The organism is Myxococcus sp. NMCA1 (assembly GCF_026810205.1).
GTDB lineage: Bacteria > Myxococcota > Myxococcia > Myxococcales > Myxococcaceae > Myxococcus > Myxococcus xanthus_A.
Genome location: NZ_CP113950.1, coordinates 8,381,089 through 8,495,733 on the forward strand (window position 1 = coordinate 8,381,089; position 114,645 = coordinate 8,495,733).

At 69.9% G+C, this 114,645-nt stretch carries 96 protein-coding genes, 2 pseudogenes and 2 riboswitches (1 of these 100 only partly in view); of the genes and pseudogenes, 49 read left to right on the top strand and 49 right to left on the bottom strand.

Annotated features, from left to right (window positions below; genetic code table 11):
- Nucleotides 1-52 precede the first annotated feature (52 nt).
- The 7 genes from OZ403_RS34630 to OZ403_RS34660 all read left to right on the top strand — a co-directional run bounded on the left by OZ403_RS34630 (nt 53) and on the right by OZ403_RS34660 (nt 10,045).
- Nucleotides 53-1,048: an ABC transporter ATP-binding protein gene (locus tag OZ403_RS34630; RefSeq protein WP_140877491.1), complete on the top strand. Its 996-nt coding sequence runs from the start codon at nt 53-55 to the stop codon at nt 1,046-1,048.
- Nucleotides 1,029-2,399, top strand: a complete 1,371-nt coding sequence (locus OZ403_RS34635) for a GH1 family beta-glucosidase (RefSeq protein WP_140800091.1) — start codon at nt 1,029-1,031, stop codon at nt 2,397-2,399. The genes OZ403_RS34630 and OZ403_RS34635 overlap by 20 nt, the downstream gene beginning before the upstream one ends.
- Nucleotides 2,396-5,611: a glycoside hydrolase family 2 TIM barrel-domain containing protein gene (locus OZ403_RS34640; protein ID WP_268782762.1), complete on the top strand. Its 3,216-nt coding sequence runs from the start codon at nt 2,396-2,398 to the stop codon at nt 5,609-5,611. Before OZ403_RS34635 ends, OZ403_RS34640 begins: the two co-directional genes overlap by 4 nt.
- Before the next feature lie 10 nt (nt 5,612-5,621).
- Nucleotides 5,622-6,176: a hypothetical protein gene (locus OZ403_RS34645; protein WP_237079989.1), complete on the top strand. Its 555-nt coding sequence runs from the start codon at nt 5,622-5,624 to the stop codon at nt 6,174-6,176.
- On the top strand, nt 6,173-6,817 hold the full coding sequence (locus tag OZ403_RS34650; protein ID WP_140800094.1) for a hypothetical protein: 645 nt from the start codon (nt 6,173-6,175) through the stop codon (nt 6,815-6,817). The genes OZ403_RS34645 and OZ403_RS34650 overlap by 4 nt, the downstream gene beginning before the upstream one ends.
- Before the next feature lie 99 nt (nt 6,818-6,916).
- On the top strand, nt 6,917-8,281 hold the full coding sequence (locus OZ403_RS34655) for a hypothetical protein (protein ID WP_268782763.1): 1,365 nt from the start codon (nt 6,917-6,919) through the stop codon (nt 8,279-8,281).
- A gap of 357 nt (nt 8,282-8,638) precedes the next feature.
- Nucleotides 8,639-10,045, top strand: a complete 1,407-nt coding sequence (locus OZ403_RS34660; protein WP_140795484.1) for a fibronectin type III domain-containing protein — start codon at nt 8,639-8,641, stop codon at nt 10,043-10,045.
- A 16-nt stretch (nt 10,046-10,061) separates the two neighbouring features.
- On the opposite strand, the gene OZ403_RS39545 is transcribed toward OZ403_RS34660, so the two are convergent.
- Together OZ403_RS39545 and OZ403_RS34670 are read right to left on the bottom strand one after the other, a co-directional pair.
- A complete protein-coding gene (locus tag OZ403_RS39545; RefSeq protein WP_328285557.1) occupies nt 10,062-11,843 on the bottom strand; it encodes a tetratricopeptide repeat protein in 1,782 nt (593 codons plus the stop codon).
- A gap of 21 nt (nt 11,844-11,864) precedes the next feature.
- Nucleotides 11,865-12,851, bottom strand: a pseudogene (locus OZ403_RS34670) (serine/threonine-protein kinase); the annotation flags it as partial.
- Between the two features lie 116 nt (nt 12,852-12,967).
- Here OZ403_RS34670 and OZ403_RS34675 point away from each other — a divergent pair.
- Complete coding sequence (locus OZ403_RS34675) at nt 12,968-13,969, top strand: hypothetical protein (protein WP_140857347.1); 1,002 nt, start codon at nt 12,968-12,970, stop codon at nt 13,967-13,969.
- 21 nt (nt 13,970-13,990) lie between these two features.
- Here the strand turns inward: OZ403_RS34675 and OZ403_RS34680 are convergent, their stop codons facing one another.
- From OZ403_RS34680 to hprK, 4 genes are all read right to left on the bottom strand, one after another.
- Nucleotides 13,991-14,668, bottom strand: a complete 678-nt coding sequence (locus tag OZ403_RS34680; RefSeq protein ID WP_328285482.1) for a hypothetical protein — start codon at nt 14,666-14,668, stop codon at nt 13,991-13,993.
- 101 nt (nt 14,669-14,769) lie between these two features.
- Nucleotides 14,770-15,375, bottom strand: coding sequence for a hypothetical protein (locus OZ403_RS34685; RefSeq protein WP_268782765.1), 606 nt, complete (start codon nt 15,373-15,375; stop codon nt 14,770-14,772).
- A gap of 124 nt (nt 15,376-15,499) precedes the next feature.
- The gene (gene rapZ / locus OZ403_RS34690; RefSeq protein ID WP_237078477.1) at nt 15,500-16,324 is read right to left on the bottom strand and encodes an RNase adapter RapZ; all 825 of its coding nucleotides are present in this window, start codon (nt 16,322-16,324) and stop codon (nt 15,500-15,502) included.
- 35 nt (nt 16,325-16,359) lie between these two features.
- Entirely contained in the window at nt 16,360-17,325 is a 966-nt protein-coding gene (gene hprK / locus OZ403_RS34695; RefSeq protein WP_140795488.1) for an HPr(Ser) kinase/phosphatase, read from the bottom strand.
- Between the two features lie 192 nt (nt 17,326-17,517).
- Between hprK and OZ403_RS34700 the strand changes: the two genes are divergently transcribed.
- Entirely contained in the window at nt 17,518-17,868 is a 351-nt protein-coding gene (locus tag OZ403_RS34700; protein ID WP_140795489.1) for a histidine triad nucleotide-binding protein, read from the top strand.
- Between the two features lie 46 nt (nt 17,869-17,914).
- Nucleotides 17,915-18,685 (top strand): YoaK family protein, encoded by a 771-nt coding sequence (locus tag OZ403_RS34705; RefSeq protein ID WP_237077718.1) that lies wholly within the window; start codon nt 17,915-17,917, stop codon nt 18,683-18,685.
- 1 nt (nt 18,686) lies between these two features.
- Here OZ403_RS34705 and OZ403_RS34710 read toward each other — a convergent pair whose 3' ends face one another.
- The 15 genes from OZ403_RS34710 to OZ403_RS34780 form a co-directional block, all read right to left on the bottom strand.
- Entirely contained in the window at nt 18,687-20,924 is a 2,238-nt protein-coding gene (locus OZ403_RS34710; protein ID WP_268782766.1) for a fused MFS/spermidine synthase, read from the bottom strand.
- 69 nt (nt 20,925-20,993) lie between these two features.
- Nucleotides 20,994-21,776, bottom strand: a complete 783-nt coding sequence (locus OZ403_RS34715; protein WP_140800101.1) for an ABC transporter ATP-binding protein — start codon at nt 21,774-21,776, stop codon at nt 20,994-20,996.
- A gap of 4 nt (nt 21,777-21,780) precedes the next feature.
- On the bottom strand, nt 21,781-25,680 hold the full coding sequence (locus OZ403_RS34720; protein ID WP_268782767.1) for a serine/threonine-protein kinase: 3,900 nt from the start codon (nt 25,678-25,680) through the stop codon (nt 21,781-21,783).
- A gap of 85 nt (nt 25,681-25,765) precedes the next feature.
- The gene (locus tag OZ403_RS34725) at nt 25,766-27,451 is read right to left on the bottom strand and encodes an FHA domain-containing protein (protein WP_140800103.1); all 1,686 of its coding nucleotides are present in this window, start codon (nt 27,449-27,451) and stop codon (nt 25,766-25,768) included.
- A 142-nt stretch (nt 27,452-27,593) separates the two neighbouring features.
- The gene (locus tag OZ403_RS34730) at nt 27,594-28,097 is read right to left on the bottom strand and encodes a QcrA and Rieske domain-containing protein (protein WP_140795495.1); all 504 of its coding nucleotides are present in this window, start codon (nt 28,095-28,097) and stop codon (nt 27,594-27,596) included.
- 32 nt (nt 28,098-28,129) lie between these two features.
- Nucleotides 28,130-28,894, bottom strand: a complete 765-nt coding sequence (locus OZ403_RS34735) for a cell surface protein (RefSeq protein ID WP_268782768.1) — start codon at nt 28,892-28,894, stop codon at nt 28,130-28,132.
- Nucleotides 28,891-30,228 (bottom strand): hypothetical protein, encoded by a 1,338-nt coding sequence (locus OZ403_RS34740; RefSeq protein WP_268782769.1) that lies wholly within the window; start codon nt 30,226-30,228, stop codon nt 28,891-28,893. The genes OZ403_RS34735 and OZ403_RS34740 overlap by 4 nt, the downstream gene beginning before the upstream one ends.
- A gap of 143 nt (nt 30,229-30,371) precedes the next feature.
- A riboswitch (cobalamin riboswitch) is annotated at nt 30,372-30,583 on the bottom strand.
- Nucleotides 30,584-30,603: 20 nt separating this feature from the next.
- Nucleotides 30,604-31,689, bottom strand: a complete 1,086-nt coding sequence (locus tag OZ403_RS34745; protein ID WP_268782770.1) for a FecCD family ABC transporter permease — start codon at nt 31,687-31,689, stop codon at nt 30,604-30,606.
- Entirely contained in the window at nt 31,686-32,579 is an 894-nt protein-coding gene (locus OZ403_RS34750) for an ABC transporter substrate-binding protein (protein ID WP_237077719.1), read from the bottom strand. Before OZ403_RS34750 ends, OZ403_RS34745 begins: the two co-directional genes overlap by 4 nt.
- A gap of 19 nt (nt 32,580-32,598) precedes the next feature.
- Entirely contained in the window at nt 32,599-34,215 is a 1,617-nt protein-coding gene (locus OZ403_RS34755) for an MXAN_6577-like cysteine-rich protein (RefSeq protein ID WP_268782771.1), read from the bottom strand.
- On the bottom strand, nt 34,187-36,250 hold the full coding sequence (locus OZ403_RS34760) for a TonB-dependent receptor plug domain-containing protein (protein WP_268782772.1): 2,064 nt from the start codon (nt 36,248-36,250) through the stop codon (nt 34,187-34,189). The genes OZ403_RS34755 and OZ403_RS34760 overlap by 29 nt, the downstream gene beginning before the upstream one ends.
- Before the next feature lie 59 nt (nt 36,251-36,309).
- Nucleotides 36,310-36,556, bottom strand: a riboswitch (cobalamin riboswitch).
- 6 nt (nt 36,557-36,562) lie between these two features.
- Nucleotides 36,563-36,919: an FHA domain-containing protein gene (locus OZ403_RS34765; protein WP_268782773.1), complete on the bottom strand. Its 357-nt coding sequence runs from the start codon at nt 36,917-36,919 to the stop codon at nt 36,563-36,565.
- A gap of 273 nt (nt 36,920-37,192) precedes the next feature.
- Nucleotides 37,193-37,474 (bottom strand): hypothetical protein, encoded by a 282-nt coding sequence (locus tag OZ403_RS34770; RefSeq protein WP_268782774.1) that lies wholly within the window; start codon nt 37,472-37,474, stop codon nt 37,193-37,195.
- 14 nt (nt 37,475-37,488) lie between these two features.
- Complete coding sequence (locus tag OZ403_RS34775; RefSeq protein ID WP_268782775.1) at nt 37,489-38,145, bottom strand: hypothetical protein; 657 nt, start codon at nt 38,143-38,145, stop codon at nt 37,489-37,491.
- Nucleotides 38,146-38,261: 116 nt separating this feature from the next.
- Nucleotides 38,262-39,572 carry a Vgb family protein gene (locus OZ403_RS34780; protein WP_268782776.1) on the bottom strand — a complete coding sequence of 437 codons (1,311 nt, stop codon included), beginning with the start codon at nt 39,570-39,572 and terminating at the stop codon, nt 38,262-38,264.
- A gap of 96 nt (nt 39,573-39,668) precedes the next feature.
- Here OZ403_RS34780 and OZ403_RS34785 point away from each other — a divergent pair, with 96 nt between their 5' ends.
- The 9 genes from OZ403_RS34785 to OZ403_RS34825 all read left to right on the top strand — a co-directional run bounded on the left by OZ403_RS34785 (nt 39,669) and on the right by OZ403_RS34825 (nt 53,575).
- Entirely contained in the window at nt 39,669-40,907 is a 1,239-nt protein-coding gene (locus tag OZ403_RS34785) for an FIST signal transduction protein (RefSeq protein ID WP_237080766.1), read from the top strand.
- Nucleotides 40,908-40,923: 16 nt separating this feature from the next.
- A complete protein-coding gene (locus OZ403_RS34790) occupies nt 40,924-43,518 on the top strand; it encodes a PAS domain-containing sensor histidine kinase (protein WP_140795506.1) in 2,595 nt (864 codons plus the stop codon).
- A gap of 238 nt (nt 43,519-43,756) precedes the next feature.
- Nucleotides 43,757-44,008: a hypothetical protein gene (locus OZ403_RS34795; protein WP_171410524.1), complete on the top strand. Its 252-nt coding sequence runs from the start codon at nt 43,757-43,759 to the stop codon at nt 44,006-44,008.
- Nucleotides 44,005-44,355 carry a ComEA family DNA-binding protein gene (locus tag OZ403_RS34800; RefSeq protein ID WP_140877517.1) on the top strand — a complete coding sequence of 117 codons (351 nt, stop codon included), beginning with the start codon at nt 44,005-44,007 and terminating at the stop codon, nt 44,353-44,355. Before OZ403_RS34795 ends, OZ403_RS34800 begins: the two co-directional genes overlap by 4 nt.
- A 152-nt stretch (nt 44,356-44,507) precedes the next feature.
- On the top strand, nt 44,508-46,211 hold the full coding sequence (locus OZ403_RS34805; RefSeq protein WP_268782777.1) for a dipeptidase: 1,704 nt from the start codon (nt 44,508-44,510) through the stop codon (nt 46,209-46,211).
- Nucleotides 46,212-46,415: 204 nt separating this feature from the next.
- Nucleotides 46,416-47,597, top strand: coding sequence for an ADP-ribosyltransferase domain-containing protein (locus OZ403_RS34810; protein WP_268782778.1), 1,182 nt, complete (start codon nt 46,416-46,418; stop codon nt 47,595-47,597).
- A 242-nt stretch (nt 47,598-47,839) separates the two neighbouring features.
- Nucleotides 47,840-48,403: a MarR family winged helix-turn-helix transcriptional regulator gene (locus tag OZ403_RS34815; RefSeq protein WP_140795509.1), complete on the top strand. Its 564-nt coding sequence runs from the start codon at nt 47,840-47,842 to the stop codon at nt 48,401-48,403.
- 250 nt (nt 48,404-48,653) lie between these two features.
- Nucleotides 48,654-51,797 (top strand): DUF4175 family protein, encoded by a 3,144-nt coding sequence (locus OZ403_RS34820; protein ID WP_140800113.1) that lies wholly within the window; start codon nt 48,654-48,656, stop codon nt 51,795-51,797.
- Complete coding sequence (locus OZ403_RS34825) at nt 51,794-53,575, top strand: peptidase MA family metallohydrolase (RefSeq protein ID WP_140795511.1); 1,782 nt, start codon at nt 51,794-51,796, stop codon at nt 53,573-53,575. The genes OZ403_RS34820 and OZ403_RS34825 overlap by 4 nt, the downstream gene beginning before the upstream one ends.
- A 12-nt stretch (nt 53,576-53,587) precedes the next feature.
- On the opposite strand, the gene OZ403_RS34830 is transcribed toward OZ403_RS34825, so the two are convergent.
- Nucleotides 53,588-54,028, bottom strand: coding sequence for a tetratricopeptide repeat protein (locus OZ403_RS34830; RefSeq protein WP_237079993.1), 441 nt, complete (start codon nt 54,026-54,028; stop codon nt 53,588-53,590).
- Between the two features lie 264 nt (nt 54,029-54,292).
- Here OZ403_RS34830 and OZ403_RS34835 point away from each other — a divergent pair, with 264 nt between their 5' ends.
- The 3 genes from OZ403_RS34835 to OZ403_RS34845 all read left to right on the top strand — a co-directional run bounded on the left by OZ403_RS34835 (nt 54,293) and on the right by OZ403_RS34845 (nt 55,928).
- Nucleotides 54,293-54,724 (top strand): DUF1622 domain-containing protein, encoded by a 432-nt coding sequence (locus tag OZ403_RS34835; RefSeq protein ID WP_140795512.1) that lies wholly within the window; start codon nt 54,293-54,295, stop codon nt 54,722-54,724.
- A gap of 164 nt (nt 54,725-54,888) precedes the next feature.
- Nucleotides 54,889-55,563, top strand: a complete 675-nt coding sequence (locus OZ403_RS34840; protein ID WP_268782779.1) for a DUF4142 domain-containing protein — start codon at nt 54,889-54,891, stop codon at nt 55,561-55,563.
- Nucleotides 55,564-55,649: 86 nt separating this feature from the next.
- Nucleotides 55,650-55,928 (top strand): hypothetical protein, encoded by a 279-nt coding sequence (locus tag OZ403_RS34845; RefSeq protein ID WP_225888226.1) that lies wholly within the window; start codon nt 55,650-55,652, stop codon nt 55,926-55,928.
- Between the two features lie 67 nt (nt 55,929-55,995).
- Here the strand turns inward: OZ403_RS34845 and OZ403_RS34850 are convergent, their stop codons facing one another.
- Complete coding sequence (locus OZ403_RS34850; RefSeq protein WP_174258967.1) at nt 55,996-58,032, bottom strand: S9 family peptidase; 2,037 nt, start codon at nt 58,030-58,032, stop codon at nt 55,996-55,998.
- A 190-nt stretch (nt 58,033-58,222) separates the two neighbouring features.
- Between OZ403_RS34850 and OZ403_RS34855 the strand changes: the two genes are divergently transcribed.
- Nucleotides 58,223-58,843: a DsbA family oxidoreductase gene (locus OZ403_RS34855; protein ID WP_237079996.1), complete on the top strand. Its 621-nt coding sequence runs from the start codon at nt 58,223-58,225 to the stop codon at nt 58,841-58,843.
- A gap of 3 nt (nt 58,844-58,846) precedes the next feature.
- Here the strand turns inward: OZ403_RS34855 and fliB are convergent, their stop codons facing one another.
- Together fliB and OZ403_RS34865 are read right to left on the bottom strand one after the other, a co-directional pair.
- A complete protein-coding gene (gene fliB / locus OZ403_RS34860) occupies nt 58,847-60,130 on the bottom strand; it encodes a flagellin lysine-N-methylase (protein ID WP_268782780.1) in 1,284 nt (427 codons plus the stop codon).
- 9 nt (nt 60,131-60,139) lie between these two features.
- The gene (locus OZ403_RS34865; RefSeq protein WP_442929665.1) at nt 60,140-63,601 is read right to left on the bottom strand and encodes a TIGR02266 family protein; all 3,462 of its coding nucleotides are present in this window, start codon (nt 63,599-63,601) and stop codon (nt 60,140-60,142) included.
- A 144-nt stretch (nt 63,602-63,745) separates the two neighbouring features.
- Between OZ403_RS34865 and OZ403_RS34870 the strand changes: the two genes are divergently transcribed.
- Both OZ403_RS34870 and mltG read left to right on the top strand, forming a co-directional pair.
- A complete protein-coding gene (locus tag OZ403_RS34870) occupies nt 63,746-64,888 on the top strand; it encodes a hypothetical protein (protein ID WP_268782782.1) in 1,143 nt (380 codons plus the stop codon).
- Nucleotides 64,889-64,974: 86 nt separating this feature from the next.
- A complete protein-coding gene (gene mltG, locus OZ403_RS34875) occupies nt 64,975-65,994 on the top strand; it encodes an endolytic transglycosylase MltG (RefSeq protein WP_140795519.1) in 1,020 nt (339 codons plus the stop codon).
- A gap of 9 nt (nt 65,995-66,003) precedes the next feature.
- Here mltG and OZ403_RS34880 read toward each other — a convergent pair whose 3' ends face one another.
- The gene (locus OZ403_RS34880) at nt 66,004-66,795 is read right to left on the bottom strand and encodes an enoyl-CoA hydratase/isomerase family protein (protein ID WP_268782783.1); all 792 of its coding nucleotides are present in this window, start codon (nt 66,793-66,795) and stop codon (nt 66,004-66,006) included.
- A 27-nt stretch (nt 66,796-66,822) separates the two neighbouring features.
- On the bottom strand, nt 66,823-68,193 hold the full coding sequence (locus tag OZ403_RS34885; RefSeq protein WP_268782784.1) for a hypothetical protein: 1,371 nt from the start codon (nt 68,191-68,193) through the stop codon (nt 66,823-66,825).
- Between the two features lie 273 nt (nt 68,194-68,466).
- On the opposite strand from OZ403_RS34885, the gene OZ403_RS34890 reads away from it, so the two are divergent.
- From OZ403_RS34890 to OZ403_RS34920, 7 genes are all read left to right on the top strand, one after another.
- Nucleotides 68,467-69,495 (top strand): AAA family ATPase, encoded by a 1,029-nt coding sequence (locus OZ403_RS34890; RefSeq protein ID WP_011556536.1) that lies wholly within the window; start codon nt 68,467-68,469, stop codon nt 69,493-69,495.
- A 13-nt stretch (nt 69,496-69,508) separates the two neighbouring features.
- Entirely contained in the window at nt 69,509-70,387 is an 879-nt protein-coding gene (locus tag OZ403_RS34895) for a DUF58 domain-containing protein (protein WP_140795522.1), read from the top strand.
- Nucleotides 70,384-72,483 carry a BatA domain-containing protein gene (locus OZ403_RS34900; RefSeq protein WP_268782785.1) on the top strand — a complete coding sequence of 700 codons (2,100 nt, stop codon included), beginning with the start codon at nt 70,384-70,386 and terminating at the stop codon, nt 72,481-72,483. The genes OZ403_RS34895 and OZ403_RS34900 overlap by 4 nt, the downstream gene beginning before the upstream one ends.
- A 513-nt stretch (nt 72,484-72,996) precedes the next feature.
- Complete coding sequence (locus OZ403_RS34905; protein ID WP_011556539.1) at nt 72,997-73,632, top strand: sporulation delaying protein family toxin; 636 nt, start codon at nt 72,997-72,999, stop codon at nt 73,630-73,632.
- Between the two features lie 74 nt (nt 73,633-73,706).
- Entirely contained in the window at nt 73,707-74,288 is a 582-nt protein-coding gene (locus OZ403_RS34910) for an SdpA family antimicrobial peptide system protein (RefSeq protein ID WP_140795525.1), read from the top strand.
- Nucleotides 74,282-75,274 (top strand): sporulation-delaying protein SdpB family protein, encoded by a 993-nt coding sequence (locus OZ403_RS34915; RefSeq protein ID WP_140795526.1) that lies wholly within the window; start codon nt 74,282-74,284, stop codon nt 75,272-75,274. The genes OZ403_RS34910 and OZ403_RS34915 overlap by 7 nt, the downstream gene beginning before the upstream one ends.
- Before the next feature lie 265 nt (nt 75,275-75,539).
- Nucleotides 75,540-76,625, top strand: a complete 1,086-nt coding sequence (locus OZ403_RS34920; RefSeq protein WP_140795527.1) for a YcjF family protein — start codon at nt 75,540-75,542, stop codon at nt 76,623-76,625.
- 9 nt (nt 76,626-76,634) lie between these two features.
- On the opposite strand, the gene dbpA is transcribed toward OZ403_RS34920, so the two are convergent.
- Nucleotides 76,635-78,020, bottom strand: a complete 1,386-nt coding sequence (gene dbpA, locus OZ403_RS34925; protein ID WP_140857405.1) for an ATP-dependent RNA helicase DbpA — start codon at nt 78,018-78,020, stop codon at nt 76,635-76,637.
- A 372-nt stretch (nt 78,021-78,392) separates the two neighbouring features.
- Here dbpA and OZ403_RS34930 point away from each other — a divergent pair, with 372 nt between their 5' ends.
- From OZ403_RS34930 to nagZ, 4 genes are all read left to right on the top strand, one after another.
- Nucleotides 78,393-79,250 carry a DUF6209 family protein gene (locus tag OZ403_RS34930; protein WP_268782786.1) on the top strand — a complete coding sequence of 286 codons (858 nt, stop codon included), beginning with the start codon at nt 78,393-78,395 and terminating at the stop codon, nt 79,248-79,250.
- 230 nt (nt 79,251-79,480) lie between these two features.
- Nucleotides 79,481-80,980, top strand: a complete 1,500-nt coding sequence (locus tag OZ403_RS34935) for an ATPase domain-containing protein (protein ID WP_140795530.1) — start codon at nt 79,481-79,483, stop codon at nt 80,978-80,980.
- A 2-nt stretch (nt 80,981-80,982) separates the two neighbouring features.
- Nucleotides 80,983-81,348: a response regulator gene (locus tag OZ403_RS34940; RefSeq protein WP_140795531.1), complete on the top strand. Its 366-nt coding sequence runs from the start codon at nt 80,983-80,985 to the stop codon at nt 81,346-81,348.
- A gap of 100 nt (nt 81,349-81,448) precedes the next feature.
- The gene (nagZ, locus tag OZ403_RS34945; RefSeq protein WP_140795532.1) at nt 81,449-82,558 is read left to right on the top strand and encodes a beta-N-acetylhexosaminidase; all 1,110 of its coding nucleotides are present in this window, start codon (nt 81,449-81,451) and stop codon (nt 82,556-82,558) included.
- A gap of 93 nt (nt 82,559-82,651) precedes the next feature.
- Here nagZ and OZ403_RS34950 read toward each other — a convergent pair whose 3' ends face one another.
- The 3 genes from OZ403_RS34950 to OZ403_RS34960 form a co-directional block, all read right to left on the bottom strand.
- Nucleotides 82,652-83,143 carry a hypothetical protein gene (locus tag OZ403_RS34950; RefSeq protein WP_140795533.1) on the bottom strand — a complete coding sequence of 164 codons (492 nt, stop codon included), beginning with the start codon at nt 83,141-83,143 and terminating at the stop codon, nt 82,652-82,654.
- A gap of 313 nt (nt 83,144-83,456) precedes the next feature.
- Nucleotides 83,457-84,233 carry a thioredoxin-dependent thiol peroxidase gene (gene bcp, locus OZ403_RS34955; protein WP_268782787.1) on the bottom strand — a complete coding sequence of 259 codons (777 nt, stop codon included), beginning with the start codon at nt 84,231-84,233 and terminating at the stop codon, nt 83,457-83,459.
- Nucleotides 84,234-84,294: 61 nt separating this feature from the next.
- On the bottom strand, nt 84,295-84,795 hold the full coding sequence (locus tag OZ403_RS34960) for a hypothetical protein (protein ID WP_140800829.1): 501 nt from the start codon (nt 84,793-84,795) through the stop codon (nt 84,295-84,297).
- Nucleotides 84,796-84,862: 67 nt separating this feature from the next.
- Between OZ403_RS34960 and OZ403_RS34965 the strand changes: the two genes are divergently transcribed.
- Nucleotides 84,863-85,510 (top strand): hypothetical protein, encoded by a 648-nt coding sequence (locus tag OZ403_RS34965; protein ID WP_140795535.1) that lies wholly within the window; start codon nt 84,863-84,865, stop codon nt 85,508-85,510.
- Between the two features lie 52 nt (nt 85,511-85,562).
- On the opposite strand, the gene OZ403_RS34970 is transcribed toward OZ403_RS34965, so the two are convergent.
- Nucleotides 85,563-86,882, bottom strand: coding sequence for a response regulator (locus OZ403_RS34970; protein ID WP_174258968.1), 1,320 nt, complete (start codon nt 86,880-86,882; stop codon nt 85,563-85,565).
- 114 nt (nt 86,883-86,996) lie between these two features.
- On the opposite strand from OZ403_RS34970, the gene OZ403_RS34975 reads away from it, so the two are divergent.
- The 6 genes from OZ403_RS34975 to OZ403_RS35000 all read left to right on the top strand — a co-directional run bounded on the left by OZ403_RS34975 (nt 86,997) and on the right by OZ403_RS35000 (nt 93,605).
- Nucleotides 86,997-87,347 (top strand): MXAN_6627.5 family MYXO-CTERM protein, encoded by a 351-nt coding sequence (locus tag OZ403_RS34975; protein ID WP_268782788.1) that lies wholly within the window; start codon nt 86,997-86,999, stop codon nt 87,345-87,347.
- A 10-nt stretch (nt 87,348-87,357) separates the two neighbouring features.
- On the top strand, nt 87,358-88,401 hold the full coding sequence (locus OZ403_RS34980) for a class I SAM-dependent methyltransferase (protein WP_140795538.1): 1,044 nt from the start codon (nt 87,358-87,360) through the stop codon (nt 88,399-88,401).
- A 111-nt stretch (nt 88,402-88,512) separates the two neighbouring features.
- Nucleotides 88,513-89,958, top strand: a complete 1,446-nt coding sequence (locus OZ403_RS34985) for a UbiA family prenyltransferase (RefSeq protein ID WP_268782789.1) — start codon at nt 88,513-88,515, stop codon at nt 89,956-89,958.
- Between the two features lie 13 nt (nt 89,959-89,971).
- Nucleotides 89,972-91,366, top strand: coding sequence for an FAD-binding oxidoreductase (locus OZ403_RS34990; RefSeq protein WP_140795540.1), 1,395 nt, complete (start codon nt 89,972-89,974; stop codon nt 91,364-91,366).
- Nucleotides 91,367-91,390: 24 nt separating this feature from the next.
- Nucleotides 91,391-92,128, top strand: coding sequence for an SDR family oxidoreductase (locus OZ403_RS34995; protein WP_201422620.1), 738 nt, complete (start codon nt 91,391-91,393; stop codon nt 92,126-92,128).
- A 115-nt stretch (nt 92,129-92,243) separates the two neighbouring features.
- Nucleotides 92,244-93,605: a DoxX family membrane protein gene (locus OZ403_RS35000; RefSeq protein WP_268782790.1), complete on the top strand. Its 1,362-nt coding sequence runs from the start codon at nt 92,244-92,246 to the stop codon at nt 93,603-93,605.
- A gap of 1 nt (nt 93,606) precedes the next feature.
- Here the strand turns inward: OZ403_RS35000 and OZ403_RS35005 are convergent, their stop codons facing one another.
- The 11 genes and pseudogenes from OZ403_RS35005 to modA all read right to left on the bottom strand — a co-directional run bounded on the left by OZ403_RS35005 (nt 93,607) and on the right by modA (nt 105,404).
- Complete coding sequence (locus tag OZ403_RS35005) at nt 93,607-94,644, bottom strand: MBL fold metallo-hydrolase (protein WP_268782791.1); 1,038 nt, start codon at nt 94,642-94,644, stop codon at nt 93,607-93,609.
- Between the two features lie 234 nt (nt 94,645-94,878).
- Nucleotides 94,879-95,976 (bottom strand): NAD(P)/FAD-dependent oxidoreductase, encoded by a 1,098-nt coding sequence (locus tag OZ403_RS35010; protein WP_268782792.1) that lies wholly within the window; start codon nt 95,974-95,976, stop codon nt 94,879-94,881.
- 81 nt (nt 95,977-96,057) lie between these two features.
- Nucleotides 96,058-97,836 (bottom strand): fatty acyl-AMP ligase, encoded by a 1,779-nt coding sequence (locus OZ403_RS35015; protein ID WP_140800136.1) that lies wholly within the window; start codon nt 97,834-97,836, stop codon nt 96,058-96,060.
- A complete protein-coding gene (locus OZ403_RS35020; RefSeq protein ID WP_140795546.1) occupies nt 97,833-98,114 on the bottom strand; it encodes an acyl carrier protein in 282 nt (93 codons plus the stop codon). The genes OZ403_RS35015 and OZ403_RS35020 overlap by 4 nt, the downstream gene beginning before the upstream one ends.
- A complete protein-coding gene (locus tag OZ403_RS35025) occupies nt 98,107-98,682 on the bottom strand; it encodes an isoprenylcysteine carboxyl methyltransferase family protein (RefSeq protein ID WP_140795547.1) in 576 nt (191 codons plus the stop codon). Before OZ403_RS35025 ends, OZ403_RS35020 begins: the two co-directional genes overlap by 8 nt.
- Nucleotides 98,676-99,758 (bottom strand): type III polyketide synthase, encoded by a 1,083-nt coding sequence (locus OZ403_RS35030; protein ID WP_140800137.1) that lies wholly within the window; start codon nt 99,756-99,758, stop codon nt 98,676-98,678. The genes OZ403_RS35025 and OZ403_RS35030 overlap by 7 nt, the downstream gene beginning before the upstream one ends.
- 239 nt (nt 99,759-99,997) lie before the next feature.
- The gene (locus tag OZ403_RS35035) at nt 99,998-101,584 is read right to left on the bottom strand and encodes an MXAN_6640 family putative metalloprotease (protein WP_268782793.1); all 1,587 of its coding nucleotides are present in this window, start codon (nt 101,582-101,584) and stop codon (nt 99,998-100,000) included.
- Nucleotides 101,581-102,501, bottom strand: a complete 921-nt coding sequence (locus tag OZ403_RS35040) for an HmuY family protein (RefSeq protein ID WP_268782794.1) — start codon at nt 102,499-102,501, stop codon at nt 101,581-101,583. The genes OZ403_RS35035 and OZ403_RS35040 overlap by 4 nt, the downstream gene beginning before the upstream one ends.
- Before the next feature lie 344 nt (nt 102,502-102,845).
- A complete protein-coding gene (gene modC, locus OZ403_RS35045; protein WP_140800140.1) occupies nt 102,846-103,916 on the bottom strand; it encodes a molybdenum ABC transporter ATP-binding protein in 1,071 nt (356 codons plus the stop codon).
- The gene (modB, locus tag OZ403_RS35050) at nt 103,913-104,566 is read right to left on the bottom strand and encodes a molybdate ABC transporter permease subunit (RefSeq protein ID WP_268782795.1); all 654 of its coding nucleotides are present in this window, start codon (nt 104,564-104,566) and stop codon (nt 103,913-103,915) included. Before modB ends, modC begins: the two co-directional genes overlap by 4 nt.
- Before the next feature lie 20 nt (nt 104,567-104,586).
- A pseudogene (gene modA, locus OZ403_RS39550) lies at nt 104,587-105,404 on the bottom strand (molybdate ABC transporter substrate-binding protein).
- 36 nt (nt 105,405-105,440) lie between these two features.
- Here modA and OZ403_RS35060 point away from each other — a divergent pair.
- Both OZ403_RS35060 and OZ403_RS35065 read left to right on the top strand, forming a co-directional pair.
- Nucleotides 105,441-105,959 (top strand): MarR family winged helix-turn-helix transcriptional regulator, encoded by a 519-nt coding sequence (locus OZ403_RS35060; protein ID WP_140795554.1) that lies wholly within the window; start codon nt 105,441-105,443, stop codon nt 105,957-105,959.
- A gap of 117 nt (nt 105,960-106,076) precedes the next feature.
- Nucleotides 106,077-107,615, top strand: a complete 1,539-nt coding sequence (locus OZ403_RS35065; protein WP_140877565.1) for a trypsin-like peptidase domain-containing protein — start codon at nt 106,077-106,079, stop codon at nt 107,613-107,615.
- Here the strand turns inward: OZ403_RS35065 and OZ403_RS35070 are convergent.
- Nucleotides 107,596-108,237, bottom strand: a complete 642-nt coding sequence (locus tag OZ403_RS35070; RefSeq protein ID WP_268782797.1) for a YdcF family protein — start codon at nt 108,235-108,237, stop codon at nt 107,596-107,598. The genes OZ403_RS35065 and OZ403_RS35070 overlap by 20 nt on opposite strands.
- Nucleotides 108,238-108,494: 257 nt before the next feature.
- Between OZ403_RS35070 and OZ403_RS35075 the strand changes: the two genes are divergently transcribed.
- Both OZ403_RS35075 and OZ403_RS35080 read left to right on the top strand, forming a co-directional pair.
- Entirely contained in the window at nt 108,495-108,881 is a 387-nt protein-coding gene (locus OZ403_RS35075) for a hypothetical protein (protein WP_163884335.1), read from the top strand.
- A gap of 117 nt (nt 108,882-108,998) precedes the next feature.
- Complete coding sequence (locus OZ403_RS35080; protein WP_140800143.1) at nt 108,999-109,550, top strand: hypothetical protein; 552 nt, start codon at nt 108,999-109,001, stop codon at nt 109,548-109,550.
- Nucleotides 109,551-109,574: 24 nt separating this feature from the next.
- Here OZ403_RS35080 and OZ403_RS35085 read toward each other — a convergent pair whose 3' ends face one another.
- On the bottom strand, nt 109,575-110,438 hold the full coding sequence (locus OZ403_RS35085) for an endonuclease/exonuclease/phosphatase family protein (RefSeq protein ID WP_268782798.1): 864 nt from the start codon (nt 110,436-110,438) through the stop codon (nt 109,575-109,577).
- A gap of 273 nt (nt 110,439-110,711) precedes the next feature.
- Between OZ403_RS35085 and OZ403_RS35090 the strand changes: the two genes are divergently transcribed.
- Nucleotides 110,712-110,933, top strand: coding sequence for a hypothetical protein (locus tag OZ403_RS35090; RefSeq protein ID WP_140795560.1), 222 nt, complete (start codon nt 110,712-110,714; stop codon nt 110,931-110,933).
- Between the two features lie 38 nt (nt 110,934-110,971).
- Here the strand turns inward: OZ403_RS35090 and OZ403_RS35095 are convergent, their stop codons facing one another.
- The 4 genes from OZ403_RS35095 to OZ403_RS35110 form a co-directional block, all read right to left on the bottom strand.
- Nucleotides 110,972-111,595, bottom strand: a complete 624-nt coding sequence (locus OZ403_RS35095) for an MXAN_6652 family MXYO-CTERM-anchored protein (RefSeq protein WP_140795561.1) — start codon at nt 111,593-111,595, stop codon at nt 110,972-110,974.
- Between the two features lie 72 nt (nt 111,596-111,667).
- Nucleotides 111,668-112,405, bottom strand: coding sequence for a TetR/AcrR family transcriptional regulator (locus tag OZ403_RS35100; RefSeq protein WP_140795562.1), 738 nt, complete (start codon nt 112,403-112,405; stop codon nt 111,668-111,670).
- The gene (locus tag OZ403_RS35105) at nt 112,386-112,586 is read right to left on the bottom strand and encodes a hypothetical protein (RefSeq protein ID WP_268782799.1); all 201 of its coding nucleotides are present in this window, start codon (nt 112,584-112,586) and stop codon (nt 112,386-112,388) included. Before OZ403_RS35105 ends, OZ403_RS35100 begins: the two co-directional genes overlap by 20 nt.
- Nucleotides 112,577-113,059 (bottom strand): DUF4336 domain-containing protein, encoded by a 483-nt coding sequence (locus OZ403_RS35110; RefSeq protein WP_268782800.1) that lies wholly within the window; start codon nt 113,057-113,059, stop codon nt 112,577-112,579. Before OZ403_RS35110 ends, OZ403_RS35105 begins: the two co-directional genes overlap by 10 nt.
- Before the next feature lie 159 nt (nt 113,060-113,218).
- Between OZ403_RS35110 and proS the strand changes: the two genes are divergently transcribed.
- Nucleotides 113,219-114,645, top strand: partial view of a proline--tRNA ligase gene (gene proS / locus OZ403_RS35115; protein ID WP_201800630.1) — the 5' portion only. The gene runs 25 nt beyond the window's last position; the window shows 1,427 of its 1,452 coding nt (coding positions 1-1,427); its start codon is at nt 113,219-113,221; its stop codon lies off the right edge, out of view.

Here is a 114,645-nt window from a genome sequence, read left to right on the forward strand (position 1 = left end):
TGGCACCCACCCTGCGCGCCTCGGCGACCGACGCTCACCCGGAAGGTGGCCGATGAGCGCCCCGCTGCTGGAGGCCACGGAGCTGCTGCGCACGGTGCCCGTGGGCGGCTTCCTCTCCCGTTCGCGCCGCACCTTGCTCAACCGCGTGTCCTTCACCTTGGAGCGCGGAGAAATCGTCGCGCTGGTGGGCGAGTCCGGCAGCGGCAAGTCCACCCTGGCCCGGGTGCTGGCGCGGCTGGACACGCCGGATGCCGGCAGCCTGCGGCTGGGCGGCGAGGACGTGCTCACCCTGGAGCGCGGCGGCGCATCGCTCGCGTACCGGGGCCGCGTGCAGATGGTCTTCCAAGACCCCTTCGCCTCACTCAACCCCGTCCACACCGTGGCCCATCACCTGGAGCGCCCGCTGCTGCGCCATGGCCGGGCCACACGCGCCGGACTCAAGGACCGCGTCCACGCCCTGCTGGAGTCCGTGGGCCTGGCGCCCGCGGAGCAGTTGGCGCGGCGCTACCCGCATGAGCTGTCCGGCGGCCAGCGGCAACGCGTGGCCGTGGCGCGCGCGCTGGCCGTGGAGCCGGACGTCATCATCGCGGACGAGCCCACCTCCATGCTGGACGTGTCCACGCGCCGGGGCGTGCTCCAACTGCTGCGCGGTCTGACGCGCGAGCGCGGCATCGGCATCCTCTTCATCACCCACGACCTGGCCAGCGCGCGCCACCTGGCCGACCGCGTCCTGGTGCTGTACGCGGGCAGCGTCGTGGAGTCCGGCAGGACAGCGGACGTACTCGCCGCGCCCCGGCACCCATACACCCGGCTGCTCCTGTCCGCCGTGCCGGATGGCGCGGACTTCCTCAACACCCCGCTGCCGGTGCGGCCCGCCACGGGCCCCATGCCGGTGTTCGGCTGTCCCTTCGCGCCCCGCTGTCCCCATGCGGACGCGCGCTGCCACGACACCCTCCCACCCTCTCACGTCCACGGCGCGGCCCACACGGTCCGCTGCCATCTCGAATCCTCGAAAGGAGCCTCCGACAATGCGGCAGTTCCCCAATGACTTCCTGTGGGGTGTGGCCACCTCCGCCTTCCAGATTGAGGGCGCCACCAGCGCCGATGGGCGCGGTGAGTCCATCTGGGACCGCTTCGCCGCCACCCCTGGCAAAATCAGCGACGGTTCGGACGGCAAGGTCGCGTGCGACCACTACCACCGCTGGCGCGAAGACGTGGCGCTGCTGCGCTGGCTGGGCGTGAAGTCCTACCGCTTCTCCGTGGCCTGGCCCCGCGTGCTTCCCACCGGGCGCGGCGCCGTGAATGCCGCGGGCCTGGACTTCTACTCGCGGCTGGTGGACGGGCTGCTGGACGCGGGCATCGAGCCCTTCGTCACGCTCTACCATTGGGATTTGCCCCAGGCGCTCCAGGACCTGGGCGGCTGGCCTTCCCGCGACACCGCGAGCGCCTTCGTCGAGTACGCCGACGTGATGAGCCGCAAGCTGGGCGACCGCGTAAAGCGGTGGATTACCCACAACGAGCCCTGGTGCATCAGCGTGCTCGGCTACGGCAACGGCGAACACGCCCCCGGTCACAAGAACTGGGGCGAGGTGCTGGCCACCGCGCACCACACGCTGCTGTCCCACGGCCAGGCGGTGCCCGTCATCCGCGCCAACGTGAAGGACGCCGAGGTGGGCATCACCCTCAACCTGTCGCCCGCGGAGCCCGCGTCTCCCAGCCCCGAGGACGCGGAGGCGTGCCGCCGCCATGACGGCAGCTTCAACCGCTGGTTCCTGGACCCGCTCTACGGCCGCGGCTACCCGAAGGACGTGGTGGAGGACTACGTGAAGGACGGGCACCTCGCCTCGTCCACGCTGCCCTTCGTTCGTGACGGCGACATGGCCGCCATCGCCGTCCCCACCGACTTCCTGGGCATCAACTACTACTCGCGCGCCATCATGCGCAGCGACCGCATCCCGGAGTCGCAGAACGCGCCGCGCACCGTGCACCCCGAGCCCGAGCGCACCGACATGGACTGGGAGGTGTACGCCCCCGCCCTCACTCGGCTGCTCGTGCACCTGCACACCCACTACCAGCCCGGCCCCCTCTACATCACGGAGAACGGGTGCGCCTACGCCACCGGCCCCAGCGAGGACGGCCAGGTACATGACGACAAGCGCGTGGCGTACCTGCGCTCGCACCTGGAGGCGTCACTGGAGGCCATCCACCAGGGCGTGCCGCTGGCGGGCTACTTCGCCTGGTCGCTGATGGACAACTTCGAGTGGGCCTTCGGCTACCAGAAGCGCTTCGGCATGGTCTACGTGGACTACGACTCGCAGCGCCGCATCCCGAAGGACAGCGCTCACCTCTACAAGGCCCTGGTGGAGAAGAACGGGCTGGATGTGGAGCTCGCCGCGTGAACGCCCTCGTCCTCGTCACCAGCCTCGCGCTCACACTGGGTCAGGTGCCGCCGCCCAGCGGGCCGGAGACGCCCCCGCCTCCGTCGGACGCGCCGGTGGTGCGGGTGTCCCCCGTCACCGTCAACGCGGCGGCGCAGGCGGTCCGCGTCCACCAGGACGAGCGCGGCTTCAAGCTCCAGGTCAACGGCCGGGACTTCCCCATCCTCGGCATGAACTGGGGCTACACGCCCATTGGAGAGAACTACCGGTACTCGCTGTGGACGCAGAAGGAGGACTTCATCCGCGCGGTGCTGCACCGCGAGATGACGCTGCTGCGCGACATGGGCGTCAACGCCATCCGGCAGTTCGACGACATCCCGCCGCAGTGGGTGACGTACATCCACAAGAACTACGGCATCTACACCGTGGTGAACCCGCTGATGGGCCGCTACGGCACGAACGTGGACGGCGTCATGGTGCCGAACACGGACTACTCCAACCCGAACCACCGCCGCGCGCTGCTCAACGACCTGGCGCAGAAGGTGGAGAAGTACCGGGACGTGCCCGGCGTGCTGATGTGGATGCTGGGCAACGAGAACAACTACGGCCTGCACTGGACCAGCTTCGAAATCGAGGCGCTGCCCGGTCAGGAGGACACCGCCCGCGCGGAGCACCTCTACTCGCTGATGGGCGAGGCGGTCCGGACCATCAAGCAGCGCGACACGCTGCACCCCGTCTCCATCGCCAACGGTGACCTCCAGTACATCGACCTCATCGCGCGGCTGATGCCCGAATTGGACATCCTGGGCTCCAACGTCTACCGCGGCCCCTCCGCCCGTGACTTGTTCGACGAGGTGCTGCGCAAGCTGAACAAGCCCGTCATGTTCACCGAGTTCGGCGCGGACGCCTACGACGCCAAGGCCGGCCGCGAGGACCACCTGGCGCAGGCCGAATACCTGCGCAAGCAGTGGGAGGAAATCTACTCCCAGGCCTACGGACAGGGCCGCGCGCAGAACGCCCTGGGCGGCTTCGTGTTCCAGTGGGTGGACGGCTGGTGGAAGTACAACCAGGAGGCCAACCTCTCCATCCACGACACCACCGCGTCCTGGCCCAACGGCGGCTACGAATCCGACTTCGTGCCCGGCCAGAACAACATGAACGAGGAGTGGTTCGGCATCTGCGCGCTGGGCCCCGAGGACGAGGCCGGCATCGCGCGCATCCAACCGCGCACCGCGTACTACGTCCTCCAGGCGGCCTTCCGCATGGACCCGTACGCCCCCACCACCAACCCCGACACCATCCGCGAGCACTTCGCGTCCATCCGCCCCACGGAGATGTCACGCGGCTATGAGTCGTCCATCGCGCTGGCCCGGGCGGATGACCTCAGCGCGGTGCGCGTCTCCAACCTGCGCCTGATGATGGACAGCTCGCTGTCGCGCGGGAGCATCGCCACGGTGCGGCCCAACCAGGTGGCCGCGGACCACACGGAGTCCGTCTTCTTCGACCTTGCGCTCCAGCCGACCTCGGGCGTGTATGGGCGCGCCTCGTTCAACGTCGTGGGCAACGTGGCGCAGAACCGCCTCAACAACATCTTCTATGAGAACCGCGGCACGCCCCCCGCGCCCGCCACGGCCAACGGCGGCGTGGGCCAGGCCCCCGTACCCGGCGTGGGCAACCCGGCGGGACAGCAACCGCTCGGCCTGGACCGGCTCGCGCTGTACCAGGCCGAGTTCAAGCTGGACCGCGCGGACTTCCAACTCGAGGGCTTCTACCGCACCGCCCACTACCACTGGGGCGAGGAGGGCGACTTCTTCGGCCTGTACCGTGAGGCGAACTACGGCCCCGCGCTGGACATCTACAAGGGCAACGCCCCCTTCGGCGTCGTCTTCACCGGGAAGAACAACCTGGAGGGCCTCAAGGTGGCGGTGGGCCCGGAGCTCTACTGGGGTGCCAACCCGTCCATCGTCGCCAAGTACCGGCGGAACGTGGGGCCGGTGACGCTGACGCTGATGCACCAGGAGGACATCGCCCGGGGCTCCACCCAGCTCACCGCCTCGGTCATCCGTGAGCGCGTGGCGCGCAGGTCGACGCTGTCGCTCGGCTGGACGAAGGGGCCCATGGCGCTGGAGGTGGGCGGCATCCTCGCGGCCCCGCAGCGCGTGGGCGAGGAGTTCACCTGGTCTCGCCCCACGGACGGCCCCAGCTATCTCAACAGCGGCTACGAAGTGATGCGGGATGAAATCCGGATGCTCGACACCCTGGGTGCCAAGGCACGCCTCACCTATGACCTGGGCGCGGTGCGCACGTTCATCCAGGGTTCCTACCGCGGTCTGGTGGCGGACGGCGGTCCGGAGCAGGGCATCCTGCTGACGGGCTGGAGCCTGCGCGAGAGCGGCCGTGGCAACCACTTCGGCGGACAGGCCGGCGCGGTGGTGCAGGTCGGCAGCGCGTTCCAGGTGTCGCCCAACCTGCTGTACCAGAAGCCCCTCATCGGGCCCAACCCACGCATCGAGGACGCGTTCGACCCGGAGTCGGGACGGTACTTCGCCGGCGTGCGTCCGCGCAACGTGCTGGTGGATGCCTTCACCGTCCTGGACAACCGCGAGACGCTGGGCGCCGAGCTGCTCCTCACCTTCGACCCCACGCCCGGCACCTGGTTCTGGCAGTGGGACCGCGACATGCGCGAGGACGCGCCCTTCGCCGCGGGTCTGGACCTGGTGTACCGGCGACAACCAACATCTCGCGACGCGGGCATCGCCATCCTCGCGGACGGCAGCATGGTGGCCTTCGGCAACGCGCCGTCCGCCCGGGACGAATGGGAGGCCACGCTGCGAGTGGTGACCAACCCGATGCAGCGGCTGAAAATCTTCGGCGCCGCCTTCGCCGGCAGCAACCAGTCCTCCGGCGAGGACAACCGGCAGGTGAGGCGCTTCGGCGTGGATGCCTCCGTGTTGTGGGACACGCTGATGCTGACCACCCAGCTCCACTTCAACAACTGGGGCCCGTACGACTACCACCGCGTCTTCAACCTCACCTACCCCATCCAGCTCGGCGGAGACCTGTCCTACGGCCTCAAGCGTCCGGTGATGGGAACGGTGACGACGCGCTTCGGCCTGCGCGGCCTGGTGCGCATGCTGGACCAGTACTCGGAAGGACTCAGTGCGACGGCGCTCGACCAGGGACTCGAAGGCCGCGAATTCGAGGTGGGCGCGTATGCCATCCTGTCTCTCTAACGGAGGACGTATGAAGACGTGGCTTCTGCTGGCCTGCGCCGGAGTCGTCACCGGCTGCTACGACCCCGCCAGCTTCGTGTATGGCGAATCCCTGGACGGGCTCACGCTCCAGTTCCACAGCCCGGACGTCGGCATCTACCCGGACCAGTCCGTGCTGGACGACCCGAACAATCCGTTCCGAAGCAGCACGCCCGGCACGGAGACGAAGTGGGACATCGAATCCCGCGCCGGCAACGTGGCCGCGTTCTATTCGTGGGCCACGTTGCTGGCCCGCGAGCCGGGCGGCGAGGCCCAGTTCTACGTGGGCAACAACCTGCTCGCCATCTACCAGAACGGTGAGGCGCGTCAGGAGGACCTGCCGCAGGTGCGGCTCCAGGCCATCCGCGCGTACCAGACGATGCTCGATTCCTTCCCGGACGCGGTGACGTACGACGCCACGGGCACCTACGCCTACGACCTGGCGACGCCCGCGTACAAGGGCATCGTGGAGATGGGGGGCGCGGTGCAAGGCGGTTGGGTGCTGATGAGCACGGCTGGCGGCGGAGACCGGGCGGTGCGGCCATGAGGCGCGCGGGCTTCGCGGTGCTCCTGCTCGTGGCGAGCTGCCGTCCCGACCCGGGCGTGCCGGACTACACGGACCAGGGCTACAACCGGCCCGACGCGGGCGGGGGACCCAACGACGAGGCGCTCCCGGGCCCCTACCCCTATGTGGAGGGCCAGCGGCGCCTGGGCGTGGGCTTCTACGAGGGGGGCCGCTCCCAGGACATCCCGGTGGACAACACCACCGTGCACATCTACCTCTACGAGGGCACCCTCTCCCTGGAGCCGTCCACCACGCGCATCGAGGGCCGACAGGCCGACCTGGTGGTGCACGCGGGCAAGACGTGGCTGGGCTTCGGCGTGCACTGGAGCACGCCGCGCAACCTGGATGGATGGACGACGCTGCACGTGAGCCTCAACTCGGCCGACCCGGGCTTCGCCAACGTGTCCATTGGCATGAACGACGACCAGAGCGTCCAGCTCCCTGCGTCACGATACGGTTACGCGAATGACGGGCAGTGGCACCACCTGGCCATTCCGCTGGCGGACTTCGTCGCGGGTGGGTTGCAGCTCAACGCGGTGCAGGCGCCGTTTGTCTTCATCGCCGGCGCGGGTCCGGCCGCGGACACGCTCCTGCTCGACAACGTGTATTTCACCGCGGACTGAGCCCGTCCCTCCGTGGAGCCCGGCCCTCTTCGGGGGCCGGGTTTCACGGAGATGTCATGTTGGGGTGGTATCCACGGGTTTTCAACCTGGAGGATACTCATGCAGCTCCGCAGTCTTGCTCTCGCTTGTCTTGCCGCATTCACGTCGCCCGGCTGCTCCGACACGTTCCCCGAGCCGGTGGTCGAAACAGGCGTCGTCACCGCCGAGGCAACGGCGCCCACCCGCATCTACGCGTCCGAAGGCGCGCTCAAGCTGAGCTTCGAGACGCTCGGCACCTTCGAGGAGCGGGATGGGGAGCGCGCGCTCGTCCTGCGCGCCACCGCGAACCGATACCTGCAGCACGTGTTCAGCTTCGTCCCGGACGACGCCTTCGGCACGGCGGCCATCATCAGCGAGCGCCGCTTCGAGGTCGTCCTGAAGGAGGGGCACGAGCTGAACACCGTACTCTCTGGCCTGCCGCTCTTCATCACCGTCAATACCTTCACGGGCACGCCGAACCAGTACACCGCGCGCATCGTGGTGGCCCCGCGCTTCTATGACTTCCGCGGCGCCAGCGGCATCTACGTGGAGACGGAGGTCAACCCCGTCTACGTGCGCAATGGGGACGACGTCCTCGTCTACCGGGGGCACGTCAGCGCGGCGGCGAACTCGCTCCTGGTGACAGCGCCCGACGGGACCCCGACGGTCACCCGAGTGAGCGCGGACCAGTTCCTGCTCGACTGGCAGTACCCGGCCGTCTACCAGGCCATCGACCCGCATACCGTGCCGCTCACCTTCAACGCCGCGCTCACCGGCGGCAGTACGGCGCAGAAGACAGCCCGGCTGGTCGCGCGCGTCACCGAACTGGCGCTCACGTCTGGCGACGCCTACGAGGTCTGGCCCAGCCAGCCCTGCCTGCCTTCGGTGCACGCGTGCGTTTCGTCGCGCCCGCAGGGCACGCAGGACTTCTCCGAGTGTGGCACCTACCGGCAGGTGTCCCGCTGCATGTACGCGGGCGTCTGTGAGGGGGGAGCGACCTCGCCCCTGGCGCTCACGGCCATTGACGCCTCGGTCCTGGAGCCGGAGCGCCTCCAGTGGAACTCCACGTCCACGGGCATGAGCTGGCACCACCTGGAGCCCGTGGACGCGTACAGCATCCCGGAGTGCCCCACCGAGCCCAAGACGATTCAGTCCGTCATGGCGAAGCTCACCGCGCTGAACCCCCAGCTGCCGTACCCGGACACGGGCAGCTTCGTCGATCGCAGCGAATTGTGGCAGGTGCTGTTCTTCAATCCCTGGCGGGACGGAGACCAGCTGCTGGCCGCGGTGGATGCCTTTGCCGGCGGCGGCGAAGTGCAGGCATGGATTTCGACGTACGAAGTGCCCTGCCACAACTGCCACGACAACGAGGCCTGGGCAGTGCTGTTCTATCCAGACAGCGGCAAGGTGCTCGTCTTCAAGGGCAACCACGGCTACGACTCCTGAGGAGCACGTCCACTTTCCGCCAGGACTTCAATTTGAACTCCTGGCGGAAAGATGGACTCTCCTTGCGTTGAGTTGCAGACATCACCTGACTTCCCCGAAACTCCCGCGCCAGCTGTCTCTCATCACCTTCCAGCGTGGGAACTCATGCGCATGAATCGCCTTGGACTGGCGTGTGTCTCGATGTGCCTTGTCTTGTCGGGCTGTGCCGACGGCGGGCCTGATGTCATCAACGAACCCAAAGACAATCCAGCGCCACTGGGGCCCAACGGTACCCCAGGCGAAGGTGGAGGCTGGACTGGGCAACCCACTGGCGAAGACGAGACACCCCGCGAAGTTGACGATACCGACTCGGACGACGTGGTCATCACCCACACCGAGCGCTTCTACACGTCCGTGGGCGTCGCGGTCCGGAGCAAGGACCTGTCCGCCAATCCTCCCGAGCTCCTCGTCCGTACCCGGACCGGCTTCACGCGCTATACCGGCGCGCCCTCCTCGGAGGGCTACCGCTTTTCCGGTGTGCCCCAGGGGGAGTACTACCTGAAGACGGGCCACTTCTACGTCGTCTCCGACGAGCGGCGCATGGAGATTGGCCGGAACTTCCTGGGACGTCAGGACGCCGTCCCAACCCCTCACTTCACCACGCCCCTGTACCTGAACCTCACGAACCTCGCCCCCTGGCAGCATGGAGACGGGCTCGCCAATGGCAGCCGGCTGCAGCTCGTCTCCGGTCAGGTCGACCTCACGGCGGACGTGGCCATCTACGACTTTGTCACCGAGGGCCAGACGCAGCTGAATGCGTATGATGTGTCTGCCTACGGCATCTCGGGCAACTTCCCCGTATTCGAGGCGGCGAAGGGGGACCGGCTGTACGTGAATCAACTCACGAACGTCTTCGGAGACCTTCTTCCGACGGGTGAACGCCTGGCCGCATCCGCCGTCATCCGCAGCACGCAGCTGCCTGCCTTCAACTTCACCGCGGATGGAGTGACGCCGCTCGTCCTCATCGGGGCCCTGCAGGACGTCCCCATGTCGGATGTCTCCTTCGAGTGGCGCCTGGGCAACTACGCCTCACTCACCACGGAAGTCCACCCCGCCGCCACGCCGCGCTTGCCGTCATTCTCCATCGAGCCTTCGGCCCACGGCCCTCAGGCGGGCTGGGTCGGCTACTCGGGAGAGCTTTTCAACTTCATGCTCCCCGCGGGCGCCTCGTACACGCTCGCGGACCGATTGCCGTATGGAAACCCCTACCCGTCGTCGTGGCGCCCGGTGGGCACAGTGACTTATTCGTACCGCATCCTGGAGACCCTGCCGGGAACCACTAGCACCACGCGCTCCGTCGGTGGCTCGGTCCTGACGTCGGACTACCTGGAAAACCTGGTGGCGAGCCCCATCGTGCCCGCGCTGACGCCGCCGCGCGGCCTGGCCATCGACGGCATTCCCGCGACGTCCCAGCGCGTGGTGGGCAGCACCAGCCCCATCATCACCTGGCAGCCGCCCGCGAATGGCGCGCCCACCGCCTATCGGGTGAACCTCCAGCGCTACACCACCACCAGCACAGTGACCCAAACCCTCTTCTACCTGCCGGGCACCGCCACCGAGGTACGGCTCCCCGTGGGAACGCTGGCGCCCGACGCCATCTACACGGTGCGAGTCACGGCCATGGACGGCCCCCAGCAGGAGGTGACGCGAGAGCCCTTCACCATCTTCGAGAAGCTCCCCCTCCACATGGCGGACACGGTCAGCTCTTTCTTCACCACGCCGTGAGCCACAGCCCCCGTCCCTAGCGGCGCCTCCGCTGCTGGGGACGGGCGGGCTTCGTCTTCGCCTCCGGAGGCAGCGCCTCCAACCAGGCCCGCACCGCTTCGGCCTGGAGCGTCCGGCCCGCGGCCGTGAAGCGCTCACGCGCCTTCGCCGCCTCGGTCCTCGCTTCCGCGCCCTGCCCTTCCTTCCACAGCGCCCGCGCGAGCGCGAAGCCCGACTCCCCCAGCGAGTCCTCCTGCGCGTCCGTGAAGGCCACCGCCTTGCGCAGTGGAACCAGGGCCTCGCGCGTGCGCCCCAGTCCCAGCAGGGCCTGCCCCACGCCATCGTAGGAGTACTGGAGGTCCTCGTCGTCGGGCTCCAACTGGGCGCGCTTCACCGCCAGCGCCGCCTCGTAGACCTTCAGCGCGTCTTCATTGCGCCCCAGCGCGAGCAGGCTCATGCCCTCTTCGTCGAGCGCCTCAGCCAGCTTCAGGTGACTGTCGCCCAGCAACTCACGGTGCAGCGCCACGGAGGCCCGGGCATGCGCCAAGGCCCGCGCGAACTCCCGCTGCTCACGCAGCGCCATGGACAAGCCCTGGTGACGCCGGGCCACGTCCAGGTGCCGAGGCCCCACCGCCGCCTCCGTCTGGCGCAGCGCCTCCTCCATCACCCGCGCGGCCTCCGGGAAGGCCCCCACCTCCAGCAGCACCCGCCCCAGTGAGAACGTCACCCGCGCACGCTTCGGATGACCCGGCACCAGCGCGTCCGCCAGCACGTCGTTGGCCTCCTCCAGCAACGCCCGGGCGTCTGCTGTCTGTCCGCGCATCAACGCGAGGTTGGCTTCGTTCACCAACAGGTCGCCTTGCAGCACCGCGTCCCCGCCCAGCCGCTGGAGGGTCGCCTTGCCCAGACGTGCCCATTGCGAGGCGTGCTCGAAGCGCTCGCGCTCCCCCTCCACATAGAGCAACTTGTTGAGAATGGAGACCTCCAGCCGGTCCGTCCGTCCCGACGTGGCGTCATAGACGGCCTGCTCCAGCAGCCCCGCGCCCTTCTCCTTCTCCCCCAGCACGGCCTGGAGCCACCCCTGGTGGAAGCGCAGCTCCGCCGTCAGCGGCGCGTACCGCGCGGCCAGCACCCGCGACTCCACCGCGTTCGCCGCCGCCAGCGCCTGGGGATAGCGGCTGGTGTCCACCAGCGCCTTCACCTCCGACAACGCGCCTTCCAATGACTCCAGCTCCGCGCGCATGGCCGGGTCCGCGGGCCGGGGCTGCTGGCTCGCCAGGGCCTCCACGTCCGCGCAGTCCTCGGGCGAGGGCAGCGCATACGCCGCGTCCAGCGCCTTCTCCACGCCCGCCTTGTCCACCTGGGCCAGAGCGCCCACCAGCGCGCGCAAGTCCTTGTGCCGCCGCTCCAGACACACCACGCGCTGGGTGAACAGCGCCTCCGGCTGCACCTCGTGCAGGCGCGTGGCCTCGCACGCGTCGGTGCGCTGCCGCGCCCAACGGCTGGCATAGGCATCCAACACCTGCCCCACCCGGCCCGCCATGTCCCCCGCCAGCGGGCTGCCCGTGGCCGCGAAGGCCGAGGACAGCCGCTGCCTCGCCGCGGGCCCCCAGCTGTCCCCCAATAACCCCTCCGCGCCCGCGCAGACGTTGGACTGGAACCACAGCCCGCCTCCCACCGCGCCCACCAGCGCCGCCGTGGCCACGGCCATGCCTCCCGCCTTGCGGGCCCGTGCGCGTTGCTGCTCTTGCGACAGCGCCTCCAGCAGCGCCCCCATGGAGGTGAAGCGCGCCTCCGGCGCCAGCGACAACCCTCGCATCACCGCGCGCCGCACCCAGGCGGGGACGCGGGCGTCGCTCGGCGGCTCGTGGATGGGCGAGGGCTCCCGCCCGGCTCGCTCCAGCGGCGCCGTCACCTTCGCGGGTGCGGACCGCAGCGCCTTCGCGGCCCGCGAGAGCTCGTCAGGGTCAAAAGGACGCTGGTTGTAGAGCGCCCGGTACAGCGCCGCGCAGAAGCTGAACTGGTCCGAGCGCGCGTCCAGGGACTCGCCGCGAAACTGTTCGGGGGACATGAACGGCGGCGTGCCCAGGACGACGCCCGTTTCGGTGAGCGGGTCATGCAGCGGGCGCGACGTCTCCGAGGCGGCGCGCACGCGCGCCAGCGTGGGCTGTTCGTCCAGGGGCAGGTTGTCCACGGGGCGCGCCAGGCCGAAGTCGGTGACGCAGACGCGGCCGTCACGCCCCACCAGCACGTTGGCGGGCTTGAAGTCGCGGTGCACCAGCCCGGCCGCGTGCGCGGCCTCCAACCCTCGTCCCGCTTGCAGGTACTTCTCCAGCACCTCGCGCTAGGAACGGGGCTTCTCCCGTCGCCAGTCCGCCAGCGTGCCACCGGCCACCAACTCCATGGTGAAGAAGACCTGCGCGTCCCAGGTGCCCACCTCGTAGATGGGAATGACATTGGGATGGGAGACACGCGCCATGGCCTGCGCCTCGCGCAGCAGCCGGGCACGCCCGCCCTCCTCGTCCGCGGAGCGGGCCTCCACGCTCAACAACTTGAGCGCCACCTTGCGGTCCAGGTCCGGGTCATAGGCCGCGAACACCGCGCCCATGCCGCCCTGCCCCAGCAGCTTCAACGGAATGAAACGCCCCACCCGCTGGCCCAGCGGGCTCCGCGAGCGCCAATCCCCAGCCGCGTCGCGCGCGGAGGGAGGCTCCGCCGTATGCGGCACGCTGCGCGGCACCGCCCCCTGCTCATCCGCTGACACGACCTGCGTGGACAGCTCTGGCGAATCATCAGCACCCGAGCCCCGGTCATCGGTGTTGGCCATGGCGCAAGTGTACCGGGAAGCGAGCGACCTCCTGCGCCCATGAAGGATTCACGCGCAACAACACACACATGCCGCCGATAATGCGAACAGGCGAAGGAAGTCCGGGAGGGTCCGCCATGACCAAGACTGTCACCACCGTGTTCAACTCAGCGCGTCAGGCCCTGTCCACCCCCTTCCAGCCGGCTGTGTTGAAGGACGTCCGGCCGCCCATGGAGGCCCCGCTCGCCAAGCCAGTGAGCAGCCCGACCCCCGCGGCGCCCCGCCCGGAGCGGGACTCCTTCCAGGACACGAAGCCCGCGCCCAAGGGCGTGCCGCGGCTGTCGGTGCCGGACAGCACGGGGACCAGCGAACTCCCCTACCTGCGGGACCTGGCACCCGAGAATGAAGCGGCGCAGGCCCAGGCCGACAAGGGCTGGGCGCCCACCGCATCCGTCATCGCGCAGCGCTCCGACACGGGCTGCGGCGAGGCGACGCTGGCCTTCCTGAGCCGGGCGAGCCGCAGCGTGACGAAGGGCAACCTGTGCGAGAAGCAGGAGCGGGAGTCCGTCCGCGAGCGCGCGTCGCAGGTCAGCGGCGCCCGGTCCGTCCACGCCCCGGTGGACGTCAACCTGGATGATGGCGCCACGCCCACGGAGATGGCGACCGCGCTAGGGGGCCTGGGCATCGAAGTCACCGACGGCTTCGCCGACTTCGACGCGGCGGCGACGAGCAAGGTGATGAAGGCCGGTCAGTTCGGCCTGGCGCTGGTGGACTCCAATGCCATCCTCAATGGCGCGCTCGCGCCCGAGCAGCGGCGCAACGGGCCGGGCCAGCTCCACTGGGTCACCCTCGACGGCGTCAACAGCAACGGGACGGCCGACACGTCGGACGACTTGTTCCGCGTGAAGGACCCCGTCAATGGCGAGTACTGGGTGGCCGCCAGGGACTTGGAGCGCGCCGTCCAGGCCGGCAAGGAGCACCACGGCAGCGGCGGCATCTTCGCGTTGGAGAACCGCACGGACGTGGGCGAACAGAGGGAGCGTGACACCCTGGCCCAGCTCAACCGTGAGCGCACCGCGTCCTTCGCGGACAAGAACGGCGTGGGCAGCAAGCGCCTCAGCCTGGGCGAGTCGAGCTGAGGCGCGCGCCCGGAACCTGTCTCAGTAGGTGTAATAGACAGGCGGCGTGGTGCTGGTGAAGAAGTTGTAATATGTGGCCACGTAGTTGGGGCGGTTGCCTACCTCACCCGGCAGCGGGCCACCCTTCGTCCCGTAGGCCACCAGCGTCGCGCCGCCGTCCGTCTGGTCCAGCGCGCAGGAGCTCACATGGTTCGTTCCGTACATGACGACGATGTCATGCGAGCGGACCATGCCGAGCGTCGCCGGGTCGATGTGGTTCACCTGACAGCGATTCATCGAGCTGCCACTGGGCGTGGGCTTGTACGAGAAGGCCGTGGCCACGCCGTAGCTGTTGGCCAGGAGCGCGAGGTACGGGGTGTTGTAGGACCTTCCCAGCGTCACGCTGCCCGCGCCATGGGCGCACGTGCTGGACGCCGCCCGCGTCACGACGATGTCCAGGCTCGGAGGCATGGAGCCGGGCACCGGCACGGAGGAGATGGTGTACGTGCAGCCCTGCGTGGTGCCGATGACCAGCGCGGCCTCCTGCTGCGCCAGCGCCTTCTGCTCGGGGGCCTCCTCGGGGGCGCCACAAGCGGCCAGGGACACGGCGGCACAACACCAGACGGTGGACTTGAAGACTTGCATGTCGGGACTCCGGTACGGAGAGGATGGGGACTCATCCCCACCTCTCCAAAAGCTGACAGAGTCCTTGTCCAGCATTCAACTGGAGCAAACTGCAACACAACTGCATTGCAACTTGGCAACATCAATCCCTGGCGCCATCACGACCCTGGGTCCCGCGCTACCGAGCGCGCAATGACTCAGTAAGCGTAGAAGACAGGCGCCGTGGTGGTGGTGAAGAAGTCGTAGTAGGTGGCGACGTAGTTGCTGCCGCTGCCCGTCTCACCGTAGATGCGGCCATTCTTCGTACCGAAGACGACCAGCGTCGCGCCGCCATCCGTCTGGTCCAGGTTGCAGCTGTAGATGTTGCCCGACCCCAGCCACACCGCGACGCCCGAGCTGCGCACCACCGCCAGGGTCTCCGGGTCAATCTGCCGCACGCTGCAGGAGGTGGGCGAGCTGCCGCTGGGCGAGTACTTGCCCGTGTACGTCACGGCCAGGCCGTAGCTGTTCGCCAGGAGCGCGCGGGCGGGAAAGGCATAGGAGCCCGTGTCCAGCGTCACGCTCGCCGCCGGCCAGGGGCACGTGCTGGAGGCCGCGCGCGACAGCGACACGCTGTACCGCGGCGGAACGGTGCCGGGGACCGAATCGGCGGTGATGGAGTACGTACAGCCCTGCGTGGTGCCAGTGGTCAGCGCGGCTTCCTGCTGCGCCAGCCCGGTCTGCTCCGGAGACTCCTCGGGGGCGCTACAGGCGGCGAATGACGCAGCGGCACAAAGCCAGACAGCGGACTTGATGAATCGCATGCGGGGACTCCCTTGTTGAAAGAGGGATGGGGATTCAACCCCATCCCTCCAAAACCCGACAGAAATTCTGTCTGTCATTCAACGGGAGCAAATCGCAACGCAGCCGCATTGCAATTTGGCGGCGCTATTCCTTCTCGATGTCCCGGTCCCAGAGCTGGACGCGGGTGTCTTCGTCCGTCAGGCGCCGGGTGAGCTCCGCGGCGATGGCGACGGAGCGGTGCTTGCCCCCGGTGCAGCCCAGGGCCACGGTGAGGTACGCCTTCCCCTCCTTCTGGTAGCGGGGGAAGAGGAAGCGGCAGAGGTCCACGACCTTCTCGAGGAACTGCTGCGTCTCCTCACGCTCCAGCACGTAGGCCGCCACCTTCGGCACCTTGCCCGTGAGCCCCTTCAGCTCCGGGACGAAGTACGGATTGGGCAGGAAGCGCACGTCCAGGACGAGGTCCGCCTGGGGCGGCACGCCGTAGCGGTAACCGAACGACATGATGGACAGGCTGGGGCCCGCGGCGGGCTCCGGGCTGAAGCGCGCCTGCACCATGCGCTTCAAGTCATGCACGTTCAGCGTGGACGAGTCGATGACCTGGTCGGCCAGCTCGCGCAAGTCACGCAGCGCCTGGCGCTCCGCCTTGATGCCCTCGGCGACGGTGCCGTTGGGCGCCAGCGGGTGGCGGCGGCGCGTCTCGCTGAAGCGGCGGATGAGGCTGTCGTCGCTGGAGTCCAGGAAGAGCACTTCCACCTGGTGCCCGGCGCGGCGGACCTCGGCGAGGATGCGGGGCGCGTCCTTGAGGAAGACGCCTTCGCGGACGTCCACCACCAGCGCCATGCGCTCGAAGTGGCCGCCCCCCGCCAGCTCCGTGAGCTTGGGCAAGAGCAGCACCGGCAGGTTGTCGATGCAGAAGAAGCCCGAATCCTCCAACGCGCGGATGGCGGTGGACTTACCGGACCCGGACATGCCGGTGATGATGACGATTTGTTTCGCGGGGGCGGTCACTCGACCTCTTCTCCCAGGGTGCGGCGCATCGCCCCTTCGGCGATGGCCCGATTGAGTCGCTCGGCGAACTCTCTCGCCGAGTGGTGGCCCTGTAGCTTTAGCAACTGATTACGCGCGGCGACCTCGATGATGGTCGCCATGTTGCGGCCCGGACGAACAGGCACCACCGACAGGGGGATGTCCACCCCCACAATCTGGAGATGCCGGTCCTCCACGCCCAGCCGGTCGTACTCCTGGTGGGGGTCCCACTCCTGGAGCTCGATGACCAGCTCGATTTTCTTCTGTTCGCGGATGGCGGCCACACCGAACAGGTCCTTGATGTTGATGATGCCCAGGCCGCGAATCTCCATGTGGTGCTTGATGACCGGGTTGCCAGCGCCGTAGACGGCCCCCTTGCGGCGGGTGACGTCCACGATGTCGTCCGCCACCAGGCGGTGGGCCCGCATCACCAGGTCCAGGGCAATCTCGCTCTTGCCGATGCCGCTCTTGCCCAGCAGCAAGATGCCCACGCCGAACACGTCCATCAACACCCCGTGCAGGCTGCTGGACTCGGTGAGGGCCTCTTCCAGGAAGGTCTGCACTCGCATGATGAACTCGCTGGAGAGCAGCGGCGTCGTCATCAGCGCCAGGCCCGCGCCTTCACACGCGGAGATGAGGGCCTGGGGAATGTCCAGGTCCTTGGTCACCACCACGCACGCCAGCTCCTCCTCGCCGAAGAGCTGCGCCAGCGACTCGCGCTGCCGCTCTTCCGGCAGCGTGGCCAGGTACGAAATCTCCGTGTTCCCGAACACCTGGACGCGGTGCGGATGCAGGTGCTCGGTGAAGCCCGCAAGCGCCAGCCCCGGCTTCTGGATGCGCGAGGACACCACGATGCGCGACAGCCCGCCGCCGCCGGCAACGAGATTGAGCCGCAAGTCGTAGTCGCGGTCCTCGAGGAGCTGGGAGATGCGGATGGATTTCATCGTCAGGGCGTGGATATCACCGGTGGGGCCCTTTGAGGGGGACAGCGTTCCTTGGGCCCTCAACGAGAGGGGCCCAGGTAGGAGACCCGGGGCCCGGCCGCCCCACCGGGAGGCAAAATGCGGCTTCCGACAGGCAACGGAAGGCCACGGAAGCCATTCCGTGGGGCTCCGGCCGCTGGTAAGCCGGAAATCATGTCCGACTGTCTCTTCTGCAAGATTCGCGACGGGCTCATCCCCGCCAAGGTGGTCTACCGCGACGACGTGTGCGTGGCCTTCGAGGACATCAATCCCCAGGCCCCCACCCACGTGCTCTTCATCCCCCACAAGCACATCCCCACCGTGAACGACATCACGGCGGAGGACCGCGAGCTGGTGGGCCACCTCTTCACCGCGGCCGCCAAGGTGGCCCAGGAGCGCGGGCACGCGGACCCGAGCGACGGCTACCGGGTGGTGATGAACACCCACGTGCACGCCGGCCAGACGGTCTTCCACATCCACCTGCACCTGCTGGCCGGGCGCCCGCTGGGCTGGCCGCCGGGCTAGTTCCGCGCGCCCCTGCCCGAGGCCGGTGTTAGCCTCGGGCACCGCGATGCCCTTCTCATCGGAATCGTCTCCCGGGAACCGGCGAGCCTACACACTGCTGTCACTGCTGCTCGCGGGCGTGGCGGGCCTGGTGAATACCACGGGCTTCGTGGCGCTGGGCCTGCACACGTCGCACATGTCCGGAAGCATGGCCACGCTGGGAGAGTCCCTTGCCTCGGGCAACGTGGCCCTGGCCTGGCTGGCCGCGCAGCTCCTGCTGTCCTTCGTGGTGGGCGCCGTGTCCGCGTCGGTGCTGCTGGAGGCCTCGCGCGAGCGCCCCCGGGGCCGCCACTCCTCCGCGCTGCTGCTGGAGGCGCTCACGCTGGGCGGCATCGGCGTCTGGCTGTCGTACCACCCCAGTCCACACGAGCCGACGCTCATGTGGGGCCTGGCCTATGCCATGGGGCTCCAGAACGCGCTCGTCACCCGCGTCTCCGGCGCCGTGGTGCGCACCACGCACGTCACCGGCATCCTCACCGACATCGGCATCCAGGTGGTGCGGCTGGGTTCCTGGCTGCGCGAGGGAACGCGGGGCCAGGGCTTGCCGGGCCTGCGACGCCGCCTATGGGCGCTGCCCACCGCTGTTGAATTCGAGCGGACGCGGCTGCACCTGGGGCTCGGTTCCGCCTTCCTGGGCGGCTGCACGCTGGGGCCGCTGCTCTTCGCCCGGCTCGGCGCGGCCACCCTGGCGATTCCCTGCGGGGTGCTGGTGGTGCTGGTGGCGCTCGACCTGAGCGCCGTCGCCGACTCCGGCCCCCAGGCGATGCCGCGCGCCTGAGTCACTCCGTCCCGGGCTGGGCGGACGCGGGGCCGGGCGGGCCGGAGGACGCCTCCACGTCCTTGACGCTCGCCGAGGGCCTGCCGCGGCGGAGCACGTGCAGCACGCTGCTCTTCTCGTCCGTCCACGTGAAGTCGGGGTCCTCCCGCAGGCCCAGCCGGCGCACGCGCGCGGAGGCCCGGGTGAAGGTGGGGCCCCAGGAGAACTCGCGGTCCGCGCTCAGCACCATCCAGTTACTGCGCAGCGCGTCCCCTTGCGTCTCGTTGACCACCAGCGCCGCGTGCAACCCCAGGGCCCGCGCGTGAGCCAGCGTCAGCGGCACCAGGTCCAGGTGGACGTTGCTGATGTGCAGCGCCAGCACGCCATGGGGCGCCAGGTGCGCGCGGTAGAGCGCCACCGCCTCCTGGGTGAGCAGGTGCACCGGCACCGCGTCCGAGGAGAAGGTGTCCAGCGCGAGCACGTCGAAGCCCTGCGCGCCGCCCGCCTCCAGCTCCCGCTCCAGGGAGATGCGCGCGTCCCCCTCCACGAGCTCCACCTTCGCCGGCGTGTCTCCCAGATAAGAGAAGTAGCCGCCCTCGCCTTGCGCCAGCGCGATGACCGCGGGGTCGATTTCGTAGAAGCGCCCGGTGTCCTCCGCTTCGAGCAACGCGGCGCTGGTGCCCACGCCCAGTCCCAGCACGCCCACGCGCAGTCCCGCGGGCAGCCCAACGGCTTCGCGCAGCCGGCGCTGCTCGGCGATGGCCAGTCCCAGGCCCGCCTCCGGCGTGTAATACGTCGTGGGCACACTCCTGCGCTCGGGCGTCACGTACTGGAGCCCGTGGGTGATGGCGCCATGCAGGAGCGTGAAGCGGTGGTCCTCCGGCGAGCCCACGCCCTGCTCCATCACCCGCACCACGCCGAAGAAGTTGCGTGAGGCGAAGCGCGCGCGGCCCTGCTCGCGGGCCATGGTGTACGTCAGGTGTCCGGCCACCAGGAGCAGCATGGCGCCGCGCAGGACGCGCTGCAGCCGCTGCGTCCGCGTCGTTTCGCCCTCCTGTTTCGCCATGCCCACCAGCGCGACGACGCAGCACGCGCCCAGCGACAGGGGATACTCCCAGTAGGCGCTGAAGACGGCGGGGGCCAGCACGCTGATGAGCAGCCCGCCCAGCACGCCGCCCGCGGACACCCACAGGTAGAAGGCGCTGAGGTGGCGCGGCGGAGGACGCAGCCGGTACAGCTCGCCGTGGCACACCATGCCGCCCGCGAAGAGGGCCACTGAGTACGCGGCCAGTTGGAGCGCGAGCGACGACTGCGGCCCCTGCGTCTGCGCGTGCGCCACCCCTGCGCCCGAGGCGATGAGCAGCACCGCGTAGACGGTGCGCGAATAGAAGGACTCGCGGGAGAAGGCGAGGATGAAGGTCAGCAGGTAGACGGCCAGGGGCAGCACCCAGAGGAAGGGGCCGGCCGCCACGTCCTGGGAGAGCTGGTTCGTCGTCGCCAGCAGCAGCACCGACGCGCAGGTACTCAGGCCGAGCCACGTCATCGTGGCGCGCATGGTGGGGCGTGCCACCTCGGCACCGGCCTCCGCCCCGGGGCCGTCCGTCAGCGGCGTGGCCGTCACGGGCGCGGCCGTGGCGACGGGCGCAGTGTCCGGCTGCTTCATCACGTCCAGCGCGCACACCGCGCAGGCCACGGCGAAGAAGATGAAGCCCACGCCCCAGCCCCACGCCTGGGCGCCGCGCCCCACCCACGGCTCCACCAGGAAGGGATAGCCGAGCAGCGCCAGCAGCGAGCCCGCGTTGGACAGCGCATACAGCGGATAGGGCGAGCGGCCCGGCCGCGCGCGGGCGAACCACGACTGGAGCAGCGGGCCGGTGGTGCTCAGCACGAAGAAAGGCAGGCCGATGGTCACCGCCAGCATCGCCAACAGCCGGGGCACGGCCAGCGCGGTGCCCTCCGGACGCCATTCAGGCCCGGGCGCCACCGGCGAGCCCGCCAGCAACGCGCGAGCGCCCAGCAGCAGCACCGCCACCACCAGAAGGCCCAGGTGGACGCGGGCCTGCGTGCGAGGTGCCAGCCGCGAGGCGAGCCCGTGCGCGTACGCGTAGCCCCCCAGCAACACTGCCTGGAAGAACAACATGCACGCCGTCCACACGCCGGGCGTTCCGCCGTACCACGGCAATGAATAGCGCCCCACCAGGGGTTGCACGCCGAACAGGAGGAACGCACTGGCGAAGATGGCGATGGCGTAGCGGGACATGTTGGCGGTCCAGGCTTTCCCGCCCGGCACGTCCGGTCAACTGCCCGGCGTCCGGGGGGCGAAGAAGGTTCAGCGCGAGGGGGCTCGGGGCGCGAAGAGCCGGGCGCCGGACGGAGCCAGCGCGGTTTCCATGGGCAGCCCGTAGAGCGTTTCCAGGGAGGAACGCTCCAGCACCGCGTTCGCCGGCCCCTGCGCGAGCACCTGGCCGTCCCGGAGGAGCAGCACATGGGTGGCGAAGGCGGCGGCGAGGTTCACGTCGTGCAGCACCGCCACCGCGCCCAGCCCCGCGTCCACGCGCGCGCGCACGCGGTCGAGCGAGCCCACTTGATGGGCCACGTCCAGGAAGGCGGTGGGCTCATCCAGCAGCAACAACTCGGGCTGCTGCACCAGTCCTCGCGCCAGCATCAACATCCGGCGCTCGCCTCCAGAGAGTGCCTCCGCGGGCCGCTCGGCCAGGTGCGCGATGCCGAGCTCCGTCATCACCTCCCGCGCGAGCGCCACGTCGCCCGCGGACGGCAGGCCCCAGAGGCCCAGGTGAGGACTGCGGCCCATCAACACCAGCTCCAGGCCGCTGAAGCCCTCCGTGGATTCGAAGGTCTGCGGCACCCACGCCACCTTGCGGGCGAGCGCTCGGGGCGCCCAGGCGGCGCGCTCGCGGCCCAGCAGGCGCACCTCTCCGCGCGTCCAGGGCCCCATGCCCAGCACCGCGCGCAGCAGCGTGCTCTTGCCCGTCCCGTTGGGGCCGAGCACCGCCCACAGCTCACCGGGCCGGACCTCGCACGCCACACCATGCAAGATGGGACGAGGACCGTAGCCCGCGACCAGCGCCCGGGTGACGAGCAAGGGCTCCACGGGACTAGTACAGCTCCTTCTGCTTCTGCAGCAGGTAGCGCTTCATCGCCCGGACCTTGCGCAGCGCTTCCGGGTTGTCGCTGCTGCCCGCGGCATCCACCTCGCTCTTCACCTCGGCGTACCGCGTGCACCAGAGGCCGAGCACCACGCACGAGTGCTCCGCGTTGAGCTGGTTGAAGAGCGCGTTCGTCTCGCGCCACTCCCTCTCCAGCACGGTGAGCTGACGGGCGCGAGCGGAGCGAATCTTGCGGACCGGCGCCGCGCGCTTCGTGGGAGCCTCGGTGTCCTTCTGCTGCGTGTCCAGCGGCGCGAGGAAGGAGTCATCGAGCGCGTCTCTGCCTTCCGTGGCACCAGCGGGCGGAGCGGGGGTCCCAGGCGTGGCACCGGCGGGCGGCGCGGCGTTGGGCGTGGGCGTGGAGGCTCCCGGAGCCTGCGCTGCGTTCCCCTCGGGAGGCGGGCCGTTCTCGTTGGCAGCCTTGCCCGCCTGCGCTTCGTCGGGAGCGGAGGGACGCAGGGGCTGCGCGGGCGGCGGCCCCTCGGGCTCCTTCGGCATGAACTGGCGCAGCACCTGGGCGCGGAGCTCCGGGGGGCCCAGGAAGAAGGCTCCGACCACGGCCACACTGACGAACAGCAACACCAGCACGAGCACCAGCGGGCCCTTGCGGCGACGCTCGGGGCGCTCGGGCATCGTCGTGCGGCGGGTGTCCTCCTTCGCGATGCGCTCGGCCGAGCGCGTCTCCGGGCGGACGGGCATCGTCGTGCGCCGCGTCTCCTCGTTGGGCGTGAGGGAGACGCGGACATCGTCGTCGCTCTCGTCCTCTTCTTCCTCCGTCACGACGGGGGCAGGCGCGGTGGGACGCACAGCGGAGACGGAACCTGTCCTGCGCGCGGTGCTGGCCGGTGCCATCCCCGGCGAAGACGGCCGGGCCCGCCGAGACCTGGGCCGGGAGACGCCGGACCGCTCCTCGTCCTCGGAGCCATTCACGTCATTGAAGAGGCCCGCGTCCAGCACCACGCGCGGATGCGTGTCGTCATGACGGGTGACGCGAGGGTCCGTGTCGGCGTGATGCGCGACGCGGGGCTGGGTGTCGTCGTGGCGCTCGGTTCGCGACGGGCGGTGGATGCGCGGATGCGTGTCGACGTCGGCGATGCTCGCCGCGGATTCCTCGTGCCCCACATCCTCGGTGGAGAGCACGGGCAGCTCCGACGAAGCGCCTTCATGTGACTGCGCGTCAGTCGAAGAAAGGCCGGCCTCGGCGTCGTCCTCGGGGGAGAGGGCCTGCCCGCCGTGAGCGGGGGTGGTGTCCACGGCGGGCTCATCCACCACGGGCGCGGAGCGGGAAGCCGTCGCTCCCGATGCAGGCGCGGCGGGAATGGCTCGCGAGGGCGTTGCCCCCCTCGGAGGTTGAGGTGCCCCCAGCGAAGACATGCCCCGCGAGGGCGTCATGCCAGCCTGGGCGGGCGACACCGCGGCCATCACCGCCGAAGCCGTCCGAGCAGGTGCGGAACCCGATGATGTCGATGCGGGTACGCTCGCCGAGGACAGGGTCCGCGCTGGCGTTCCGGTCTGAGAACCCACAGCGGGCATGCCCGCCGACGACATCGAGCGCGGCGGCGCAACGTGCTCCGCCCCCACGGCCGGCATCCCCGCCGAGGACATCGTGCGCGGTGGCGTCCCGTCCTCCGAGGACATGTCCACGGAAGACGCCGAGTCTGAAGCGTCCTCGTCCTGCGCATCCAACGCAGCCACTTCCACGGAGGAAATGGCGCGAGACGAAGTCCCCGCCTGCGCGCCCACAGCGGGCATGCCCGCCGACGACAGGGAGCGTGAAGCCGCGGCCTCATCCGGCGAGCCCACCGCGGACGTCGCGCGAGCCGGCGTCGAGCCCGGCGGAGGCGGCTGGACGGCCGCCATCACCACCGAAGCCGTTCGAGGCATCGGGCCAGAAGGATGCGGCTCGCTGAATACCGCCTCGTCCTCCCGCGACGACAGCTCCTCGACCGGCGCCGCACTCCCAAACGCGCCCTCCCGCGCCGAGGCGGAGTCCTCGTCGTCGGACAGCGAGGGTTCATCGTCCTCGTATCCGGCAGCCCCCTCCGAGACCTCAACGGCAGGCATCGACTCCAGCGCCGACGTGCGAGGCAACGACGCGGGAGCAGGCACGTTGACCGCGGGCATCACCACCACGCCGGTGCGAGGCAGCACCGCTGCGGACACGTGAGGCTCGGCCCCTGGCGGCGGAGGTCGCGAGTTCACCGTGCCCTGCGACCCACGCGGCGGCACCGCGGGCGTGGGCGCGCCCACCAAGGCAATCACGCTCGGGCTCGCCTCGGACGCCCTGCCCCGGAGCGACTCGGCCTTCGCATCCGTCGACTCCACCTGGACGGACGCGTCCTCGGGAGAAGACGGCCCGCCCAGGCTCGGCATCGCCAGCTCGGTCGGCCGCATGTGCGACGGAAGCAGCGCACGCGCGGCGGCCACTCCCGGCGGCACCGCCTCGGGCGGCATCGACGTCATCTGGACCTCGCGCGTCATCGCGGGCGCGCGAGGAATCGGAGCAGACGAAGGACTCACCCCGCCGCCGCGAACGAAGGCCTCGGGCCCCACCTCCACCGAGGGCGCCGTGTCCTGGCGCACGCCCCGCGCCCGAGCCTCTTCCTCCAGCGCCTCGATGGGGAACGCGGGCCGGGTGGACTCGTCCATCGGAACACCCGGGCGCGTCTCACCGTCCGTCACCGGACCACCGCCCTCGCGGCTGCGGGGCGTGGGGAAGAACGACAGCGGCTCCACCGGGCCATCCAGGCGGATGGTCTTCGCCGGCAGCATCGCGTGCGTCATCTTCGGCGCCAGCGGATCATCCGGCATCGAGGCCAGCGCACGGACCTCTTCCGTGGACAGGCGCGGCACGTCCTTGAGGCTCGCCAGGAGACGCCGCTCGGACTGGAAGTCCGCCGAGAACAGCTCGCGCATGAAGCGGCTGACGCTCTCCGGGCCCGCGCTCGAATCAATCTCCATCAGGCAGGCCTGGAGCCGCCCGCGGAACTCCTCCGCCGTCTGGAAGCGCTGCGACGGCTCCACCGCCAGCGCCTTGGCCACCAGCGCCGTCACCGCGGGCGGCGTGAGCGGCTCCACCTGGTCCAGCGGCGCGATTCGCGGGTTCGCCACCAGGGACATGAGCTCACCCGGGTGGATGCCGTCGAACGGGTTCTTCCCGCAGATGAGTTCGTAGAGGCAAAGCCCCACCGCGTACAGGTCGCTGCGGCGGTCCACCGGCTGGTGCCGCGCCTGCTCCGGCGACATGTAGAGGAACTTGCCCAGGATGATGCTGGGGTTCGTCTTCGCGGCCGACAGCCGGCTCTTGGCGAGCCCGAAGTCGATGACCTTCACCTCCCCTTCGTAGGAGATGAGGATGTTCTGCGGCGAGATGTCCCGGTGGACGAGCTTCAGGTCCTCCCCGTCGTCGTCCTTCTTGCGGTGCGCATAGGCCAGCGCGTCCAGCACCCGGCCCATGGTGTAGAGGATGAATGTGACAGGCAGCGGCATCTGCCTGTCCCGCACGCGCGCGGCCACCTTGCGCAGGTCCTTGCCGTCCACGTGCTCGAGCGCCATGTAGGCCTCGTCCTCGTGGAGGCCCATGTCCAGCACCTGGGCGATGGAGCCGTGACTCAGGCGGACCAGGGTGCGGGCCTCGCCCACGAAGCGCTCGACGAAGTCCGTGTCCGCGGCCAGCTGCGGGAGGATTTTCTTGATGACGCAGAGCTTCTCGAACCCCTGCGCCCCCTCCAACCGCGCGAGGTAGATCTCTCCCATGCCCCCCGTCGCCAGATGGGACAGGAGCGTGTACCGGCCAAAGGGCTGGGGCCGGAAGGGTCTCAACCGGGCGGGTTGGGTTGACGAGTTCATGCGGTGCGGGGGTTCACCACGACGGGGTCCGTATTGAACCCTTTCCCGGTACGTCCCAGCAACCCGTCAACCGGACGCGGCCCCCTCAGCGGAAGCCGGGATTGGTCAACTGGCCTACATCCTCTTCCAGCACCTCGAAGGCCGCTACCTTGTCCTTCGGGGGGCGGATGAGGCGCTCGCCCAGCGGCTGGACGTCGAAGCGTGCCCCCACGGTGGCCAGGACCTTGCCGGTGATGAGCACCTGGCCCGGGCTGGCGGTACCGGCAAGCCACCCCGCAATCCCGACGCCGTCCCCCACCACGGTGTAGTCCGGGCGCACCTCGGTGCCGATCATCCCCACCAGGGCCCGGGTGCTGTGCAGGGCGATTCGCAGCTCGCAGCGCTCGTCCAGGGGCCGGCGCGCCATGGACCGCTCCCACTCGGAGCGCAGCGCCAGGGCTGCCCGGACGGCCCGGATCGAATCCTCGCCCTTCACGTAGGGAACGCCGAAGAGGGCGCGCAGGGATTCGCCCCGGAAGCCCTCCACGGTGGCCTCGAAGCTGAAGACGATGCCGCTCATCCGCGCGTGGAAGTCGTTGAGCATCTGCGTGGCGCGCGCGGCGCCGATGCGCATGGACAACACGGAGAAGCCCACGAGCTCCGCGTGCAGGATGGTGAGGTTGCGCTCCTCCAGGCCGGGCAGCTTGCCGCCCTGCTTCTGGGCCTCGGCGGCGCGGCGCTCGGCCACGTCCGGCGGGTGGAAGCGCTCCAGGTTGCGCCGCAGCCTGTCCGCCGCGGGACTGCCCTCGCGCGGGGAGAACTTCTGCACGCCGGTGGCCACCAGGTGCGCCACCGCGGTGCAGGTATCCAGCATCGACTCCACGCTGGCGTCACCCTTGGCCGACAGGTTGACGTAGAGCACCCCCGCGTAGGGCGGCTCGGTGCCGATGGGGATGCACAGCACCCGGTCCACGCCGTAAAGGATGACGCTCTCCCGGCCCGCGAAGCGGCGGTCATCGCGCACGTCGCCCACGGCGAGCGCGCGGCCCTGACGCAGGGCCTCCTCCACAATGGCATCCGAGACGGGCACCTCGCCCTTGGCCAGCCGGCCGCGGTGGCGCACGGCGGCGGGCACCATGGCGCCCGTGGCGTGCTTGAGCAGCACCACCGCCGTGGTCGCGTCGGTGACCTCCAGCAGCCGGTCCATGGTGGAGTCCAGGAACGACGACAGCGTCGTGGCCGACGAGAGCGCCTCCGCGGTGCGGAACAACAGCACCAGCGTCTCCTGCCCCACGCGTGGGCTCGCGGCGGGCAGCGGCGCGGACGCGGAGAAGCTGTCGTCGAAGGAGACCGGGCCCACGTTGTCCAGGAGCCGCAGCACGTCCGCGTCGCGCACGTTCTTCGCCAGCAGGACGGAGGGGCCCACGTCCTGGCCGTGGCCGAAGCGCACGACGCCACCCGCGCCCAGGTCCACCATCTCCGTGGCCGCGTTCTCCACGGTGTTGGGCTGGCGCACGGAGAGGACGTTCTCGCCCAGCGCCACCGAGTCTCCGGCGGCGAGCTGCCGAGAGCCCTGCAAGGGCGCGCCGTTGATGCGGCTGCCGTTGCGACTGCCCAGGTCTTCGATTCGCAGCACGTCACCGTCGACGTACAGCCTCGCATGCCGGCGTGAGACGAGATCGCCGCCCAGGACGATATCGTTCTCGTCCGCGCGGCCGAGGCTCGTCACGCCCTCAGGCAGATCGTACGACGTGTCGAAGTAGCCGGGCCCGTTGATGATGATCTGCCACATCGAATGCCCGACATTACACGACTCTCCCGCCTGTTGAGAGAAGGAGACACTGACTCAGTGCGGGTATTCGGTAACCCGGCGCCAGGACGCATCTCTTCGCACCGCGTCATTTCACCTGCGGTACGGATGCCCGAACAATTGATCAGCGGGGCCGGTGGATGAACAGGGAAGCGCCCTGTCTCACCACGGGGAAGGCCGCGAGCGGTCGAGTCGCCGGGCCATTCAGAACCTGCCCCTCCTGGGTGAAGCGGGAGCCATGACAGGGGCATTCCATGACGCCGTCGGCCGGCACCCAGTCCACGGCGCAATCACCGTGCGTGCAGATGCGCCAGAGCGCCGTGTAACAGCCAGGTGACGTGTGGACCACCACCACGTCCAGCAGCGCCTGGGGGATGCGGACCTCCGCGGCGCCGCCGGGGACCTCCAGCGCGGGGTGCTCCACCAGGGAGACTTCCACCCAGCCCTCGCCGGGCGGGCCCGACGGCACCCGCGGCGCACAAGACGGGCCCGGCCCTCCCGCATCGGGAGGGTCGAGCACCACGGCTTCCCGCCACCCGTCACCACACCCCGCCCCGAACGCCGCCAGGGCACAGGTGCCCTTGAGCAGCGTGCCGAGCGCGGCGCGGCGGTCCACTTCCCCTGTCATGGACAAGGGACATGGACGTGGCGGGAGCCCCTTCACGGCGTGCCGCTCCGAAGCGACACGCCGTTCACCACCGCGACGGCGTCCAGGTCGAAGCCTCCGGAGGTGCCGCCGTAGCGGTTGTTGCCCGCGTCGACGATGCGCACGTACTGCGCGCGGCTCAGGCCCACCGTCGCCAGGTCGAACCCGTCTCCGCCCGCAACCGCGGGGTCCGTGGCGCTGACGCCGTTGGCCGGATTGGCCTGGACGGTGGCGACGCCCGCGCATCCCGGGTAGCCGCCCGCGGCGTCCGTGGTGGCACACGGGAATTCGTACCAGGTGACGCCGTCGTCGCTGACGGAGACGATGCCCCGCTCGGAGTACGTGGCCGCTCCGCCCGCGACGCGGAAGGTGTTCTCGAACACGAGCAGGTCCACGCCCGGCCCATCCATCACGGCGATGTCGGTGAAGCGCAGAACGATTGTGCCGCCCCGGCCCAGCGAGAGCACGTCCAGCGAGCCGTTGTCCGGCCCCAGCCCCGACGGAGGCCCGAGCACGACGTCCGGGAAGCGGTCCTGCCCGAAGCCCGCGAAGTCGCCGGGCTCGAAGAGGACGACTTCGTCCGCGTACGGGTCCTCGGGCGGAAGTCCGGCATCGGGCTCCAGCGGTGTGGAGCCATCCGGCTGTCCCGCGTCGTCCCGCACCGGGTCCGTTCCCGCGTCTTCGCCGACGCCGGAGGAATCGTCACCGCACGCGGTGGCGCCCAGGAGCACGGCGAGCGCCGTGCCCCAGGCGAAGCGGTGGAGGCCGCGATGGCTCACGGCACGGCCCGAATGCGGACCAGCCGCTCGCCGTTCACGTCCTCGATGCCCACCAGCAGGTCCGAGCCCAGGTGGGTCAGCTGCGTCACGGAGGTGCACTGGTCCACGAACGACAGCACCGGCGTGCGCTCGCCAATGACGACCTGACCCGGGGTCGCGTCCGCGGACAGGCTGTAGCGGGACACGTCCGTGGTGACGAACTGCCAGGTGGCATCGTAGGCCCCCCGCTTGACGACGACGCCGTCACCGAAGGCGGAGGCCGCGTTGAAGTCGCTGCCCACGTCAATCTGCGGCTGCGCATCCAAGGCGAACGGCGTGTTGGAGGAGAGCGCCGCGCTCACCACGGAGGGCGCCACTGCGTAGGCCACGTTGGTGTAATCCGGCGGAACGGCGAAACCGAACACGGAGACGCCGTTGTTCGCCACGGCACTGAAGCCATTTCCGCCAGCGGTCTGCGGGAAGTCGGCCACCTTCACGGAGGCCATGGGGTCCGCGGAGGTCACCAGCGCATAGATTCCGAAGCCGTTGATGGCGGACAGCCCCGTGCTGTTGATGAGGAAGGCGGACGTCGTGCCCGACGTGAACGCGGCGGCGCTCATGTTGCCCGGCGAGTTGACGTAGCTCGAGTTGCCAGGGGTGACGACGTCATAGAGCGAGACCGTGCCCGCGCCACCCGACTTCGTGTAGCCGGCCAGCAGCCGCTCGGCGCCATGCACGAGGAAGCGGTTGGGGAAGATGCCCGACGTGGCCCCGCGGTCCTCGGGCGCCAGGACGTTGAACAGCGGCGACGAGGAAGGCGTCAGGTCCGGCCAGATTCCCAGCGAATAGACGTCCGCGCTCGTATCCCCTTGCACGGCATAGACCGCGTACGTGGGGCCCGGCGTGACGGCCACCGCCAGCACGTCGTCCGGCATGGGCGCGGAGCCCGCGGTCTCGAAGCCCGCCTGGAGCTGAAGCGTGCCGAGCACCGGGTCGTACGGCGCCGTCTCGCACGTGTACTCCGTGCCAGCGTCCGTCTCCGTACCCGCGTCCGGCTCCGTGCCCGCGTCCGGCTCCGTGCCCGCGTCCGGCTCCGGATTGGTGCCAGCATCGGACTCCGGGTCGGTGCCCGCGTCTTCCCCGGGGACCTGCTGGATGGGCCGCGTCTCACACTTCTCCGAGGCGCACGTCCACTCCTGGCCCGCGGGAGCGGGGCCGTTCTCGCTGCGGCAGTCGTAGACATCCACGCATTCGGAGCCACAGCCCGTGGTGGCAACCGCCAGCACCAGACTGGCCGTGGCGAACATCAGGGACTTCGTGCGGGCTCCTGCGCGCTTCACATCGGCGTACTTCATCGGTGTCCTCGCTCCCTCTTCCGCCCCCACGGGCGAATGGGCTTCCAGGAGGACACGGCCGAAGGCAAAGCCCCGGCGGACCTTTCGCGCCGGACAGCACCGCCCCCGCCGCCTCCCCTCGGAGGCCTCGGTGATGTCCGTGCCAGGGGCACGGGTCTTCGGCAGGTTTTCGGACTCGCAGGCGCGGGTGCACGGAGCACCCACCTACTTGCCGTCGCTTCCCAGCCCGCTTCGGGCCAGTGCTTCACGTGACGGCGTTCGTTCCTGCTCACCGCTGCGGGGCAGTCCCGGATTCACACCGGGTTCCCTTGAGTCACCGTGGTTCCACGGCGACACCGAGGACGCGGGCGGGGATATGGCGGGTGCAAGCCATTGTCAATGACTGGTCCCCAGACGCACCCGGCGCCGGAGCAGCGCGAGGAACAGCGGGCCGCCCAGCAGCGCGGTGACGACGCCCACGGGAGGCTCGGCCCCGAACAAGGGGAAGGCCAGCCGCGCCAGCAAATCCGACAGGACGAGGAAGGCCGCGCCTCCCAGCGCCGACAGTGGCACCAGCAGCCGCTGGTCCGGCCCGAAGGCCAGCCGCAGCAGGTGCGGCACGATGAGGCCCACGAAGCCAATCAACCCCGTGAGCGCCACCGCGCCCGCGACGCTCGCGCTGGCGGCCAGCAGCAACCAGCGGCGCGTCGCCGCCACCGGAACCCCCAGGGACGCCGCGTCATCGTCACCCAGCGACAACAGGTTCAACCGTGCGGAGAGCACCCACATGACGCCAATCGCGCCGGCCTGAAGCAGCGCGGAGAGCACCAGCGTGCCGCCGCGCTCGTACCCCAGCGCTCCGGCGAGCCAGTAGAGGATTTCCCCCAGCCGGTCGGGGGCGGACAGTGTCTTCACCAGTGTGATGGCCGCGGAGGCGAACGCGTTGAACACCACGCCGGTGAGCAGCGCGGCGTAGGGCGCGCGCGACGCGGAGCCCCGGCTGGCGGAGAGGACGAAGAGGATGGCGGCCCCCGCGCCCAGGAAGGAGAAGAGCGCGGGCGCGGACAGACGCGCCATGGCGCCGCCCAGGCCCGGTGCCACTTCCCCCACGGTGCCAAGCCCCACCGCGAGCGCCAGCGTCGCCCCCATCGCCGCCCCGCCGGACACGCCGAGCACGAACGGGTCCGCCAGCGGATTGCGCAAGAGCCCCTGGAGCGTGGCGCCCGAGGCCGCCAGCCCCGCGCCCACGATGGCCCCCAGCAGCGCGCGCGGCAGCCGCAACGACCAGAAGATGACGGCGTCCGTGGACGCGGGCTCCGTCAGCGCGGCGGTGAGGGAGATGGACTGCTCACCGAAGCGCACCGCCACCGCCAGGCACCCCACCGCCAACACGAGGAAGCCTCCGAACAACATCACCGCGCGCGAGGCACGAAACCCTCCCGCTCCGCCATGTGCACGCTGGGATGTCGCCGGCTCGCTCACGGCGCGGCCTTACCCGTTCCTTCCGGATGCAGCAAACGGAAGAGTTCCTCCAGCCCCCGCCCCAACGAAGGTCCCGGTTGCAGCAGTGACATGGAGGGCAGGTCCACCCAGCGCGCGCTGGACAGGCCAGGCAGTGCCCTCAGCTTGTCCTTGCCCACGTCCACATCCGCGGCATCCACCACCACCGTGGCCCGGGCACGCACCACGCGCTCCACCGAGTACACCGGGTACGCGGAGCTCGCGTCCGCCGCCACGTTGATGCCGCCCGCGTCCCGGAGCAGCTCGTCCGCGAAGGAGCCAGGCCCCGCTACCACGAGCGGCTCGAAGCCATAGACGAACAGCACCCGCGGCGCGGGCAGCTTCTTCGCCGCCTCCCGGATGCGCGTGCGCGTGGCCTCGATGCCCACCACCACCGCCTCCGCCTCCTTTTCCCGTCCAAGCGCCTTCCCCACCGCGCGCATGGCCGCGAGCACGTCCGCCACGGAGTGGAGCGGCAGCAGCAGCACGGGCACGCCCAGCTCCGCCATCTTCTCCACCGGACGCTGGTTGCCCGGCCCGGGCTGCACCAGGAGCAGGTCCGGCTTGAGCGCAATCACCGCCTCCACGGAAGGGTCCGTGAAGCCGCCCACGCGCGGCAGCTTCGCCACCTCCTTCGCTTCGTCGAAACGGGACACCCCCACCAGCGTGCTCCCCGCGCCCAGGGACAGCACCATCTCCGACAGCGAGGGCGCCAGCGTCACCACGCGCCGCACCTTGGAAGGCGCTGGCGGTCCCAGCGTCCTCAGGCTCGACGTCTCCGCCGCGCTCACCGTACCGGCGAGCAGGCACAGCACCGTGGCGAGCAGGACGGACATGCCCGAGCGGGGACGCGAAGTGGAAGTCGTGTTCATCGGCATGGCGTGCGCTTCCTCAGTGCAGGGCGGTGACGTCAATGGCATTGGACACGGGCCGGCGCGGGTCCGTGGGACACGCTTCCAGCGCGGGCCCCAGCGCCTGGGGCGAAGAGAAGCCGCGGCGCTCCACCAGCCGCCCGTCCTCCACCGCCACCACGAAGACGCGGCCCGCGTTCGTATCCGCCAGGTACACCGCGCCCTCCGACACCGCGAAGCGGCTGGCCACGGAGATGTTGCAGCCCGGCGTTCCGGGCTCACACCCCGCCTTGAGCGCGTACGCCGCCACGGGTGCGTCGTTCTTCACCAGCACCAGCCCGGAGGCGCGCACGGCGCTGGCACTGTGCCCGTTGGCCTCGTCGTACTCGGCCTCGCCCAGGCAGGCCACCACGAGCTGGTCACCCACGGCCTCCACGTAGCCCGCGTTGAGGCAATCCGCCGCGCCCAGGTCAATGGCGCTCACGCTGCCGCTCGCGGGGTCGATCTTCGCGAGCATGCCCGGGCCATTGGGCTTGTAGCCGTTGTAGGGATTCAGGTTGGTGAGGCTCACGTACACCCCCGCCTCCGTCGCCGCGACGGAGTAAGGCAGCGGCAACACCGTGCCGCCATCGAAGGGCTTCAGGTCCAGCCCGGTGAGCGAAATCGTGTCCACCTTGCGCGGCTGCTCGGGGTTGGAGATGTCCACGCGCGCGACGGCATTGCCGAACTGGAACATGGAGCCGCCCGTGCCGAACAATGGGACGTACAGCGTGGTGCCCCACTTCGCCAGCGCCTGCGGGCTGGTGTTGGCCCCCAGGTTCACCTGCGTCACGGTGCGCAGGCCCAGCCCCGCGCCCTGGGAAGGGCCCTCTCGCTTGAGCACCTGCAAGGTGTTGTTCACCGAGTCCACGACGTAGACATAAGGCGGGTCCACCAGGATGTCGTTGGGCGAGCCCGCCACCCCGCCCAGCGAGTCCTCCTCCACCACCGTCCCCAGCGCGCCACCCGCCGCCTGGAGCAGCTTCGAAGCCGTGGCGTCCGCGGCCAGCACGTAGCCGTCCCAGGACGCGAGTGTCTGCACGCCCGAGCCGAACTGACGCCGCGGCCCGAGCTGGTCCGTCCCCGCCTGGATGCCCACGAGCTGCCCGTGGGTGTAGCAGGCCGCCACCACGTCGTAGCCGCAGCGTCCCTCGTGACACGTCTGCACGTCCGGACACACGTTGCCGCAGGCGCCGCAGTTGAGCACGTCCGCGCGCACGTCCACGCACGAGTCCCCGCACCGCAAGCTGCCTTCGGAGCAGCCCTCGCGGCACACGCCGGATTCGCACACGAGCCCGGCGGAGCACGCGTTGCCACAGGCGCCGCAGTTCGTGGCATCGCTCGCCGTGGCCACACACGCGCCACCGCAGGACTCCGTCCCCGGACGACAGCCACAGACGCCGGCCTGACACGTCTGGCCGGCGCCGCACGCGTTGCCACAGGCGCCGCAGTTGGCGACATCGCCGCCCAGGTCCACGCAGGCGTCGCCGCAGACGGACAGGCCGGAGGTGCACACCGCGCCCTCCTCGGGGCACCCGGTGAGCAGCAGCGCCGCCACGGCCGCCAGCAGCAAGGTCGGAAGGAATGGCTCAGGGGACAGGGGACGCGGGCGAGGCATGGGGCTCCCGAGTGGAGGAGGAAGACGATGACGCGCCTGGCTCGAGCGCCACCGCGAGCGTCACATAGGCGGCGCGTCCCGGCAGCGGGAAGCCCGTGAAGTCGAAGGTCCGGACGTCGAGGAGGTTCTTCAGCTCGACGGACAGGGTGAGGTCCGGCCCATGGAGGAAGGTGCTGGACGCGCCCGCGCTCACCAACGTGCGTGATGGCAAATCGAGCGAGCCGGTGCGGTTGATGAGCTGAGCGGACTGGTAGAGCACTTCCGCGCGGGCGTTGAGCCAGTCCGGCCCCGCGCGCACCCGCCCCACCCACTTGTGCCTGGGACGGTACGGCAGGTCCTTGCCGAAGAAGCGCGGGTCCCCGTAGCGGTTCTCCGTGCGCAGATACGTGTAGCCCGTGCTGGCCAGGAGCCAGGAGAAGGGCCGCGCCTCGCCCTCCAGCTCCAGGCCCCACACGCGCGCGGTGTCGAAGTTGTACGGGCGCGCCATCAGCGGCGGGTACAGCTCATAGGCGATGAGGTTCTCGTAGAGCGCCGCGAAGCCGCCCAGCGTGAGCCCCCAGCGTGGCGCCGCGTTGTCGGAGTCTTCCGGACCGGAGCGCCACATCACCGCCGCGTCCGCGTACAAGGCGCGCTCGGGCTTCAGCCCGGGGTTGGGCAGCAGCGTCCCCTGTCGGATGTACAGCTCCAGGAAGGACGGCGCGCGGTGGGACTGCCCGGCGTTGGCGCGCAGCCCGAAGCCGCGTCCCAGTTCGACGGATGCACCCAGCTTCGGCGACAGCAACCAGTACGGCCCCACCCGCTCCAGCCGCATCGAAGGCACCACGTCCAGCGTGCCGCCGAAGAGCCTCACCTCATCCATGGCCATGACGCTGGCGCGCAACCACGAGGAGGCCTGTGCGCCCTCCTCCTGCGTCACCGTCTCACCCGAGGCCGCCACCGTGACAGTCAGCGACTGGCGCTCTCCCAGCGGCCTGCGGCCCTCCAGCTCCACGCCGCCCACCGAGTGCCGCTGCGCGCCGCCCGCGCCGGGAATGCGCCCCGTCACCTCCAGGCCATCACGCCGGAAGAAGCCTCGCGCACTCCCCTGCCCCAGCCCGTCGAGCACGCCCGACCAGCGAAGGCCCAGCGCCAGCCGACCCAGCTCCTGGTCTCCGGTGGACTGGGGATTCTGCACGGTGCCCGGAATGGCACGGTCCTCCAGGGACAGCTCCGCGAGCGCATCCAGCCGCGAGCCCCCCACGAGCCGTCGCCGGTAGCGCAGGAGCGCGCCACCACCCTGCGCGTTGTTGCGGGCACGCCGCTCGGAGACCTGGGGATTGCCATCCACGGCGGGCAGTTCGTCCACGTCGTAGGCGAAGTCACCATCCGAGCGGCCCGCGTGCACCAGCAGCAGCGCCTGCCCTCCCAGCATCGGCCCCGTGGCGGCGACGTGGCCCAGCGCCGTGTTCCAGCTCCCGTAGGTCACCTCACCACTCGTGCGCAGGTTCGGCCCCGGTGCGCGGGTGATGATGTTGATGGCGCCGCCCAGGCCGCCCGAGCCATAGCGCGCGCCCGCGCCACCTCGCAGCACCTCGAAGCGCTCGACCAGCGCCGAGGGAATGAGCGACAGGTCCGACAGGCCGCCCGCGCCGTTGAGCGGAATCCCATCCAGGAACACGAGCACGCCGTTGGACGACGCGCCCCGCACCACCAGGCTCTTGCTCTGTCCGTAGCCACCGGAGTCCTGCACCGCGAGCCCCACCGAGCCCACGAGCAACTCCGCCGTGTCGCGCGCCTCGCCCGCTCGCTCTCGCGCATCAATGACGGTGATGGCGCCCGTCGGGTCCCTCCGCTCCGGAGACTCGGGCGGAGGCGGTGTCCTGCCGCGGACCACCGTAGTGCGCGTGGGGGCGGACTCGGGTGCGGCGGAGGGCACTTCCCCAGAGGCATCCACGGCCGCGGGCGGGGCAGCGGCCTCGGAAGGCTGCGCCCTGACGGGACATGGAAGGCTGAGCACCAGGCACACGACAGGCCCAGCGAGGAAGGTCCACCGCATGCTCCGCCTTCCGCTCCCTCCGACGAAGAGAGAAGGCCAACCGCCCGGGCCCGCGAAAGGCTCGGCCGCACCCCTGGGCAGGTCTCCTGGCTGACGGGCTCTGGCGACTGGCGCACGCTGCGTCATGCCAGAAGAGGACTTCCGCCTTCCCCCAGAGCGGCGTGCGGCCGCGGATGGAGTGGCGACAAACCGAAGCCCCCGGCCCTGACCTCAGGGCTGCCCGTTCACAGTGGCGGGACCGCGCCGGACTCTCACCGGCTTCCCTCTTGAAAGCCCGACATGGGCACCCAAGGGCGCGCCCTTTCTAGGAGGTCACCTCCGGCGGGTCAAGCGCACCGGGGGCGTCAGCGAGGACACGCGCACGGACTGCTCGAAGGCATACGTCTGGAGGAACAGGAGCTCCACGTTCCCCAGCGTGAGCCGGGAGCGGCACAGCAGCGGCGCGGGCCGGCCCGGCAGGATGAGCACCCCATCCTGGTACGTCCCCCGCTCGCTCTCCAAGTCCGTCACGCACCACAGCCCGGTGTGCGGCTCACGACGAAGGCGCGCATGCAGGCGGGACACCGTGGGCTCGGCGAGGACGATGTCGCACTCGGCGCCGCTGCCCACCGTCACCTCGGCGTCCGCCGGGCGGAACCGCGGGCGCACCTCCAAAACCACGGGCGCCATGGCGCAGGGCGTCGATGCCTTCTCGGATGACCGGGACGTCCCACCGCGCGGCCGCGTGGAAGCAGGCTCCCACAGCAACACGGGCCAGCTCCCATCATGGGCCCGCGCATCGCGAGGAGCTGGCTGGAACACGCGCACCTTCCTGTTCACCGGATGGACGCGCGCAACATGGACACGAGACTCCGGCGGCGCCAGTTCCTGGAGCCTCTGGACGTGCGATTCACCGTCGAGTCCCACCGCGTGGGATGTCCACCCACGCCTGCCACCAGTCGACTACGGAACGCCCTGAGTCCCCGCGTCCTCGCAAGCCACGCCCGAGCCGGCATCCGGCTCGACCTCCGCGCAATCCGGAAGCGCCAGCTCCAGGCCCTCCTCACCGAGGAGCAGGGCCTCATCGTCATCGGTGGAGAAGGTGCCCGTCCCACCGTCCGCGACACGCAGCCGCGCGATGGGGTCCTCCACGGCGCAGCCTCCGCTCCAGGCCAGCAGTGCCAGGACGAGCAGGTGCCGAAACGTCCCGCGAGGCGCGTGCGATGCGAAGTCAGTGCGGTTCATCGGGCGGCCACCTTTCACGGGAAGACCATCATCGCGACGCTCAGCCGCGGCCGGACGGCCCAGCCCTCATGGAGCGGTTCGAACCCCTGCGCGCTCTGGAAGCCGATGAGGGGGCGGCCGAAGACGACGTCCATCGCCAGCGAGCCCTCCACGGCGAAGTACTTCGAGAAACGCCAGCGCAGGGAGGTATCCGGCCCCGTGAGGAGCGCGGGGACGAAGCGGGGGCCCGCGGTGTCCAGCCCGCCCACGCGGGCAAAAGCCGTCCGGCCGAAGAGGAGGAAGCCCGCCCCCGCGCCCACGCTCCAACGCCACTCACCCGAGCGGAGCACGGGCGTGTCCAACCAGAAGCCGAAGACGTACTGCTCCAGCTGCACCTCGGTGCGGGTCTCCACCATGCTCGACGGGAGGCCCGCCAGGAACTGGAAGCGGAAGCGCAGCCGGGGAAACTCCCAGCCGGCCCCGAGCAACCATCCCTGGTAACCCGTTGAGGCATAGCCGTCGAGCGAGGCGAGGCCGCCCGCCAGGAGCTGCCACTGCACGGATGAAGACTCCGGGGCCACCGGCACAGCTTCCGCCCGGGGAACATCCGCCGCGTCCGCCGCCAGCGAAGCGGAACTCGCGAGTAGCCCACCCAACACGCCGAGTCGCAGCAAGACGGTGCCCGATGCCATGCGGGCAACGCTACCGTCCTGGCAACGGGGGGCGGAAGCCCCCCGCCCGGCCACTCAACGGTTCGTTGCGCGCGGAAAGTGCCGAGGGGCCAGTTCCTCGCGCCAACCGGCCCGTGTCACGGCAGCAGGTGGAACAGGGGCAGGTTCGCGGGGGCGGGATACACCGCGACGCCATGCGTGGCCCCGAGGTCGGGGCTGGAGATGACGACGTCGGGCGTGGGCGCTCCGGAGACGCTGAGCTGGCTCGGGCTCAGCCGGGAAATCTTCCCGGAGTTGTAGGCCATCCAGAGTCCCCCTCCTTCGTCGAACGCGAGTTCCTTGGGACCGCCCGCGTCAATCTGGATGCTCGGGACAACGCTCACCGCGCCGGAACCCTCCTGGTCGGCGGGCGTGAGCCGCACGACGACGCCGCTCGCGCCATAGGAAACCCACAGGTTTCGCTCCCCATCGAAGGCGAGCCCCGCGGGGCCCGCGAAGCTCCTGCCCGGAGCGGCTTCCATCACGTCGATGCTCGCGACGGGCGTCACGGTGCCGGACGCCTGGAGGCTCGATGCAGCCACCTTGTGGACGCGGGAGGCCCCGGCCGTCACGTCTCCCACCCAGAGGTTGCCCATGGTGTCGAACGCGAGCGTGGAGGGGTCCCCTAGCCCGCTCAGCACGACCTGAGGCGCCGGAGCGGTGCCGGAGACAAGCTGGGCCGCGCCAAACCGGACGACGGTGTCGCTGAACCCGATGGAGGCCCAGAGGTCGCCAGCGGCATCGAACGCAATGGCGATGGGACCAGGGCTCCCGGCGCTCAACACCCCGCCGCTCATGATGACGTCGGGGCTCTTGACGCCAGAAGCGCCCAGGTCGCTGACCGGATAGCGCCTCAACTCACCCGACCCCAGCGCGACCCAGAGGTTGCCACGCTTGTCGAACGCGAGCCCCGAAGCGCGGGGAATGCCCGGGCTCGAACCGAGCTGGACGGAGGCCGACGGCGCGCCCGTGACCTCCAGGTCCGCGGCGGCGAAGGCCTCCACCTCGGCCGCCCCGTTGCTGGTGGACAGCCACAGCCGCTGGCTGCTGGGGATGAGCGCGTATTGAAGGGTCGCGTTCGCCACCTCGCCATCCAAGACGCATAGCTGGCGCGCTGGCGCATCATAGGCGGCGCGAACCCGGCCGCCGCTCCCCGCCACCGGCTCGGGGGAGAGCGTCCACATGCCCGCCGTGAGCCCCGCCAGCCGGCCGCCCGCGCGCACCTCCCGGGACTCACTGCCTCGGCGGATGATGACGTGAGGGCTGGCGGAGGCCGGCAGTCCCTGGATGGCCAACTCCAACGCACCCGTGCCCGTCTCGGGACACCCGCCTGGGTCCGGGTCCGAGCTATCGCCACACCCCACGGAAATCACGACGGCCAGGACGAAGAGAATGCTTCCGTTTCTCACGAGGTCCCCCCTTTCAAGCGCACGCTGCGCTCACTCGATGAGCATGGGGATACAACTGGGCGCACGAGGGGGTGTCAACCAAGGCAGGCCCGAAAGGTGCCCACTTCGGCCGAACGAAGCCGGCTCAACCTGCACGCCAGCACGCGCGTGAATATCGATTCCAGTGGGATGCGGATGCAGATTGGAAAGAGCAGCTCGCCCGATGGCGAAGTCGCCGCCCGGGAGGCGATCGCGGAGGCGCTGCGAGACGCGGACGCGTCCACCTTCGCCCTGGTCTTCTGCACGGACCAATATGACGCGGATGACCTGGCGGCGGCGCTCCGGCGGGAGCTCCGGGACCTTCCCTGGGCCGGATGCTGCGCGGCGGGTGTTTTCGCGGGGACCGAGCTGCTGCTCCAGGGATTGGTGGTCGCGTTGTTTCGCGGGGTGGACTTGCGGGTCGGGACGGGGATGGGTGGGCCCGTCAGCAAGGACCCCAGAGCGGCCGGACGTGACGCGGTGGCGCGGGCCATCGAGAAGCTGCCTCCCATGCCGCCGGAGCGCCGCCGTGCGCTGCTCGTCTTCCCGGACGGGCTGAGCGGGAATCCAACGGAGGTCGTGCGCGGGGCGCAGCAGGAGGCGGGGGCGGGCGTCGTCTGGGCGGGGGGCGGAGCGGGAGGCAACCTCCAGAGCGCCACGACGGCCCAGTTCACGGATGGGCAGGCATACCGGGACCAGGCGGTGGTGATTGCCTTTGATGCCCAGGCGCCGATAGGCGTCGGGATTCAGCACGGCTGGTATCCATACGGCCCACCGACCCAGGTCACGAAGGCCCACGGCGCGACCGCCATCGAGCTCGATTACGAGAGCGCGTTCGAGGTCTACCGGCGCACGGCCGCGAGCCGCGGAGACGCGCTGGACGAGCAGGGCTTCGCCCGCTTCGCGATGACCCACCCGCTGGGGATTCCCCAGGCCAATGGAGAGTTCGTGATTCGCGATCCAATCTCCATCGGCCCCGATGGCTCGGTCCGCTGCGTCGCCGAGATACCTGATGGCTCGTTGGTCCGGGTGATGGAGGGAGCGCGCGCGGACCTGATGGACGCGGCAGCGGGTGCGGCCAACCTGGCTCGGAAAGGAACCCCTGGCGCGCTGGGCGGCGCGGTCGTGTTCGATTGTTTCTCGCGCTACCCCATCCTGGGCGAGGAAATCCGGGACGAGCTTTCACGCGTCCAGGAGGCGCTCGGGGAGACCACTCCGCTCGTGGGTTGTCTGACCCTTGGCGAGGTGGGGGCCATGGGGGGTGGAGTTCCGCAGTTCCACAACAAGACGGTGGTGGTGCTCGCCCTTCCAGGGTGATGGGACGAGGTCGGACATGGCGGACCCCTGCGAGGACGCGGACCGGAAGCTCACCGAGGAGCGACTCGCGCTGCTGAGCGTGCTCCAGGAACTCACCGTCGCGGCGCTCGACCTCTTCGACCCGAGCAAGCCCGCGGACGCCTTCATGGACCGCGTCGCGGAGCGGCTGGGGTGCATGGTCGCGCTCTGGGTCCAGGTGAACGCGCGGGGACAGGTCGTCCTTCTGGGCGCAAGTGGACTCTCCGCTGCGTCCCGCCAGCTTCCGATTCCCGCCCGCGCCGAGCCCGGAGGGAAGCAAGCGCCCGTCGAGGTGAACCTGCCCTTTCCGGAGCTGGAATTGCCGGGGCTCGTGCGCTGGTCCACTCCAATCATCGGGACGGACGCGGCGCACAGCGCCAGCGCGCTGCTGATGTACTTCGACCGCGAGCCGCACCTGCCGCGACAGTACCGGGGCATGGTGGAGCGCCTCGGCGGCGTGCTCCGGACCGCGCTCATGCACCGGCAGCTCTTCACCCGCATCCTGGAGAGCGAGCGCGCGCTCCACCAGCAGAAGACGCTGCTGGAGTCCCTGAGCGAAGCCTCCGACGAGGGCATCCTCATCTCCACCCAGGAAGGAAGGACGCTCACGCACAACCGCCGCCTCGTGCAGATGTGGGGGTTGGAGGAGGAGCTCCTGTCCGCATCCTACGAGGCGTGGGTCCTTGCTGCGGCGGAACTCGTGGAGGAGCCCGCGCGGTTCACGGCGCGCGCATCCTTCTTCATCGAGCACAGCGACGCGTCGGGACACGACGAGCTTCGGCTCAAGGATGGGCGGATATTCGAGCAGTACGACGCCCCGGTGGTGAGCGCGGACGGCCTCTACTATGGGCGGGCCGTCTACTTCCGGGACGTCACCGCTCGACGGCGCACGGAGCGGGACCTCCAGCACGAGCGGGACTTCAGCTCGGCGGTCCTGGATACAGCCCGCGCACTGGTCATCGTCCTGGATGCGGAGGGCCGGATCGTCCGCTTCAACCGCGCATGCCAGGAGATGACCGGCTACTCCTTCGAGGAGCTTCGCGGCACGCGGTTCTGGAAGCAGCTCCAGGCCCCGGAAGAAGTGGCGCGGGTCGAGCGGGACTTCGCCCAGCTCTCCGCGGGCCAGGGGCACGAGCAATATGAGAGCTGCTGGCTCACGCGAGCGGGAGAGCGCCGCCTCATCTCATGGTCCAGCAACGTCCTCCGCAGCCCGACGGGAGCGGTCGAGTACATCATCGGCATCGGCATCGACATCACCGAGCAACGGCGGGCCGAGCAGGAGCGCGACCAGACCTTCCTGCGTGAGCAGCAAGCACGGGCCCGGGCCGAGGAGCAGGAAGGAAGGTCCGCGTTCCTGTCGGAAGCCTCGGGCCTGCTCGCGGGCTCGCTCGCCCCCGAGGACGCGCTGCGAAACGTGGTGGCGCTGACCGTCCAGCGGTTCGCGGACTGGTGCACGGTCGACCTGCTGGACAACGACCAGTCCCCCCAGCGGATCGCCGTGGCCCAATCCCAGACACTGCGGGCCAGGTGTCCCGCGAAGGCGGCCCCCGCGCCACCGGACCTCAATGCCACGCACGGCCCTGGGCGGGTGCTCCGCCGCGGCGAGCCGGAGTTCTTCCTGGAGGGTTACGGCTCCGCGGCCCCCGGGTGCGGAGTCCTCGAGTTCCAGTCCTGGCTGTCGGTGCCGCTGCTCGCGCGTGGCCGGACGCTCGGCGCGCTCACGCTCGCCCGGTTGGACGGCGGGAGCCGCTATGGCCTGGCCGAGCTCACCCTCGCGCAGGAGCTGGCCCGCCGCGCGGCAATGGCCGTGGACAACGCCCGGCTCTATCAGGAAGCCCAGCAGGCCATCGGCCTTCGTGATGAGTTCCTCTCCGTTGCCTCTCACGAGCTGAAGACCCCGGTCACCTCCCTCCAGTTGTCCGTGCAGGGCTTGCTGCGCCGCGCCCGGTCGGGAGCGCTCCGCACCGCGTCGACGGAGACCGTGACCCACTCGGTCGAAGGCATCGAACGCCAGGCGATGCGGATGGCGAAGCTCGTCAACACGCTGCTCGATGTCTCGCGCATCCATGCCGGGCGGCTCGAACTCGAGCTGGAGGAAGTGGACCTCGCCGCGCTGGTCCGAGACATCGCGGCGCGCTTCGCACCCGAGCTGGCCCTCTCCGGCACCACGCTCCGGGTTCACGCCGACACGCCGATGCCAGGAATCTGGGACCGGTCGCGGCTCGATCAGATTGTCACCAACCTGCTCTCGAATGCGCTCAAGTACGGCGAGGGCAAGCCCATCGAAATCCAGGTCGGCGGGGATGCCAGGACCGCCCTTCTGGAAGTGAGGGACCAGGGAATCGGCATCCCGGCGGAACAACAGGCGCTGATCTTCCGGGCCTTCGAGCGCGCGGTGTCATCGCGCCACTACGGAGGGCTGGGCTTGGGCCTCCACATCGTCAGTCAGCTCGTCGAAAGGCTGGGAGGGGCGGTCCGGGTCCAGAGCGAGGCGGGACGCGGCGCCACCTTCACAGTCGCGCTTCCACGCAGCGGCCCCGCCGCGCCGCTGCCGGCTCCGGCGGACATGCACCTGGACGCGAACCATGCATGAGTGCGCGTTCGCGCCCTCCCGTGCCTGGCGCCGCGCTCTCGTCCGCTGAGAAGCCACTGGCGCGTCGCTGTCCGTCCTCGCCGCTGGACGGTTCTCACATCCGCGCACGGTGTGCGGAGAGCGCCCCGAGGAGAACACCATTGGCACGCCGGCTGCTCAAGCGCTCCCCGACCTCAGGCGGTCAAGCCGACGAGGCAGCCGCGCCGTGGTGGCGCGATGCGGAGTGTGGAGGTGGATGATGCTGACGGCGGGTAAGCGACTGGCGGTCTTCTCCATTCGCGAGGGCAAGGGCGGGAGCATCTGGGTGCGGGCGGGGAGCGCCTTCGTGAACAAGGACGGCTCGCTCAACGTGTTGCTGGACGTGCTGCCGCTGGACGGGAAGCTGCACGTCCGCGAGGCGGCGGAGAAGCGCGACACGGCGGGAATGAGCGGCGGCCGCTACGCGGGCGAGCTGGGGCTGGACGCGGCGCCGGTGGGTGGCCACTCGTGAGGGCGCTGTGCGCGGTGGTGGTGGGCCTGCTCTTGTGCGGGCCCGGGGTGGCGGAGGCGGCGAAGCTGCGCACGCAGCACACGGGGACGGTCAACCTCAACGAGGCCAGCGCGGCGGAGCTGGATTTGCTGCCGGGCGTCGGGGAGAAGGCGGCGCAGCGCATCATCGCGCACCGCCAGAAGCGGCCCTTCAAACGCGTGGAGGAGCTGGTGCGCGTGAAGGGCTTCGGCAAGAAGAAGTTCCTCAAGCTCAAGGCGCACCTGGCGCTGAGCGGGCCCACGACGCTGCGAGTCGAACAGGTGCCCGCCCCTCCTGAGAGAAAGGAGGTGGGCACGACGAACGACTGAGACTGAAGCTCCGGCAAAGGGGGCCGCCGCCCGGGATTTCTCTCGTGGCCTGGTGCGGCGGCCCTGGGGTGCACGGGCCCATGAGGGGCAAACAGGGGGGCGCCCCTTGGGAGCGGTAGCCATCCGGGAGTGGATTGGTACCATCCGGCGCCATGAACCGACGCCTGACGAACCTGCTCACCGCGCTGCCTGTCACCGCCGCGCTGGTTGCTCCGCCCGTGCTCGCCTGCACCAGCATGCTGGTCTCCAAGGGAGCCACGGCGGATGGAGCCACCTTCATTACCTACGCCGCGGACGCGCACGAGCTGTACGGCGAGCTGTACTTCACGCCCGCGCGCCGCCACGCGCCGGGCGCCATGCGCGACATCATCGAGTGGGACACCGGCAAGTTCCTGGGCCGCATCCCCCAGCCCGCCGCGACCTATTCGGTGGTGGGCAACATGAACGAGCACCAGCTCTCCATCGGTGAGTCCACCTTCGGCGGCCGCGAGGAGCTGGCGGGTCCCGCGGGCATCGTCGACTACGGCTCGCTCATGTACATCGCGCTGGAGCGCGCGAAGACGGCGCGCGAGGCCATCCAGGTGATGACCACCCTGGTCGCCGAGCACGGCTATGCCTCCACCGGTGAGTCGTTCTCCATCGCCGACCCGAAGGAGGCCTGGCTGCTGGAGATGATTGGCAAGGGCAAGGGCGAGAAGGGCGCGGTGTGGGTGGCCCGCAAGCTGCCCGACGGGTACCTCTCCGCGCACGCCAACCAGGCGCGCATCGGCACGTTCCCGCAGAACGAGAAGCAGACGACGTTCTACTCGCCGGACGTCATCTCCTTCGCCCGGGCGAAGGGTTGGTTCAAGGGCGAGGACAAGGACTTCAACTTCGCGGAGACGTACAACCCCATCGACTTCGGCGGGCAGCGGTTCTCCGAGGCGCGCGTGTGGAGCATCTTCCGGCGCGCGGCGCCGTCGATGAAGCTGGGCGCGGAGTACGCGGACGGCGCGGCGCCCCAGAAGCGGCTGCCGCTGTGGGTGAAGCCGGACAAGAAGCTGTCCGTGCAGGACACCATGGCGCTGATGCGGGACCACTTCACGGGCACGCCGCTGGACATGACGAAGGACGTGGGCGCGGGCCCCTACGCGGCGCCATACCGCTGGCGGCCAATGACGTGGGAGGTGGACGGCAAGCAGTACATCCACGAGCGCGCCATCTCCACGCAGCAGACGGGCTTCTCCTTCGTCGCGCAGATGCGGGACTGGCTGCCGGCGCCCATTGGCGGCGTGCTCTGGTTCGGCGTGGACGACACCTTCACCACCGTCTACACGCCCATGTACGCCGGCATCCGGCAGGTGCCGCGGAACTTCGCGCAGGGCGTGGCCAGCCGCGGAGAGTTCTCCTGGGACTCCTCCTTCTGGGTGTTCAACTGGGTGTCGAACCAGGCCTACGGGCGCTGGAGCGACATGGTGAATGACCTGCAGAAGGAGCAGGGCGCGCTGGAAGGCCAGTTCCTCGCGGACCAGGCCGACATCGAGAAGCGCGCCCAGGAGCAGTTCAAGCGCAGCCCCGAGGAGGCGCGCCAGTATCTCACCGACTACTCGCTCCAGCAGGGTGAGAAGGTCCACACCCGCTGGCGCAAGCTCGGTGAGACGCTGCTCGTGAAGTACATCGACGGCAACGTGCGCGATGAGATGGGCAAGGTGAACCATCCCAAGTACCAGGAGGCCTGGTACCGGCGCATCGTCCAGGAGAATGGCAAGGCGCTGCAGATGCCCGCCAAGCCCGCGGAGCCCGCCGCCGCGCCGGCTCCCGCGCCCGCCCCTGCTCAGAAGCCGGCGCCCAAGCCCACCGTGGCCCCCGCGCCGTAACCCCCCGTCCTGGAGCGGGGAGCCTTCTCCCCGCTCCATGGTCGGCGCTGCGTCCCGTGCGCGTCAGCCCCAGGCATCCGTCATCAGGCTGATGATTCCTGCTCCACCCCCCTCTGGACACAACCTCGGCCACACCGGCACCGAGAATGGGGAATAAGCGCACATCAACCTCCTGGCACTCACCAGGATGAGGGGGGCAGAGCCATGGGTCGCATCACGAACAACACGACGACGAAGACGTCCAGCATCACGCCCACGCGGACGACCGGTTCGCCGCCTCCGCCTCCGCCTCCGAAGCCGTCTTCGTCGACGTCCTCAGGCAGTCCGACGCCGCCGGATGCCTTCGTGACCGGCACTCGCACCAACACCGTCCGTCCGCCGAGCCTTACGCCGCCGCCGCCTCCCAACCTGGGCGGCCCTCGGCCGACGACGCTGGGCGGCGCGAAGGCGCCCGTCACCACCCCACCGACGACCGTCCCCGTCGCGGTCGGCCCCGCCGTCCTCCGGGATGACTCGGTCATCGCCCCCTTCGTGGCCCAGGGTGTGCCCCGGGGCGCCATCAAGAACATCGGCGATGGCGGCTTCTCCGCGCTCCAGGGGTTGCAGCGGAACCAGGGCGACGCCAACTCCGCCGACTTCGCCACCCTCAAGGCGGAAGTCGGCCCCAAGGCCGACCTCATCCGCGCGGTGTTCGCCCAGGGCGGGCCGCACGCGAAGGCGGGTGACGCGGAGCGCGTCAAGCTGGCCAACGTGTTCAACGAAGGCTTCACCGTGGACAACGCCACGGTGGAGAACTACCGCAAGCAGATGAGCGTGCTCACGGAGGGGAAGTTCGAGCCCTACGTGGAGATGGCGAACACCCACCTGACGCAGAACCAGAAGGACTACCCGAAGACGGCCACCAGCGTGGCGAACATCAACGGGCTCTCCGACGAGGGCAAGGTCTCCATCTACAAATACACGCAGGAGAAGTTCAAGCCGTACAACGGCCAGGTCCTCTTCCCGCTGGCAAAGAATGGCGCCGGCCCCACGTCCCAGGCGCTGCGCAACAACCTGGATGGCATTGCCGTCACCCGCGCGGCCCTCAACGAGCTGCCGAAGTTCCAGGGCACCGTGTTCCGCGGCGACAGCAAGAAGTACTACGACGCCTACACGAAGGACGCCGTCATCACCCGGGATGCCTTCACCAGCACGGCGAAGAACCCGGACGCGAAGTTCGATGGCGACGCCATCCTCGAAATCCGGACCAAGACGGGCCGCGACATCCAGGGCGCCTCGCTCAAGCCGGGTGAGGAGGAGGTGCTCATCCCGCCCGGTGCCACCTTCAAGGTCCTGGACCGGGACGACACGGGCTCCATCCTCCGGCTCACGCTCGAGGAGGTCTGAGCACTCGCCCGCCCGGCACCCGGCCTTCATGGCGGGGGGGGATGGCCCACGGCGGCCCTCCCCACCGGGTCCGCCGCGGCCCATGTCGCCGCCCGGGGACTGCCTGAGCCTTCGAAAAGCCTCCGGCTTGACGTCTGGTCTGCGAGCGGTCAACAGCCAACGGTTTTTCAGCAGCAGGTCGGACGGCGACGCGATAGACCTGCTGCGACTCAAACCATTGGCTTGAGACACGGAGGCAGCAGGTGACGGCAGAAGAATCCCCGAAGGAACCGGCAGAAGAGCCGCTGGGACCCCACGAAGGTGAGCGGGCCTACAAAGGGCCTCCCCTCGGTGAAGTGCTCGAATTCATGCGTCTGCTCTGGGCCGTGGACCACGGGCTCCAGTCCACGTCGAAGCGCATGGAGTCCACGCTGGGACTCACGGGTCCGCAGCGCCTGGTCATCCGCCTGGTAGGGCGCTTCCCCGACATCACCGCGGGCATGCTCGCGCAGATTCTCCACGTCCACCCCAGCACCCTGACGGGCGTGCTCAAGCGCCTGGAGAAGCGGGGCCTGCTGGAGCGCAAGTCCGACCCGCTCGACGGGCGCAAGGCGCTGTTCTCCCTGACGGACGCGGGGCGCTCGCTCGACATCCCCTCCGAGGGCACGGTGGAGTCGTCGGTGCAGCGCGTGCTGTCGCGCCTTTCGCGGCCTCGCATCCTCGCGACGCAGGAAGTGCTTACCGCGCTGGCCCAGGAGCTGGGCGGCGTCCCCATGCCCGAGGTCGAGTTCGACGAGGCGGGCGCCCGCAAGCAAATCGTCCGATGAGCCGGCGGCCCGCCCGCTCCCTTGCCGCTGCTGGGGACGCGTGTGGTGGGCTTCGTAGGAAGGGCGAGCCTGGTAGACCGCGTTACCTCCCGGACCCTCGCCCTTGTGTCTCCTTCCAGCGCCAGACACCTGGAGCCCCTCGAACGGGCTCCTGGGTCGTTATGCTTCGCAAGAAGGGGCCGGCTGCTAGAAAATCGGGAAATAGGCAGCCCCACCAGGGGTTGCCTCGTCACTGAGCGGACAGGACAGCGTGAACCTCGACACACCGCAGACACCAGGCCCCGAGCTCCCGCCCCCGCCCCCTCCCCCTCCGACACCTCCCGCGTCACAAGCCCGCCCTCCTCTGGAAGCCCCCGGTGTGGAGGCGTTGCTCGCCACCGTCCAGGGCCGCCAGCGCCGGTACCTGTGGCTCCAGGGCGGAATGCTGGGCGTGGCCACCGTGGCGCTGTTGCTGGTGGCCGGCGGCTTCCTGGCGCTGGCGGCGCCGCGCGCGGGCGCGTCCCTGCTGTGGACGGCGCTGCCGCTGGGCGTGGCCGTGACGTGCGTCTTCGGCCTGTGGCTGGCGCGCCGCCGCGTGGGAGACGACGTCCTCACCGCGCGCATGGTGGGCGAAAAGCGCCCGGAGCTGTCGCTGGACGTGCTGGCCGCGGTGGAGCTGATGCGCGAGCCGGACGCGCCGGGCAGCGGCTCTCCGGCGCTCGCGAGCGCCTTCCTCCGGGAGATGGACACGCGGGCGCGCACGGTGGACGTCCGCACCGTGGTGGACAGCCGCCCGGTGCGTCAGGTGGCCCTGGGCGCGGGCGGCGCGCTGCTGGCCCTGCTGGTGCTGATGGTCGTGCTGGGTGACCGCTGGTCCGCCGGCATGGCGCGCATCCGCGAAGTGGCGGCGAGCCCCAAGGCCCAGACGCAGGTGGAGCCCATCACCGGCGACATCGAGCTGACGTACCGCTACCCCGCATACACCGGACTGGCCCCGCGCACGGTGCCCGGAACGAACGGTGAAATCAGCGCGCCGGCGGGGACGGAAATCCTGCTGAAGACGCGCTCGGACCGTCCGGTGGAGCGCGCCGAGCTGGTGGTCAACGGACAGGCGCTGCCGCTGAAGGTGACGGGCAACCGGGACCTGGAGGGCAGCTTCGTCGCGAAGCAGTCCGGCCACTACCGCTTCGCCTTCTACGGAGCGCGGGACAAGGCGCTCGCGGTGGGGCCGGACATCGCCCTCACCGTGGAGGCGGACAAGGCGCCCGAGGTGTCGCTGCTCACGCCCACGGTGGAGCTGGAGATCGACCCGGGCGACCAGGTGGCGCTCAAGTACGAAGCGTCGGATGACTACGGGCTGTCCGGCATGGCGCTCGTGTTCCGCGCGCCCGGCGCCCAGCAGGAGACGCGCGTGCCGCTGCCGCGCGAGGACGGCCGGCGCCACCGGGGCACGTACTCGTGGAGCCTGGACAACCTCAAGCTCGACCCGGGTGACCGGATTACCTACTACGTGGAGGCGCAGGACAACGACACGGTGGAGGGCCCCAAGAAGGGCGTCAGCCGCACGCAGGTGCTGCGCGTGTACTCCGCGGCCGAGCACCGCCGCGCCGCGCTGGAGAAGGCGGAGCAGCTGTGGGGCCGGATGGTGGACCACCTCGCGGACCGGCTGGAAGGCCCGGAGCGCGCGAAGCTGAAGGACCCGCAGGCCATCACCGCCGGGGCCACGGTGGACACCAGCGGAGAGAGCCTGGTGGCGGACATGAGGACGCTGGCGCAGGAGCTGGCGCGCGAGCGCGACGTGCCCACCGAGCTGGTCTCCGCGCTGAGCAACATCTCCGAATCCCTGGGCAGCCATATCCGCGGCACCGCGGAGCTGCGCCGTCTCTACCTGCGCACCCAGCGCGCCCGCGGCGAGGACTGGGGCACGGGCAACCGCCTCACCGCCGTGGTCAACGAGGAGATTACGGAGCTGGAGAAGGACATCCTCTACCTGGAGTCGCTGCTGGACCGGCAGAAGCTGGAGGCGCTCCAGGAGATGGCCAAGCAGCTCTCCAACGAGCGGCGCGAGCTGGCGAACCTCATCGAGCAGTTCAAGTCCAACCCGGACGAAGCCTCGCGTCAGGCGGTGATGGAGCAGATTCAGCAGCTCAAGTCGCGCATCCAGGAGCTGATGCAGCGCATGGCGGAGATGCGCAAGGGCATCCGCGACGAGCACCTCAACGCCGAAGCCCTGTCCGAGATGATGAAGGATCAGGACATGCGCAGCGCGCTCGACGACGTGGAGAAGCTGATGCGCGAGGGCAAGGCGGACGAGGCCCTGGCGAAGCTCCAGGAGTTGGGCATGCAGATGGATGAGATGCTCGAGAACCTGGACCAGGCGGGCGACGAGTTCGGCGGCGAGCAGCACCCCGAACTGGCCGAGAAGTTCGGCAAGTTCATGGAGGAGCTGCAGGGCACCGTGCAGGAGCAGCAGCGCGTCGCGGACCAGACGAAGCAGCTTCGCGACCAGGCCCGCTCACAGAACCGCGAGCGGCTGTCGGAGAAGGGCGAGTCCATGAAGGACAGCCTGATGCGCAAGGTTCAGCAGGCGCAGGAAGACTACAAAGCGCTGGAGCCCAGCCAGCTCAACAGCCGCGCCGCGCGTCCGCTGGAGGAGGCCCAGGCGGAGCTCCAGAACGTGGAGAACGCGCTGAAGGTGAACGACTACGACCTGGCGGCGGAGGCGGCGGCCCGGGCGGAGGACGCGGCCCGGCAACTGGCGATGATGGGCGAGCAGCAGCGCCACCTGGACGAGATGTTCGGCAACCCGGAAGAGGTGGTGAAGCAGTCCACGGAGCTGGCGCAGCGACTCAACCGCGACGCGCGCAACGTGTCGGAGGTTAACCGGCAGCTCCAGTCGCTCTTCCCGCCTCCGGGCTCGCAGCTGTCGCAGCAGGAGAAGCAGCAGCTCCAGCAGCTGGGCGAACAGCAGTCGCAGCTGGAGGAGCGCGCGCAGGGCCTGCGTCAGCAGATGGAGGAGATGCAGCAGATGGCCCCCATCTTCGGCGAGGAGGCCACGCAGCAGATGGAGGGCGCCGGCCAGCGCATGGGTGAGGCCGCCCGCCGGATGCAGGGCAAGGACCCGGGCCGTGGCTATGGCGAGCAGCAGGCGGCGCTGGAAGGACTGCGCCAGTTCCAGCAGCAGATGCAGGAAGGCCAGCGCGGCGGCAAGGGCGGGCTCCCGCTGCCCATGGGCATGGGCCGCCGCCAGCAGGGCAACGGGAGAGACCCGAAGCAGAAGGTGGAGCTGCCGGACGAGGATGCCTTCCAGGCGCCGAAGGAGTTCCGCAAGGACCTGCTGGACGCGATGAAGCAGGGGGCTCCGGAGAAGTACCGGGAGCAGGTGAAGCGCTACTACGAGGAGCTGGTGAAGTGAGCCGCCACGCGCTGACGCATTCTTCCAGATTCGGAGCCCTCGTCGCGGCGATGGCCGTGGGGCTCTTCTGCGTGCCTCAGGCGGCGTGGGCCCAGTCCAGCTCGCTCAAGGATGAGGTGAAGGAGCGGCTGAGCCGCGTGGAGACGGAGCTGGACGACTGGGACGTGCCCGGCGCCCGGCGCGAGCTGTCCGAGGTGGAGCAGCTCCTCCCCGCCGACGTGGAGCCGCTGAAGTACTTCCAGGGCCGGGTGGCCTTCGAGGAAGGCCGCTACGACGACGCGGTGGCGCTCCTGGAAGGCGCCAACATCGAGGACAAGCCGGGCAGCTACCTGCGGCTGGCCAAGGATACGCGCGCCATCACCAAGGACCACGAGCGCGCGGAGAGCGAGCACTTCATCTTCCAGTACCCCAAGGGGAAGGAAGCGGTGCTGGTGCCCTATGCGCTGGAGACGCTGGAGGGCATCCACCGGGCGATGAAGGAGGACCTCGGCTGGACGCCGCCGGGCGGCAAGATTCGCGTGGAGGTGGTGAGCAACGCGCGAGAGCTGTCACGGGTGAGCACGCTGACGGAGAAGCAGATTGGCACCACGGGCACCATCGCCATCTGCAAGTTCAACAAGCTGATGGTGACCAGCCCCAAGGCGGTGGCGCGCGGCTACGACTGGCAGGACACGCTGGCGCACGAGTACATCCACCTGGTCATCAGCCAGATGAGCCGCAACACGGTGCCCATCTGGTTGCATGAAGGACTGGCCAAGTTCCTGGAGTCGCGCTGGCGCGGCAAGGCGGGCCTGGCGATGACGCCCTCTACCCAGGCGCTGCTGGGCAAGCGGGTGAAGGCGGACACGCTCATCCCGTTCGAGAAGATGCACCCGTCCATCGCGCTGCTGCCCACGGCGGAGGACGCGGCCACCGCGTTCGCGGAGGTGTTCTACGCCATCGACTACGTGCACAGCGTCAAGGGCACGGCGGGTCTGCGCGCCATCATCCAGGAGCTGAAGGCCGGGCAGAAGGACCGCAAGGCGGTGGAGGCGGCCATGGGCATGCCCTTCGCCCTCTTCGAGAAGTCCTGGCTGGCGCACATCAAGAAGCAGCCCTTCCCCACCGAGCTTCTGCCGCGCGAGGACCGCGTGGTGCTGAAGGAGAACGCCAAGGGCAAGGTGAAGGACGACAGCGAGAAGAAGGGGCGGGAAATCTCCTTCGGTGACTTCCAGGAGGTGACGGAGGTGCCGGCGCGCAAGTTCGCACACCTGGGCGAGCTGCTTCGCGAGCGCAACCGCGTGAAGGCCGCGGCGGAGGAGTACGCCAAGGCGCACAAGCTGGTGGGCGACAAGTACGAGTCGGTGTCCAACAAGTACGCGCTGGCGCTGCTGGAGCTGCGGCGGTTGGATGAAGCGGAGACAGTGCTGCGCGGCAGCCTGCGCGTGCACCCGGGCTCACCTTCGACGAACGTCCACCTGGGCCGAATCCTGCTGTACCGGAAGGACTACCCGAAGGCGAAGACGGCCTACCTGGAGGCGCTGGCGTCGGACCCGTTCGACCCGGAAATCCACCTGGCCCTCACGCGCATCCACGGCTCCATGGGCGAGACGGCCCTGGCGGGCCGCGCGCGGCAGGCGAGCGCGCTGCTCACGGGGCTCAAGGTCGAAGAGGTGGACCGCGTGGCGCAGCAGTTCCTGCGTGACGAGAGCGGGCTGTCGGAGATGAACGTGTCGGGAACGTCGGACACGGAGGCGCCGAAGGAAGCGCAGCCCGAGAAGCCGGACGCGGGGAACTGAGGCGCGCTTCGGCTACACGTCCTGCTTATAGATGTGGATGGCCCGCTTCAGGTTCTTCCGAACGCCTCGGCCTACCTCGTAGGCATATGCCACGAAGAGAAGGGCCTTCACGTCCCCAAGCCGAGCACTGGCCCTGTAGAGCGCGATGGACTCCTTCAACCGTGCCTTGCGGGAACTGTTGGCGAGCATGGCTGCCAGATTCATCCGAGCCGGTGGGAATCCCAGGGCCAAGGCGCGCCGGTACCAATGCTCGGCACGCCGCAGGTTCGGCCGACCCAGATTGAAGGCGGCGACCCCATCCGCGGCCTTCCGCGTCCAGCGAAGAGCCTGCGGCACATCCTGACGGATGCCGTCTCCGTGCTCGAGATGGAGTGCGACATTCGCCTCGACGGCCAACGGCGTGACGACGGCCTTGCGGCTTCGGCGAACCTTCTTGTCCTGCTGTTGAACCAAACGTCGGCTCCCTGGGACTTGGGTAAGAGCTCCTTCGCCCGGTGCACCTGAGCGCAAGCACGGCATCGTAATACCGAGGCGCTGCCGCAGCGGCGACCGAGCTGTCTTTCACGTTCGCGTGAGGAAGCGGGCCTGACCTTCGCCCGGGACTGCCAAGCTGCGCCTCCATCCCTGGCGCTCCACTGGAGCGGGCATGCGCCCCTTACGCAGGCCGCCCCGTGGCCGAAGCGTCCGCCATGTCTAGCTTCCCGCACGGGAGGCCCGATGGAGGTCAAATCCCTCGTCTCGCTTGCCGCCCAGCTCATGGAGTGGGCCGGCGTGGGCAGCATGGTGCTGGGGGCGGTGCTCGCCCTCGTCTTGCTTGTCACGGGCAAGCCGCTTCCCGCCGGTGAGGCCTACCGCCGCTTCAGGCTGAACCTGGGCCGCGCCATCCTCCTGGGCCTGGAGTTCCTCGTCGCCGCCGACATCATCCGCACCGTGAGCCAGCGCCCCACGCTGGATGGAGTGCTGGTGCTCGGGCTCATCGTCCTCATCCGGACCTTCCTCAGCTTCACCCTCACCGTGGAACTGGAGGGACGCTGGCCCTGGCAACACCGCGAGGACATCGCTGGTCCTGTTCATCCTCCGCCAACGTCGTCCACCCCGCAGCACCATGTGCCGCCCAATCCCGACGCACCACGTCCGGTGAAGCACTGAACGCAGTGGGTCGGCCACGTGGGCAGCGCCACCGTCATCCGCAGCACCCTGCCCTCCCCTGTCGTGAAGTGGCACACGGACGTGTCCTCTCGCGCCGTGCATCTCGCGCCAACGCCGCTCCAACGTGCGCGCCCGCGTTTCCCCCACACAAGGAGCAGCACTTCATGAAGCATCCCCTTCCAGGGCTCGTCCTCGCCGCCTCGCTGTTCACCCAGGGCGCGTCATTCGCTCAGTCCGGCATGCCCGACAGCCCACCCTCCCAACAGGACACGGTGTCCGTTCAAAAGGGCATGGCCACGTACCGCGGCTACACCGCCCCCACGGACGAGAAGGCGCTGCTCGACCGGCTGCACCTGGCGAACCAGCACGAAATCAAGTCGGGCCAACTCGCCCAGCAACACTCCCAGAATCCAGACGTGAAGGCCTTCGGAACCATCATGATGAAGGCGCACACCGCGCTGGACCAGAAGCTCACGTCCTACGCGCGCAGCAAGGGCCTGAAGCTGGCCGAATCCCCCAAGCCGATGAACGACGCGGAAGAAGCCTCCATGGCCAAGGACAAGGCCACGATGGAGCAACTCCAGGTCATCCGCGGCGCCCCCTTCGACTCCGCCTATCTGGCCTCACAGGTCACGGGACATGACGCCGTCCTGGGCATGGTCCTCACCGCCCAGAAGGCCATGCCCAAGGCCACTCCCGAGCTCGCCGCCCTGCTCGAGGACCTCAGCAAGCAGGTGCCCGCCCACCGGCATCAAGCCTGGAACATGCTGGGCAAGCTGGGAGGCGACACGGGCGTGGGCGGCTCCGGTCCGGCGCACCCGCCCCCGCCGAAGCCCTGACCCGAAGCGCGGCGCACTCTCACACGCCGTACACACCTGAATCCCGATGATGAAGCCGGGCACGCGCACGAGGCATGATGGTTCGCATGATGCCTCGGACGCTGACCCTGACCTTCGTCGTCACCGTGAGCGCGCTGCTGACCGGCTGCTTCAGCGACACGGACACCATCTGCGAGAAACGGAAGGAGTGCTTCACGGACACGCTCAACGTCCAGTCGTGCGAGGACGACCTCAAAGCCTGGATGGAGCGGCAGGACCAGGACCGCCGCAGGGACCAGCTCGCCGCGTGCGGGGACTGTGTCGGCAGCAAGACCTGCTCGCAGATTCGCACCGCCTGCATCGGCGCCTGCTTCGGCGTTCCCTGAGCCCTGAATGACAGCGGGGCCCGCATCTCACGATGCGAGCCCCGAGTCCTACGACATCACGCAGCGGCTACTTGCGCGTCCACTGGTCCAGCCAACCCAGGACCTCGTCGTGCCACTGCACGCTGTTGGCCGGGCGCAGCACCCAGTGGTTCTCTTCCGGGAAGTAGAGCAGCTTGGAGGGAATGCCCTTGCGCTGGAGCGCCGTGAAGGTGCCCAGGCCCTGCGTCTCCACCACGCGGAAGTCCTGGCCGCCGTGGATGACCAACATCGGCGTCTTCCACTTCGCGATGTGCTCCACCGGGTTGTGCTTGCTGTAGCCCTCCGGGTTCTCCCACGGCGTGCCCTTGTGCTCCCACTCCGGGAACCACAGCTCCTCGGTGTCGAAGTAGCCCATGCGCTCGTCGAGGATGCCGTCGTGGTTCACCAGGCACTTGAAGCCGTCCGGCCAGTTGCCGGCAATCCAGTTGATCATGTACCCGCCGTAGCTCGCCCCCAGCGCGCACATCTTGTCCTGGTTGATGAAGCTGTAGCGCTTGAGCGCCGCGGCCAGGCCCTTCTGCAGGTCCTCGAACGGCTTGCCACCCCAGTCATCGGAGATGGAGTCCGTGAACGCCTGCCCGTAGCCGGTGGAGCCGTGGAAGTCGACCATCACGGCCACGTAGCCACGCCCCGCGTACACCTGCGGGTTCCACCGGTAATGGAAGTGATTGCCGAACGAGCCCTGCGGCCCACCGTGAATGATGAACGCCAGCGGGTACTTCTTCTTCGGGTCGAAGTTCACCGGCTTCACGACGTAGGCGTGAACCGTCTCGTTGTTCCAACCCGGGAACGAGAACTGCTCGAAGTCACCGAAGCGGATGCGGGCCAGCGCGTCCTGGTTCACCTGGGTGAGCTGGCGCGACTCCGAGCCATCCACGTTCATCACGTGCAGGTCCGCGGGAGAATCCAGGTCGTCATACACGTAGACCAGACGGCCTCCCGCGGCCGGCTGCGGCGCGTCCGCGGCGCCGTCCTTCGTGAGCTGGGTGGGCTTCCCCGTGGCCACGTCCAACGCGAAGATGGGCTGCTGGCCGACGTGCCCGGCGCTCGCGAAGAGCGTCTTGCCGTCCGCGCTCCACGCGAGGCTGCCGACGGAGCGGTCCCAGTCCTGGGTGAGCACGCGCTCCTGACCACTGGGCCAGGTGCGGAGGATGACGCGGTAGCGGTCCGCCTCGAAGCCGGGGCGCGACATGGCCAGGTAGGCCAGCGTCTTGCCGTCCGGGCTGAACACGGGGCTGGTGTCGGTGGCGCGGTTCTTCTCCGTCAGCTTGCGCGGCTTCGCCTTGCCATCAATCGGCGCGACGAAGAGGTCCAGGTCGGTGGACCAGGCCTCGGCGCGGCCCACGTCCCGCGCGGCGAAGACGATGCTCTTGTTGTCCGGTGTGAAGGTGAACTCCTCCGCGCCGCCAAAGGGCTTGGAGGGGCTGTCCGCGTCCATGCCCTTCATCACGTCCACGGGCGCGCCGCCGGCCACGGGGACGACGAAGACATGCGAGCGACGTCCGTCCTTCCACGTGTCCCAGTGCCGCGCGAAGAGCTTGTCGTAGGTGCGGCCGGTGGCCTTGCGCTTGGAGCGCTCCTCTTCACGCTGCGGGGTGCACTCCAGCGTGGGGCAGTCCGGGAACACCTCCAGCGCCACTGCCAGCCGGGTGCCGTCCGGCGACACGCGGAAGGCGCCCACGTCCAGGGGCAGCTTCGTCACCTGCACGGCCTCGCCGCCGTCCACGGCCAGCCGCCACACCTGCGAGGAGCCGCCGCGCGAGGACAAGAAGAAGAGGCTCTTGCCGTCCGGCGCCCAGGTGGGCTCGGAGTCCGCGTCCGGATGCGAGGTGAGCTGGCGCGGCGCGGCGTTTCCATCAACGCCGACGAGCCACAGGTCCGTGCGTCCCCGGTTGGCCTCCATGTCCGTGGTGCGCAGGACGTAGGCGACCTGCTTCCCGTCGGGGGAGACGCGCGGGCTGCTCAGCCGGCGCAGCGAAATCATGTCGTGGTGGGTGAACGGCTGGGGCCGGGCCGGCGCCGGAGTGGCGCTCAGGGCCAGGGCCGCGAGAAGCGACAGCGGCAAGGGAGTCTCCTGGTTCAGTCGCACCGCGGTCACCCCACCCGAGGGGTGCGTCACGGGCACGGTTGTCGGGGGTGGACGCTGCCTGCTACGGCCCGCGCTGTCCACCTCCGCGTACCCGGGGTGCCACCCACGCGCATCCCCGGCGCACTCCGTCATGACGCGGCGCTTCGACGCGGTTAGACACGGGCCCATGAGCGAGCCCATCACCATCCGCGTCTGGTCCGATTACGTCTGCCCCTGGTGTTACGTGGGCTACGCCGAGGTCCAGAAGCTGAAGAAGGAGTACGACGTCCAGGTGGACTGGCGTCCCTTCTACCTGCGCCCGGAGACGCCCCCTGAAGGCCTCCCCCTGCCGGACTACGTGCGCGAGAAGATGAAGGACCCGAACAACCCGCTGAAGCTCCGTGCCCAGGCAGCCGGGCTCACCCTGGTGATGCGGGACATCACCCCGTCCACCCGCCGCGCCCACGAGGCCACCGAGTACGCCCGGGAGCAGGGCCGGCTGGAGCCGTTCCACGCCGCCCTCCTGCGCCGCTACTGGAGCGAGGGCCAGGACCTCTGGCAGTGGGACACGCTCCGCGGCGCCGCCCAGGAGGCGGGCCTGGACCCGGACGAGGTCCAGCGCGTCGTCGAGGAGGGCCGCTACACGAAGGCCGTGGAGGACTCCATCCAGGAGGCGCGGACCATCGGCGTCAACGCGGTGCCCACCTTCGTGCTTGGGGAGCGCTTCGGCCTCCAGGGCGCACAGGAGTACCCGGTGTTCCAGGAGGCCATGCGGCGGCTCGGCGCGACGCCCCGCGCGCGGCCCTGAGCGTCAGAGCCCCTTGAGCAGCACGAGCATCCGGCCGAGCGTCTCGTCGCCCCCGCTCCCCGCCAGCCCCTGGGCCAGGGCGTGGAGCTGGGGCGCCTGCTCGACGTGCTTGGCGATGAGCTGGAAGCACTCCACCGCGGCGGCATCGAGCCGGGCCTGTGACTCGGCCGTGTCCGCCGCGGCTTCCGCGCAGAGCGCCACCACCGTGGGGTGGCCGAAGAGCGTCCAACAGAGGACGGCTTCGCGCAGCGCCATGCGGAACACGTAGTCCAGCACACGCGGCGCGTCCGTGAACGGGTGGCGCAGCCAGTGGTTCACCGCGTGGTGGCGCAGGTACTGCTCCACCCGCTGCGCCAGCCCGGGTGACAGCCGCTCGCGGCGCTCCGCGTAGCGGCGCCATGCGTCGTCGGGCAACAGGTCCGCGCCGCCGTAGGACTCCAACACCAGCCCCACCAGCGTGTGGAACCGCTCGCTCCGGACCGCGCCCAGGCGGGACTTCAGCACCGCGGCGCAGATGCCCACCCACGGGCCTCCAGGCAGCGCCAGCGCCGCGAAGCCACCGTGCAGCGCCGTCAGCGTCTCGGGCAGGGTGAAGGTACGCAGCACTTCCGCCAGCAGGGCCTCCGCGCCCTCGCGCGCGCCGCCGTGGAACACCTCCGTGCCCCGGCAGTAGAAGCCGTCCAATCTGAGGCCCAGCTGCCCCAGCGCGAAGAGCCTCGCGGCGAACGGCAGCTCGCGGCGCTGGAGCACCGACAACGCGGTGGAACGCACGGCCGCCGCGTGCTGCGTCCACGCGTCCTCGGAATCGCCGCCGCCCAGGGACCGCGCAATCTCCGGACGAAGCGCGAGGTCCTCGGACACGGGCACGGTGTCCACGGCGTCCTCCGCCAGCAGACACAGGCGAGCAACCTCTGGACACGCGAGCGAACCGCTCACCTCCAGCCCGTGCGCCCAGCGCGTAGCAACGCGAGGAAAGGTGGCGCACGCATCCGGCAGCGCGGCCTCACCATAGGCGCGGTGCAGCGAGCACGTCTTCCGAGCATCCAGGAACACGCAGTGCCCGTCCTCGCGCTTCGCGATGACGGCCTCGTCGCCGGGGCTGGCGTCGGGCTCCGGCCGGATGAAGGCCTCCACCCGCTCCGCGTCCGGGCCGCCCGCCACCGCCTGCTTCAAGCGCTGAAGGCGCGGCTCGCTGACGAGGACGACGAGCCCCGCGCAGCAGGTGTCCTCGCAGGCCTCCGCGAGGCACCTGAAGCGCGTCATGTACCGGGGCACGGTGGCCGTCATGGCGGCACGCTACTTCCTGCCCAGCGCCTTCTTCACGAAGCTCCAGAAGCCGCCCGCGCGCTCCTTGAGGTCGGCGCCGCGGCGCTCCTCGGCGGCCTTCACGGACTCCTTGCTGACCTGGAGCTGCTTCTGAAGCTCCTCCGGCGAGTAGCGCGTCGCCAGCGTGGCCTTCACTTCCTTGCGTGTGGAGTACTCACGCGCCTCCACGTGCAGCACGCATTCGGAGTCCAGCTTGAGCGTCACCGCCACGCGCACCGAGCCCTTGGGCCCCTTGGGCAAGCCTTCGATGCGCACGGTGCCCAGGTACTCGTTGGCGGAGATGTGGCTGTCCTCACCCTGGAAGATGGACAGCTCCAGGAAGACCTCGTTGTCCTTCGTCGTGTTGATGGCGAAGGAGCGCTGCGCGGGCAGCGGGCTGTTGCGCTCGATGACGCGCTTGAAGGCGCCACCGGGCATCGCCACGCCCACCGTCATCGGCAACACGTCGATGAGCACCACGCTGCTCACCTTGTCCACGGAGCCCGAGTAGAGCGCCGCGCCCAGGGCCACGGCTTCGTCCGCGTTGACGCTGGCCTGCGCGCCCTTGCCGAAGAGCGACTTGAGCTTGTCGCGCACCAGCGGCATGCGGCTCATGCCGCCCACGAGGATGATGTCGTCCACCTCGGCGGCCTTCAGCTTCGCGTCCAGGAGCACGTCGCGCACCACGTCGATGGTGCGGCTGAGCAACGGCTCGCAGATCTTCTCCAGTTCCTGCCGGCTGAGGACCACGCGCAAGTCACGCGGCCTGCCCGAGTCGTCCATCATCAGCATGGGGATGTGGACCTCGAAGGTGCTGCGCTCGGACAGCCCCATCTTCGCGCGCTCGGCCGCGTCACTCACGCGCGACAAGGCGATGCCGTCCCCCGTGAAGGCGATTCCTTCCTTCTCCTGGAAGCGCGCCAGCAGGTAGTCGACGATGAGGTTGTCGAAGTCGATACCCCCCAGGAAGATGTCGCCGCCGGTGCCGAGCACCTCGAAGACGTTCTTCTCGATTTTCAGAATCGTGGCGTCGAAGGTACCGCCGCCCAGGTCGTAGACGAGGACCTTCTTGTTGAGGTCTCGGTTGAGGCCGTAGGCGAGCGCCGCGGACGTGGGCTCGTTGAGGATGCGCTCCACCTTGAGGCCCGCGAGGATGCCGGACTTGCGCACGGCCTCACGCTGCGGCTCGGAGTAGTACGCGGGCACCGTCACCACCGCGCGCTCCACCTTCTGGTTGAGGTGGGCCTCCGCCATCTCCTTGCACTCGCGGAGGATGATGGCCTGCACCTCTTCCAGCGACAGGGCCGTGTCCGCCAGACGCACGGCGGCGCGGCCGGCGGAGTCGGGGACGATGTCGTAGTGGAAGCGCTCGCGGACCTGGTTCACCACGGCGCTGTCGTAGGGACGGCCGACGAGCCGCTTCGCGCCGTAGATGGTGTGCTGGGGACGCAGCACCAACTGGTTCTTCGCGCGGTGGCTGACCAGCAGCTTGTTCTGCGCGTTGAGCGAGATGACGGAGGGAATCGTGTTGTAGCCCTCGCGCGAGCGCAGCACGAGCGGCCGGCCGTTGGAGAGCAACGCCACGCACGAGTTCGTGGTGCCCAGGTCGATGCCGATGACGGGCCCCGTGCCGTTGAGCGGCACCGGTGGAGGCAGGAACACCGTCTTCGGCAGGCCGTGTTCATCCAGGCCGGGCGCCTGCGCGGCGGCCTTGGCCACGGCGGGCGCGAGCACCGAGGGCGTCGCCGCCGGCGCCGGTGCTCGAGGCGCCTCACGGCGCACTTGGGGAAGCCCTTGAGGAGGAGGCGGCGGAGCCGCGGGCGGCGGAGGCAGCGGACGGGCCGCCATGGGCGGCTGTACTGGCGCGGGCGGAGGAACCAGCGCCGCGCGCGGCGGCGGTGGAGGCGCGACGGGAGGTACTTCCTCCACGTCCTCGGACAGGTCGAGGTCGAAGTCGATGCCGCCGCCCCCGGAACTGGCCGGAGCGGGCGCGCGCGGCGGAGGCGGAGGCGGAGGCGGAGGCGCCGCCTTGCCCACGTCCTCGGACAGGTCGAAGTCGAAGTCGATGCCGCCGCCCCCCGCGCTGGCCGGAGCGGAGGCGCGCGGAGGCGGAGGCGGCCCCTTCCCCGCGTCATCGGCCAGGGCGAAGTCGAACTCGAAGACGCCCCCGGCCGAGACAGGCGCGGGAGGAGGCGCCGCCGGTGCGCGCGGCGGTGGAGGCGCCACGGGCGGAGGCGGGCTCACGTCCTCGGACAGGTCGAAATCGAACTCGATGCCACCGCTCCCCGCGGGAGACGCGGCCGGAGCCGGCGGTGCCTTGGGTGCCACCGGGGCACGCGGCGGAGGCGGAGGCGGCGCGGCCTCCGCCTCGCTCAGGTCCAGGTCGAACTCGAAGCTGCCGCCACTGGAGACAGGCGCCGGCGGAGGTGCCACGCGCACGGGTGGAACCGCGGGCGCACGAGGCGGCTCCGCGACGGCGTCACCCAGGTCGAGCTCGAACTCCAGGGCCCCACCACCCGCCGACGCGGACGACGGCTCGACCTCCAGGGAGATGCCGACCTCGATGGGAGGATCGTCGAGCGGCGCGCCCATGGCCACGGGCGCATCACCCGACGGGCTCTCGATTTCGAACTCGAAGCCCGGCAGGGGCTCATCGATGTCCAGCGTGGCCACGGGCGGAGGCGGCGTGCTCGCGATGAGCTCGTCGAGCGGAATGTCCACGTCATTCGCGGCCACCGGAGGCGGCGGCGAATAGGAGACGGGCACGCGGCTCGGAGGCGGTGTCCTCGGCTCGTCCACCACCGACGGGACCAGGTCGAACGGCTCGTCAAGGATCGGCGCGGAGGAACCACCCTCCGGCTCCAGGTCATCGAACAGGGAGTCGAGCGCGATGCCCCCCACATCCGCGGGCGCGGCGGCGGGGCGCGCCTGCACAGGGGGCGCGGGACGGGCCTGGACCGGCGGCGCGGGACGGGCCTGCGCCAGGGGCGCGACGGCGGGCGCGATGGACGGCGCAATCGCGGGCGCAACGGACGGCGCGATGGACGGTGCAATCGCGGGCGCCACGGACGGCGCGATGGCGGGCAGGGGCTGGACGGCGGGCGCGCTGGAATCCGCGACGGTCTTCCGCATCAACATCATTTCGACGAGCGCGCGGCTCGCCATGTCCAACTCCTCGAACTGCAACCCCATGCCCGGAGGCCCCGCGGGGTCACCGACTTCGCGCACCCAGCGGACCAGCGCGGAGCCACGCAGCACCCGCACGCCTCCCGCAATCTGCACCTCGAACTTGACGGGCGTCCCCACCGCCTGCGGGGTGCGCGAGCGGATGAACATCCCACCCGGGCTCAGGTTGGTGGCGAACTCCTCCGCGAAGCTTCCCACACTCTCATGCTTCAGCTTCACCAGCAGGCCAACTGCTTTCCTGTCCGTGGTGCGCCTGCCTTGATCCATGGCGAGGACAATCGCGGTACGCGACCCGCCGCTCAAGTAGGTTTTGCCCCCTTGGTCCCCTGCCCGGCGAATGGGCGGCGGCAGGTGGGCAGACCACCTACCTGTACCTTCCTATATCCTCCGCGGCGTCCCTTGGGAGCCCTCATGAGCGCCATCCCACTCGCAGTCCCAGCTCCCGCCCGCGCGGGCTGGCTCGTCGACCGGCGGCACGACCTGATTTCCACGGGGGGCGGCCTCGGAGTGAGTCTGGCGCTGGTCGGACTCCATGTCTGGGGTGGCGTCAGCAGCCTGATGTTGTGGTGGGCGTGGGTGCTCGCGCTGGATGGGCCGCACCTGTTCGCCACGGTGTCGCGGACCTATCTGGACGCGCGGGAATGGCAGACCCGGCGGCGTTTGCTGCTGGGGAGTCTGGCGTGGTTCGCGGCGGGCCCGGTGTCGTTCGGACTGTCGGCGCTGCTGGGCACGAAGCTGCCCTTCGCCCTCTTCATGACGGCGGCGGCGCTCTGGGCCTACTGGCACGTGGTGAGGCAGCACTACGGCCTCATGGTGCTGTACCAGCGCAAGGGCGGTGAGTCGCTGCCACTGGACCGGCGGCTCGACAGCGTGACGCTGTACACGGGGCTGCTGGCGCCCTTCGTCGCGTTCGCGGTGTCGCATCCGGGCGCGCGCAAGCAGCTGGGCCTGGTGGGTCCGCCCACATGGGAGCCCGTGGTGGCCGGAGCCTGCTTCGCGACCGTGCTGGCGCTGGTGGTGCTCTACGCGGGCCGGCAGGTGCAGCGACACCGGGCGGGTCTGAAGGTGAATGGTCCCAAGCTGCTGATGATGGGCGCGGCGATGGGACTGTCGGCCGTGGTGTTCTGGCCTCCGTTCGCGGCACGCATGGACTTCATCATGTTCGCCGTGGCGGTGACGGCGTTCCACAACGTGCAGTACCACGGCGTGGTCTGGTTCTATCACCGCAACCGCTACCACGCGGCGGGTGTGGATCCGGCGCCGTTCGGATGGGCGCCGAAGGTGAGCCAGCGCTTCATCATCTACGCGGGGTGCGGCATCGTCTTCACGCTGCTGTACCGGGGCCTGGGTTGCGGCTTCGGCGCGCACCCGGGCTGCGGCGGCTTCGACTTGAAGGTGCCCCTGGGCGCGGGCCTGACGCTGCGCAACCTGATGGAGTGCTTCATATGGGGCTTCGCGCTCCACCACTACTACCTGGATCAGAAAATCTGGCGCGTGAGCCGGGACACCGGGTTGAACCGGGACTTGAAGCTCGGGACGGTACCGGCCGCCTGACCTCCGACCCGCCTGGCGCCCAGGAGGTGACATCTGGATGCCGGAACCCAGGCACGGCCCGAATCCGGTGATAGCGTGCGCCGCGAATGAAGCGGATTCTCTGGGTCCTGGGTGCAGCCTTCGTGCTGCTGGTGGCGTCCGGCGCGGGCGCCTTCTTCTGGATTGAGCAGCAGGCACGCACGGCCGCGGCGCCCCCTGGCGCGGACGTGGTGGAGTTCACCGTGCCCAAGGGCACGTCCGGGCGAGGCCTGGGCACGCTGCTCGAATCGCAAGGCCTCATCCGTGACGCGCGGGTGTGGCGCTGGCACCTGTACCGGCGCGGCAGCTTCGCCCCCAAGGCGGGCCGCCATGAGGTCAGCGCGTCAATGACGCTGGCCGAGCTGGCCACGGAGCTGGAAGGCAACCCCATTCCCGAGGACGTCCCGTTCGTCGTCGTCGAGGGCTGGCGCCTGCGCGACACGGACGCGGCGCTCGTGGCCGCGGGCTTCATCAAGCCGGGCGCGTACATCGCCGCGGCCAGCAAGCCCAAGAACTTCACCGCGCCCTTCCCCCTGCCCTCCACGGGCACGCTGGAGGGCTACCTCTACCCGGAGACCTACGGCGTGATTCCGGGCAAGTTCGATGTGGAGGCGCTCATCCAGCGTCAGCTGGACGCCTTCGCGCAGCGCTTCTACGCGCCCAACCGCGATGCCATCCCGAAGAGCGGTCGCACCCTGCACGAAGTGGTGGTGATGGCCTCCATGCTGGAGCGAGAGGAGCCGCTGCCCGACCAGCGCCCCCTGGTCGCCGGCATCCTGTGGAAGCGCGTGGACAAGGGCTACCCGCTCGGCGTGGACGCCACGTCGCGCTATGAGCTGGCGCAGTGGAATGACCGCGTCGCCTTCCTCAAGCGCCTGCGGGATCCACAGGACCCGTACAACACGCGGCACAAGAAGGGCCTGCCGCCCGGCCCCATCGGCGCGCCCACCGTGGCCTCGCTCCAGGCCGCGATGTCGCCCAAGCCGAGCGAGTACTGGTACTACCTGCACGACGCGCAGCGCATCCTCCGCCCGTCGCGCAACGCGGAGGAGCATGAGGCGCTCCGCCGCAAGTACAACGTGTACTGAGGCGTGAACTCAGCGCCCCTGGAACACGGGGGCGCGCCGCGCGGCTGCAGCGGCCAGTCCCTCGCCCAGATCCTGGCTGCCGTAGCTCTCCGCCTGGAAGCGAGCCTCCTCCTCCAGCGCGCGCTGAAGCTCCGCCCTGTCGAGCCCCAGCCGCTGTTTGAGCGCACGCACGGCGAGCGGCGCGTTCGCGGCAATCCGTCCCGCGAGTTCCTTGGCGCGACTGAGCACCTGTCCCGCCGGTGCTGCCTCCAGTGCCAGTCCCAGCTTCACCGCGTCCTTGCCATCGAAGCGGCGGCCAGTGAGCAGCAGCTCCGCGGCGGCTTGCGCTCCCGCCCGGCGCGGCGCCAGGTATGTGGCGCCCATGCCCGGATGCAGGCCCAGTTGGACGAAGTTGAGCGCCAGCTTCGAATCCTCGGCCACGAGGCACACGTCACACGCCAGCGCCACGCACAGCCCCGCGCCAATCGCGGGCCCGTCCACCGCGGCGATGACGGGCACCGGAAGGTCCAGCACGCTGAGATAGCGCGCATAGAAGCCAAGCATGAACGCGCGCGCATCCTCGAAGGACACCTGGCGCAGCCGCTCCAGCATCTTCAGGTCCCCACCGGCGGAGAACGCGCCTCCCGCCCCGGTGAGCACCACCGCCCGGACATCGTCACGCCCCTTCAGCTCGGCGACGCGCGCGCACAGCGCGTCTCCCAACTCGGGCGTCATCACGTTGCGTCGGGCGGTGTCGTTGAGGGTGAGGGTGGCGACGGCACCCTCCACCTCGAGAAGGACCTCTGCGGCAGGAGCGGACATGGCCGCGCACTGTAGCGGCCCCGGCCGTTACGGCACCACGAGACGAAGGAAGGCGTCCTGGTTCCAGGTGTCGCCCGCCCCATCGCGCTGCCAACCGGTGACCGCGAGCCCACGACCCGGCACCGTGGCCACACCCGCGGTGGTCAGCGAGCACACCCCGCTGGCGCAGGGCTGCGCATCCAGCGTCTGCTCCCCCAACCACGCCCCTGAAGCCGCGTAGCGCGTCAGCACGCTGCCACACGTCACCGCGACGCCGCCCGAGTCCTCCACCGCGACGGACGCGCCCAGCTCGGTCACCGGCCCACACACGGGCTGGCGCACCCAACGCGCGCTGCCATCCGCGCCCGCCGTCAGCACGAAGGCCCCCGAGGAACCGAGCGACGCCTCGCCCCACACCAGCAGGCCGATGAAGTCACCCGCCGCCACGAGCGTGCCATCCGCCGCCACCGTCACCGAGGTGATGCGCCCCTTCACGCCCGGCAGCTCCTTGCCCCACAGCAAGCGCCCGGACGCATCGAACGCCAGCACCACGAAGCCGCGCACACCGGGCGCGCCGAACGTCTGGCCGTCCACCTCCAGCGCGTCCACGAGCTGTCCGGCCAGAATCGACTGTCCCGAAGGCGCCAGCGCCGCCGCGTGCAGCGCAGTGTCCATGTTGGCGCCGTGGAAGCGCCGCGTCCACAGCACGGAGCCATCCGCGGCGTAGCGCGTGAGCACGGGGTCCTCGATGAACTCCCCCTCCCACTCCTCACCCGCGGCGAGCACGCCGCCCTGCGCGTCCGCGGCGATGGCGTAGACCTTCTGTCCCACGCGGTGCTGCCAGACAGGTGAGCCCTCCGCGTCGAACTTCACCAGGAAGCCGTCCTGCGCCTCGCCCAGTCCGAAGTCCGCCGAGTAGAGGAACGCATTGCCCGACAGGAACGTCGCCGCGTCGCTCGCCGCCACGCGCGTGTCGGAGAAGCGGTTGCGCCCCCACTCACGCGACCAGCGCGGCGTCCCATCCGCCGCGTAGCGCGCAAGCGTCAGCGCCAGCTTCTCGCCTTCCACGGGCTCGCGCTCACCGTCCTGACGCGGCGTGCTGTACACCACCACCGCCACATCTCCGGAGGGAGCTGTGGCCACGCCCGTCCCGACGTCGTCCTGGGGCCCACCCACCACCAGGTTCCACGGCGAGGCCGCGGCCGGAATCGGACGCTGCGGGAGCCCGCTGGAGTCCTGCGGCGCCGTGGGCGTCACGGCCACCCCGGGGGTGCCTTCGTCGCCGTCACGCGGCGCTTCGGCCAGAGGCCCCCCGTCCCCGCTGCTCCCGCCGCACCCGCCCGCCACCCACAGCAGGGCAACTGGAAGAAGCCCCGTCCAGAGGTTGCCACGCCCACCACGCCGCCGAAATGACCCCATGACACGCTCCAAGGAGCCTGCTCCCGTCCACCGGAAGCGAGGCCCTGGGAACCTAAGCAGCGTGTCCAGCCCCCGGCATTCCCCCCCAGCCCAGGGGCACTGTCACATGGCAGGGGGGCATGCAGGCGATCAGCGCGCCCATGTGCCCCGGCGTGCCGGGGTGTGCGGCAGCGGAATAGGTCTGCCCCCGAACGGTTGGCAGCGCACGCCTTGGCGCAGGGGTGGCGGAATCCTTTGGTCCCAGCGCCGCCCACGAATTAAGAGAACCCTTCCATGGAAAGCGCCGCCCCCGACTCTCTGCCCGTGCCCGACGCCTCAGGCGACGACCTCCGTGCCGTCGAGGAGCTCGCCCAGGCCCGCAACGAAATCGTCGCCCAGATTGAAAAGCGCGTCGTCGGTCAGCGCGAGGTGGTGGAGCACCTGCTCATCTCCCTCTTCAGCCGCGGCCACTGCCTCTTCGTGGGTGTGCCGGGGCTCGCCAAGACGCTGCTCATCTCCACGCTGGCGGACGTCCTCAACCTGTCCTTCAACCGCATCCAGTTCACGCCGGACCTGATGCCGTCGGACATCACCGGCACGGACATCCTGGAAGAGGACCGCACCACCGGCCGGCGCACCTTCCGCTTCCTCCAGGGTCCGCTGTTCGCGAACATCATCCTGGCGGATGAGGTGAACCGCACCCCGCCGAAGACGCAGGCCGCGCTGCTGCAAGCCATGCAGGAGTACCGCATCACCGCCGGTGGCCGCACGTACCCGCTGGAGCTGCCCTTCCTCGTCTTCGCCACGCAGAACCCCATCGAGCAGGAGGGCACCTATCCGCTGCCCGAGGCCCAGCTCGACCGCTTCATGTTCCTGGTGGACGTGGGCTACCCCACCGCCGACGAAGAGGTGCAAATCGTCAAGAGCACCACCGGCGGTCCGCAGCCGAAGCTGGAGAAGATTCTGTCCCCCGAGCGCATCCTCGCGCTCCAGGAGTTGGTGCGCCGCGTGCCGGTACCGGACCACGTGGTGCGCTACGCCGTGGAGCTGGTGCGCCACACGCGGCCCAAGGAGCCGGGCGCGCTGGACTTCATCGCGAAGAACACGTCCTGGGGCGCCGGCCCCCGCGCCAGCCAGTACCTGGTGGTGGCCGCCAAGGCGCGCGCCATCCTCCACGGCCGCTTCGTCGCCACCGTCGAGGACGTGCGCGCCCTGGCCCGTCCCGTGCTGCGCCACCGCGTGCTGCCCAACTTCACCGCGGAGAGCGAGGGCATCACCTCCGTGAAGCTCATCGACCAGCTCCTCACGGTGGTGAAGGGCTAGCCAAGCCCGCGCCATGCTGCTCGACGCCCAGACACTGGCCCGCCTCCAGGGAGTGAAGCTGCGCGCCCGCGCGGTGATGGAGGGCGTGTTGTCCGGCCTCCACAAGAGCCCGCATCAGGGGCAGAGCGTGGAGTTCGCGGAGCACAAGGAGTACGCTCCCGGCGACGAGCTCCGCCACTTGGACTGGAAGGCCTACGGCAAGTTCGACAAGTACTACGTCAAGCGCTTCGAGCACGAGACGAACCTGCGCGCCGTCATGGTGGTGGATGCATCCGCCTCCATGGGCTACCGCAGCGGCGCGCTGAGCAAGCTGGACGTGGCCACCACGCTGGCGGGCGCGCTGTGCTACCTGCTGGTGCGCCAGCAGGACGCGGCGGGCCTGGCGCTGATGGCGGGCGGCAAGTGGAAGGACGTGCCGCCGCGCGCGTCGGCCGGGCACCTCAACGTGCTGCTGGACACGCTGGAGCACACCGAGCCCACCGGCACCACGGACCTGGGCGGCGCGGCGGACCACCTGGCGGAGGTGTTGCCCCGGCGCTCCAGCGTCATCGTCCTGTCGGACCTGCTGGACGAGAACCAGGACGCGCTGCGCCGCATCCTCGCGCTGCGCCAGCGAAAGAACGACGTGTCCGTGTTCCACCTGGTGGACCCGGCGGAGCTGACGTTCCCCTTCGACGACCCCACGCTCTTCATCGACATGGAGGGCCAGGGCCGCATCGAGGTGAACCCGCGCGAAATCAAGGAGAGCTACCTGGAGGAGTTCAACGCCTTCCTGGCGAACGTGAAGACCGCGTGCGCCGAGGCGGACGTGGACTACGACCTGGTGCGCACCGACGACAAGCTGGATGACGTGCTGCTGCGGTACCTGTCGCGGCGCGGGAGGCGCCGGTGACCTTCGGCAATCCGTGGATGCTGCTGGGCGCGCTGGGCGCCCTCATCCCCCTGCTGGTGCACCTGTTCGACCGGCGCCGTCCCAGGCCGCACCCCTTCGGGCCGCTGGCCTTCGTGATGCGCAGCCAGAAGCGTACCGCCAGCCGCCTCAAGCTCAAGCGCCTGCTGCTGTACGCGCTGCGCACGCTCATCCTGCTGGCCATCCCCATTGCCCTGGCGCGCCCCGAGCTGACGCGTGACGCGGCCGCCGCGCAGGTGGTGAAGGGCCCCGCGGCCACCGCCATCATCCTGGACGCGTCGTTGTCCATGCGCTGGTCGGACGGCACGCCACTCTTCGAGCGCGCCCGCGACGAGGCCCGCGACGCGCTGAAGGACCTGCTGCCCGAAGAGCCCGCCACCGTGCTGGTGTGCACGCAGTCCCCCGCCGCGCCGCCGCCGCCGGGCTTCGACCGCGGCCGTCTGCGCTCGCTGGTGGATGAAGCGAAGGCCACCCACGGCACCGCGGACCTGTCGCGCTGCCTGGACATGGCGGCCCGCGCACTGGAGGAGAACCCCATGCCGGCCAAGCGGCTGGTGCTGGTCTCCGACATGACGGCCGCGGCCTTCCGCCTGGAGGCGCCGCCGCCCACGGTGAAGGGCCCCACGGGCGCGCCCGTGAAGCCGGAGGTGGTGCTGCGCGACGCGGCCGAGGGCCACGAGGTGCTGAACAACCGCGCCATCGTCGACCTCAAGGTGGAGCCCGCGCTGCAGGCCGGCCCGCGCACGTTCCAGTTCACCTTCACGGTGCGCAACTTCGGCGCGGAGCCGGTGAAGGACCTGGAGGCCGCGGTGCGCGTGGGCGAGTCCACGCTGGCCAAGGGCTTCGTGGACATCCCCCCGGGCGGCACGACGCAGAAGACGCTCACCGTGCGCTTCCCGCAGGGCGGCACGGTGCTGGGACAGGTGACGCTGGCGCCGGACGCGCTGGTGGAGGATGACCGGCGTTCGTTCGTGCTGCCGGTGCCCCGCGCGCTGAAGGCGCTGGTGGTGAATGGCTCGCCCCACGCGACGCGCTACCGGGACGAGGCCTTCTTCGTGGACGCGGCCCTCACCGCCCCGGGCTCGCCGGTGGAGGTGGCCACGCGCGACGCGGAGGTGGGGCTGCGCGAGGACTTCTCCACCTACGACCTGGTCCTGCTGCTCAACGTGCCCGCGCCGAGCGCCGACGAGGCGCAGAAGCTGGCGGCCTTCGTGGAGAACGGCGGCGGACTCTTCATCAGCATGGGCGACCGGGTGAACCCGGAGGCGTACAACCAGCGGCTGGGCCCGGTGCTGCCGCGTCCGCTGCGCCTGGTGCGCACCAGCGCCGAGCGCGACGACCCGGACGCGGACACCAAGAGCGCGCGGCTGGCGCAGGTCTTCGTGGAGCACGTCCTCTTCTCGCCCTTCACGGGGAAGGCGGAGGAAGGGCTCGTGGGGGCGCGCTTCTACAAGTACATGCTGCTGGAGGCGGACTCCCCGGGCGCGGCCGGCGCCAGTCAGGTGCTGGCCACGTACGAGGACGGCGCGCCAGCGGTGGCCGTGGCGCGCAAGGGCAAGGGGCGCGTGGCGCTGCTCACCAGCACGGTGGACCGCGACTGGAGCGACTTCTCCATCCGCACCTCCTTCCTGCCGCTGATGCAGCGCTTCGCCGCCTACCTCACCGGCTCGCTGGACGAGCGCGAGGAGGTGCGCGTGCGCGTGGGCGAAAGCGCCACGCTGCGTCCCGAAGGCGCCCAGAAGGTGTCCTCGGTGCGCGCGCCGGACGGCACCGAGGTCTCCGTGAATGAGCAGCCGGAAGGCGCGCTGGTGGCCGGGCCGGTGACGGAGCCGGGCGTGTACTCGGTGCTGGGCGCGGACGGGAAGGTGCAGCCGGACCTGTCCTTCGCCGCCGTGCTCGATCCTTCCGAGAGCGACCTGGGACGTGTGCCGACGGACACCCTCACCGCCTACTTCGGAGAAGAGACGGTGAAGGCCTCCACGGGTGACGCGGACAAGCCGACGGTGCCGCTGTGGACCTGGCTCATCCTGGCCGCGTGCCTGGCGTTCTTCTTCGAAGGCACGCTGCTGCGCAAGTAGCCGTCACCTGGCCCGGAGCCGGCGCATCATGACGCCGCCCACGACATCGCTGGACGGGTTGGCGTTCTCACAGCACGCCGTCAGACCCTTCTCGCAGTAGAAGCACGCGCCGCAGGCGGAGGTGGCTCACGCCGGGGCCACCTCCTCCACAACGCCGGCGAACTCGCTGCGTGCGCGCATGTGAGTCCTGCTCCTTTGTGGGCAAAGGGATGAGGACCGCGCACCGATGCGGCAAGGCGGGAGCGGCGCTCGTGTGTGTGCCCCCTGTCCTGGCTGGGCGCTCTGACGAGGGAATGCCCGGAACCAAGCCTGGAACCAGACCCGCCAAGTCCTCTCAACACGCTCAAATTGGAATAGCCGATATCCGCGAAACTGATATGCAGGCGTATAATTTTAAGTAATTCTATGGATTGTGCACAAATCCAATTTACCTAAAAATCTTGACTTGCCTGTGACGCACCCGGCCGGCCGGCGTGCCTCGCGGGCAAACACCCCGTTGCCCTGGAGCACACCTTGAAGCGTTCCACCTTGAAGCTGACCTCGGCCGTGACGGCCTTCATGACCTTCTCCACCTTCGGTATCGGCTGCGGTCCCGCGGATGGCAGCAGCGGCCCGTCGGCCGGCATCACCCAGAACCAAGCCCTGTCCGGGCAGAACCTGTTCAAGGGCATGGCCTTCGGCCTGGGCCCCGCGGCGCACTACTTCGACGACCTCTGGCAGCGTCCGGAGATCAAGGCGAAGCTGGGCGACGAGACGCTGGCCAAGCGCGAAGAGGCCGCCGAGGCCGTCATCGCGAAGATGAGCGCGCTGGACCCGGCGTTCTTCGAGCGCTTCGGCAACGACCTGCGCAGCGGCAACCACCTGGTCATCGACCAGCTGCTGACGGACACGCGGGAGCTGACGGTTGCAGCGGCGAACGCGCTGCGCAAGGACGCGGGCCAGGCGGGTGAAATCAACGCCGCCGCCCTGCAGCAGGTCGAGGCGGGCCTGTACCTGTACGTGGAGACGGCCGTGGCCGTCGCCATCGTGCTGATCCTCATCCTGACCCAGATCGACATGACCCCGGTCATGGAAGGCCCGCAGTCCAGCCAGCTCCAGCGTGACGTGTGGGTGGACATGCTGGCGAAGCGGTTCGCCGCCGCTGAGTAGTCGGAGCACTCCGGGGAGTGTCCATCGCCCTCACCGGTGGGCCCTCCCCTTCTTCCTCTTCCCCGAGCACGGCCGTGACCGAGTCCACTCCTCCCTCTCCCCAGACCTCCCCAACGCGCCGCCTGGGCCTGCTGGCCCTGGGACTCATCCTGGGCTGGACCACGCTCACGGTCTACGCCCTGCACGCGGCGCTGCCCTACAACCCCATCGAGCTGCCCTTCGAGAAGCACTTCAACATCAAGCTGCTGCTGCCAGAGGGGTGGGCCTTCTTCACTCGCGACCCGCGTGATGACCGGATGCTGCCCTACCTCCGCACCGCGGACGGCCAGTGGGCCTGGGGAAGCGACACGCCAAACTTCCAGTGGAAGAACGCCTTCGGTATCAACCGGGCCGCGCGGGCACAGGGCGTGGAGCTGGGGCTGCTCCTCCACGACACCGCGGCCCTTCCCCGGGAGGACTGCAAGGAAGCCCCCGCCGTCTGCCTGGAGCGCGCCCCCGTGGCCAAGACGCTCCGCAACACCAGCCCGCGGCCCACGTACTGCGGCCAGCTGGGCATCGTCTTCCAGCGGGCCGTTCCCTGGGCCTGGAGCCGCACCAACCAGGGGAAGCCCATCACCATGCCCTCGAAGGTCCTGAGGTTGGACGTCGAATGCTGACCGCGCTTGGAAACCGTGCCCGCGCCTGGGTGGCGGGCCCCTCCCCCTGGAGCAATGTCTACGGCCTGGCGCGCACGCTGGTCGCGCTGGGGACGGGTGGCACGCTGGCCTTCAGCGACACCACGACGCTGTTCCGGCCCGTCGCGGGCATCCCCGAGGCCCCCGTCTGCGAGGGCATCCGCGCGGCATCCTTCTTCTGCGTGCTCCCCTCCGGCTGGCTGGAGGTGGCGCGGTGGGCGGCGGTGCTGCTGCTGCTCGTCGTCGCCTCCGGCTGGCGCCCGCGCGTCACGGGACTGGTGCACTGGTGGGTGGCCGTCAGCATGCCGTGGTCCGCGTCGCTGACGGACGGCGGTGACCAGATTGCCGCCATCCTGGCGCTGCTGATGCTGCCCCTGGCGCTCACGGATGACCGGCGCTGGCACTGGGACGCGCCCCGCGAATCCACGGGGAGCGACGAGGCGAAGCGGCTCATCGCCCGGTCGGCCTGGGTGATGCTCCGCCTCCAGGTGGCGGGCATCTACTTCCACGCCTCCGTCGGCAAGTTCAAGGTGACGGAGTGGGTGGACGGCACGGCCCTGTACTACTGGCTGCTGGACCCCAGCGTCGGTGCACCGGACTGGCTGGCCGGTGTGATGCTCCCCGTCCTGAGCAGCCCCGTGGTGGCGCTGCTCACCTGGTCCGTGCTGCTGCTGGAGTTGGGGCTCGCGCTGGGCCCGCTGCTGAACCCGTCCCTGCGCCGCGTGCTGCTGCCCCTGGGTATCAGCTTCCACCTGGGCATCGCCGTGTTCCACGGGCTCATCAGCTTCGTGCTCGTCATGTGCGGCGCGCTCATCCTGCTGCTCCGTCCGTTCGACGAGCTCTTCCGCTTCGAGGGCCTCCGCGCCTGGGTGCGACACATGCGGACCCCGCCCGTGCCCACCGCCACGCCGTCCCTGGAGCCGGTAGCGGTGCAGGTGGCGTCGGTGCCCCCCACCGACGGCGCATGAAGCGCTGCGACGTCGCCGCCGCCCTGGCGCCCCCCAAGGCTGCGGCCTTCGCGTCACGGTGAGCGGGCCACGAGGGCTCTCTCGCTCTCTTGCCCTCAGGCAGGCACACGTCGCCACGGGCAGGGCCTGGATGTCCGTCCGTCCTGGGTCCAGGAGCCTTCCGCGCCGCGCGGGTCCACCGCCGGCTCGCGGAGGCTTTCCACTACGCTGATGTACCCTCCCCTGATTCGGTGGGAGGACTCACCAGCGGAGGTGGCGGCAGCCCATGGACATCCATCTGGCGGAGGAGATCCGCAAGCAGGTTGAAGAGGCCTTCCGCAAGCGCGGCCGGGTCAACATCGTCATCGCGGGCCGCAGCGGCGTGGGCAAGAGCACGCTGGTCAACGCGGTGTTCCACGGCCGCATCGCGGACACCGGCCAGGGCCGCCCCGTCACGAAGGAGACGCGCGAGTACACGAAGGACGGCATCCCCGTCAGCATCCTCGACACCCGCGGCCTGGAGATGGGTGCCTTCCAGGAGACGCTGAAGCTGCTGGAGGAACTGGTGGCCGCGCGAGCCAAGGACGCGGACGCCACGCGCCACCTGCACTGCGCCTGGCTGTGCATCAGCGAGGACTCGCGCCGCGTGGAGGACGGAGACGTGAAGGCGGCGGAGATGCTCGCGCGGCACATGCCGGTGGTGGTCGTCGTCACCAAGGCGCGCAGCGACCAGGGCTTCCGCGCGGAGGTGCAGAAGCTGCTGCCCATGGCCCGTAACGTCATGCGCGTGCGCGCGCTCCAGGAGACGGACGACGAGGGCCATACGCTCCAGCCCAAGGGCCTGGTGGAGCTCGTCGAGCTCACCATGGAGCTGGTTCCCGAAGCCCAGCGCAACGCCTTCGCCGCCGCCCAGCGCGTGAGCATCGGCCAGAAGCGCAAGCGCGCGCACGGCATCGTCGCCAGCGCCGCGGCCGCCGCCGGCCTCATTGGAGCCGTGCCCATCCCTTTCGCCGACGCCGCCCTGCTCGTCCCCACGCAGGTCGGAATGCTGGCGGGGGTGAGTAGCGTCTTCGGCCTCCCGCTGACGGAGGCGTTCCTCTCCACGCTGGTGGGCGCGGGCATCACCGGCCTGGGCGCGACATTTACCGGCCAGTCCATCGTGTCCGGACTGCTGAAGCTCGTCCCGGGCCCGGGCACGGCGATTGGCGCGCTCATCTCCGCCACCACCGCGACCGCGCTCACCACGCTCTTCGGCGAGGCCTACGTCGCGGTCCTCTCCAAGCTGATGGAGAAGCGCTGCGGCGAGCTGCCCACGGAGGAGGAGGTCATCCAGGCCTTCCGCGAGGAGATGTCCCTGCGCGGCGCCGCGTAGACGCCTGGGCTACTTCACGCGCTCGATTTTGTGACGGCGGCCCTTGATGCGGCCTTCGCTCAGCCGCTGGAAGGCCACCCGCGACACGCGCTGGGCGACGGCGACGTAGGCCACGTGGTCCTGGATTTCAATCTTGCCCACGTCGGTCGCTTCGAGCCCGCCCGCCTCGCCCGTGAGCGCGCCCAGGATGTCACCGGGCCGCATCTTGTCCTTGCGTCCGGCGGAGATGTAGAGCGTGTCCCACGTCGACTCCAGGGACACCGCGTTGCGAGGGTCCGCCGAGGGCAGTGACTCCACGTCCCCGCGCTCCAGCTTCACGCCGGTGGCCAATTGGATGTCGTCCACCTTGCGGCCATCCCGAGGCGTGACGATGGAGACGGCCAGCCCCGCGCGCCCCGCCCGTCCGGTGCGGCCGATGCGGTGCACGTAGGGCTCGGCCTGCATGGGCAGGTCGAAGTTGATGACGGCATCCAGCGCCTCCACGTCGATGCCACGTCCCGCCACGTCCGTGGCGATGAGCACCCGCGTGCTCTGGTTGCGGAACTTCGCCATCACCCGGTCGCGCTCGAACTGCTCCAAATCCCCCTGGAGTCCGTCCACGCTGACGCCCGCCGCGGAGAGCGACTTCTTCAGCTCCACCACCGTCGCCTTGAGGTTGCAGAAGACGATGGCGGACGCCGGCTGGTAGTGCCGGAGGATGCGCAGCAGCAGGGCCTGCTTCTCCTCGGGCTCGCAGTCGTAGCGCACCTGCTGGATGTCGGGACCCGCGGTGGTGGACTCCACCGTGACGCGGACGGGTTGACGCTGGAAGTTGCGGCTCAGCGCCTCGATGTCCGGCGGGAAGGTGGCCGAGAAGAGCACCGTCTGCCGCCGTGGCGGCATGACCCCGAGGATGCGTTCCATGTCCTCGCGGAAGCCCATGTCGAGCATCCGGTCCGCCTCGTCGAGCACCACCGTGGACAGCTGCCGCGTCTCCAGCGCATCGCGGTCCAACACATCCAGCACCCGGCCCGGCGTCCCCACCGCCAGGTGCGCGCCCTTCTCCAGCGCTTCCAACTGCGGACGGATGGGCTGGCCGCCCGCGAGCACCAGCACCTGGAGCCCGGGCAGCCGCCGTCCCAGCCTGCGAATCTCGCCCGCCACCTGCGCGCACAGCTCACGCGTCGGGCACAGCACCAGCGCCTGCACCTTGCGGTGCTGCAACTGGACTTTCTGGAGGAGTGGCAGCGCGAAGGCCGCCGTCTTGCCGCTGCCCGTCTGAGCCTGGCCGACCAGGTCCCTGCCCTGGAGCAGCACCGGGATGCTCTGCGCCTGGATGGGCGTGGCCGTCTTGAAGTCGAGCTCCTCCAGGACCTGGAGCAGGGGGGGAGATAGCGCAAGCGCGGAAAAATCCATTCGGGGCCTCGATGAGCGGAGGCACGGAAGGAGCCTCGGGTTCTGCAGGCCCCATGTCACACCCAGCGAAGGCAGGACAAGTGAAGCCGCCGACCTCGCCCAGCCGCCCGCACCGGATTGCCCTGCGCACCTTCCGTGAAAAATCAAGCTTTACCTGAAATCACCAACCCCAACTCCGCCTGGAGCCTCCATACCCTCCTTCCGCATCCGACTGGCCATGCTGTCCACCCTTGTGCTCGCCACCGCCGGTGGCGGCATGAAAGAGCCGCCCGCCGTGAAACCGCACGCCCCCTGACAGTGCGAGCGGCCGGCAGCGCATGCACAAGGAAGTCCTGTTAAGTGGCGCTATCCAAATCTTCTGGAGAACCCCAAATGAAGACGTCTGTCTGGAAGTATCTGGCCCTCGCGTTGCCGCTGATGGCGGCCTGTGGCGGTGCTCCTCAGCAGCAGGAGGAGACGTCTGCCAACTCCACGGAGTCACAGCAGGCGCCGCTCACCACGCCCACCGCCACGGTGCGCTTCCTCAACGGCTGGACGCATTCGCAGCACGGCGCCATCGTCCGCGGCGGCACGCTCGTCGTCGACTACGACCTGTACCGGATGACGGACTGTCACCACAGCACCTACGCCGGCCAGCAGGCGTGGGACACGCTGGCCTATGTCCGCTTCCTCCCCAGCGGCCAGCTCTTCAGCGGCAGCGTGAAGCAGGCCACGGGCAGCACCTCGTTCGTGAACAAGCCCTTCGAGGTGACAGTGCCCTCGGACGCCACGAGCGTGGAGACATGGTTCTTCACCTCCGGCCGCACCTGCGCGCCGAAGTACGACAGCAACTACGGCCAGAACTACGTCTTCCCCGTGGAGGCGCAGTCGCCCTCCGCGGTGGTGTGGGCCGGTGACTGGGGCGGCAGCTTCGCGCGCGACTGCGAGCACCGCGACGGGTTGGCGGACCCCATCGTCATCGACAGCTACGTCATGGAGCGCGCCTGCAAGTTCGTGGACGCGGACGTGTACGTGCCCGGCGTGACGGATGCCGCCACCGCGCGTCCGCAGCTCATCCATGCGCAGGTGGAGTTCAGCGTGGACGGAGCGGCCACGCAGCACCAGTGGCTGGCCTACCAGGGTCGGGTGGCAACAACTACCGATACCGCTGGAACCTCGCCGCGGAACCGCTCGCGTATACGCCATGGAACGCCTATGCATTCGGGTTCCGCTATTCAACGGACGGCGTGAGCTGGTATCGCATTGCGAGCGGCGCTGGCCCCACGGGCGGCCCCGCGCGGACCGTTCAGCGTAGCTTCTGAGCCGGTCCACCGCTGTTGACTGCCGCTGGGGCCCCACGCTTCAGCAGCACGTCGGAAGAGGCGACGTGACAAGAAGTGTTCCCCTGAGAAGGCGAGCGCACTGCTCCCATCATTCCAGCGGGGCCACACCGGGGCCGGGCCCAGGAAAGGGAACGCGAAATGACCGAAGGCACTCCACGCGTGACGGAACGGATTTCCACGGGCATTCCAGGCCTCGACACCGTGCTGCACGGAGGCTTCCGCAAGGCCCGCACCTACATGCTGATGGGCCTTCCGGGCTCGGGGAAGACCATCTTCGCCAACCAGGTGTGCTTCCACCACGCGAAGCGCCACGGCGGGCGCGTGCTCTACCTGACGCTGCTGGCGGAGTCGCACACGGAGCTGGTCGGCAACCTCGCCTCGCTGTCCTACTTCGACCCCACGCTGCTGCCCAACGCCATCACCTACCTGAGCGCCTTCACCGTGCTGGAGCAGGGCGGACTGGACGCGTTGGCGGAGCTCATCCGCAAGGAGACGAAGAACCACCAGGCCACGCTGCTCGTGCTGGACGGACTGGTGGCCGCGGAGGAGGTGGCGCCGTCGCAGCAGGCCATCAAGAAGTTCATCCATGGCCTCCAGGTCGTGACGGGCCTCATGGGCTGCACGACGCTGATTCTCACCACCGGCCGCGGACAGGGCCTGCGCGCCGAACACACCATGGTGGACGGGCTGCTGCTGCTCCGTCAGCGCATGTTCGGCGTGCGTGCCGTGCGCGAGCTGTTCGTGCGCAAGTTCCGGGGCAGCCCCTATCTGCTGGGCAAGCACAGCTTCGACATCACCCAGGACGGCATCATCATCTATCCCCGCCTGGAGTCGCTCGCGGAGTCCGGGCCTCCGCCGGGGCCGCCGCTGGACGCGAAGTGCGCGTTCGGCATCCCCGGGATGGACGCGATGCTGACCGGGGGCGTGGCCCAGGGCTCGACGACCATCCTCCTGGGGCCGTCGGGCAGCGGCAAGACGCTGCTGGGGTTGAACTTCCTCGCGGAGGGCGCCCGGCGGGGCGAGCGCGTCCACTACTTCGCCTTCTACGACTCCCCCGAGCGGATGGTGGCGCAGGCGGCGGGCATCGGGCTCGACCTCAAGCCCCTCATCGACCGGGGCGACTTCGAGGTCAGCTTCCGGCCGCCCACGGAGAACCTGCTGGACAAGCTGGGCGTGCAACTGCTGGACATCATCCGGACCCGCGGCGTGCGCCGGCTCTTCCTGGACGGCTATGACGCGCTCCGCAGGGCGGCCGTCCGGCAGTCCCGCGTGTCGCGCTTCCTGGCCGCGCTGGTCAATGAGTGCCGCATGCGCGGCGTGACGCTGCTCTACTCCGTCGAATCGGTCTCCGCGTTTGGCCCGGAGGTGACCTTCCCGATGAGGGGCATCTCAATGGTGGCGGAGAACGTCCTCTTCCTCCGCCAGGCCGAGCTGGACTCCCGGCTGCGCCGCTTCGTCACGGTGCTGAAGCTGCGCAACAGCCCGCACGACACCTCCCTGCGCGAGCTGTGCATCAGCACGAAGGGGATGGAGGTGACGGGCGTCTTCACGGATGTCGAGGCGATGATGACCGGCGTGCCACGGTCGACCACGTGGTCCGAGCCCCGGCGTCCCGGCGGCGGGCGCCAGGAGCCGTAGGCATGGGCCCCATCCTCATCGTCGATGACGAGTTCGGCATCGTCGAGGCCATGCGCGACCTCCTGAGCGACGAAGGCTACCGGACCGCCATCGCGCTCAATGGGAAGGAGGCCTTGGAGCGGATGGCCGAGGAGCGCCCCTGCCTGGTGCTGCTCGACTACATGATGCCGGTGATGAACGGCCCGGCCCTGCTGGAGGCGATGGAGCGCAATCCCCTGCTGCGCGACATCCCGGTGGTGATGATGAGCGCCAGCCCGCCGGACTACTGGAAGCACCTGCGCTGCGCGGCCTTCCTGCCCAAGCCCTTTTCCCTGGATGGGCTGCTGGTGGTGGTGAGGCGCTTCGCCCAGGGAGCCATCCTCCAGTAGCGCGCCTCACCGCCCTGCGGCCTGACAGGCAGCCGACGCTTTTCGCTGAACGGTGTTCCTCCCGAGCGCCCGACCCCTGGCTTCTGCCAGACTGCGCGCCGTGACGACTTCCTCCCCCCTCTACCGCGACTGTGCCCGCCTCTTCATGGTGGGCTTTCCCGGCACTCACATCGACAGCGAGCTGGCCGCGCTGATGGATGACGGCATCTACGGCGCCATCCTCTTCAAGCGCAACGTGGGCAGCGCCGCGGACACGGCCGCGCTGTGCCACGCGTTGAAAACACGCGCCAGCCGGCCCTTCATCCTGTCGGTGGACCAGGAGGGCGGCCGTGTGGCCCGGCTTCGTGGCGCGCCCTTCACCGCGCTGCCGCCCATGCGTGAGCTGGGGCAGCGCGGCGACGCGGCCCAGGTGGAGCGCGTGGGCCGGCTGCTGGCGTATGAGCTGCGCGCGCTCGGCTTCGACTGGGACTTCGCACCGGTGCTGGACGTGGACACCAACCCGGCCAATCCCGTCATTGGCGACCGCAGCTTCAGCCGCGAGGCGGAGGAGGTGGCGCGGCTGGGCGTGGCGCTCGCGCGGGGACTGGAAGCGGGCGGCGTGGCGTCGTGTGGCAAGCACTTCCCCGGCCACGGCGACACCACCACCGACAGCCACCTGACGTTGCCGCGGCTGCCGCACGATTTGGAGCGGCTGCGCAGCGTGGAGTTGGTGCCCTTCCGCGCCTTCGCCCAGGCGGGGCTGGCGTCCCTGATGACGGCGCACGTCCTCTTCGACGCGCTGGACCCGGGGGTGCCCGCCACCATGAGTCAGCGCGTGCTCCAGGGTGTGCTGCGCGAGGAGCTGGGCTTCGACGGGGTGCTCGTCAGCGACGACCTGGAGATGAAGGCCATTGCCGGCCACTACTCCGTGGAGGAGGCCACGGTGCAGGGCACGCTCGCGGGCGTGGACCTGTTCCTGGTGTGCCACAACGCGGACGTGCAGCGCCGCGCCATCGAAGCCCTGGTGAAGGCGGTGGAGTCCGGTCGCGTGTCACGGGAGCGAATCGCGCAGGCGCACCGGCGGCTGGACGCGCTCAGTGCCCGCTTCGCGCACCCGGCGGAGGACCGGCTCGCCCTGCTGGGGAGCCCGGAGCATCACGCGCTCGCCGAGGGGCTCGTCAGCACCTTCACCGGCCGCGACCCGACCGAGGTGATGCTGGCCTCCCGCTGAAGGCGCGGTGGCCGGAGTGCCACGCACGCTCCCGGCGCCCTGCACCGGGAGCGGCTGGAAGGGGCGGCGCGAAACGTCCGCCCCGGGGTGACTTCAGCGACGGTGGGGGCCGCTGCGGTCCTGCCAGCCCAGCGGGCTGTAGCCGTTGTAGTGGCCACCCCGCTTGCCGCCCAGCGCCGCGCCGTCCTCACCACCCAGGCCCTGGGCCGCGGGCGAGTACGCGGCGCCGCCCTCCACGTGGTACCGGTCACCCATCATCTTCCCGGCGTCGTCCACGATGGAGCGGCCCTGGGTGCCGTCGTTCTTCGCCGTGCGCGGGTCGATGCTGGAGCCAATCTGGTCGATGGTGCCGTTGTAGCCCCGGTTCGCCGGCAGCGTCCAAGGAGGCAGCGGCTTGTTGGTGTTGCCACCCTCGATGTTCTTCATCGAATCGGGCTGGTCACCGCGCTGGGCGACGAGGCTGCCCCGCGGCTCATCCGGCTGAGTGCCACCCGTCTCCGGAAGGCCCCGGCAGCCCACGGCCAGAACCGCGCCCGCCACCAATGCCGCCACCGAACCCCACCGCCGAATATTCCGCTCGCGCATGTCGACTCCTCCGAGTCCCTTCAATCTGGTTGCTCGTACTTCCCGAAGATGGGGCACGCCGGGCATGGAGACCACGGGGTGACTCCATGTCCGCATGACGACGGACCGCCCGAACCCCACATATAGCCCCAGCGGCGACTGGGAGCAGCCCTCTTCGGCGCTCCCAGCGCCCGCTCCGCTGAGGGCTTCTTCTTCGTCGAGGAAGCCCACTTCGAGGTCGCGGGATTCCTCCCCGCCCGGAGCCGCCGGGCCCAATGGCGATTGCTTGCTGGAAGACGTCTGGGCCGACGTCCTCCCAGAGCCGCCCAGAGAGCTACTTCCTGTAGGCCTTCTTCGCCGCCGCGGACTTCTTCGCGGGCGCCTTCACGGGCGCCGCCTTCTTACCGACGCCCGGCTTCTTCCCGGCCGAGGGCTTCTTCGCCACAGGGGCTTTCTTCGCAGTCGCGGCCTTCTTCGCCGCACGGGGTGCCTTGGCGGCCGGAGCCGCCTTCTTCGCCGTCGCCTTCTTGGTCGCGGCGGGCTTCCCCGTAACAGTCTTTCCCGCCGGAGCCTTCTTCGCGGCGGCCACCTTCTTCCCCGCGGGCGCCTTCTTCGCGGAGGACTTCTTCTCAGCGCCGCCCGCCGCCGGAGCTTCGCCCTTCAGCGCGGCCAGCACCTCGGCGACGTGGCCGTTCACCTTCACCTTGGGCCACACCTGCTTCAGCACGCCATCCGGGCCGATGAGGAACGTCGCCCGGGTGATGCCCAGGAACTTGCGGCCATAGAGCGACTTCTCTCCCCAGACGCCGTAGGCCTCGGACAACGTGTGGTCCACGTCGGCCAGCAGCGGGAAGGGCAGGTTGAACTTGGTCGCGAACTTCCGGTGGCTCGCGGTGCTGTCCGCGGACACGCCCAGCACCACCGCGCCCGCGGCCTCCAGCGCCGAGTGCTCGTCACGGAAGCCACACGCCTCCACGGTGCATCCGGGGGTGTCGTCCTTCGGATAGAAGTAGAGGACGACACTCCGGCCCGCGAACTGCGCGAGCGATACCGGGGTTCCATCCTGGTCGGCGAGTTGGAACGCGGGGGCCTGGTCACCTGCTTGGGGCATGGGCATGCGGGCTCATTAACCACAAAGCCCGCGCCACTCAACGTCCAGCGACAGCGCCCCGCTAGTGCGCGGGATGCCCCGCTTCACCGCCATGGTCATGGCCATGCTCCCCGGGCGGATGGCTGTGCGCCTCCAGCCGGACCAGCTCCTTCCGGCAGTCCGTCAGGGCCTGGTGCAAGGGCTCCCGGTCCGCGCCCTCCGGCGTCTGGCCCAGCCGTATCGCCAGGGCCTCGCACGCGGCGCGCTTGGTATCCACCTCCGACGTTCCGGGGCCCGTGGCGCCCGGCGTGGCCAGGGGGCGCGGCGGCAGCTTTCCCCGCAAGCGACGGATGGCGGCGATCCGCTGCTCCGCTTCCGGGCGGACCTTGGAGTCCTTGGGAATCGCCTCGAAGGCGTTGATGACGGGGTCCCATGCCGGGTCCAGGGGGGACACGCGGCGGTCAATCAGCTCGCGGTAGGACTTCTCTGCCTCCCGGAGCTGGTCGGGCCCCTTGTCGCAGCCAGGCGACAGAAGCAGACAGAGCGCGAGCGGTATGACGGCGGACAGCCGTCGGGTGGTCATCCTCATGAAGGGTCGGTTCTCCTCTCCTGCTGGCCTCCCGATTGAAGCACGGCTAGGGTGCCGCGTCGTGCAGCCCATTCTCCTCGCCTTCCTGCTTGGCCTGTCCCAAGGCATGCTCCACGCCGTGGGCCCGGACCACTGCGCCGCCATGGCCACCCTCGGAACCCTGGGGGGAGGCCGGCGCCGCGCCGCCATCGCCACCGCCGTGCGGTTCGCGCTGGGACACGCCGTCATGCTGGGCGGCATCGCCGCGCTCTGCATCCTGGCGGGCGTGGGCCTTTCAGAGACCTTCGAGCGCTGGGCCGAGATTTTCGGCGGCGCCGTGCTGGTGGCCCTCGCAGTGGCCGCCCTGCTGTTCCCCAGCAGCCTGGACCACGGCCACCCGCACCTGCCCGGCCACACCCAGGAGCCTCACCAGCACGTGCATACGGTGAGCACCACCGCTGGCGCGCTGATGGCCGTCAGCGGCGTGCGCTCGCTGCTGCTGGCGCTGCCTCCCCTGCTGGTGGGTGGCAGCATGAGCGCGGCCGCATGGATGTACCTGCCCGGCTTCGCGCTGGGCATCCTCATCGGCATGGGCGTGGTGGGGCTGATTTTCGCGGAGGGCATCGCCCGGCTGAACGCGCAAATCACCCTCTGGGTGCAGCGCGTGGTGGCCGTGGGCTCCGGCGCGCTGGGCCTGTTCTGGATTGGCTCGCGGCTGGTCGGCGGCTGAGCCCCGGCGCGGCGTCCCCGCCCATGATGGCGGGGACGGACGGCGCGGCGGCCTACCCGCGCTTGTCCAGGATGCCCAGCGACATCATCGCCACCAGGAAGCCGTAGACGACGTGCTCGGGGCGGTTGGCGAAGGCCAGCAACTCCGCCACGGTGCGGTTGCCGTCGATTTTCGGCAGCAGCTCCGCCTCCCACCGCTCCAGCTCCACTTCGTTGAGCTGGTAGGCCGGGGCCACGGCGGGGATGAGGCGGTCCTCCGGCTGGAGCAGGCGCCGCAGGCGCTCCGGCTTGTAGAGCTTCTTGATGCCCCGGACGATGAGGTTGGCCGGGTGCACGTCCAGCTTGATGGACTCCGCGCTCGCCTTCTCCCGGAAGCTCAGCACGTACGTGCCTTCATCCCACGCGAAGAGCGAGTAGATGACGGCCTTCACCTGCTGGCCCACGTAGTAGAGGCGCTCGGTGTCCTTGAGCAGCCCACGCTCCACCAGCACGTCACCGGTGCGGCGGTTGGACTGCGCGGCCACCGCCGACGCGTCCTGGAGCTGCTCCGGCTTGATCTTCCCCACGCGAACGAGGAACTGGCCGAAGCGGTCCGCGAGCAGGTTGGAGAGGGCGAACACCGGCGTGCCCTTCTCGAAGTAGACGACCTTCTTCACCTTGCCCTTCTGCACGCCCAGCTCGCCCGTCTCGCGGGAGAGATAGAACGCGGTGAGGAGCGAGGGCAGGTTGTCCCGGATTTCACCGCGGCGGCTGCCCGGCGCACCCGCGGGCGGCGGGTCCGGCGGACGGCCCGGCGTGGGCGGGCGCACATGCGTGGCCGGCACCTTCTGCATGGGGCTGGCCGTGAGGTTGGCGCCGCGAATCTCCGCCGTGATGTTGCCGCCGCCCGTCACCTTGATGCGGCCGGTCAGCTCCATGGCGTCCTGCGGGCCTTCCTCCTCCACGTCGATGTCCAGCTCCACCTCGAAGGCGTCCTGGAGCGACGCGGCCGCCGCAACGGGCTTCTCCGGAGGCAGCACCTTCGTCATCGCCTCGAGCAGCTTCTGAGCCTCGAAGGGTTTCTCGAAGTAGCCGGCGGCCTGGTACTTGGTGCGCGACTCGACGGCGTGCTTGCCACCCTTGAAGACGCCGGTGATGAAGAGGAGCGGGAGCTGGGGGTTGTCCTTCCGCAGCGCGTCCGCGAGGTGGTACCCCATCATGTCGGGCAGCAGGATATCGAGCACGGCCGCCGCCGGGGGCTGGGCCTTGGCCAGCTCCACCGCCTGCTTGCCGCGGCTCGCACCAATGACCTCGTAGCCCGCCTCCTCGAAGAGCTGCGTGAGGAGGGACAACAGCTCCTGATTGTCATCGACGACGAGGATTCGGGGTGCCATCGCGGGGCGTACCGTACCAGATGCGAAGGGAAGGGTCAGACAATCTGCCCCCGGGTGCTCCAGCCACCGCGGAAGATGCATCCGACCCTCCATGCGGTTAGGGTGACGCCCTCGATGTTCCCCTTCCGCTCCCACCTGCGTCACCTGCTGGCCTGCCTTCCCCTCCTGCTGCCCCTCGGGGCCATGGCCCAATCCGACGGAGGGCTCGACGCGGGCCTCCCCGACGCCTCCGTGGGCGAGGGCGGCGCGGACCGGGACAACCCCGAGGGGGACGACAGTACAGGCAGGGTGAATACGTCCTGCCGTAGCACCCGGGATTGCTCTCCCCGCTTCTCCTGCGATGACGGGCGCTGCCGCTACACTGGCGTGCGCCAGGCAGACCAGCAAGGCTGCGTGCTGGGTGCCCAGGCCGCGCTCCTCGTCGTGGGCCTGGCCGCAGTGGGCGGGTACAGGCGCAGGCGTTAGGAGCACACGCATGAGGCTGGGGCTCAAAGCGGACAACCTGCTGGAGCGCGTGGCGGACTGGCTCAACCTGGCCCCACAGCCGGTGGCCCATGCCTTCTTCGGGATGATGGCGTCGCGGACGCTGATGGCCGGCGTGCGGCTGGGCGTCTATGAAGCCCTGACGGACGGGCCCATGTCGGCGGAGACGCTGGCGGAGCGGCTGAAGCTGTCCCAGGAGGGCACTCGCACGCTGCTGGAGGCCCTGATTGCGTGCGAGGCCGTGGAGCGTCAGCGCGGTGGACGCTACCGGCTGGCCCCTCGCGCCAGGCGATGGTTGGACCCACGCTCGCCCCGCTACGTGGGCGCCTTCCTGGAGTTCAACTACGCCCAGTGGGACTGGTGGAACGGGCTGGAGGGCGTGGTGCGCACCGGCCAGGCGGTGGACATCCACGGCTTCGCGCCCGACGACGCGCGCTGGCGCGACTACATCCACGCCATGCACCAGCTGGCGCGGCTGGCGGCTCCGGAGGTCGTGGCGGCCATCCCCCTGCCCCGTGGTGCGAAGCAGGTGTTGGACCTGGGCGGCGCGCACGGCTGGTTCGCCGCCGAGCTGTGCCTGCGCAACCGGGGCCTGAAGGCCACGGTGTTGGATTTGGAAGGCAGCGCCCGCGTGGGCCGGGAAATCATCGCCTCTGCGGGGCTGAGCCACCTCGTCACCCACCGCGAAGGCGACATCCTCACCGCGGAGCTGGGCGGCCCGTACGACGGGGTGATGCTCTTCCAGGTGATGCACCACCTGACCCCCGCGCAGAACGTGGCCCTGCTGCGACGGGTCCGCGCCTCACTGGCGCCCCGGGGGACGCTGGCGGTGCTGGAGTATCTGCGAGAGAGCGTCGACACGCCCACCAGTGCGGCGCCGTTGATTGGCTTGCACTACTTCCTCACCTCCGGCGCGGCCGCCTACACGCCCGCCGAGGTGGAAGGCTTCCTGGACGATGCGGGCTTCCGCATCGAGCACAGCCGCCCCATCCGGCACCTGCCCCTGCAGACGCTCCTGGTGGCCCGACTGGACTGAGCGTCCACCCGACCGCTGAACTGGCGTGCCTGCCCGCGGAGGCCTGCCCACACGGGAGACGCCTGCGCTACCCTGCCCGTCCTTTTGACGGCTCCCGTCACACCGTTGCCCATGCTTCCGCAAACACCACTTCCCGAGGACCCTCCGGACGTCCCTCTCGCTGTCGACCTCGACGGGACGCTGGTGCGCACGGACACGCTGCACGAGAACCTGCTCGTCCTCTTCAAACGCGCGCCCTGGCTGTTGTTTCTGGCGCCGCTGTGGGTGCTCAAGGGCAAGGCCTTCTTCAAAGCGGAAGTGGCCCGGCGCGCCGCCCTGGACGCAGCCAGCCTGCCCTACCACGAGGAACTCCTGACGTACCTGCACGAGGAGAAGGCCCGAGGACGCCGGCTGGTGCTGGCCACCGCGGCGGACCGGCGCATCGCCGAAGCCGTGGCCGCGCACCTGGGTCTCTTCTCCGACGTCGTCGCCAGCGAAGCGCCGGTGAACCTGTCCGGCGCGCGCAAGCTGGCGAAGCTGAAGGAGCTGCTGGGCACCTTCGACTACGCGGGCAACGACGCGGTGGACCTGCCCTTGTGGCGTGAATGCCGCCGCATCGTCGTGGTCCACGCGCCGGCCGGTGTGCTGAAGCAGGCCCAGGGCCTGGGCCGTGACGTCCACCGCGTCTTCGAGCGCCCCGCCACCCGCCTCCGCACCTGGGTGAAGGCGCTGCGCGTGCACCAGTGGGCGAAGAACGCGCTCGTCTTCGTACCGCTACTGGCCGCCCACAAGGCCACCGAGCCGGACAAGCTGATTCAGGCACTGCTGGCGTTTACGGCCTTCAGCCTGTGCGCCTCCAGCGTGTACGTGCTGAATGACCTTCTGGACCTGGACTCCGACCGGCGACACCCGACGAAGAAGCAGCGTCCGTTCGCGGCGTGCACGCTGTCGGTGAGCACTGGCGTCATGCTGGCCCCCGTGCTGCTGCTGGCCGGCGCCGCGGTGTGCCTGCTGTTGCCGCCCGCCTTCGCAGCCCTGCTGGGCACCTACTACGTGCTGACGCTGGCCTACTCACTGCGGCTGAAGCAGGTGGTGATGTTGGACGTGCTGGTGCTGGCCGGGCTGTACACGGTGCGCATCTTCGGCGGCGCGCTCGCGGTGGGCGTGCCCACGTCCAGCTGGCTGATGATGTTCAGCATGTTCCTCTTCCTCTCGCTCGCGCTGGTGAAGCGGCTGAGCGAGGTCCGGCGCCTGCGGCAGTCCAATGAGACGTCCGCGCATGGCCGTGGCTACCTGGCCCAGGACTACGAGCAGCTCGCCAGCCTGGGTGCGGCTTCGGGACAGGTGTCCGTGCTGGTGCTGGCGCTCTACATCACCTCCGATGAAGTGACGGCGCTGTACGCCCACCCAGAGCGGCTGTGGCTCATCTGCCCGGTGATGCTGTACTGGGTGGGCCGGGTGTGGCTGCTCGCTCACCGCGGGCTGGTGAACGAGGACCCGCTCGTCTTCGCCCTGAGGGACCGGGTGAGCTACGCCGTGGGGCTCCTGTGCGCGTTGGTGCTATGGGCCGCCACGTGAGAGGTCTGGCGCGATGAAGTCACGGGAGTCCTGGGGGCGTTACCCCCAAGTCGAGCAGCAGACGCACGCCCTGGTGTGGCGCACGGATGCGCTGCCCCGGAAGGACGGTAGCCTGCTGCCCCACGGACTGGGGCGCAGCTACGGCGACTCGTGCCTCAACGCGGGGGGCACGCTGCTGCTCACCTCGGGGCTCGACCGCTTCATCGCCTTCGACCCGGCCACGGGCGTGATCCGCTGCGAAGCGGGTGTGTCGCTGGACACGATTCTGCGCCTGGTCGCGCCGCGCGGCTGGTTCCTGCCAGTGACGCCGGGCACCAAGTTCGTGACGGTGGGCGGCGCCATCGCCAACGACGTGCACGGGAAGAACCACCACCGGGGCGGTACCTTCGGCCGCTTCGTGCGGCGCTTCGAATTGCTGCGCTCGGACGGCAGCCGCCGGGTGTGCGCGCCGGACGAGAATCCGGACTGGTACGGCGCGACGATTGGCGGCCTGGGCCTCACCGGCCTCATCACGTGGGCCGAAGTGCAGCTCACGCCCATCAGCAACCCGTACGTGCTTCAGGAGACGGTGCCGTTCGGGAACCTGGATGGGTTCCTCGACGTGGCCCGCGCGTCGGAGAAGGACTACGAGTTCACCATGGCGTGGGTGGACTGCCTGGCCCGGGGAAAGAAGCTGGGACGGGGGCTCCTGTACCGGGGCAACTTCGCGCCGCCGCAGTTCGACGGGCTCCCGCTGGCCAGGAGCCACCTGTCGCATGGCGTGGGGCTGGCGGTGCCCATGGACATGCCGGCCTTCTGCCTCAACCGGCTGTCGGTGTCCGCTTTCAACTGGCTCTACTACCACCGGCAGAACGGCAAGCCGAAGCAGCGGCTAACGCACTACGACCCGTTCTTCTACCCGCTGGACGCCATCTACGCGTGGAACCGCATCTATGGCCGGCGCGGCTTCCTCCAGTTCCAATGCGTGGTGCCCTACTCCACCGCGCGCGACGCGCTGAAGGAAATCCTGGAGCGCAGCTCGCGCGGCGGACTGCCCAGCTTCCTATCGGTGCTGAAGACGTTCGGTGACATTCCCTCTCCTGGGTGGCTGTCCTTCCCGCGCGAGGGCGTGACGCTGGCCATGGACTTCGCCAACCGCGGCGAGAAGACGTGGAAGCTGGTGGAGGACCTGGACCGGCTGACGCGGCAGGCGGGCGGCGCGGTGTACCCGGCGAAGGACGCGCGCATGAGTCCGGAGAACTTCGCGGCGTACTTCCCGCAGCGTGAGCGCTTCATGCAGTACGTGGACCCGTCGTTCTCCTCGTCGTTCTGGCGGCGGGTGAATCCGGTGTCCCTGCCCTTTTCCCTGGCCGCGGAGCGAGGCGCGACGGCATCCCCGCCGCCGCGGTCCCTGCTTGCCATCCGCTGACCTTCTTTTCGAGATTCGCTCACCATGAAGAAAGTGCTCGTCCTCGGCGCCACCAGCGCCATTGCCCAGGCGACGGTGCGGCTCCTGGCCGCGCGCGGGGCCTCGCTGTACCTCACTGGCCGCAACGCGGCGAACCTCGACGCGGTGACGAAGGACGCCGCCACGCGCGGCGCGGCGAAGGTCGCGTCGCAGGTGGTGGACCTGAACGACTTCGACACCCACGAGGCGCTGGTGGAGGCCGCGTACACGGCGCTGGACGGGCTGGACGGCGTGGTGCTGGCGCACGGCGTGCTGGGTGACCAGGCGGAGGCGCAGCGCTCGTGGGCGGCGACAGAGGCGGTGCTGCGCACCAACTTCCTGAGCGCGGTGTCGCTGCTCACAGTGCTGGCCAACCGCTTCGAGGCGCAGAAGGCCGGCACGCTGGTGGTGATTTCGTCGGTGGCGGGCGACCGCGGCCGGCAGAGCAACTACGTGTACGGCGCGTCGAAGGGCGCGCTCAACGTCTTCCTCCAGGGCCTGCGCAACCGGCTGACGAAGTCCAACGTCGCGGTGGTGACGGTGAAGCCGGGCTTCGTCGACACGCCGATGACGGCGCACCTGCCGAAGAACAAGCTGTTCGCCTCGCCGGAGAAGGTGGCGCGCGGACTCTTGAGCGCCGCGGACTCGCGGAAGAACGAAGTCTACGTGCCCGGCATCTGGGCGCTCATCATGCTCATCATCCGGACGATTCCGGAGACAGTTTTCAAGCGCATGAAGCTCTGAGCAGACATGGCCGCCCTCTGGCGCTGAGACAAGGCCCGTCTGGGGAGCGCCGCTGTGACGGGGGCGACTGGAAAGCACCTGGGACACTCCGGATAGACTGCCAGGCCAGCCCACCATGAGCGCCACGGCCCCACTGTCCCCGGTCCCCGAGCCCCAGCCCGCCGCGTCCGAAGCGGGCGTGACACCTCATGCTCCCGCGCCCGAAGCCTGGGGTCTCGCGCGGCGGCTGGCCTTCCGCTTCGTCTTCGCCTACCTGGTCCTCTATACCTTCCCGTTCCCCTTGGACATCATTCCGGTCCTGGGCGACTTCATCACCTCGTTCCAGGACGGGCTCTGGAAGGCCGTGGTGCCCTGGGTCGGCAAGCACGTGCTGCGGCTGTCCACGGACATCACCGTGATGCCCAACGGCAGCGGCGACACCACGTTCGACTACGTGCAGGTGCTGATGTTCTTCGTCGTCGCCGTGGCGGTGACGGGCGTCTGGTCCGTCATCGACCGGCGCCGCACCGAGTACGTGAAGGCCCACGACCTGCTGCACACGAACGTCCGGTACGTGCTCGCGATGGCCATGCTGTCCTATGGGCTGGCCAAGCTCTTCAAGTCCCAGTTTCCCTTCCCCAGCCCGGAGCGGCTGGTGCAGCCGCTGGGAGACTTCTCCCCCATGGGCCTGCTGTGGAACTTCATGGGCTTCTCGAAGGGCTACAATGTCTTCACGGGCGGCGCGGAGTTCCTGGGCGGCTGCCTGCTGCTCTTCCGGCGCACGACGACGCTGGGCGCGCTCGTCGTCGCGGGCGTCATGGTCAACGTGGTGGCGCTCAACTTCTTCTACGACGTCCCCGTCAAACTCTATTCGTCCCACCTGCTGTTGATGTCGCTGTTCCTGGTGCTGCCCGATGCCCGGCGGCTGCTCGACGTGCTGGTGCTCAACCGCGCCACGCAGCCTCGCCCGCTCCAGCCGCCCTTCCCACCTTCGCGCTGGCTGAGTGGCGCCGGGCTCGTGATGAAGGTCCTGGTGGTGGGCGGCATCGCCTACGGGTTTGGGAGCTCGCGGCTGGAGTTCATCCGCAAGTACGGGGACTCCGCGCCGCGGCCCCCGTTCTACGGCTACTACACGGTCGACTCCTTCACCCAGGATGGGCAGCGCCTGGAGGCCACGTCCGGAGATGCCCGGCGGTGGAAGGCGGTGGCCGTCAACCGCTTCGGCCGGATGCTCATCAAGCACCAGGACGACACCGTGAAGTCCTTCGGCGTGGAAGAGGACGCACCGAAGAAGACGCTCACCCTCATCGACGGCCAGGACGACACCGCGAAGAAGTTCGTGCTCACCTACACGCGCTCGGACGCGAACCAGCTCGTCCTCCAGGGCACGCTCCACGAGGCCGCCATCGAGGTCCGCCTCACGCGGGTGGATGAGTCCAAGTTCCTCTTGCTCAACCGGGGCTTCAACTGGATTCAGGAGGCCCCCTTCAACCGCTGACTCAGTCCAGCGCGGGCACGTCGCGGCCCTCGCCGAAGCCCAGGGCCCAGAAGCGCGGCCGGACGGGCTCGCGCGCCAGCAGCCACAGCAGGTGGTACTTCGCCTCGTCCTGGCCATCCAGCGCGAGCTCGAAGGTGCCGTAGTGCATGGCCACCGACGTGGCCGAGCGCAGCACCTTGTGCGCCTGGAGGGCTTCCACCGGTCCCATGTGGACCGGACGGAACGCTGTGGGCCGGTAGGCCCCAATGGGCAGCACCGACAGCCGCATGGGACCGAAGCGCTCGGCCATCATCGCGAAGTGGGGACCGAAGCCTGTGTCGCCGGCGAAGAACACCGGCCCGCCGGATGTGGAGAGGACATAGCCCGCCCAGAGCGTCGCCGCGCTGTCGGTGAGCCCGCGGTTGGAGCGGTGCTGCGCCGGCACCGCCGTCACCGTGCGGCCCGGCGCCACCTCCGTGGACTTCCACCAGTCCAGCTCCACCACGTGCCGGAAGCCCTCCCCGTCCAGCAGCGCCTTGTTGCCCAGACCCACGATGAAGCGCGGATGGTGCGCCTCCTCCAGGCGCCGCAGCGTCGGCAAGTCCATGTGGTCGTAGTGGTTGTGACTCACCACCACCACGTCGATGGGCGGCAGGTCCTCGAAACGGATGCCCGGAGGCCGCACGCGCTTGGGGCCGATGAAGGGCACCGGGCTCGGACGGTCCGAATAAATGGGGTCCGTCAGCATGTTGAGCCCGTCCGCCTGGACGAGCACGGTGGCGTGGTTGATGAACGTCACCCGGAGCTGTCCCGGCCCCACCCTCTCCGGAGGCGGATTGCCTGGAGCGAACTCCTCGTAGTCCCGCCACGGGCCACGAGGCCCCTTGCGCAGCGCCTTGAAGACCTCGTCCGGACTCAGGCGCTTGACGGGCTCCAGGTTCTGGAAGCGCTCACCGTCGAAGTGCTCCGTCACCGGGCCCTGGTGGCGGGGGCCCGCGAAGAGGCAGCCCCCAAGCCACGGTGCTGACAGCAGCAGCACCAGCGACAGGACTTTCGTCATGGGCCGGGAAGTACGGTCCAGGGACATGGGTGCGGTGCTCCATCCAGACAGGACTGGGAAGACGCCCGCGCGGCCCGGGCTCGGCGTCCATGTCTCGGCGCGACAGTGGACCGGGTTTGCGCCCGTCCGGCAACCGGTAACACACGTCTGGGGACGCCACTGCACAGCGGGTGTCACGCACCGGTGATGGACGGAGGAGAACGCCAACGCCTCCGCGCCCCTCAGCCCCCGCGCTCACGTCACGATGCCGTGCAGGATGCGCTCGAACAGCCAGGGCGTCTTCCCCAGCAGCCGCACCACGGGACGGCGAAGCCAGGGCCGTCGCGCCAGCATGAGCAGCGCGCCCGTCGACCGGGAGTACTTGCGGAAGACCCGCTGGAAACACTGCTCGTAGGGCATCAGCGCCTCGCGCGTGGCGCCGTGGACGAGCGCTTCCGGTAGCAGGTTCCCCAGCGACTCCGCGCACACGAAGGCCAGCGACAGGCCCTCGCCGGTGATGGCATCCACGTAGCCCGCCGCGTCTCCCACCAGCGCGAAGCGGTCGGCGATGCGCGCTCGGGACACCCGGGCCAGCGGTCCCGCGCCGCGCGGCTGGGAGTCCGGCGCCGAGCCCGAGAACCGCTCCGACAGTTTGGGGAAGCGGGCCAGCAGCGTCTCGAAGCTCACCCGCCCTTCCACCACGCCGTCCTCCCAGAGGAAGGCCAGGCCCACGCGCCGCACGCCCGCGGGCGTCACGTAGGCCTCCACGCCATGCGCGAAGTGGATCTCCACATAGGGCGTCCACGGCGCGACCTGGAAGTGTCGTCGCAGGCCGAAACGGCGCGGTCCAGTGGGCTCCATCTCCAGGCCTTCCGCGCGGCGCAACGGTGAAGCCAGCCCGTCCGCGGCCACCAGCATGGCGGCCGCCACCGGGCCATCGGCCGTATGCAGCACTACACCATCGCTGTCTCTCTGGTGGGACAGCACCTGCGTGCGCTCGCGCAACTCCACGCCCACCGTGCGCGCCCGCGACACCAGCGCCGTGGCCAGCGCCACGCGCCGCACGCCCAGCGCGCCCTTGCCCGGGAACAGGCCCTCCGCCGTGCTGCCATCTTCCTGGACGTAGCGGATGCCCACGCAGGGATAGCTGCCCTGGTCATCCAGCAGGGGCAGGACGCCCAGCCGCTCCAGCACCGCCATGCCGGGAGGCAGCAGCCCTTCGCCACAGGCCTTGTCCACCGGCGCGACGCCACGCTCCAGCACCACGGTGTTCAACCCGCGCAATGTGGTGGTGATGGCCACCGCCAGCCCCGCGGGCCCTCCGCCCACAATGGCGACGTCATACCGCTTCATGACGAGGCATCCTCCGGGACTCGAACTCCCATGACGGCGGGCCTCACGCCGGCGCCGGGCTCGACCGCGCGGACAGCCGACTCACGTGTCGCGCTCCGCGCGGACCATGGCCAGGGCGCTCTTGGCCATCTCCATAGCGAGCCCCACCGCGCCCACCTTCTTCGGAGGCGCCAGCTCCTCGGCCAGGTAGCGTCGCAGCGCCTCGGCGCGGCGCAGCTTGCCGCTGGACGTGCGCGGCAACGTGCCTGGCACGAGCATCCGCACGGTGTGAGGCCGCACGCCCGTGGTCTCCACCACCGCCGCGCGGATGCGCTCCTCGACCACGTCATCCGCCTCCTGCCCCGAGCGCTCGGCGAGGATGAGCAGCGCCTCATCCTCGCCACCTTCGGGCGTGAAGCCCAGCGCCACCGCGCAGCCCATGCGCACGCCCGCCACGTTCTGCAGCGGCTCCTCGAACGCCTGCGGCGCGTGGTTCGCGCCTCGGATGATGACCACGTCCTTCGCCCGGCCCGTGAGGAACAGCTCGCCCTCCGCGATGAAGCCCAGGTCGCCCGTGTCCAGCCATCCGTCCCGCGTCAGCGTCCGGTCCGTGGCCTGCGCATCCGCGAAGTAGCCGGCCATCAGGGACGGCCCCCGCGCGAAGACCCGGCCCACGCACCGCTCCGCGAGCGCCTCGCCCGTCTCGCCGCGCACCTCCACCTGGAAGCCCGCCACGGGCATGCCCACGCTCACCAACTCACGCGAGCCCTCCGCCACCCGGCCTTCCCGGGCCAGCAGCCCCGCGTCCACGCCCAGCGCGCGCGGCCCCCGCCCCTCCGGCGGGAAGGTGACGGCGAGCGACGCCTCGGACAGCCCGTACACCGGCCGCAAGGCCCGCGCGGAGAAGCCCCACCGCTCGAAACGCACCGAGAAGCGGCGCAGCGTGTCCACGGACACCGGCTCCGCGCCGTTGAGCGCGTGCCGCCACGACGACAGGTCCACCCCGTCCAGCTCCGCGTCCTTCACCCGCTTCAAACACAGGCCATAGGCGAAGTTGGGCGCGGGAGAGATGTAGCCCCGGTGGCGAGACAGCGCGCGGAGCCACAACGCGGGTCGTGCGAGGAAGGCCTCGGGGGGAATCAGCACCAAGCGTCCCGGATAGTACAGCGCGGACAGCAGACAGCCGATAAGCCCCATGTCGTGGTACAGCGGCAGCCAGCTCACGCCCACCCGGGGCACCCCCGCCCCCAGCGGCATCGCCATCTCCAGCGCCGCGACCTGCGCCAGCAGGGCTTCGTGCGTCAGCGTCACCGGCTTCGGATCCACCGTGGAGCCGGACGAGAACTGGATGAGCCCCAGCGCGTCCGGCCGCACCGCGACCTCCAGCACGTCGTCCCCCCGGGATACGTCCTCCACCGTGTGGCAGCCCAACCGGGGCCGCGCGCGCTCCACGCTGGGCCCCAGCAGCAGGCGCACGCGGGAGTCCGTCAACACCATCACCGAGCCCGTCACGTGAAGCATCCGCGAGGTCGCGCGGTGGTACTCCTCCAGCCGCCCCAGCCGCACCGGCGGGTACAACGGCACCGGCACCGCGCCGGCGAGCAACGTGCCGAAGAAGGCGTCCATGAAGGCCGGCGACGTGGGCAGCAGCAACGCCACCCGGTCACCCTCGCTCACGCCCAGCCGGGCCAGCCCCGCGGCGGTGCACTTCGCCCGGCGGTACACGTCCGCCCAGGGCATGGACACCTCGCGCTCGGACGCATCCACGAAGGTGAGCCCCAGCGGCGACGTGCGCCCGGTGTCCGCGAGCGCCGCGTTCACCGTCAGATGCCTGGGCGGAGGCAACGCCGGGCCCACCAGTCGCGAGCCAGCGTCCTTCACGGCAGGGCCTCCTCCGGCAGGGGCTCCACCGGAGCCGCGACCCGCTGCGCCACCAGCTTCGCCAGGTCTCCCACCGTGCGCACGCCCTGCGCGTCCTCTTCGGACAGGCGGATGCGGAAGCGGTTCTCCAGCCCCACCGCCAGCACCGTGAGGCCCAGGCTGTCCAACTGGAGGTCGCGCACCAGGTCCTGAGAGGGCTCCACCGCGCCCTTCCACTCCAGCTCATCGGTGACGATGCGATGAATCTCCGTCATGACCTCCAGTTCGCGCTCAGCCACGTGGCACCTCCGGAATGAAACGAGGGCGATGGGAGAACGCCTGCGCGTACACCTCACCCAGCGCCGCCTCTTCCGCGCGGATTCGCACGTAGAGCAGCGCCGCATTGCCCACTGAGAAGACAAGCGCCGTCCACCATGCACCGTGGATGAGCGGCACGCACGCCAGTTCCAACACCACCGCGACATAGTTGGGATGGCGCAGGAAGCGATAGGGCCCGCCCGTCACCGGCGCCAGCTCCGGTACCACGATGATGCGCGAGTTCCACCGGTCGCCCAACGTGGCAATGGCCCAGTACCGCAGCCCCTGCGCAAGCACCGCGCCCGCCAGCGCCGCCCAGCCCCACGCGCCCGGGAAGCCGCGCCGCAGCAGGAACACCTCCGCCACGCACGCCACCAGGAACAGCGTGTGGAACACCACCATGAAGCGGTAGTGCCGCTGCCCCGTCTCCACCCCGCCGCGCGCGAAGGCCCGGGCGGCGTTGCGCTTGGAGAGCACCAGCTCCACCAGTCGCTCCACGACGAGCGCGGACATGAAACCCAGGAAGAGGGCTTGCGTGGAGGTCACCATCGCAGCAGCACCATCTCCGCGCCGAAGCCCGGCCCCATGGCCATCATCACGCCCCACTCCCCCGGCTGCGCGCGGACGGACTCCAGCGTCTCTCCGAGCACGAAGAGCACCGACGCGGAGGAGAGATTGCCCACCTCGCGCAGGGAGGCCCACGAGCGCTCCAGCGCCGAGGGCGCCAGCTCCAGCGCCTCCTCGAAGGCCTCCAGCACCTTGGGCCCGCCGGTGTGCGCCACCCAGTGCCGGATGTCCCCGCGCTTCAGTCCATGCTGCGCGAGGAAGCCATCCACGTTGCCCCGGATGTGGTCCTTCACGAGCCCCGGCACCTTGGCGGACAGCACCACCTTGAAGCCGGTGTCCACCACGTCCCAGCCCATGATGCGCTCGGTGTCCGGGTAGAACACGGAGCGCGACGCCACCACGCGCGGCCCTCGTGCGCCCGGAGCCGCCGCGCCGCGGAGCACCGCGCACGCCGCGCCGTCGCCGAAGAGGCCGGACGCGATGATGTTCGGAATGGACAGGTCCTCGCGCTGCAACGTGAGCGAACACAACTCCACGGCGATGACGACCGCTGTGTGCTCCGGAAAGCCGCGCAGGTAGTCCGCCGCCCGGGCCACGCCCGCCGCGCCCGCCACGCACCCCAGGCCGAAGAGCGGCGTGCGCTTGAAGTCCTCCCGGAAGCGCACGCGGTTGGCCAGCCGCGCGTCGATGCTCGGCGTGGCGATGCCCGTCACGGTGACGAAGAAGACGTGGTCCACCTCCCCGGGCGTGAGCTCCGCCGCGTCCAGGGCCTGGCGCACCACCGTTTCGCCCAACTCCGTGGCCGAGCGAATCCAGGCGTCATTGCGCTGCTGGAATGTCAGCAGCGGCGGATAGGCCTCCAGGGGCAACGCCAGATGCCGTCCTCCCACCTGGACGGCGCGGTGCAGGTCCTCCAGCCGCTCCAGGTTGAAGTGGCGCGTGGCCCACAGCTCGCGGAACGCGGCGATGAGCTGCTCCTGACTGGCGTAGTGCGGCGGGAGTGCCCGCCCCACGGCACGGATGGAGGGCGAGCGGTCCTGGCCTGAGGCACTGAGCATGGCGTTCCCGGGTCATTCGCGTCGGTGGAGAGTTGACGCTTAATCGGAGATAGCGTCCAACGCGATACGGGATGTTCCCGCTTCCGTCTCCCGCGCGAACCTCGCCTGTCCGACTGTCACGCGGATGACGCACACGGCCGTTGCGGCCGACGCATCAACAACACGTGTCGGGAGCGCCCTGGGCGGTGGCGTCGAAGAAAACCGTCCCGCTCCATGCACAAGCGTTGAACGAACCTTGCTCAACGCCGGATGAAGGCCGCCACCAGCAACAGGAGCAGCGCCCACGTCAGCCCGCCCGGTGCCGACGAACAGCCACCCTCGTCACGCGGTGGCGGAGGCGGGGGCGCACCTGGAACCCCCGCGTCGACCCCACCGTCCAGGTCGCCTCCTGGACCTGCGTCGACGCCGCCATCCGGCTCACCGCCCACGCCACCGTCCAGGTCGACCCCACCGTCCGGGTCGGGTGGTGGCACGGTGGCGCAGGGCGCGCCGGAGTCCTCCCCGGAGATGCACAGCCGCCCATACCGGCCCAGGCCTTCGCGCCGTCCGTCCACCACGGCGACGATGACGTGCGTGGCGTCCTCGGCGTCCACGCGAGCGGACAGGGTCCCCACGCCGTCCGCGCGTGCGACGCGCAGCACCTGCGCCGGCGTCACCGCGGCCACCAGCAGGTGGATGGCGGGTGAGTCCTCGCCCTCGGCCGACTCGAAGGAGGCGGTAACAGAAGCCGTTCCACCTTCCACCTCGAAGTAGCGCGTCGACGCGGCCGCCGCCCGCACGGACGGCTCCGACACCGGCAGCGTGCGCGGCGCGACGGTCAGCGGCGCATAGCCCTCACCGTTCTCATAACCCGCGCCCTGTGCCCGGCGCGATCCGGTGGCCAGGTTCCACAGGGCGAACTCCGCGAAGGCGGTGTCGAAGTCAGCGCCCCAGTCGCGCTGCAGCGCCGTCTCCACCAGCACCGGCCAGCGGACCGACGGCGTCACGACGCTCTCCTCCAACAGCGAGCGCACCACCCCATCCCCGAAGCGCTCGCTCAGGAACTGGAAGTAGATGCTCGTGCCATAGCTGAAGGACACCGCCGGCCCTTCCGGGTCCAGCACCAGGGTGCGGTCCGGACGCGACAGGTACGAGGCGGTGAACCGCTCCAGGTCATCCAGCGCGGGCCGGTAGCGCTCACTGGCCCAGACCGCGGTGCCCTCCGACGCCACGCTGCCCAGGCCCGGGTGATAGGCGGCCTGCACCGCGTGGAAGAACTCGTGGCTGGCGAGGATGTCCACCGCCTCGCCATAGGACGGGTAGTTGTAGCCCGCGAAGTCGTTCTCCTGGAGCATGTGCCCGGTGCAGCGCGACGACGCCTCCAGACAGCCGTCCAGCCGGAAGGCTCCGTCCGCGATGCCACCGAAGTCCACCAGGTACACATCGAAGCGGCCGTCGCCGCCGTTGTCGTTCCCCACCCAGCCGTCATCCGGCGGCAGGCGGAAGCCCAGCCCTTCATAGAAGACGGCGACGCGGTCATACGCGGACGCGACGGTCTCCACCGCGTCCGGAACACCACTCCCGTCCGCGTCCGCCGCCGGCACGGCGTTGGAACCCGAACGGGAGAAGTGGATGCGGAAGCGTCCCCCAGGGGACACGACCGATTCCACCGCCTCGCCCTCGTCGAAGCGCGGTGGCATCGCCGAGGGCGAGGTGGGGCGCGCTCCCGCTTGCAGTCCCGCTTCCCACGTCACGAACGAATCGTGCCGTTCGTGCGGCTCACGCGAAGCCTGCTGGACAGGTCCACACCCGAAAGGGATGAGCAGGAGCAGCGCCCGAAGCTTCATGGCAGGAAGGCCCACTTCACGCGGAGCTGCCCCGAGCCGCTCGGCGTCCCCGACGGCAGCTCGTTCGTCGCGTTGCAGTGCTCCTGCACGGCCAGCTCGTAGTAGGACGTCACCTCGAACTTCACGTGGCGCCCGTCCGCCAGGCGGATGATGAAGACATCCCCCGACATCCTCACGCAGCCCTCGTAGGACCAGAAGCTGCTCAGCGCCATCGTCGGCCCGGCGAGCCCCGAGTTGTCCGGGATGAACTCACACGTGTCGGTGTACCAGGCGTCGGACTGGAAGGTCAGGTCCGCGGGCACGGACGTAACGGTCTCGAAGCGGGTGCCCGTGGGCAGCCGCGCCACGCCAATGCAGGACGGACCGGACGTGCCGCCGTTCAGCCGGATGTAGTAGCGACGGAACGCGATGTCCCAGCCGTGGTCGCCCAGCGACGTCTGGTCGTCGATGTTGACCCGGGACAGGCCCTCGGGCGTGAAGCGAGCGTAGGTGTAGGACTGGTTCACCGTGAGGCCACCCGCGCGGGCGTCGATGTACGAACGGAACTCGCCCGCCGGCGCCTCCTCCTCGTACATCGCCGTCGTCGACGGCGTCGTGAGCAGGTTCAGCCGGTCGATGCTCTGCTCGCTGCAGGGCACGTCGCTCTGGCACAGCGGCTCCGTGCCCGCGTCCGGCTCAGGCTCCGTGCCCGCGTCCGGCTCGGGCTCCGTGCCCGCGTCCGGGTCCGGGTCCGTTCCAGAGTCCGGCGTCGGGTTCGTCCCGGAGTCCGTCTGTCCGGCGTCGGGCACCGGGGTGGGGTCCTCATCAGACGAACCACAGTTCACCAACAAGGCCAGCGCCATCGCCACGGCGGCCAGCACCCACAGGCCCTGCTTGCCGGCCTTCGTGTGCATCGTTTCTTCGGTGTGAGTCTTCATCAACGGCCCTCTCCCTCGGATGGTGCGGAGCCGGAGACCACCGATGGCCAGGACAAGACGCACACGGCGCTGTGCCATTCCGGCCCCCACGCGTGGCACCATAATTGATAACGATTCTCATATTCAATATTTGACCCGCGAAATCATCGTCCTCTTGGAGCGCCCATGCCGGAAATGCCCGCAGTCCTCGCAAATACCCTCGCGCCGTGGTTCGCGAAGCCCACCCGCGTCACTTCGGTGGAGACGCTGGCGCCCCGGCAAGGAGCTGCTCGACGAGCACGGCTTCGCGAAGCGTGACGTGCGCAGCAAGGCCTGCTGGGCGGACGGCAAGCGGGGCCTCTGAGTCAGCGCAGCCGCCGGCACGCGGACGTCTTCACCGCCAGGGACACCCGCGCGCCGGGCACCACGCCCAGCTCACGCACCGACGCGGACGTGAGCCACACCACCCAGCGCACGCCCGCCACCTCCACGGTGGCCGCGTCCTCGCCCGTCGCCACGGGCTCCACGTTCACCACCGTGCCCGTCATGACGTTGCGCGCGGAGACGCCCGTCAGCGGTTGGATGGACAGCAGGATGTCCGCGGCCGGCACGGCATAGGCCGCGCGCGTGCCCGGCGCCAACGCGGGCGAGTCCGGCACCCACAACGACAACCCGCCCTGCATCCGAAGCCGCAGCCCGCCGTCGTCCGGGCGCTCCAAGACTCCTTCGAGGATGTTCTCCTCCCCTTCCCCTTCACCGGCGAGCAGACCTCGCGCCGCCGCGCCCAGCACCTCGGCCGCGGGCCCGGCCGCGCGGACCTGCCCCTGGTCCAGCAACAGCGCCTCCCGCGCCAGCACGCGCGCCTCGCCCAGCTGATGCGTGACGTACAGCATCGGCACCCGGGCCTCATCGCGCACGCGCAGCAGGTACGGCAGCACGCGTTCCTTCAGCGCCACGTCCAGCGCGGCGAGCGGCTCGTCGAGCAGCAACAACGCCGGGTCCGTGGCCAGCGCGCGCGCCAACGCCACGCGCTGCTTCTCGCCCCCGGACAGCGTGGCCGGGTAGCGGCGCAGCAGCGGCGCCAGCTCCAGAATCTCCACGGCCTCGTCCACGCGAGAGGCCCGCCCCGGCCGCACGCCGAAGCGCACGTTCTGCTCCGCCGTGAGGTGCGGGAAGAGCAGCGCATCCTGGGGCACGTAGCCCATGCGGCGCTGTTCGGGCGGCACGTCGCTTCGGGCAACGCTATCCAACAACACGCGGCCCTCCAGCACCACCCGGCCCCGGGCGCCGCGCCGCAGTCCCGCGAGCACCTCCAGCAGCGACGTCTTCCCGGAGCCCGAGCGCCCCATCACCGCCACCGACGCGCCATCCAGCCGCGTGCCCACCTCCAGCGTGAAGCGCGCCAGCGGCAACCGGATGTCCAGCTCCAGGCTCACGCGCGCACCCTCCGCCCACGCCGCCGCGTCACCGCCTCGGTCGCGAACACCGCCACGAAGGCGAGCAGCGCCGCCACGCCCGCCAGCCGCAGCGCCTCCGCGTCCCGCCCCAGCTGCGTGCGCTGGAAGATGGCCAGGGACAGCGTCTGCGTACGGCCTGGAATGTTGCCCGCCACCAGCACCGTGGCGCCGAACTCACCCAGCGCGCGGGAGAACGCCAGCAGCGCGCCCACCAGCACGCCGCGCCAGGCCAGCGGCAACGTCACCCGGAAGAAGGCGCGCGTGCGCGAATCGCCCAGCGTGCGGGCCACCGCCACCAGCCGCGAGTCCACCTCCTCGAAGCCCGAGCGCGCCGAGCGCACCAACAACGGGAACGCCATCACCGCGCTCGCCAGCACCACGGCCTTGGGCGTGAAGACGACCTCCACGCCCCACGCGTCCAGCACGCGCCCCAACGGGCCGTTGCGCCCTAGCAACTCCAGCAGCACCAGCCCCACCGCCGTGGGCGGCAGCACCAGCGGCAGCGTCAGCACCGTCTCCACCACGCCCTTGCCCGGGCCCTCCCACCGCGCCAATGCGTACGCCACCGCGAGCCCTGGCGGCAAGATGAGCAGCGTGGCCAGCGTCGCCACCCAGAGTGTGAAGGACACCAACGCCGCGACGCCCTCCATCAGGGAGCCCGCGCGCTGGGAACGCCGAAGCCGTGGCGTGTGAAGACCTTCCGAGCCGCGTCCGACTGAAGGAAGCGCACGAACGCCCGCCCGGCCTCCGGCGCGGCGCCCTTCGTCAGCGCCGCCGCCGGATACACGATGCGCGGCACGTCCTGCTCTGGCACCTGGAAGGCGACGCGCACGCGCTTCGAATGCGCCGCATCCGTGGAATACACGACGCCCGCGTCCACGCGCCCCGTCTCCACCGCCGCCAGCGCGGCGCGCACATTGAGCGCCGGCACGATATTCGGCGCCAGCGCCTTCCAGAGCCCCGCCTTCACCAGCCACGCCTTCGCATACACGCCCGCGGGCACCGCCTCCGGGTCCGCCAGCGACAGCCGCTTCAACCCACGCAACCCAGCGGGTGAGGACGGCGCCGACTTCGCGTCCACCGGCACCACCACCACCAGCCGGTTGGACAGCAGGTCCACGCGCGTCGAGGGCGCGACCAGGCCCGCCTTCTCCACCGCGTCCATCTGCGCCGTGTCGGCGGAGAGGAAGACGTCCGCGGGCGCTCCGGCACGGCCTGACGTGCGAGGTCACTCGAGGCCCCCAGGGAGAACTCCACCGAGTGGCCCGTGGTCTGGGTGAAGGCCGGCGCCAGCTCCTGGAGCGCGTCCGAGGTGCTCACCGCCGCGAACACCAGCACCGTGTCGGCCTGGGCTGACACCCCCGACAACAGCGTGGAGACGGCACAAAGCAGGAACAGATGACGCATGGCGTAGCACCTCGCATATCCGGACAACCCGCGTTGCATTGTCGTCAGGTCCGCGTCCATCTGGACAACAGATTGACCCGCCCATGCGGGGCCGCTATGGGATACTCCGTGCCACGGAAATTCCACAAAGAGGATGAAGACGTTTCCGAGGACCTGGAGAAGCTCCAGAACCTGCTCCTCGCACTGGGCCGGCGCAGTTCGCTCCGTGACCCCATCGCCAGCATGTGCGAGCAGCTCCAGTTCACGCCACCTCAGGTTCACGCCATCCTCTGGCTGGGTCAGGACGGCCCGCTCACCATGGGCGAGCTGGCGCGCCGGCTGGGCGTCACGGAGAAGACCGTCACGGGTGTGGTGGACCGGCTGGAGCGCCAGGGGCACCTGCTGCGCGAGCGCAGCGCCACCGACCGCCGCGTCGTGCACTGCCGCCTGACGGAGGACGGCCAGTCGACCTGGGAGCGGCTCAACCGCGTGGTCGTCCATGGCATGCACCAGTTCCTGGGCATCCTCGACGTGGGAGACCGCAAGGCCCTCTTCCGCATCCTGGAGAAGCTGGTGAAGCGCATGAGCGCCCCGCCCACGCCGGCCACGCCCGCGCCGCGTGAGCGCACGGGCTGACAGCCGGGCCCCCGGCGGGGCCCCAGCCTTCCAGGCTGCCTGACAGGCTTCATGCCCGGGTGGTCAGCCCCCCTGCGTCGCGCGGCGGTCGCAGCTTCCGACGGGGGGAGGAAGGCGATGAGGGTACACGCACGCGGGGTGGCGGTAGGGGTGCTGCTGAGCCTGGTGGCCTGCCGGAAGGACGCGGAGGAGCCGCCTCCTTCCACGGTGACCTCTGCGCCGAAGCCGGCCGAGCCTCCCCCGCTGCCCACCGGACGCGCCGTGGCGCTCGCCTCCGTCGCGCCCCTGGTGGCATCCGTGAGTCCGGCCGTCGTCAACGTGGAGGTGCGCCTGGGCGCGCCCACGCCCGGCGAATCGAAGGACACGCCCTGGGGTGGTGACGGTCCCTCGCCTTTCGGAGGTTTGCCGTTCGACGGTCCCCCTTTCGGCGACGCCCCCGAGGACCCGCTGTCTCCCTTCGAGGCTCCCTCGCCCTTCGCACCGCCGGTGCGCGAGGGCATCGGCTCCGGCTTCATCATCGACGCCAGGGGACTGGTGCTCACCAACCACCACCTCGTGGAAGGCGCGGAGGCGATCCAGGTACAGCTCGCCGACGGGCGCGACCTGGAGGCGCGCGTGCTGGGCTCGGACCCGCTCACCGACGTGGCGGTGCTCCAGCTCGAACGCCTGGACGGCGGCAAGCCCTTGCCGGTGGTGCGGCTGGGAGACTCGGATGCGCTGCGTGTGGGGGACTGGGTGCTGGCCATTGGCAATCCCTTCGGCCTGACGTCCAGCACCAGCCTGGGCATCCTCGCAGCGAAGGAGCGCGACATCGCGGCGGGCCCCTTCGACGACTTCCTCCAGACGGACGCCGCCATCAACCCGGGCAACTCCGGCGGGCCGCTGTTCAACCTGAATGGCGAGGTGGTGGGCATCAACACCGCCATCGCCGGCCAGGGCTCGGGCATTGGCTTCGCGGTGCCCAGCAACCTCGTCAAATCGCTGCTGCCCCAGTTGGAGAAGAAGGGCACCGTCACCCGGGGTTGGCTGGGGCTGATGGTGCAGGACATGACGCCCGATTTGGGCGAAGCGCTGGGCGCGCCGGTGCAGGAGGGCGCGGTCGTCACCGACGTCACGGCGGAGACAGCGGCGGCCCGAGCCGGGCTGCGGCCGGACGACATCATCGTCGCCGCGGATGGGCAGCCCATTGACTCGGCGGGCGCGCTCACGCGACTGGTGGCGCTGAAACCACCGGGCGCGGAGCTCACGCTCGCCCTCTACCGGGACGCGAAGAAGCGCGACGTGAAGGCGACGCTGGGCACGCGGCCCGACCTGGAAGGCGTCGCCGTGAAGGAGCCAGCCGTCGGGGGCTCGCAGCGCCCCGCCGAGCATCGCGTGGGGCTGAGCCTGATGGACATGGACCCGGCGCTGGCGGAGTCCCAGGAGCTGCCGCCCTCCGGCGCCTTGGTGACGGAGGTGGCCCCCGCCTCCATGGCCGAACACGCCGGCATGCTGCCGGGCATGGTGGTGGTGGAAGCCGCGAACAAGCCCGTGCGCGGCGCGAAGGACGTGGTGACGGCGCTGCGGAAGACAAAGCCCGGCAAGTCCGTGCTGCTCCGCGTGGCCCTGCCGGGTGGCGCGCTGGAGCTGCGCGCGCTCACGGTGCCGGAGGAGTAGGCGCGCGCGCCAGCAGCACGCGGGGATGCAGGAGCAGCGCGACGGCCTCGCGCACCGTCCAATAGATGCGGTCGAACGTGTCCAGGTTGCGCTCGGTCTCCAGCGCCGGACTGGTGGCCACCTCCCAGCCATACAGCCGGAAGTAGTTGCGCGCGCGCAGCAGGTGATACGGGTCCGACACCACCACCACGCGCCGAGCCCCCAGCCCGCGCAGCACCTCGGCCGTGAGCCGGGCGTTGTCGTCGGTGGAGTGACTGCCCTCCTCCAGGACACACGCCTCCGCCGGGACGCCCATCCGCGTCGCCAGCGCCAGCATGGCGCGCGCCTCGGAGGGTGGATTCACGCCCACGCCGCCGGAGAAGACGAGCCGGGAGGCCACGCCGCGGCGGTACAGCGCCACCGCGTGCTCGGTGCGCGCGCGCAGCGCCCCGGAAGGCACGCCCCCGGGCAACACGCGCGCGCCCAGCACCACCAGCACGTCCGCGGGCGCGGCCTGCTCGCGCTGACCGAAGCGGTCCACCACCCAGGCGAGGCCGAAGACGCCGCACGTCAGCACGCCCGCGCCCACCATCAGGAGCCGGAAGAGGCGCGCGGTGCGCGGCGTGAGTGACGTGGGCGGCACCCTCCGCACGCTAGCCTGAAGTCGTCCCTCCGACACCGCGCAATCCACGCCGATGCCTGGAGGCCACACCGCCGGGGTGGCAAGGCTTGCCAGCGCTGGCGCTTCACCTGAGCGCATGTCCCGACGGGCCCTGGGAAGGCCCGGGGAATGAACCGCATCTCGGCCGCGGCGCGTCGTGACCCGCGCGTGCGCGGCATGACACGCGGGCCCGGGCGGACTGGACGTGGCCCCAGGGGTGCGCTCCAATCCCCCGGGTGATGACTCCTGAAGACGCAACGAAGGCCCTGTCGGAAGTGGAGCTGGTGCCCTGCGCGGAGATGGCGCTGATGGACGCGCGGCGGCTGGTGGACGCCTGCCTGGGCGCGGACGTGCCGGCGCTCGTGCATCGCGAGGCCTGCAGCAAGCCGGGCTGCAGCCCGAAGTTCCAGGTGCTGGTGCGCCCCGAGGACGGCCCTCGCGTGGCCGCCCTGCTCCAGCAGCGGTGGATGGACAGCATCGAGCGCGAAGGCCTGGTGCCCATGGGACGCACCGCCGCTCCGGCTGCTCCCATCCCCGAGGACGGCGAGCCGCCCTGCCCGGCCTGTGGCACCGCCGCGCCGCTGCTGGAAGGCGCCTGTAGCGACTGCGGACTCCAGCTCGATTGAGGGACGAGCGGACGTGAGCGGCTGTCACGTCACCGCTTCGTCTCATGAAACATTTACAGCACACTGTGGCCTGCAAACCCAAACGCGGGGCGTCCGCGCCCCCCGCGGAGAGCGTGAATGGAAGTCAAAGGCGTCGCCTTCCTGGCCCGGCAACAGTTGATGGTGCAGACCCATGGGGAGGCGGCCTGGAAGGCGTTCCTCACCGACTTCGCGAAGAAGGAGCCCTTCTACTCCAAGCCCGTGATGCCGGTGTCGCGCATGCCGGCGGACGCGTTCCTCCGGCTCAACGACGAACTGCTGGCGCGCTTCTACAACAACAACCCGAACGCTTATTGGCAGTTCGGCGTGAAGTCCGCCGAGTACGCCCTGGGCCAGGGGCAGCTCAAGGCGATGTTCAGCCAGGGTGACTTCCGGCGCTTCCTGCTGTTCACCCCCGGCATCTGGAAGGGCTACTTCACCGAGGGCGACCTCAACGTGCTCCCTGGTCAGGACCACACCGACCTGCACATCACCAACGTTCCCCGGCCGCACCCCTACTTCGAGCTGTCCGTCATGGGCTTCGCCTCCGGCGGACTGGCCTACCTGGGCGCGCAGAACCTCGAGCACCAGGTGCTCAAGGGCTTCACACGCGACGACAACGAAGTGCTGTACCGCTTCAACGTCGGCTGACGCCCGCGCCGGCCCGCGCCTTGCTCAAGGCGCGGTGCCGGTGGCCGCGCGCTCGGCGACCACGGGCATGGCTTCCGGCTTCAGCCGCAGGTCCGCCACCACGGGGTAGTGGTCGGACACGTCCACGCGCAGCACCCGGCTGGCCACGGACGTGAAGGCATCACACGCCAGCACGTAGTCGATGCGCAGCGTGGGCAGGAAGAGCGGCAGCGGATACGTGCCTCCCGTGCCTCCGGTCGCAGCGGCGACGTCATGCAGGGCCCGCCGCAGCAGCCGCGTGGAGCGTGAATCCGGTCCGTCGTTGAGGTCCCCCATCAACACCTTGGGCCGCGAGTCCTGTGCCATCAGCCGCGCCACGTACGCGCTCTGCCGCACGCGGGTGTCGCTGTTGAAGGGCCGGCGGATGAGGTGCGTGAGGTAGACGCTCACCTCGCGCCCGTCCACCTCCACCACCGCATGCGCCACCGTGCGAGGCTCCGCGCCGCGCGGCCCTGGCAGCGGGTACTGCGCCAGCGCCTCCAGCGGGAAGCGCGACAGCACGGCGATGCCGTAGGCCCCGCCGAACAAATCCGTGGTGCGGAAGTGGGCGCGGTACTTCAGGCCGGTGAGGCGAGACAGCTCCTCCGTCTGGTCCAGGCCGCGCGCGCGGGTGGACCCCACGTCCACCTCCTGCAAGGAGACGACGTCCGGCACCGCGGCGCGAATCACGTGCGCCACGCGCTCCAACCCGCGGGCGCCGGACTGGATGTTGAAGGTCATCACCCGCAGCTCTCCCGGGGCGCGCCGTACGGCGGCGACGGACTCAGTGGAGGCGAGGTGGCCAGGGCCGGTCGCACACGCGAGCGGCCCCATCAGGAACAGGATGGGGAGGAGGCGGCGAAGGCTCATGGGCGGAAGGGGCGCGATGTTAAGCCCCCTCCGCGGACCTGTCGCCCTGCCCCCCAGGCTCGTCCGGAAGGCAGCCGGCCTGGCGGGCCATCAGCAAGCAGGGTGGCGAGGCCGTGTCCGCCCTCCACGGGAGGGGCCCGACCCGGGAGCCGGCCTGCGTCCGGTCCGGGCCACCCTTCCCCCTGCTCCATCCCACGCCCAACCTGTTTCTTCATGAAAACGACACTGGCATCCGATTCGTCTGGCCGGTCCCGCTGGCGCTCGTGGGCGCTGATGGCCATTCCCGCCGCCCTGCTGCCCGTGGGACTCCTGCGCTACCGCGCCCGGCGCCGCGCACGCCGACCAGCGCCCCTGCGCAGCGCCGTGGGACTGGGACTGGTGTCCGTGGCCATCCTGCGGCTGGCGGGCAACTCCCGGCGAAAGATTCGACGGGTGCCGCCCTTCGCCGCCTTCCTGCCCGACGAGTTCACCGCCTCGGTGGCCTCCGGTCACTGACGGCGCTGTCGCGCACGGAGGCCTCCTTTCAACGAGGCCTAGCGGCGGCGGCGCAGGCGGGTGCCGAGCAGCACCAGGGCCGCGCCCAGCAACGGGATACCGCCCGCGGCGGCGCAGCCACCGCCGTCATCACCACCACCGTCGCCGTTGCCGCCGCCAGTCGCCACGGTGACGTTGAGCGTGGTGGCCGCGGAGGCGTCTCCCTGATCGGTGCCGTTCTCATTCACCGAGTTGCCCGCGCCGTACAGGGTGACGGTGCCGGGAGTGGACGGCGCCACCAGGGTGAAGTCGAAGCGGGCCGCGCCGCCGGAGAACGCCTGGATGTTCTTGTGGGTGACTTCCCCGCTCAGCTTCTGCGAACCCGTGCCCGGGTTGAGCGTGCCGCCGTTGTCGCTCACCGCCACGTTGTAGCCCGCGCCGGAGGCCGGACCGCCCCGGACGACGAGCGTGTAGTTGCCGGTGGCGCCCGGCGCCAGCGTGGCGGGCCCTTCGATGGTCACCGTGGGCGCGCTGCCGCCGGTGTGGCACTCTGCACAAGTGAGGCTTGAGCCCTGCTTGCCGCTTCGGCCACTGATGCCCATGGAATTGGCGAACGCGGAACCGGAGACAAGGCACGCCGACACAACGCCGGCAACTCCGAGTGATGCAAGGTACGACCGCATGAAGCCTCCAAAAAGGAACGACGGGAAGGAGGCTCTCTACATAGCGCGCCCCTCCCACCCTTCACAGCCACCCTAACGGCCGCTACTGCGCAGCAATACCGCACAGGCCTCGTCACGAAGTTGAGACAAGGTGAAGCGCGTTCCCACACCGGAGTGCTCCAGTCCGGCCCCCAGGGAAAGCACCCCGTGCGCCACGGTCCAGGCCAGGTTGGCCAGCCGACGCGGCTGGAGCCCCGGGGCCAGTCGGCCCGCGCGCGCATCCGCCTGGAGCCGCGCCTCCAGCACGTCATTCAGCTGTCCACTCAGCGCCAACACCCGTGATTGGTGGGCCTCGGATTGCCGCCCCATCAACTGTGGCCACAGATAGACGACGCGGAAGCCGTCCAGGTCCTCCGAGTACAAATCCACCCGGGCCCGAACCAGCGCGGCCAGGGCCTCCACGCCGCTGGCCGCGGCCGTCACCGCCGCCTCCAGCACCTTCACCTCGCGCTCCAGTCCCTCCACCGCCAACGCCCCCACGAGGTCCTCCTTGGAGCGGAAGTAGTAGAAAAGTGAAGGCTTGCTCAGGTCCGCCTCCGCCGCCACGGCCTCCAGGGTCAGTCCCAACACCCCGCCCCGAACCAACACCGCCCGTGCGGCGACGAGGATGGCCTGACGGCGTCCCTCCTGACGCCGCGCCTTGCGCGCCTCGCGCTCGGAGGGCTCGGCGGTGGGAGCCGACGCGGGGATGGGCGCGGCGGGTGACGCGGCCGGGCGACGGCGGCCCGGCGCGGGCTTGCGGCCACCGCCGCTAGAACCGGGCGAAGGCATTCCGCACCGCCTCCCGGCCGCCCTGCTCCACCACGTCACCGTGACACACCACCACGCGCTCCACGTCCCAGGCCTGGGCCCGCGCCAGGGACGCGCGCACGGCCTCCCGGTCCTTGATGACGGAGCGGATCAGCATGGTCGGCGCCAGCCGCTGCCACGCGCCGCTCAGCTTCAGGTACATGCGGGTGAACCACGAAGGCGTCCGGTGCACGTTGAACGCCAGGTCGGTGACGAACAGCGTCTGGCTCGGGCGGTGGAAGAAGAGCAGCTCGTCACCTTGGGCATCCCCTGGACGAGCACCTGGTCCAGGACGCCGGCCCAGCTGGCCTCGGCCGTGTCACCCAGCTCCAGGTCGATGCGCAGGTCCGGCCGCTTGCGCCGCAGCGCCGCGGGCGCGGCCACCTTCGCGTCTGGATAGGCCGCCGCCCAGTCCCGCACGTACAGGTGGTGCATCAGGTTGGGCGCCACCAGGAAGCGCACCGGCCCGAGCGCATCCACCGCCGCCCTTGCCTCCGGACTGAAGCGAACGGGCGAGTGGAGCCACAGCCCCCCATCCGGCAGGCGGACGGCCGTCATCCGGCCCCCCAAATCCATCCCCCCGATGCGGAACTCCACCGCGAGCACGTGCACGTCGTCGGCCACCTGGCGAAACATGACTGCCTCCTGGATGCGGATTCAACCGGAGCTCATTATTCTGACCATTGGTCGAAAAATGCAATCCCGTCCAGGAAGAGACCCAGTGCCCGTCCGGGTGACGGGGCCGTTGATTTCCGGGTGGGCCCGGCGTAGGCAACCGTCCTCTTTCCACGACTTTTGAAGGGTGCTCCGCACATGGCCGAGAAGCTCACGCCCCGCGAGAAGGGCTTTTCCGAGTGGTACGTCGACCTGGTCCAGAAGGCGAAGCTCGCCGACTACTCGGACGTGAAGGGCTGCATGGTCATCCGGCCCAATGGCTATGCGCTGTGGGAGAACATGCAGCGCGTCCTGGACAAGATGTTCAAGGACCTGGGCCACAGGAACGCCTACTTCCCGCTGCTCATCCCCGAGAGCTACCTGAAGAAGGAAGCCGAGCACGTCGAGGGCTTCAACCCGCAGCTGGCCGTCGTCACCCACGCGGGTGGTTCCAAGCTGGAGGAGCCCTACGTCATCCGGCCCACCAGTGAGACCATCATCAACCGCAGCTTCGCCAAGTGGATCCAGAGCTACCGGGACCTCCCGATGCTGCTGAACCAGTGGGCGAACGTGATGCGCTGGGAGATGCGCACGCGCCTGTTCCTGCGCACCACCGAGTTCCTCTGGCAGGAAGGCCACACCTGTCACGAGACGGAGGAGGACGCGGAGAAGGAGACCCGGCAGATGCTGGAGGTCTACCGGACCTTCGCCGAGGACTACATGGCGATGCCGGTGCTGACCGGCCAGAAGTCGGAGTCCGAGCGCTTCGCCGGCGCGCTGCGCACCTACAGCATCGAAGCGATGATGCAGGACAAGAAGGCGCTCCAGGCGGGCACCAGCCACAACCTGGGACAGAACTTCGCCAAGGCCTTCGACACCCAGTTCCAGGGCCGCGACGGCAAGATGCACCACGTGTGGCAGACGTCCTGGGGCGTGTCCACGCGCCTCATCGGCGGCCTCATCATGACCCACTCGGATGACGCCGGCCTCATCGTCCCGCCGAAGCTGGCGGCCACGCACGTGGTCATCATCCCCATCTTCGGCAAGGCCTCCGACGCGGAGAAGGCGCAGGTGCTGGAGAAGACGAACGCGCTGGCCGCGGACCTGCGCAAGGCCGGCCTGGGCGTAGTGCTGGACGACGACGACACCAAGAGCCCTGGCTTCAAGTACAACGAGCACGAGCTCATCGGCACGTGTCTGCGCATCGAGCTGGGGCCCAAGGACCTGGCCAAGAACTCCTGCGTCATGGTCCGCCGCGACGTGCGCCAGAAGGAGTTCGTGTCGCTGGACGAGGCCGTGTCCAAGGCCCAGGCCATGCTGGACGCGATGCAGAAGGACCTGTTCACCAAGGCCAAGTCCTTCCGCGACTCGCACACCTTCGAGGTCAACTCCTACGAGGAGCTGAAGGAGAAGGCGGACCAGGGCTTCCTGCTGGCGCACTGGAACCTGGACCCCAAGGTGGAGGCGCGCATCAAGGAGGAGACGGGCCTGACGACGCGCTGCCGTCCCTTCGACCTCAAGCAGGAGCCGGGCAAGTGCGTCGTCACCGGCGAGCCTTCGCCGGGCCG

Excerpts from the sequence above, each read along its gene's own strand:
- OZ403_RS34630 (WP_140877491.1), top strand. The coding sequence starts at position 53 with ATGAGCGCCCCGCTGCTGGAGGCCACGGAGCTGCTGCGCACGGTGCCC.
- OZ403_RS34635 (WP_140800091.1), top strand. The coding sequence starts at position 1,029 with ATGCGGCAGTTCCCCAATGACTTCCTGTGGGGTGTGGCCACCTCCGCC.
- OZ403_RS34645 (WP_237079989.1), top strand. The coding sequence starts at position 5,622 with ATGAAGACGTGGCTTCTGCTGGCCTGCGCCGGAGTCGTCACCGGCTGC.
- OZ403_RS34650 (WP_140800094.1), top strand. The coding sequence starts at position 6,173 with ATGAGGCGCGCGGGCTTCGCGGTGCTCCTGCTCGTGGCGAGCTGCCGT.
- OZ403_RS34655 (WP_268782763.1), top strand. The coding sequence starts at position 6,917 with ATGCAGCTCCGCAGTCTTGCTCTCGCTTGTCTTGCCGCATTCACGTCG.
- OZ403_RS39545 (WP_328285557.1), bottom strand. The coding sequence starts at position 11,843 with ATGCGAGGGTTGTCGCTGGCGCCGGAGGCGCGCTTCACCTCCATGGGG.
- OZ403_RS34675 (WP_140857347.1), top strand. The coding sequence starts at position 12,968 with ATGACCAAGACTGTCACCACCGTGTTCAACTCAGCGCGTCAGGCCCTG.
- OZ403_RS34680 (WP_328285482.1), bottom strand. The coding sequence starts at position 14,668 with ATGCTGGACAAGGACTCTGTCAGCTTTTGGAGAGGTGGGGATGAGTCC.
- OZ403_RS34685 (WP_268782765.1), bottom strand. The coding sequence starts at position 15,375 with ATGCGATTCATCAAGTCCGCTGTCTGGCTTTGTGCCGCTGCGTCATTC.
- rapZ (WP_237078477.1), bottom strand. The coding sequence starts at position 16,324 with ATGTCCGGGTCCGGTAAGTCCACCGCCATCCGCGCGTTGGAGGATTCG.
- hprK (WP_140795488.1), bottom strand. The coding sequence starts at position 17,325 with ATGAAATCCATCCGCATCTCCCAGCTCCTCGAGGACCGCGACTACGAC.
- OZ403_RS34700 (WP_140795489.1), top strand. The coding sequence starts at position 17,518 with ATGTCCGACTGTCTCTTCTGCAAGATTCGCGACGGGCTCATCCCCGCC.
- OZ403_RS34705 (WP_237077718.1), top strand. The coding sequence starts at position 17,915 with ATGCCCTTCTCATCGGAATCGTCTCCCGGGAACCGGCGAGCCTACACA.
- OZ403_RS34710 (WP_268782766.1), bottom strand. The coding sequence starts at position 20,924 with ATGTCCCGCTACGCCATCGCCATCTTCGCCAGTGCGTTCCTCCTGTTC.
- OZ403_RS34720 (WP_268782767.1), bottom strand. The coding sequence starts at position 25,680 with ATGAACTCGTCAACCCAACCCGCCCGGTTGAGACCCTTCCGGCCCCAG.
- OZ403_RS34725 (WP_140800103.1), bottom strand. The coding sequence starts at position 27,451 with ATGTGGCAGATCATCATCAACGGGCCCGGCTACTTCGACACGTCGTAC.
- OZ403_RS34730 (WP_140795495.1), bottom strand. The coding sequence starts at position 28,097 with ATGACAGGGGAAGTGGACCGCCGCGCCGCGCTCGGCACGCTGCTCAAG.
- OZ403_RS34740 (WP_268782769.1), bottom strand. The coding sequence starts at position 30,228 with ATGAAGTACGCCGATGTGAAGCGCGCAGGAGCCCGCACGAAGTCCCTG.
- OZ403_RS34750 (WP_237077719.1), bottom strand. The coding sequence starts at position 32,579 with ATGAACACGACTTCCACTTCGCGTCCCCGCTCGGGCATGTCCGTCCTG.
- OZ403_RS34755 (WP_268782771.1), bottom strand. The coding sequence starts at position 34,215 with ATGCCTCGCCCGCGTCCCCTGTCCCCTGAGCCATTCCTTCCGACCTTG.
- OZ403_RS34760 (WP_268782772.1), bottom strand. The coding sequence starts at position 36,250 with ATGCGGTGGACCTTCCTCGCTGGGCCTGTCGTGTGCCTGGTGCTCAGC.
- OZ403_RS34765 (WP_268782773.1), bottom strand. The coding sequence starts at position 36,919 with ATGGCGCCCGTGGTTTTGGAGGTGCGCCCGCGGTTCCGCCCGGCGGAC.
- OZ403_RS34770 (WP_268782774.1), bottom strand. The coding sequence starts at position 37,474 with ATGAACCGCACTGACTTCGCATCGCACGCGCCTCGCGGGACGTTTCGG.
- OZ403_RS34775 (WP_268782775.1), bottom strand. The coding sequence starts at position 38,145 with ATGGCATCGGGCACCGTCTTGCTGCGACTCGGCGTGTTGGGTGGGCTA.
- OZ403_RS34790 (WP_140795506.1), top strand. The coding sequence starts at position 40,924 with ATGGCGGACCCCTGCGAGGACGCGGACCGGAAGCTCACCGAGGAGCGA.
- OZ403_RS34795 (WP_171410524.1), top strand. The coding sequence starts at position 43,757 with ATGCTGACGGCGGGTAAGCGACTGGCGGTCTTCTCCATTCGCGAGGGC.
- OZ403_RS34805 (WP_268782777.1), top strand. The coding sequence starts at position 44,508 with ATGAACCGACGCCTGACGAACCTGCTCACCGCGCTGCCTGTCACCGCC.
- OZ403_RS34810 (WP_268782778.1), top strand. The coding sequence starts at position 46,416 with ATGGGTCGCATCACGAACAACACGACGACGAAGACGTCCAGCATCACG.
- OZ403_RS34835 (WP_140795512.1), top strand. The coding sequence starts at position 54,293 with ATGGAGGTCAAATCCCTCGTCTCGCTTGCCGCCCAGCTCATGGAGTGG.
- OZ403_RS34840 (WP_268782779.1), top strand. The coding sequence starts at position 54,889 with ATGAAGCATCCCCTTCCAGGGCTCGTCCTCGCCGCCTCGCTGTTCACC.
- OZ403_RS34845 (WP_225888226.1), top strand. The coding sequence starts at position 55,650 with ATGATGCCTCGGACGCTGACCCTGACCTTCGTCGTCACCGTGAGCGCG.
- OZ403_RS34855 (WP_237079996.1), top strand. The coding sequence starts at position 58,223 with ATGAGCGAGCCCATCACCATCCGCGTCTGGTCCGATTACGTCTGCCCC.
- fliB (WP_268782780.1), bottom strand. The coding sequence starts at position 60,130 with ATGACGGCCACCGTGCCCCGGTACATGACGCGCTTCAGGTGCCTCGCG.
- OZ403_RS34865 (WP_442929665.1), bottom strand. The coding sequence starts at position 63,601 with ATGGATCAAGGCAGGCGCACCACGGACAGGAAAGCAGTTGGCCTGCTG.
- OZ403_RS34870 (WP_268782782.1), top strand. The coding sequence starts at position 63,746 with ATGAGCGCCATCCCACTCGCAGTCCCAGCTCCCGCCCGCGCGGGCTGG.
- mltG (WP_140795519.1), top strand. The coding sequence starts at position 64,975 with ATGAAGCGGATTCTCTGGGTCCTGGGTGCAGCCTTCGTGCTGCTGGTG.
- OZ403_RS34880 (WP_268782783.1), bottom strand. The coding sequence starts at position 66,795 with ATGTCCGCTCCTGCCGCAGAGGTCCTTCTCGAGGTGGAGGGTGCCGTC.
- OZ403_RS34885 (WP_268782784.1), bottom strand. The coding sequence starts at position 68,193 with ATGGGGTCATTTCGGCGGCGTGGTGGGCGTGGCAACCTCTGGACGGGG.
- OZ403_RS34890 (WP_011556536.1), top strand. The coding sequence starts at position 68,467 with ATGGAAAGCGCCGCCCCCGACTCTCTGCCCGTGCCCGACGCCTCAGGC.
- OZ403_RS34895 (WP_140795522.1), top strand. The coding sequence starts at position 69,509 with ATGCTGCTCGACGCCCAGACACTGGCCCGCCTCCAGGGAGTGAAGCTG.
- OZ403_RS34915 (WP_140795526.1), top strand. The coding sequence starts at position 74,282 with ATGCTGACCGCGCTTGGAAACCGTGCCCGCGCCTGGGTGGCGGGCCCC.
- OZ403_RS34920 (WP_140795527.1), top strand. The coding sequence starts at position 75,540 with ATGGACATCCATCTGGCGGAGGAGATCCGCAAGCAGGTTGAAGAGGCC.
- dbpA (WP_140857405.1), bottom strand. The coding sequence starts at position 78,020 with ATGGATTTTTCCGCGCTTGCGCTATCTCCCCCCCTGCTCCAGGTCCTG.
- OZ403_RS34930 (WP_268782786.1), top strand. The coding sequence starts at position 78,393 with ATGAAGACGTCTGTCTGGAAGTATCTGGCCCTCGCGTTGCCGCTGATG.
- OZ403_RS34935 (WP_140795530.1), top strand. The coding sequence starts at position 79,481 with ATGACCGAAGGCACTCCACGCGTGACGGAACGGATTTCCACGGGCATT.
- OZ403_RS34940 (WP_140795531.1), top strand. The coding sequence starts at position 80,983 with ATGGGCCCCATCCTCATCGTCGATGACGAGTTCGGCATCGTCGAGGCC.
- OZ403_RS34950 (WP_140795533.1), bottom strand. The coding sequence starts at position 83,143 with ATGCGCGAGCGGAATATTCGGCGGTGGGGTTCGGTGGCGGCATTGGTG.
- bcp (WP_268782787.1), bottom strand. The coding sequence starts at position 84,233 with ATGCCCCAAGCAGGTGACCAGGCCCCCGCGTTCCAACTCGCCGACCAG.
- OZ403_RS34960 (WP_140800829.1), bottom strand. The coding sequence starts at position 84,795 with ATGACCACCCGACGGCTGTCCGCCGTCATACCGCTCGCGCTCTGTCTG.
- OZ403_RS34970 (WP_174258968.1), bottom strand. The coding sequence starts at position 86,882 with ATGGCACCCCGAATCCTCGTCGTCGATGACAATCAGGAGCTGTTGTCC.
- OZ403_RS34975 (WP_268782788.1), top strand. The coding sequence starts at position 86,997 with ATGTTCCCCTTCCGCTCCCACCTGCGTCACCTGCTGGCCTGCCTTCCC.
- OZ403_RS34980 (WP_140795538.1), top strand. The coding sequence starts at position 87,358 with ATGAGGCTGGGGCTCAAAGCGGACAACCTGCTGGAGCGCGTGGCGGAC.
- OZ403_RS34985 (WP_268782789.1), top strand. The coding sequence starts at position 88,513 with ATGCTTCCGCAAACACCACTTCCCGAGGACCCTCCGGACGTCCCTCTC.
- OZ403_RS34990 (WP_140795540.1), top strand. The coding sequence starts at position 89,972 with ATGAAGTCACGGGAGTCCTGGGGGCGTTACCCCCAAGTCGAGCAGCAG.
- OZ403_RS34995 (WP_201422620.1), top strand. The coding sequence starts at position 91,391 with ATGAAGAAAGTGCTCGTCCTCGGCGCCACCAGCGCCATTGCCCAGGCG.
- OZ403_RS35000 (WP_268782790.1), top strand. The coding sequence starts at position 92,244 with ATGAGCGCCACGGCCCCACTGTCCCCGGTCCCCGAGCCCCAGCCCGCC.
- OZ403_RS35005 (WP_268782791.1), bottom strand. The coding sequence starts at position 94,644 with ATGACGAAAGTCCTGTCGCTGGTGCTGCTGCTGTCAGCACCGTGGCTT.
- OZ403_RS35010 (WP_268782792.1), bottom strand. The coding sequence starts at position 95,976 with ATGAAGCGGTATGACGTCGCCATTGTGGGCGGAGGGCCCGCGGGGCTG.
- OZ403_RS35025 (WP_140795547.1), bottom strand. The coding sequence starts at position 98,682 with ATGGTGACCTCCACGCAAGCCCTCTTCCTGGGTTTCATGTCCGCGCTC.
- OZ403_RS35030 (WP_140800137.1), bottom strand. The coding sequence starts at position 99,758 with ATGCTCAGTGCCTCAGGCCAGGACCGCTCGCCCTCCATCCGTGCCGTG.
- OZ403_RS35035 (WP_268782793.1), bottom strand. The coding sequence starts at position 101,584 with ATGAAGCTTCGGGCGCTGCTCCTGCTCATCCCTTTCGGGTGTGGACCT.
- OZ403_RS35040 (WP_268782794.1), bottom strand. The coding sequence starts at position 102,501 with ATGAAGACTCACACCGAAGAAACGATGCACACGAAGGCCGGCAAGCAG.
- OZ403_RS35060 (WP_140795554.1), top strand. The coding sequence starts at position 105,441 with ATGGGATACTCCGTGCCACGGAAATTCCACAAAGAGGATGAAGACGTT.
- OZ403_RS35065 (WP_140877565.1), top strand. The coding sequence starts at position 106,077 with ATGAGGGTACACGCACGCGGGGTGGCGGTAGGGGTGCTGCTGAGCCTG.
- OZ403_RS35075 (WP_163884335.1), top strand. The coding sequence starts at position 108,495 with ATGACTCCTGAAGACGCAACGAAGGCCCTGTCGGAAGTGGAGCTGGTG.
- OZ403_RS35080 (WP_140800143.1), top strand. The coding sequence starts at position 108,999 with ATGGAAGTCAAAGGCGTCGCCTTCCTGGCCCGGCAACAGTTGATGGTG.
- OZ403_RS35085 (WP_268782798.1), bottom strand. The coding sequence starts at position 110,438 with ATGAGCCTTCGCCGCCTCCTCCCCATCCTGTTCCTGATGGGGCCGCTC.
- OZ403_RS35090 (WP_140795560.1), top strand. The coding sequence starts at position 110,712 with ATGGCCATTCCCGCCGCCCTGCTGCCCGTGGGACTCCTGCGCTACCGC.
- OZ403_RS35095 (WP_140795561.1), bottom strand. The coding sequence starts at position 111,595 with ATGCGGTCGTACCTTGCATCACTCGGAGTTGCCGGCGTTGTGTCGGCG.
- OZ403_RS35100 (WP_140795562.1), bottom strand. The coding sequence starts at position 112,405 with ATGCCTTCGCCCGGTTCTAGCGGCGGTGGCCGCAAGCCCGCGCCGGGC.
- OZ403_RS35105 (WP_268782799.1), bottom strand. The coding sequence starts at position 112,586 with ATGTACCTGAAGCTGAGCGGCGCGTGGCAGCGGCTGGCGCCGACCATG.
- OZ403_RS35110 (WP_268782800.1), bottom strand. The coding sequence starts at position 113,059 with ATGTTTCGCCAGGTGGCCGACGACGTGCACGTGCTCGCGGTGGAGTTC.